This window comes from Kitasatospora sp. MAA19, from assembly GCF_029894125.1.
Taxonomy (GTDB): domain Bacteria; phylum Actinomycetota; class Actinomycetes; order Streptomycetales; family Streptomycetaceae; genus Kitasatospora.
On sequence record NZ_JARXYZ010000013.1, the window covers coordinates 1 to 111935 of the forward strand.

The window sequence follows — 111935 nt, forward strand, 5'->3', positions numbered from 1 at the left end:
GGTTCTTCTGCAGGTGGCCACGTTCGGCCGCGACCACCCCGTCGTCCGGCATCCGCTCCTGGTCGCCGATCCGGTCCGCCAGGACGATCCGGCGCCCAGGCGGGGCCCCTGCGCCGGTCACGGCAGCCACGGCCAGGGCAGTGAACAAGGCGACGACCACCACACCCGCGACCCAGTCTGTGCGGGGCATCGTGCGGTACCAGGGCAGTGGAGCTGCCGGCTCCAGGGTGTTGGCCCAGATCGCTCGGAGGCCACTGGGCTTCTCGGATGTGACCCGTCGCAGCGAAGTTTCACCAGTCTCAGCGGAGTTTGACTGGTTGCCGGTTGTCTCACCGGAGTTTGACCGCCGGGTTCAGTACCCGACGATGGCTGGGGCCTTGAGGTGGGCGGTTCAGCCGACCCGGAGGAAAAACCGAGGTCGACTGAGCGTTCGCTGCGACACAATCTCAGGATGATCGGCAACCGGATCACCCATCGCACCGCGGACGGCGTCCGCATACCCGGAACCTGGCGGCACGCCTTCATCCGCAACGGCCGCTACTTCCTCACCGACCTCTTCATCTACGCCGACGGGCTCATCGACTGCTGGGGCCTGGTCACCATCGAGGAGTTCGAGGAGAATCTGCGCACCGGCTGGGTGGCCACTAGCCTCCCGGAGGGCGCGGAGGCGTCCGTGCACGGTCTGGCGCACTGGAAGTTCAGCGAGCCGCGGAGCTGGCAGACCCCTGAGCTGCTGCTCGCCGAAGTCCGCGACACCATCGACCAGCTGAACGGGCGGCCCGACTCGACCGGCCGCTGCCTGGCCGCCGTCGACGCCTTCCTCGCTGACCGGACCGAGGAGAACCGGGCCGCTGCCCACGCCGCATTCCTCGCGATCCCGGAATCGCAGCGCCGCTACGCGCTGGGCGACATGGACCGCAAGGACTGGCCACTGCGGGTGTTGGTGGCAGGGCCCGGAGGCCAGACCTACCTGTCGTTCGACGGAACGGTCACGCAGAAGGACTACGACGGTGCCCTCGCATACTTCGAGGAGCGGGCCCGCTGGAGGGCCGAGCGGGCCAAGCGCGTCCCCGCGGACGGACCGGTGGCGTCCCATGCTCCGGCGGTGCACGTCTACCAGACGTTTCCGAAGGAGCCGGTGGACGATCCCGGCACGGTCGGCCTGCGCAACGACTACCCCGCCCCGATCACCATGGGGGAGGCCAGCTACCCCTCCGTTGCCCATGCCTACTGGGCTCTGTCGGTTGCTCAGCCCGAGGTCCGGGGCGCGATCGCGACGGCGGAAACCGCCTCCGCGGCGCGCACCCTCGCGGCCGAGGCGCCTCGCCGCGAGGGCTGGGAGCATGTCCGGACCGCCGTCATGACGCGCCTACTGCGCGCCAAGTACGACCAGCACCCCGAGCTGGCCGAGATCCTGCTGTCGACAGAAGACGCCACCGTGATCTACGACGACATGGAGTCGGCCTTCTGGGGCGACAACGCTGGCCGAGGGCGCAACTGGACAGGGCGTCTGCTCGAACTGGTCCGCTCCGAGCTGCATGCGCGGCGGACGGAGATCCCGGAGCTGTGACCGGACCAGGCGAGTGACTCTCGAGAACCCCAACGGCATCAAGCGCTCAGGGGGCTTCGTCCTCGACGGCGTTGGGGTTCTCGCAGAGGGCGAGCTCGGCTTCCCGTGTGCGGGTGGCTCTCGCATGGCATCGCTTGGAGCAGGCGGTGCGGGCGATGGTGGCGGTCAGGTCGCCCTCGGCGTCGCGGACGGCGTGGTGGAAGGCGAGAGCGGTCTCCAGCAGCGGGATGAGCCAGGGCAGGCCGGCGACGTCGATCTGGGTGCGCAGAACGGTGGCGCGGTCGGTGATCTCGCGGTCATCGGTGCCGGCGTCGCCGACCAGGGCGGCCCCGTGGGCGAGCAGCACGGTCGCGCGCTGGTCGAGCGGCTCCAGGTACTGGCGGGCGAGGGCGATCTCCTCGTCAGCTCGGTCCGGGTCGGCGAACGCGGTGACCAGGGCCAGGCGGGTCTGCGCGATGGCCCGCTCACCGGGCGCGCCGTGCTGCTCGGCCTCGGCCCGCCCATCGCGGAGGGCCTGGGCGGCCGCGGCGAAGTCTCCCCGCGGCCACAGGATGTCGCCCCGGACACGGTGCCGGCGGCTCTTCCACGTCAGCGCGGAGGCTGCGGCCAGCGCGCCGGGGAAGTCGCCGTGGATGCGGGCGAGGTTGGCGATGCCGCGCTGTGCCTGCGGGGCGAGGCGGCCGCCCGCGGCGGCGACGTGGTGCATGCCGCGGAGGGCATCGGCGGTGCGGTCGAGGTCTTTGTCGGCCTTGGCCCGGTAGTACCGGGCGAGCTGGGTCAGTTCGTCGGACAGCAGGCCGCCGTCCAGGACGGCGGTCAGGCGGCGGGCGGTCTGCGCGCGGTGTTCGTGCTGGCGGCGGCTGATGGCGGTCAGCAGCTCGGCCAGAGCGTCGGCGGGCGTGTCCGCGGCCGGCTCGAGGACACCACCGACCTCGACTACGTCCGCCGGTCCCTCGACCGCCTCACCACCCGCCGCAGCCGCCCTGTCTGCCACCGCGACGGCCGCATGGTCGGCTACGCGATCCTCGGCCCCGACGCCAGGTCCTCGCGGGCCTCCGGCACCTTCCGCCGCCGTGTCTTCTGGCTCCTGCCGCACGACCGCGACCAGGACCCCGAGGGCCTCTACTCCACCGGCGTCCCCTCCGAAGCCGTCGACCCGCGCACCGTCGCCCCGGGCGTCAAGGGCTACAAGACCGAGTGCTCCGAAGGCGGCCCAGCCTCACCCGCCATGCTCGAACTCGGAACAACGCTCCCGAAAGCCTGACGCCCCAACACCCGGTTGACGCCGACGCGGCACCGAAGCACACCGCACCGCTACGCTCCCGCTCGTGACCGACGTCTCGCAGTCAAAGTCGGCCCCGCAACAGGATGCCGAGCCGCTCCTGACCGTGATGCACAGGGATGTCTGTCAGCGGTCAACCGACCGTTGATGATCCGAATCGCTCTGGTTCGGCAGTCCGAACATCGACAGGCAGGGCACCAGCCCGCTGACCGAGACGGGCACGCGCGCATGCGTCTCCCAGCGGTCACGCGTCAGTCGCAGCCGCCTGTTCGTCACAGGCCGGCCACGGACCACATGACGGTCGATACCGTCGAACTCATAGCCGCGCTTCTGGGACACGGCGAACGAGGAGGCGTTGTCCTCGAAGGCTCCCGACGTCGCCTCCAGCGCGTCCAGGCCTGCGAAGGCCAGGTGCAGGACGGCGGCGCGCATCTCAGTGCCGATCCCTTGCCGCTGATGCCGTGCACCGAGCCATGAGGCGGTCGTGACCTCCCGCAGTACGGCGAAGTCGCGGGCGGCGATGGTCTGCAGGCCGACGACCCGGCCGTTCTCGAAGACGGCCAGGTTCAGGGCCCAGTTGTCCGGGGCCCAGTTCCCCCGGCGCAACCAGTGGTGCTGCACTACCGAGCGCGCCCGTTCCGCCGGAGGAAGGTCGGTCCACGGCACGAGGAAGGGCATGCGGTCCGGCTCACGGACGCCCTCTGCCGCCAGGCTGGCCAGGTCGGCCAACTCGCTGTCGGTGGGCAGCCGAAGTTCCAGGCGGGGAGTGTTCAGGCTCAGGCCCAGCAACGGCCAGTGATCAATCAACATGCGCCATTGTTGAAGACGACGGCAGCTGCGGTCATCTGATGTCCAGGGCTCGGACAAGCTGAGGGCTCAGGTCGCCCCTCCGCTCCTTGGACAAGAAGCCGGGCCCTCCCGGGCTGGGCCCGTCAGGGACCGCGCCCGGAGGAACCCGGGACAGCCGAAGAGCGCCGAGTTCCAGGCCTGACCGTGCGTTGGTGGCCCGCTTCCCCGTTCCCGGGGCGGCGGGCCTGCTGCTTCCGGCGTCGTGCTTGAGGCTGTCTGCGGGGTTGTGGGCCTGATGCCGAAGCGGGCAGCGGGGCGGTGGCTCGTCAGAGGGGGATGATGCGGGTGAGGCGTACGAGGTGGCTGTGCGCGTCGATGACGTACTCGACCAGACCGCGTCCGTGGGGGATCGGGAGCCGGCGCCAGTCGCCGGCGCTGTCGCGGGCGCTGCTCTCCGTTCGATGCCCTCATGTTCTTCGGCGACAACGGGGGCGGTGACCAGTTCGCCTTCGTGCAGAAGCCGCAGCGCCCGGACGTGTTCGTCTGGGAGCACGAGAGCGACAGCCGCAGGTGGGTGGCCAACAACCTGCGCGACTACCTCGGCCGTTCGCTGCGCGTCGGAGGAGACGACTGGTATCAGCTGTAGCCGAAACGATCCGCCAGGCGCTGTACCCCTCGATCTCCCCGTCCCGGCAGTGACTGTCGAGGTACATGTCCCGTCCCGATACCCAGCCCGGTACACCGGAACGTGCTCAGTGGCGGGGCGGCGGCCTGCCGGGCCCCTCTCGTGGCCCGCGGCCGCAACTGGGATCCTGGTTACGCAGACCCGGCACCTGCAAGTGGCCGGGCATTGCGCTCGGCCGGGTGCCGGTCAGGCCTCTCATCAGCGGTCATACGGTGCTCCGGGCCGCGGTGACACCACCCCCAGGTCATACCTTCGACAGGGGGCAACAGCCAGACCGGGTCCGGAGGCCAGGAGCCCCCGTTTCAGGGCCACCAAGAAGACAAGGGGGCCTTGTCGTACGAACGGCCCACCCGGGTCGCAGACTGCTTCAGCCGGGTACTTACTGAGAGTGAGCTACGCGTGGCGTGGGTGCCCATAGGCGGAGGTGTCATGCGTTCCCGTTACAAGGCTTCCTTCCTTGTCACTGCCCTGGTCGTTGCCCTCGCCACCCTGGTGAGCGGCTGCATCGGTGGCCGAGCGGCTTCACAGTCGCCCTCTTCTTCGCAGTCGCCCTCTTCGTCGCAGTCGCTGTCGTTTGCGGAGGGTTCCCCGTTGCAGGAACCGGCGCAGATGGTGAGCCACGACGGGGTACTGCGGGTGGAACTCGCCGTGGAGAGGCAGCAGGTGGACCTGGGCGGCCACAAGCTGTGGGCTCTCACCTACAACGGCAGCTACATGCCACCGACGCTGCGGATCCATCCGGGGGACAAGCTGGACGTGACCATGCGGAACACGCTGAACCAGGTCACCAACCTGCATGTCCACGGGCTCCATGTGTCGCCGAGCGGAAACGCCGACAACATCTTCATCCAAATCAATCCAGGTCAGACGTTCGACTACTCGTACCAGTTCCCGACCACGCTGCGGGCCGGCACCTACTGGTACCACTCACACGCGGACCCCATCTCCGCGCCGCAGGTCTCCGGGGGCCTGTCAGGCATCCTGATCGTCGAGGGGCTCCAGCAGTACCTTCCGGCGAACCTGCAAAACATCACCGAGCACGTCATCGGTCTCAAGGACTTCCAAGTCGAGGGCGACTCCGTCAAGACCCAGGGCCTGCACATCGGCGGGACCACCAACCGCACCGTCAACGGCCAGCTGAACCCGACCATCTCCATCCGGCCGGGTGAGACCCAGCTCTGGCGGCTGGCCAACATCAGCGCCAACATCTACTACAACGTTCAACTGCAAGGACAGCAGTTCCATGTGATCGCCCACGACGGCACCCCCGTCGACCGGATCTGGACGGCCGACTCGCTCCTCCTCGCAGCCGGCGCCCGATTCGATGTCCTTGTGCAAGGCGGTCCGCCCGGCCGCTCTCAGCTGCAGACGCTCGCGTACAACACCGGACCGGCTGGCAACTCCTTCCCGCAGGCGACCCTGGCCACCCTGGTCTCCGAGAGACCTTCCACGCCGGCGACGGCGCTGCCCACCTCGCCCTTCGCGCCGACAGTGGACTTGAGCCAGGCGCCGGTCGCCGCGCGGCGCACCATCGTGTTCTCCGAGAACAACGACGGCACCAAGTTCTACATCAATGGCAAGCAGTTCGACATGAACCGGGTGGACATCCAGGCCAAGCTGAACACGGTCGAGGAATGGACCATTCGTAACGACAGCAACGAGGAGCACTCCTTCCACGTACACACCAACCACTTCCAGCTGATGAGCATCAACGGCCTTCCGCACGAGGGCCACGGCTTGCAGGACGTTGCGAGCGTCCCCGCCAAGGGCGAGTTCGTCATCCGGATGCACTTCAAGGACTACACCGGCAAGACCGTCCTGCACTGCCACATCCTCAACCACGAGGACGCGGGCATGATGGCCGTACTGGAGATCGTCCAGTGACGCGTTGACTCTTCCGTGGGGCCTGTGCAAAGAACGACTCTGTCCCGTAAACGGCGCTGGCTCACTTCCGGTGGTGACGTGCGGTCATGCTCGCTCCATGCAGTGATTCGCCCAGTTCACACCGGAGGCCAGCGATCTGGCCCCTGAGTGCGCCGCAGGCAGGGGCGGCGCACTGGCCTACCTGGCCGTCGACGAACCGTAGGTCCGGGATCAGCCGGCTGACCCGGTCCTTCCGCGGGTTGGCCTGCCCCCTGGTCAGGCCCCAGACCTCGTATTCCAGGGAGATCAGGTGCTCGGCCAGGTAAGACCCGTCCTGGCCGGTCACCCCGGTGATCAGTGCACGCTTGGACATCCGTTCCCCTTCAGCCACTGCTCGCGGAGCGCTCTCGGCACGGCCAGCGAACCAGAGGAGGGGCTAAGGAATTTGCGAGACTTCCGGCGCACGCCGCCCGGTCCCCCGTCGGATCGGCACAGGGCCGAGGAAGTGTAAGGCCGTCACGCCGAACAGGCAGACAGCTCTCCGAGGTGGAGCCCGAACCTTGCGGGACCGTCCTCGGTTCGGCTGCCGGGGTCGGCCACACGGTGTCGCGGCTGAGCGCGACGTGCTGGGACGGCCCAGGCCGGTGTCAGTCGTCGATCGCCTGGTAGAGCGTGGTCCAGAAATCGTGGATCAACCGCGCCGCGTTCGGGACGGACATCCCGACCTGGGTGAGCAGGATTCCGGTGAGCTGATTGTCCGGGTCGGCGTAGGTCGAGGTGCCGCTCCCGCCGTCCCAGCCGAACTGGCCGACGGGGGCGTAGTCGCCGCGGTAGGTGCGCACCGCCATCCCGAAGCCCCAACCACCGTGCTGCCCTTGGCCGTACGAGAGGTGGACGTTGTCGCGGGCCAGCGCTGTACGGGCGGCGGTCTGCTCGGGCGTGAGGCGGTTGGTGGTCATCAGCTGGACGGCGGACCGGGACAGGATCCGCTCGCTGCCGTGCGTTCCGCGGTTCAGCAGCATGCGGAAGTAGGCGTGGTAGTCGTCGACGGTGGAGGCCAGCCCGCCTCCGCCGCCCTGGAACGCCGGAGGCTTGCTCCAGCGTCCGTCCGCCGGCTCGTCCCAGACGGTGAACTCCCCGGTCTGCGGGTTCGGGGCGTAGAGGGGAGGCAGGCGGTCGATCTTGCCGGCTGGGACGTGGAAGCCGGTGTCCTTCATGCCCAACGGGTCGAAGACGCGCTCGCGCAGGAAGGTCTCGAAGGGCTGGCCGGTGACCCTGGCGACGAGCACGCCGAGGAGGTCACTGGCGAGGTGGTACTGCCAGCTCTCTCCGGGCTGGTGCATCAGCGGAAGCGTGCCGAGGCGGCGCATCCACTCGTCCGGCTCGGGCATCGGCACCGGCAGATCGGGTGTGAGCCCCCGCTCGAAGACCGCGTTCATGATCGGGGTACCCAGCGCCGTCATGTCCATGCCGAGCCCGAAGGTGGAGGTCAGCACGTCCCGCACGGTGATCGGCCGCTTCGCCGGCACCGTGTCGTCCAGCGGGCCGTCGATCCGCTTCAGCACCCGCCGATCGGCGAGTTCCGGTAGCCACTGCTCCACCAGGTCGTCCAGCCGAAGCCTGCACTCGTCCAGCAGGACCATCGCCGCCGCCATCGTGACCGGCTTGGACGTCGAAGCCATCCGGAAGATCGTGTCCCGGCGCATCGTCGCGCCGCCGTCGCGACTCATCGTCCCGATCGCTTCGACGTGCGTCTCGTCGCCTCGGCCGACCAGCGCGACGAGCCCGGGGATCTTCCCGGACTCGACGTGCCGCGCCAGCACGTCGCGCATCCTGCGCAGCCCTGCTTCGGACAAGCCGCCGCCGCTCTTCCCCATCATGAATCTCCCCCTGCATGAGTGTTCGGGAACTACTGAACAACCACGAAGCTACATTGCGTTCACAGATCAGTCAACGAGAACAGATAGCTGCATTGGCCTGCAGGGAAGAGACATTGCCTTGATATTGCAATGAGCTTGGCGCTGAATGCAATGGACGATCAAGGCTTGCATTGCAATGAGTTGCGAGTGAATGCATACTGCGGAGCGGAAGCGTGCGGACATCGGGCCCCGCGCAGGCCGACAGAGGGGCGAGAGCATCGATGCCTGGAGACAGACTCACCGGCGAGGACCGCCGGCTCATTGCCGATGGACTGGCCGAGGGGCTCGGCTACACCGAGATCGGCCGACGCCTGGGGCGGCCCGCCTCAACCGTCATGCGGGAGGTCACCCGCAACGGCGGGCCCGAGGGCTATCGGGCAAACCGAGCACAGGAAGCCACGCAGCAGCGTGCGCGCCGCCGGAAGCCGGACCAGCCCCCGGCGCCGGCAGTTCCCCACAGCGACCACGGGCGCGACCCCCAAGAGGTCCGGGAGTTCACGGAGTTCTTCACAGTCCTCCTCGAACAGCAGGGGCTGCCCAGGATGGCGGCCAGGGCGCTGGTCTGCCTGTACGTCACCGATTGCGGCGCCCTCACCGCCGCGGACCTGGTCCAGAGCCTCCGCGTCAGCCCCGCGTCCGTCTCGCACGCCGTCAACTTCCTCGAACAGCAGGGAATCGTCAGGCGCGAACGGACTCCCGGCGAACGCCGCGAGCGCTACGTCATCGACGATGACATCTGGCTCCGCTCCACCCTGGCCGCGATGCAGATGAACGATGCCCTGATCGCCGCATCGCAGCGCGGGGCGGAGGTCCTCGGCACCACCACCCGGGCCGGCGGCCGCTTCAGCTCCTCCGCGGAGTTCCTCCTGATCATGAGCGAGGCCCTCCAGCAGGCGATGGACCAATGGCGGCAGCGCACGGCCACTCGGAGCCGTGCGGGTGGCAGAGCGAGTACGGGTCAGAGGGATCGATGACGACGAGGGGTGGCGGGATTCGGTCGCTCACTGCGGCCAGGCTCGGATGCCTGACGTGCCCTCAGATGCGGTCAGCAAGAGGTCAGCACAAGTACGAGCAGACTCTGCCTTACGAGCGCAAACGCGAGACTCACGCGTTCTCGGCATCGCCCAGCCGTGAAAGTGCCGGCGGGACCTTCTGCGGTCCCTTTGCGCTGACTGCGGCCGACCGTCCGACGCCCACCGCAGAGCCTCGGCGCGACGCCGCATGAGACATCCCTGCAGGTCAGAGCGCAAACTCGAAGCGTCGCCCAGACCGGTGGTGCTCGCGTGACAGCGCAGCCAGCCGCCCGAACCTTCCCGACTTCTCTCGACTCTCCTTGGCGCGCACTTCCGGGAGATCATGCGGGCCGTCCGGCTCGGCTCGCTGGAATAGGGTCCCCGTCTGCTGCTCCGCGTGGATCTCGGGGCCGGCGCCGGGTCGGCGGCCGTGGTGGGATGCGGGTGTCTTCCCGCGCGGCCCTACGGGTTCCGCGGTCCGGTTGCGGCAGTGGGGAGGGTGGTGTCGCCGGGCGCGAAGCCGGTGACAAGGACGGTGAGCCTGGTGAGCAGGGACTCGGCGAGCGGGTGGCCGCCGTCGGTGCGCAGCCAGCGGCTCAGGGCCGTGACGTAGCCGTCGAAGATCATGTCGGCGACGGTTCCCGGGTCGAGGTCGGGGCGGATCTCGCCGCGCTGCTGGCCGCGGGTGACGGCGGCGAGGAGCGCGCGCGGCGTGGCGGCGCCCAGGGCGAAGGCGGAGTGCAGGACGCCGCTGTCGTGGAGTTCCTTGGCCAGCGCGTAGTCCCGCTCGTTGAGTTCCGCGAGCACGCGTAGCTCGCCGGCCAGGACCTCGACGGCGGAGCGACTGTCGGACGCGTCGGTCTCGTCCTGCCGGTCCACCAGGTCGTGCCGCTGCTGGACCCAGGCGGTCACGAAGTCCTCCTTGCGGCGGAAGTGGTTGAACGCCGTCTGGCGTCCCACGTCGGCGCGCTCGGCGATGTGGTCGTACGTGGTGGTCGCGTACCCCTGGGTGGCGAACAGGTCCAGGGCCGCGGTCAGCAGCCGGTCCCGTGTCGCGTTGCGGCGCTGTCCGCGCCGGTCCTGCCGGTTCTGCCGAGCGGCCGGTTCCTGCGGCGTTGTCGATCTCACCCCGCGAGTGTACTTGAATCCAGATCCGTACTTGAGTACATATTGGCACTCAAGTACATCAAGCGAGGAGGTCCAACGATGGCCGTCCCCTACACGCTCGGTCTGCACGAGATCGCCGCAGACACCTATGCCTATCTGCAGCCCAACGGCTCCTGGGGCTTCAGCAACGCCGGACTGATCGTCTCCGGCGCGGAAGCGCTGCTCGTCGACACCCTGTTCACCGTGCCGCAGACCCGCGCCATGCTGGCCGCGATGACTCGGGCCCTGCCCGGGCTCACGATCGGCACCCTGGTCAACAGCCACGCCGACGGCGACCACTGGTGGGGAAACCAGCTGCTCCCCGATGCCACGATCGTCGCCACCGAGGCCGCCGCGGCCGCCATGCGAGGCGACCACCTCCACGAGTTGTTCGCCGCGCCGGGCGAGGTCCCGCTCCCGCGGGTCGCCGAGGAGATGCTGCGGACCTTCGACTTCGCCGGCATCACCCCGACGCTGCCGACCCGCACCTTCGGCGGCGAACTGGAGGTCGCGGTGGGCGGCCGCACCGTCCGGCTGATCGAGGTCGGTCCGGCGCACACCTCCGGGGACCTGCTCGTCCATGTGCCGGACGCCGCCGTCCTGTTCGCCGGGGACATCCTGTTCGTCGGCGGCCACCCGGTGATCCACAGCGGCCCGGTGGAGAACTGGATCGCCGCCTGCGACCTCATCCTGGGGCTGGACGTCGAGGCGATCGTGCCCGGGCACGGCCCGGTCGTCGGCAAGCCCGAGGTCCGTCTCTTCCGCGACTACCTGGAGCGCGTCCACGACCACGCCGTACGCGCACACCGGGCGGGCACACCCGTGCTGCAGGCCGCCCGGGAGATGGACCTGGACGGCTTCGCCGACTGGGCCGACCCCGAACGCCTGGTGCTCAACATCGGCGCCGTCTACCGCGGGCTCAACGGCGACGGCACCCCTGGGGAGGTGGACTTGATGGGCTGCCTCGACCACTACGCCACGCCGCACCCGGGCGAGGCGGCCCCCCGGGTGACGCCTCGGCCCGCAGCCGAGATCGCCGCCCTGGCCGCGCGGCTGGAGGGCCCCGCCGCGCAGGTACTCGCGGGTGGCGCCGGTCCGCTGGCCGGCCGCCCGGTGCTCAACGTCCTGGCGACCATCGGCAACCATCCCGACCTGCTGGTCGCCCTGGCGCCCCTGCTGACCCAGCTCGCCCAGGGGCTGATCCCGCCCCGCGAACGGGAACTCGTCATCCTTCGGACCGCTCACCGAACCGGCTCGACGTATGAGTGGGAGCACCATGCCCGCCTCGCCGCCGCCGTCGGGGTGACCGGGCCCGAGATCGCCGGCGTCGCGGGCGGACCGGACCACCCCGACTGGGACGAGGCCGACCGGGCGCTGCTGCGGGCCGTCGACGAACTGTGCACGGAGCACACGCTGTCCCCGGCCACCTGGCAGGCGCTGGCCGCGCGCCACTCCACGCCGCAACTGCTGGAACTGCTGGCGCTGGTCGGCACCTACACGCTGGTCGCCGGCATCCTCAACTCCTGCCAGGTCCCCCTCGACGGATGGCTCACCGAGCCGCCGAGCGCGGCGTGACCGAAGGCGGCGCCGGCCGGCCCGCTGCGGCGGGGACCGGGTGTGCCGACGGGGTGCCTTCGTAGGCATCGGCGATCCGGCGGTACCTCCGCGCGGCCCAGCGCCTGCGTGGGGTCCAGCGCCTCCGCGAGGTCCGGCGGGCTCCAGGTGGCGATGCCGGTGATGTCCGGGTCGGCGGGGGACGTCCGAGCGATCAGTCGGATGTGCTCACGCACCCGCTCACTGATCGCCTTCGGGGGTCCTCCGCTCCATTGTGGGTCCAGCGCATCGAATCTCCCCGCTCGTTGAAGACGTGGATCACATCGCGAACGTAGCTCGCCGAGGAGACCGACGAGGAACTGGTCTGCGACTGCGGCGGAACCCGGTTCACCATCGACCGCACCCCCAGCGGCGGACAGGCCGCCCACACCCTCGCCAGCTTCAAGGTCTCGAACCTCGACGGCGAGATGTCCGCCCTGCGCGACTGCGGCATCACGTTCGAGGAGTACGACTTCCCCGGGCTGACGACCGTCAACGGCCTCGTCGAACGCGACGACATGCGGGCCGCCTGGTTCAAGGACAGCGAGGGCAACATCCGCTACCTGGCCCAATCCGTCGGCCGGTAGCGCTGTCCCACGTCCGGCGCCCCCGTCCCACTGACCCCCGTCCCACCGGCTGCTGCCCTGCCCGCCCAGCACGAGCGGACGGGGCAGCAGCCCGGGAGGCACCAGACCAACCGCACCAGGCCCGCCGCCCCCCGGTGGCGAGATGGGCCGGCCTCACCTTGACTGGGTCGGGCCATGGCCCGGCTGCGGGAGGACCGAGGGATGAGGTCGGTGCGGGAGGCCTCCGGCCGCTGGAGGGAGCGGCTGGCCCGGGGGCGCAGGCAGGTGGAGCGGATGCGGGCCGAGGCCGAGCGGCGCTTCCCGGTGATCACCGAGCTGACGGCCCGGCTGCTCTCCCCCGGTCTGCTGGACGCCGCCACCCGGATGGCCGCCCAGGTGTTCCTGACCTCCGTGCCGCTGCTGTTCGCGGTGGGCGCGTTCGCCCCGGTCGGCGTGCGGGACCAACTGGTCGCCTCACTCCGCTCGCTCTTCGGCGTCTCCGGCGCCACGGACCAGCAGTTGCACCAGTCGTTGTACGGCAATGACGACCTGCGACAGACCACCGGGTTCATCGGCGTCCTGATGGCGCTGCTGTCGGCGACCAGTTGCAGCCGCGCGGTGGCCCGGGTCTGCGAGCGGGCGTGGCGGCTGCCGAAGGCCCGCACCCGGGTGGCGGCGTGGCGGTGGCTGCTGTGGGTCGTGGCCTGGCTGGCCGTGCTGCTCTTCCAGGGCCCGCTGCGGGACGGCTTCGGCACCGGCTTCTGGCTCGGCCTGCCACTCACCTTCATCACATCGCTCGTCGTCTGGTGGTGGACCACCCACCTGCTGCTCAGCGCCCGGGTCGGCTGGCTGCCGCTGCTGCCCGGTGCGCTGCTGACCGCCGCCGCGGCCACCGCGATGTCGCTGACCGCCCGTGTCTACATGCCGGACGCGCTGAACCGCGCGCTGGCCCAGTACGGTTCGCTGGGCCCGGTGCTGATGATCCTGTCCTGGCTGATCGCGTTCTGCGCCGCCGTCACCTTCTCCGTCACGGCCGGGGCGGTGCTGGCCCAGGAACCGCCGCTGAACGCCTACCTGGGAGCGCCCGCCAAAGACTCGCCCGCGCCGAGCACGACCAACCCGAGCACGACCACCCCGGGCACGACCACCCCGAGCACGACCACCCCGAGCACGACCACCCCAGGCACAACCACCCCGAGCACGACCACCCCAGGCACAACCACCCCCGACGATCCGAGCACCCGCTGACCCGTCACCCCCGACGCAGCCGCCGCCGGACGCGCCGGCCCGTGGCGACCGGGTCCCAGGAGCCGGGGCGGCTCCGGGTCAGCGGGTAGCAGGCCAGGCCGATCAACACGGCGCTGAAGTGGCCGATGCTGGTGTAGTCCCGGCTCTGCGCGACGCCCAGGCCGTAACAGAGCAGCACACCGGCCACGTACGCGTACCGCCACGGCCGCACGATCAGGTAGGTCAGCACGGCGATCACTCCGGCGAGCGCGTAGCTGACGCCGTAGTCGACGGTGTAGACGGCCTTCGGCGGGGCGATGCCGCGGTGGATCGCCCAGCCGAGGACGCCCTCGCTGAGGTAGGTGGCGCCGACGTGCGCGGCCATCGCGACCGAGATCCAGCGCAGGGTGCCGAGCCAGCGTTCGGCGGGCACGTGGAAGAGGTTGTAGAGCACGAAGTAGCTCAGCCACCCGCCGCCCGCGATCCACAGCGCGCTGGTGACCAGCACGCGCACCGGTGAGACCTGCAGGTGGTGCAGGTTGGTCGAGCGCCGTTCCAGGATCCGGTCGGCGGTCGCGGTGTCGACGTGGTGGATCACCTGCGTGGTGGCGAGCAGGATCGCCAGCCACACGTAGGTGCCCGGCGCGTGGCGGACGTAGGCCCAGACGGCCAGGACGAGGCGTGCCCACCAGGGGCGCCGGTCCGTTCCGGTCGCGCTGGTGATGCCACCGGTCATCGGCGCCTCCTCGTCGTTCCCTTCACCCTCACTCGGGGCGTCCCCCGACGCGTCGACGCGCTGCGCCCTTCGAGTGATCGCGGGCTCACGGGCCGGGCAGCGGCAGCTCGGGCCGGTCGGTGGCAATCGCGTGGGCGACGGCGTCGGCGAGGTCGACGTCGAGGTCATCCTCGGCGAAGGGTGCCACCAACCTGCTGCGGCCCGCCGCGGCCAGGCCCGTTGCTGCAATCGGGCGAACTCGCGGGCCGCCTATACTCCCTCTGCCGACAGCAGGGGGAAGGGCGGAACGCGTGAACACGATCCTCAGCGTGGACATACCGGTCGTGATCGGCGTGGCGCTGGTGGTGCGGCTGGTGAGCCTGCCACTGCTGCGGCGCTATCACCTGGACGTCCGGCAGCGGGCGCTGGCGGCCCGGGAGGGCGGCGGCGGCCCGAAGGGCCTGGCGTCGCTGTTCGGCGAACTCGCGGTGGGGCTCGCCTGCGGCGGCGGGCTGATGGCGCTGCTGACCTTCGTGAACATCGTGGGCGCCCGCGTCCTGCGGTTGCCGATCGACCCGGCCAACTCCCGGTATCTGGCCCTCGACATGCACCTGAGCCGCGGCGTCGCGCAGACCTACTACCTCGTAGCGGTGATCGCGGTCCTGGTGCTCTGGCTCCTGCTCTGGTTCCTGACCCAGCACCGTCTGCTGCGGGCCGGCATGCCGCCCGAGGTGTGGTCGTCCGGCTCGACCCGGCTCCGGCTGGCCGGCGGGTTCGTCCTGCGCGCGGTGCTCGGCGCGCTCGTGCTGCCGGTCGGCCTGATCCTGGCCGCCCTGGTGTTCCAGATCGTCGCGACCGTGGTCAGCGGACGCCACCGCCCCGCCGTCCCGGCCGCACCGCCGGCCCCACCCGCGTTCACACCCGCGTTCACACCCGCGCAACCCACCCCGTACCCGCCGACTGCCGCGTACCAGCAGCAGCCCCCGGCGTACGTCCCGACGCAGGCCGACCCGGCGCCCGCCGCGCCGCTGCGCACCGGGCCGGTCGTGCCGCTCGCCGCCACCGGCGCGATCCCGCACCAGCCGCTGCACCCAGGCGAACCGCGCACCATCGGCGGCTACCAGCTGCTCGGCCGGATCGGCTCCGGCGGGATGGGCACCGTGTACCTGGCCCGGCGCGAGGGTGCGGCGACGCAGGTGGCACTGAAGACCATCAACCTCGAACTCCTGGACAACGCCGAGCTGTTGCGCCGCTTCGAACGCGAGGCGGAGGTGCTGGCCATGGTGCCCGGCGCCTACACCGCCCGGGTGCTCGACGGCGGGGTGGACGGCGGGCGGCCGTACCTGGCGATGGAACTGCTGGACGGCCGTCCGCTGGACGCGTACCTGCGCGAGCAGGGGCCGATCCGCTCCCCCGAGGCGCTGCGAGCCCTCGCGCTGGCACTGACCGTCGCACTGTCGGGGGTGCACCGGCTGGGGCTGATCCACCGGGACCTCAAGCCGGCCAACATCATGCTGACCACCGCGGGCCCGCGGCTGCTCGACTTCGGCATCGCGGCGCTGGTGGACGGCACCCGGCTCACCATGACCGGCGGCGGTCCCGGCACCCTGACCTACATGGCGCCGGAGCAGTTCGGCGAGGACCGGGTCGGGACGGCCGCGGACGTCTGGGCGTGGGCGTGCTGCGTGGTCTGCGCCGCGCACGGCGCCAGCCCCTTCGCGGCGACCAGCACGGGCGCGGTGATCCGGCGGATCGTGGACACCGGCCCCGAGCCCGCCGCGCTGGCGGCGGTGCACGCCCTGGACCCGGCGCTGGCCGCCGTCGTGATCCGCGCGCTGAGCGCCGACCCGGCCGGACGCCCGGCGGACGGTACGGCGCTGCTGGAGCGGCTGACGGCCCGTCCGGCACCGGGCGTCCCGGCGCCGGACCCGGGCGCCGTCCGCGAGGAGATCACCCGCGGCTGGCGTACGCTGGCGATCTGACCGCCCGGGGCGGGCCGCCGGGGCCGACCGGGCGGCACCACCGGGAACCGCACAGCGAGGGCGACAGGCACGATGAGGGAGCACGGCGCACCGACCGCATCCGCGGGCATCGACGTCGGCACCACCGCCCGGCACCCAGCGCTGCGCGCGGCGGCCCGGCTGCGGCTCACCACGGTGTACGTACTGCTGCTGACCGCGACGGCCTGCTGGCTGGCCGGCCAGAGCCACGCCGCGCGGGCCCGTTTCGTCCGGCACAACAGCAGCAACGTCCATCACATGGAGGTCGGCAAGTGGTGGACGATGTTCACCAGCGGGCTGGTGGTCGACGGGGTGCCCGCCTGGGCGGGCATCGCGGCGGTGGCCGTGGCGCTGGGCCTGGCCGAGTGGCGTTGGGGGCCGGCCCGGGCCGGCGCGGTCTTCGTCTTCGGGCACCTGGGAGCCACTCTGCTCACCGAGGGCGCCATGTGGGTGATGCTCACCGTCCGGATCCCGGGGGCGCTGTCCCGGGCGCGTGACGTCGGGATCAGTTACGGGCTGGTCGCCACCGCCGGCTGCCTGCTGGCCCTGGGCCCGGCCCCGCTGCGCCGGTTCGGCCTGCCCGCGCTCGCGGCGGGGCTGGCCCTGGCCTGGGCGCTGGACCAGCAACTGGCCGACGCCGGGCACCTGGTGGCGCTCGGCCTCGGCGTGCTGGCCTCCCGGACGGCCTGGCTGCGCGCCCGTGCCCGCACCCCGGGCCCGCGCTCCGCCGTGCGCTGACGGCCGTGCGCTGACGGCCGCACGCCGGCCATCCTGCGCTGCCGGCCCGGCGCCCCTTATCCTCCGGTCTCCCCGGGGTCTTGCCATCCTTTCCACGCCGAGTAATGCTGATTACATGATTACAACCTCGCCCGAAGAGCTCCGGGGGTGGTTCACCGGCCGCCTCCCCGCCGACCTGTTCACCGAAATCGTCGAGATCACCGCGGACCGCGAGGAGATCACCGTCGTCGGCCGCATTCCCGAACCGGCTCTCGACGGGACGGCCCCGGACGCCGAGCGCGAAGCGGCGTTCGAGGGCCGGATCGCCGAGTTCCGCGACCGGACCAGGGACGCCCGGATCGCCGTCGCCCGCGAGGCCGAGCGCCGATACGGCCGCAAGGTCTCCTGGGGCGCCGAGTGCGGCGACCTGCGGGGCATGTTCACCACGGTCTCCGCCCCCGTCATGACCCGGCTGCGCCAGCCCGAACGGCAGGTGCTCGACACCCTGGTGGAGGCGGGCGTCGCCCGTAGCCGCAGCGAGGCGCTCGCCTGGTGCGTCCGGCTGGTGCAGCGCCACTCCGACTCCTGGCTCACCGAACTGCGCGAGTCGCTGGAGAACGTCCGCCGCCTGCGCGCCCAGGGGCCGGACGCCGACAGCGCCTCCTGACGACCCCACTGCCCGGCCGGGCCCCACCCCAGCACACTCCCGGGGTGGGGCCCGGCCGTCTCATGTTCCCCATACCGGGCCGGCCCCTTCCACGCCGGAGCCCGCGACGGCGTCCAGCTCCTCGACCCGACCGGCCGGGCCGCCCAACACCCTGACCACGCAAGCCACTTGACGGCTCCTACGGCCGATCGACCGCGGCGGGGGGCGGCGACGCCAGCCGCCGCCCCCACCGACACGATCGTATGCTCTTGCGGTACTCTGCAAATCTATGCCAGAGTGCGGGCATCGGATACGCCGAATCCCCTCACACGTCGCTAAGTCAGGAGCCCGCGCCGCCGCGCGGGTCAAGGGTGCATGCATGTCGAAGGTCTTGAGCAAGCTGCCGGTCGGTGAACGGATCGGCATCGCATTCTCCGGTGGACTGGACACCTCCGTCGCCGTCGCGTGGATGCGCGAGCACGGCGCGGTCCCGTACGCCTACACGGCCGACATCGGCCAGTACGACGAGCCGAACCTCGCCGACGTCCCGGCCCGCGGCCGCGCCTACGGTGCCGAGCAGGCCCGCCTGGTCGACTGCCGGGCGGCACTGGTCGAGGAGGGCCTGGCCGCCCTCGCCTGCGGCGCCTTCCACATCCGCTCCGCCGGGCAGACGTACTTCAACACCACCCCGCTCGGCCGCGCCGTGACCGGCACCCTGCTGGTCCGCGCGATGCATGAGGACGAGGTGTCCATCTGGGGCGACGGCTCCACCTACAAGGGCAACGACATCGAGCGGTTCTACCGCTACGGCCTGCTCGCCAACCCCAGCCTGCGGATCTACAAGCCGTGGCTGGACCAGGCGTTCGTCGCCGAGCTCGGCGGCCGCAAGGAGATGTCCGCCTGGCTGTCCGAGCGCGACCTGCCGTACCGCGACTCCGCCGAGAAGGCCTACTCCACCGACGCCAACATCTGGGGCGCCACCCACGAGGCCAAGCGGCTGGAGTACCTGGACACCTCGATGGAGATCGTCAGCCCGATCATGGGCGTGGCCTTCTGGGACCCGGCCGTCGAGATCCGGACCGAGGACGTGACGATCGAGTTCGAGTTCGGTCGTCCGGTCCGCATCAACGGCCGGGAGTTCGCCGACGCGGTCGAGCTGGTGCACGAGGCCAACCGGATCGGCGGGCGCCACGGCCTGGGCATGTCGGACCAGATCGAGAACCGCATCATCGAGGCCAAGAGCCGCGGCATCTACGAGGCGCCCGGCATGGCGCTGCTGCACACCGCCTACGAGCGGCTGATCAACGCGATCCACAACGAGGACACCGTCGCGACCTACCACACCCAGGGCCGCCGGCTCGGCCGGCTGCTCTACGAGGGCCGCTGGTTCGACCCACAGGCGCTGATGCTCCGCGACAGCCTGCAGCGCTGGGTCGGCCAGCCGGTCACTGGCAGCGTCACGCTGCGGCTGCGGCGCGGCCAGGACTACTCGGTGCTGGACACCCAGGGCCCGAACCTCAGCTACCACCCCGAGAAGCTGTCCATGGAGCGCAGCGTCGACGCCGCGTTCGTGCCGAACGACCGCATCGGCCAGCTGACCATGCGCAACCTCGACATCGCCGACTCCCGCAGCAAGCTGGAGCACTACGCGGTGCACGGCCAGCTGGCGCCGTGGAGCGGCCTGATCGGCGAGCTGGCCCCGGGCGGGGCGGCGCCGATCGCGGCTGCCAGCCTCAGCGCCGAGGCGGTCGCGGCGGAGTCCACCGCGCTCGACAACGCGGCGATCGAGTCGGGCAACGACTGATCCGATGCCGTGACCACGTCGGAGGGCCGCCGCACCGGTGTGGTGCGGCGGCCCTCCGGCGTTCCCGGGTTGCAGGAGTCGTTCCCAGGTCGCAGGAGTGCGGCCGCCTCACCCGCATGGCGGCGTCGACCGCGCGGGGCGGGCCCGGCCGTCGCTGAATGGGGAGGGCGTGCGTTCAGCGGAGCGCGCCACGCCGGGCGGCACCTTCTCCGGACACGCGGGGGCCGCCGCGAGGAGGCGGGAGCGGGGATGGGCGAGGCGGTCGGTCCGATGCTGGCGTCGGCGGTGGGTATCGCGATCAGCCCGCTCACGCTGGTCGCCGTGATCCTGATCCTGGCCACACCGCGTGGCCGGGCCAACGGGCTCGCCTTCGCCTGCGGCTGGGTCGTCGGCCTGGCGGCGATGGTGGCGGTCGTGGTGGCGGCGGGCAGCGGGCCGGGTGCGGGCGACGCCACGCCGAGCTGGTCGTCCTGGCTGAAGCTCGCGCTCGGTGTCCTGCTGGTGCTGATGGCCGGGAGGCAGTGGCGCGACCGGCCGCGCGAGGGGCACATCACCGCGCCTCCGCCGTGGATGCGGACGGTGGACCGCCTCACCCCGGGCAGGTCCGCCGCTCTGGCGGTGGTGCTGGCCGTGGCCGACCCGAAGAACCTGGTACTGGCCGTCGGCGGCGCGGCCTCCATCGCCGCCAGTACGGGCGGTGACGGGGGCAAGGCGGTGGCCGCCGCGCTGATGGTGCTGGTCGGCTCGCTGTGCACGCTGGTGCCGCTCGGGGTCCGCCTGCTCGGCGGGGGCCGTTCGGCGCGGGCCCTCGGGGAGTGGAAGGCCTGGATGGCCACGCACAATGCGGCGATCACGACCACGGTGCTGGCCGTACTCGGGGCCGAGTACGTCGGCGACGCCATCACCGGGCTCACCCGAGCCTGAGCCCGACCGTGAGCCCGAACCCGACCCTGAGTCTGGGCCTGAACCTGAGCCCGAGCAGTTCCACCGACGGACGGCCACCGCTCCCGACCGCCCCGCTCACCGGATGCGCACCACCCCTCTCCCCCGCACCGACCGCACGCCCAGCCGCCCGCCGTCCGCCCCCGGCCGGACCGCCAGCACGTCCCTGAGCGTCAGCAGGATCTCGCCGTCGTAGCACTCCAGCTCCCGCGCCAGCTGCGCGGCGCCGCCCGGCCCGGTGTCCGGGGCCAGCGCGGGCAGGTGGCCGGGGGCACTGAGGTCCTGGGCCTGGGCGGCCCAGCGCGCCGCGTCCCGGGCCTCGCCCTCGGAGGCGTAGTGGACGGCCAGGCAGTGCACGGCCAGTTGGTCGCCGTACTGGGCCGCGATCCGCCACCAGAAGACGCCGTCGGCGGTCCGGCCCATGCCGTAGAGCAGGCAGCCGAGGGTCCGGAAGGCCGTCTTCTCGGCGAGTTCGAGGTCCAGGGCCAGTTCGCCTGGTTCCACCGCACCCGCCACGGTGACGCACAAGTGCCGCAGGTCGCGCCGGAGTTCGGCCCGGCCGCCGACCCACGGGGACTCGCCGAAGGCGTGCGGCGGACGGGCGGTGGCAGGCGGGCGGGCCGGCCGTTCGCGGGTGAGCGGAGCCGGCCGACGGGCCGCGGCGAGCCGCTCGGCCAGCCGACGGGTGAAGGCCGCCGGGTCGTGGTCGCGGAACTCGCGCTCCAGCAGGGCGGCGTCCGCCCGCAGCAGTTCGGTGACCTTCACGGCGTCTGCCCGTCATCCGGCTGTTCCAGCAGGTACTCCAGGTGGCGCCGCCCGAGGCTGTAGTAGGTGCGGGCGGTGGTGTGCGCGATGCCGAGGGTGCGGCCGATGTCCGGGTAGGACAGGCCCGCCTGGCGCAGCCGGACGACGTCGGCCTGGACCGGTGCGGCGCGCGCGAGCTCCTCCATGGCCCAGTCCAGGGCGTCGAGTTCGGCGAGCTGGTCCAGTTCGTCCTGGCTGGTGTCAGGGCGGCGCTGCGCGAGGACGCGCTGCCGTTTGCGTTCGGCGCGGCGGCGCTCGCGCAGGAGGTCCACCACCGCGTCCTTGACGATCTTGAACGCGAAGGCCTGCGGGTCGGCGCTGGCCAGGGCGCGGCGCCAGTTCTTGTAGAGCGTGGCACCCGCGTTCTGGACGGCGTCCTGCGCGTCCTCGCGGTGTCGCAGACGCTGCTGGGCGTACCGGAGGTAGCCGGGGTTCTCGCGAGTGAAGAAGGCCTCGAAGTCGGCCGGCAGGTCGCCGAGCGGGTCCGCCCGCAGGCCCCGCTCCTCGCCCGGCCCGGGGGTGTTCAGCACACGCGCCCCCCTTTCGTGGGTCAGCTGGCCGGCCCACCGGGTGGCACGCCGACGGCCCCTGGGGGCTCGTGGTGTAACCGTCCGGGCGGCGCGGGTTGTTGACCGGATCGGGCGGACAATTGGCGACCGCTTCCGTTCAGTTTCGAACAGCGGCGCTGACCTGCCGGTTCGACCACGGCGGGCGTCCGGAATCCAGCCGCACGTGACCCACATCACAGGTCGCGGACCGCCGACTTGACAAGGCCGGCGCCACCACGGGGCCGCCGGAAAGCCGCTACGGCACCGCCGTGGCACCACTACGGCGCCGGTTCCACCACCGCCGAGTCCAGCGCGACGGTCACCCGCTCCAGCAGCGTGCGCAGCGCGGCCAGGTCCTCCACCGGCAGCCCGGTCGCGGTGAGCAGCCGGCGCGGCACCTGCCCTGCCCGCTCGCGCAGCGCCGAGCCTTCGGCGGTGAGGCTGACGGTGACCGACCGCTCGTCCTCCGGGCTGCGCTCCCGTCGCACCAGCCCGGCCGCCTCCAGCCGCTTGAGCAGCGGGGAGAGCGTGCCGGAGTCCAGTCGCAGGCGCTCGCCGATCCGCTTGACGGGCAGGTCGCCGTCCTCCCAGAGCACGAGCAGGACGAGGTACTGGGGATAGGTGAGTCCGAGGTCGCGGAGCAGCACCCGGTAGACGCCACCGAAGGCGCGGGAGGCCGCGTTCAGCGAGAAGCAGATCTGCTGGTCGAGGCGGAGCAGTTCCTCGTCCGCCATGCCGGGAAGCGTGGTCATGGCCCCATGGTACCGATCGCGTTCACGCCACTTAGTTGTGCGCAATTGAATTGCGTGCTCTACTTGTCTCCAGAGGGCGGCCCGGGCGGCCGCCGCAGGACACGAAGGGAACGGATCATGGACGCGCTCTACACCGCAGCCGCCACCGCCAACGGCCGGGAGGGCCGTACCGTCAGCTCCGACGGGCAGCTGGACCTCGCGCTCGCGATGCCGCCCGCGCTCGGCGGCAACGGCCAGGGCACCAACCCCGAGCAGCTGTTCGCGGCCGGCTACGCGGCCTGCTTCGCCAGCGCCCTCGGCCTGGTCGGCCGCCAGGCCCGGGTCGACACCGGCGAGATCTCGGTCACCGCCGAGGTGTCCATCGGCAAGGACGGCGCCGGCTTCGGCCTCGCCGTCGTGCTGCGCGTCGAGCTGCCCGAGGCGCTCGCGGGCGAGACCGGCGAGCAGCTGGTCAAGCAGGCCCACGAGGTCTGCCCGTACTCCCGCGCCACCCGCGGCAACATCCCGGTCGAGCTGGTCGTCGAATAAGCCGGACAAGCCGAACACGTCGAACGGATCGAGCAGCTCGTGGGCCGGACAGGCCCTCGGGGCCCCTTGACCGTGCCGACGCAGCGGCTCGTCGACCGGGGCGCCGGTCGACGAGCCGTCGGCCGACCTGCGCGACCAATGGCGGGGGCGGGGTCAGAAGAACGTGGGCCGGCGCACGACGTAGGGCTCTTCGAGGGAGTCGATCTCCTCAGTGGTGAGCTTGAGGTCGAGCGCGGCGACGGCGTCCGCGAGGTGGTGCGGCTTGGTCGCGCCCACGATCGGGGCGGAGACCACCGGGTTCTTCAACACCCAGGCCATGGCAACCTGCGCCATCGACACGCCGCGGGCCAGGGCGATGCGCTGGACGGCCTCGACGATGGCCCGGTCGCTGTCGAGGAAGATCGGCCGGTCCTGCTGGTCGACTGTCCGGTTGATCTCCGCGCGCCGCGTGGAGCGTTCGCCCCAGGGCCGGGTGACCAGTCCCCCGCCCAGAGGGCTCCACGGGATGCTTCCCACACCCTGGTGGGCGAGCAGGCCGAACATCTCGCGTTCCTCCTCGCGGTGGATCAGGCTGTACTGGTCCTGCATGGAGACGAACCGGGTCCACCCGTGGGCCTGCGCGGCATGCTGCATCGTGGCGAACTGCCAGGCCCACATCGACGAAGCACCGATGTAGCGGGCCTTGCCCGCCTTGACCACATCGTGCAGCGCCTCCATCGTCTCCTCGACCGGCGTCTGCGGGTCGAAGCGGTGGATCTGGTAGAGGTCGACGAAGTCGGTGTCCAGGCGCCGCAGCGAGGCGTCGATCTGCTCCATGACGGCCTTGCGGGACAGACCCGCCCCGCCCGGGCCCTGGTGCATCGGCGCCCACAGCTTGGTGGCCAGCACGATGTCCTCGCGCTGGGTGTACTTGCGCAGCGCCCGCCCGACGACCTCCTCCGAGGTGCCCAGGCCGTAGATGTTCGCGGTGTCCCAGAACGTGATGCCGAGCTCGACGGCCTGCCGGAAGACAGGCTCGGCCGCGTGGTCGTCGAGCGCCCAGGTCGTCCTCTTGGCGGGGTCGCCGAAGCTCATGCAGCCCAAGGCGATCCGGCTGATCGTGAGCCCTGACGTTCCCAACCGCGTGTACTCCATGGCTTGCTCCTCTTCGGTGATGCGGACTCGGGCACGTGCTCCGAAAGGCGGCCGGCTTCCCGCCCCACCGTGGCACGAACTGCCGCTTGTCGCCTCCCACCAGGGGGTTCCTGCTGTTACAGGTACTGCCAGGGCCTCTCACGCACGCAGAACCGGACCTATCGTGGTCGGCATGGACGCCCGCACCGAGTTCCGCGACTTCCTCACCTCCCGCCGCGCCAGAATCACCCCCGAACAAGCCGGTCTGCCTGCCAACGGAAACCGCCGGGTGACCGGTTTGCGCCGCGAGGAGGTCGCGCTACTGGCCGGCGTCAGCGCCGACTACTACATCAAGCTCGAACGCGGCCACGCGCGCGGCGTCTCCGACAGCGTCCTGGAAGCCCTCTCCCGCGCCCTTCACCTCGACGAGGCCGAGCGCGCCCACCTGTTCGACCTGGCCGCCGCCGCCAACACCGGCACCCGGACGCCCCCGCGCACCCCCAAGCCCCACGTGCGCCCCAGCATCCAGCGCATCCTGGACGCCATGTCCACCACCCCGGCCTACGTACGCAACCGCCGTCTGGACATCCTGGCCACCAACCAACTCGGCAGAGCCCTGCTCAACCCGATCCTCGCGGCCCCGCGCCGGCCGCCCAACGTGGCCCGCTTCATGTTCCTGGACCCCGCGGCCACCGACTACTACCTCGACTGGGAACGCATGGCTGCCGGCACCGTCGCGATCCTGCGCGCCGAAGCCGGACGCGACCCCCACGACAAGGCCCTGATCGACCTGGTCGGAGAACTCTCCACCCGAAGCGACCTGTTCCGCACCCGCTGGGCCACCCACAACGTCCTCCGGCACCGCAACGGCGTCAAACGCCTCCACCACCCCGTCGTCGGCGAACTCACCCTCGGCTACGAAGCCCTGGAACTCCCCGCCGACACCGGACTGACCATCATGGCCTACAGCGCCGAACCCGCCACACCCGCACACGACGCCCTGAACCTGCTGGCCAGCTGGGCCGCGACCACGGACCAGAACGACAACTCCGATGCGGGGACCCATCCCACGTCCACTCCGCGGCCCGGCACCTCCGCCTAGGGCCTGTCCTAGCACGCCGGCCGACCCGCGACCGGGGCCCGCCGCACACCACCCGTGCGGCGGGCCCGCCGCCACCCCGAGTCAGCCCTCACCCGGCCCGTTCACCGAGCGGAGCGTGTCGAGCCTGTGCCGGTACTCCTCCGCGTCGATCTCGCCGCGCGCGAACCGCTCCGCGAGCAGCTGCTCGGGCGTCGGCCCGGCCACCGGCCCCTGCGGCCCGCCCGCGCCGGGCCACGCCGCACCCGGAGTCGCCGGACCGTGCGGCACCGCCCGCGGTGAGCGCGACACGTACCGGAACAGGGCGATGACGACGAGCACCAGCAGCGCCAGGAGCAGCAGCGCCCCGATCGCCATCACCCCGATGCCCCAGCCGCTCAGGACGTGGCCGTGTCCGTGCCAGTACCTCATCAGGACCTCCTGCTCCGGCCCCGCAGCCGGGGCCCGCCGAGGTGATCGGCGCTTCACCACCATCGTGCGCCGCCACCGGGCCGAAGCGCTCTGAAGGAAGCCTGAGAAAACGTTCCGGCGCTCCGCGACAGGCCCGCCGGGGTAGCGTTTTCGTCCATGAACCACCACCCGCGGGCCGGCGACCGCTCGCCCGAGCAGCTCGTCGCGGCCGGGGTGCTGCGGCGCCACGAGGACCGCCGCCCCCTCCCGGCGCTCGGCCACTCCCCGATCGGCTACGTCTCCACCGCGCTCTGGGCCGAGCTCACCGCCCTCGCCATCGCGCCGCCCGCGGCCGACGCCACCGCCACCGCCCTGCTGCACGCGATCGCCGACCGCGCCGTGGACGCCGCCCTGGCCCCCGGCAACGAGCGCGCCCCGCGCGACGACCTGTACGTGGCCCACCCCGCGCACATCGGCGCGCGCCGCCGGACCGTCTGGTTCCAGCGCTCGGGCCCGCGCGGCCCGATCACCGCCACCTTCGCCCCGTGAGGCGGGCGCTCAGCGCTCGACCTGAAGGCTGTGGCAGACCCAGCTGAGCCGGTCCGGCCCGCCCAGCGGCGGCCGGTCGTGGTACGTCCCGTCCGAGACCGACAGGTTGACGATCAGGTACGCGTGCCAGCCGGGGCCGACTCCGTGCAGGTCCGCGTAGACCAGCTCGTCCTCGACGTACCAGTCCACCGAGTTGGCGCCGAGCACCACCCGCAGGCCGAAGGTCGCCCCCGGCGCGATCCCCGCGTCGGCGCCGTGCCAGTACCGGAACCCTCCCCGGACGTGATTGGAGATCTCCAGCAGGTCCGGGTGGTCGGGGTGGTACTCGAAGGCGTCGACCTCGTTGCCACCGTCCCGCCAGGTCCAGATCGCCGGCCAGGCGCCCAGCTCGACGGGCAGCGTGACCCGTGCCGACAGCTCGTCCCCGGTGCGGACCTGGAAGCCGTCCGGACTGCCCTCGGTGGTGAGCAGGCTGCAGGTCCAGAGCCCGCCGACGGGTCGGCGGGTGGCGCTGAACACGCCTCCCGGGCAGTAGGCGCGGCCGAGGTAGTCGAGTTTGTGGTCGCTCCGGTTGGTCGGCCCCATCCGGGGATAGGCGCTGGTGCGCCCGGCGACCCACTGCCTGGTCGAAGTGAAGTCCGCGTCGAACACGACTGCCACGGCCGCCTCCCCAATACTCCGGCGCCTCGACAGTCCGACCCGTCGGGCACACAGGGTGATGTACCCGATACGTTCCGCAGTATGCGAAGCGGTCCGTCCGGGTCCGAGCCGGGCGGCGGTCAGCCCGTAGGACCGGCCGATCTACCGATCAACCGACCTGCGCGGCCGCCCCGCCCGCGTCGAGCCGGTCGGTGACCGAGACCACCCCGTCCACCGAACGGCACAGGTTGAGCACGATCGGCACCAGGTGCGCCTCCGGCACCGTGCCGCTGAGCACCACCCGGCCCTGGTCGACCTCGACGCCGATCTCGGCCGGGCTCACGCCGTCGATCCGGCCGAGCACCTCCTCGACGATCTCCCGCCGGATCACCACGTCCTCGCGCAGGAACACCCGCAGCAGGTCCCCCCGGCTCACCATGCCGATCACCCGCCGACCCTCGTCCAGCACCGGCAGCCGCTTCAGCCCGTGCCGACTCATCAGCCGGGCCGCCGCGACGATGCTGGTGCCGGGGGTGGTGCAGACCGGCTGCGTGGTCATCAGGTCGGCCGCGGTGACGGCGCCGCCCGGGCCGGCCGGCGCCGACTCGGGGGCGGGCAGCAGGGTGCCCGGGTCCTCCTGCGCGGCCAGCGTGCGCAGGAGGTCGGCCTCGGAGACGACGCCCAGAGGCCGTCCATCGGCGTCCACCACCGGCACCCCGGTGATGTCGTACTCGGTCAGCAGGGCCACGATCTCCCGGAAGCCGGTCTCGGGCGCGACCCGGACCACGGGGCTGGTCATCACTGATTCGACGGTGGCATGCCGCACGCCGGTTCACCTCGTCCACGACACTGGTCCGGCCGCGCGCGGATCGTCCCGGCCGGTACCGGCAGCATCGCGCCCCGGCGGCGGTGATCGCCAGGGGCCAACGGGCTGAACAGCCGGGACCATGGGCCCTGCCCTCCGAACGCGGACCCGACATCCGTCCCCCGGTCCGGCGCGGACCGGCCCGCCACCGGGCCCGGTCGACCCGCCACCCGCCACCCGCCCGGACGGCGCAACCATCACATGACCAACGCGTTGGGCCAGCCACCACGACAGCACGCACGGTTTCCGGGGAGGGCCCGTTGGCGGGACGGACGGTGGGCGCGGCATCGCCGGCGCAGGGCGCCGGGGCGCGCCCGGTGGCCCGGGCCGAGGCCGCGCGGGCTGTGCCGTCCCGGACGGCACGCCCGGCGTCAAGCAGCTCAACCTGTGGGCCTTCGCCGTCCAGCCGCTACCGCAGAACGCGGGCTCGGCGTCCTGGGTCTGCCTGCGCGCCGACCGCTGGACCGGCGAGGGCAGCGCCGCGACCGCCGTCCTGCTGCCGACCGCCCGTGGCCCGCAGCGCACCGGCGGCGGCCCGGGGCGGGCGTGCAGCCGCTTCGAGCAGGACGTCGTCGGCTCGGTGTGGTGGCGTTCCCCGCAGGGGACGGAGTTCCTGCTCGCGGCGGGCAGTCGGCGGGTCACCCGGCTCACCGTCAAGGGCCCGGACTGGTCCGCCGACCGGCCCGCCCCGGACCACACGCTCGCCGTCGAGCGCCCGGCGCGGGCGGCCGTCCAGGTGGAGGCGGTCCTGGACGGCGGCGCCCGGATCAGCCCGCCGCACTGAACCGGCCGGCCGACTCGCTCGCGTAGTCCGGCAGTTCGACGCTGGAGACCTGCTTGCCCAGCGCCAGCATCCGGTCCAGGACCCAGCGCCGGTTCAACAGTCCGTTGCGCACCCGCAGGCCGGTGGCGGTGCGCGGCGCCAGGAACGGGCCCGTGCGGTCCCCACCCTTCTGGCACCCCTGGGCGTAGCGGCGCAGCAGCCCCTCGTACCGGGCGAAGGCGGTGCGGTGGTCCCTGCGGGCCCGGGCCAGCTCGCCCGCCAGGACGTACGCGGCCACCACGGCGGTACCGGTGCCCATGCCGCCGATGGTGGCGCCGCAGGCCGCGTCGCCGAGCAGGGCGATCCGGCCGCTGGACCAGGTGGGGACGTCGGCGCGGCTGATCGAGTCGAAGTACAGCTCGGGGGCGCCGCGCAGGCTCTCCAGCAGGCGGGGCACCTCCCAGCCGAGGCCCGCGAAGGCGTCCCGCACCAGCGCCTTCTGCTGCTCCACGTCATGGCGGTCGTAGCGCAGTTCGGGTGAGGCGAAGAGGCAGAAGGCGCCCGCCCGGGTCGGGTCGCGGTGGTCGGCGCCGACCGAGACGAGCCGCCCGGGGACGTTGAGGCCGACCGAACCGGGCGGCAGGCCGAGGCCGCCCGGCAGCTGCCAGGTGGCCGCGTAGTAGCCGAGGTGGCGGACGTAGCGCTGCTCGGGGCCGAAGGCGAGCCGGCGGACGTTCGAGTGCAACCCGTCGGCGCCGATCACCAGGTCGAACTCGCGCGGCGCGCCGTGCCGGAAGGCGACCCGCACGCCGCCCGGGGTCTCCTCCAGGGCGGTGATCGAGTCGCCGAAGACGTACTCGGCGCGGGAGAGGCTGTGCCGGTACAGCAGTTGGGCGAGCTCGCCGCGCGGGATCTCCAGTTCGCCGCCCGCGAACTCGGCGGGCAGGTGCAGGAGTCGGCGGCCGTCGGCGCCCAGGAAGGTCATCGGGCTGCCGCCGGTGTCGAGCGTGCGCAGTTCGTCGAGGACGCCCATCCGCTCCAGCACGGAGAGGTGGGTGCGGCCGCGGAAGTCGACGTTCTGGCCGCCGCCGCGCAGCGCGGGGGCGAGTTCGACCACGGTGACCTCGAAGCCGTACCGGCCCAGCCAGTGGGCCAGGGCGGGGCCGGCGATGCTCGCGCCCGAGATCAGGACCTTGGTGCTCATGGAACCACTCCGTCCGAGAGGATCGATAAACTGTGTCCGATGGACACTGTTCGGTGCTGTGTACGGTAGACACAGTTGGGTCGGACAGGCAACCCCAGGACGGGAGCGGAATGTGAGCGAGGCGGCGAACGACACGGTGCGGCTGCTCTGGGGCCCCGCGGCCAAGCCGACCCGGGGGCCGAAGCCGGCCCTCAGCCTGGAGCGGATCGCGGCGGCGGGCGTCGAGATCGCGGACGCCGAGGGCCTGGGCGCGGTCTCGATGCAGAAGGTCGCCGGGCTGCTCGACTTCACCAAGATGTCGCTCTACCGCTACGTGCCCGGCAAGGCCGAGCTGGTCGCGCTGATGGTCGAAGCCTCCGTCGGCGCACCCCCGCAGGACCGGGACGCCCTCGACTGGCGGGGTCAACTCACTGCCTGGGCTCACCAGTTGGCAGAATCATTCGCCCGCCACCCGTGGCTGCTGGACGCCACCGTCGGCCCCCGGGTCCTCGGACCCAAGGAACTCTCCTGGCTGGAGCGGGTGGTGGCCGCCCTCGACGGCCACGGACTGACCGGCCCCGAGCGGATGGACGCCGCCGTCCTGCTCGCCGGGCACGTCCGCGGCATCGCCGAGCACTCCCGCGCCGCCGGGCCGGACGGCTCCCCCGAGGCCGAACTCCTCACCGCCTTCGGCCTGATGGTGCACCGGCACGCCGACCGCTACCCCGCCCTGGCCGCCGCCATGGCCGACGAGGGCGGGCGCGACCAGGCGCTGGACTTCGGCCTGGAGCGGATCCTGGACGGCCTGGCCGCACTGATCGACCGCCGGACGGGCACCGCGTAGCCCGACGGTCGGGCCGCTGAAACTGCTTCTTCACCCGCCGACGTGCCCGTTCGGCCGATCCGGGCGATCATGGGACGAACCGCGTCTTCGGCGATACGGCGCACCGGCGTCTCCGGCCGCGCCCGGAAGGTGGACTGCGATGTTCCAGATCCTGTGGATTCTGCTCATCGGCTTCGTGCTGGGCGTGCTCGCCAAGCTGATCCTGCGCGGACCGCAGTCGATCCCCTGGTGGCTGACCATGCTGCTCGGCGCCGCCGGGGCCTGGCTCGGCAACGCCGTCTCCGGGTGGATCGGCGTCCGCCACACCTCGGGCATCGACTGGATCCGTCACATCCTCCAACTCGGCTTCGCCGTCGCCCTGGTGGCCTTCGTCGCACCGGCCTGGACCAAGTCACGCCAGAACCGCTGACCCGCGCTGTCAGGGCCGGCTGCAACACTTCCGCCAGGCCCCGGCGCACGGACCCTGGCGGGGGCGGCGACCGGCGGACGACCGGCCGGTGGGGCGGGTCCGGTCAACCGACGTGGACGGCCGGACGGCGGCTGCGGTCGGGTTCGGCCTCGCGCAGCACCTCGCGGGTGACGGGGGCGATCTCGCCCTGGCCGAAGAGGAAGAACCTGAGGAACTGGGCGAAGGGGTTGCCCTCGGTCCACTCGAAGTAGATGTGCGGCTGGTGCCCGGTGAGGTCCCGTACCCGCAGCAGCAGAGCGGCGAGCGCGTTGGGCACGCTGGAGCTCTGCAGCGTCAGCACCCGGTAGCGGTCGTGCAGCACCTCGCCGCACACGGTCAGTTCGGCCTCGAAGTCGGACGGGTCGAGCACAGTGACCTCGACGAACACCAGGTCGTCCTCGGCCGGGATGTCGTTGTCGGTCCGGATCTGGCGGATCTTGTCGCGGTACTCCGCGAGGTCCCGGCTGTTCGGCTCGTTGGCGATCAGCCGCAGCGGGCGGTACGTGTAGTCCCGGACGAACCGCTCCGCGACGTCGTCCAGCACCACGTCGGTGACGCGCAGTTCGAAGGCGCGCTTGAGTCGGGAGAGGAACGAGACCAGCATGATCCCGGCGATGAAGCAGGCGCCGATCTTGACGCCGTCCGGCCGCTCGGCGATGTTCACGGCCGTGGTGTAGAGGAAGACGGCGGCGATCACCGCGAAGCCGACCCTCCGCCGGCGCTGCCCCGCCTTGTGGGCGGCGATGGTGACCGCGATGGCGGCCGAGCTGATCAGCACCAGCACACCCGTGGCGTACGCACCGCCCTGGGCGTCCACGCTGGCGTCGAACAGCCAGGTGACCAGGAAGGCGATCAGGGTCAGCACGATCACGGTGGGGCGCACCGCGCGGGCCCAGTGCGGGGCCATGCCGTAGCGGGGCAGGTAGCGCGGCATCAGGTTGAGCAGTCCGGCCATGGCGGAGGCGCCGGCGAACCAGAGGATGGCGATCGTGGACAGGTCGTAGATGCTCCCGAAGGTGTTGCCGAGGTTCTCGTGGGCGAGGTAGGCGAGCGCCCGCCCGTTGGCCTGGCCACCTGCTTTGAAGGCGTCGGCGGGGATCAGCAGGGTGGTGATGAGGCTGGTGGTGATCAGGAAGCAGCTCATGATCGCGGCCGCGGTGGTGAGCAGCTTGCGGGCGCCGCGGATCCGGCCGGTGGGCTTCGCCTCAATGTCCTCCGGGTCGCCCTCGATGTGCGGCATCACGGCGACGCCGGTCTCGAAGCCGGACAGGCCGAGCGCGAGTTTCGGGAAGACGATCAGTGCGACGCCGATCATCGCGATCGCGTTGCCGTGTTCGGCCGTGAGCGCGTCGGTCCAGTCGCCGACGACGTGCGGGGCCTTCGCCACGTGCCAGAGACCGTTGGCCACCACCACGACGTTCAGCGCGAGGTAGACCGCGACCAGGACGACGGCCAGGCCGATCGCCTCGCCGAAGCCCTTGAGGAAGACCCCGCCGAGCAGCGCGATCAGGATCAGCGTGATCAGCACCTGCCTGCCGGTCAGCACGCTGTGCAGATGCGGGTTCTCCACCAGGTGCGCGGTCGCGTCGGCGGCGGACAGCGTGATGGTGATCATGAAGTCGGTGGCCGCGAAGCCGAGCAGGGTCAGCACGAACAGCTTGCCCTGCCAGAACGACAGCAGCCGCTCCAGCATGGCGATCGAGCCCTCGCCGTGCGGGCTCTCCTGGGCGACCCGCCGGTAGACCGGAAGCGCGCCGAACAGGGTGACGAGCACCAGCACGATGGTCGCGATCGGCGACAGCAGGCCCGCGGCCAGCGCCGCGATGCCCGGCTGGTAGCCGAGCGTGGAGAAGTAGTCGAGGCCGGTCAGGCACATCACCCGCCACCAGCGCTGGCCCTTCACGTGCGGTGCCTGCGCGTGCGGGCCGGGGTGCTGCTTGGCCATGTCCGACAGGCCTTCCAGCAGCCAGGCCCGGAACCTCGTGGCGCGGGTCGCGGGTGCCACCCCTGGATCGGCCGAACCCGACAAAGCCACGTGCACCCCTGTCCACGAGTCGGCCGGCCGCGCGCGGCTTCCGGGCCCCCAAGGCCGCCGGACGGCGGGCCTGGTCAGGCTAGGGGACCGGATCCACGCAGCCGGGCAACCGTGCGTCCGGACACGCCAGGGTGCCCCGGACGGCCCTCCGCGGTGGCGGGCGGCGCCCCGCCGTACCAGCGGTCCGGCGCGGCGGGCCCCGCCGGCCCCCGGAATGGGTGAGGATGTCCGCGCGAATTGACGCACGTGCCCATATCCGACAGCGACGGACACCAGGGAGGCCGCGGTGGCGGAACCGAGCCGACGGGGGATCCTGGGCCTGGGCCTGATGGCGGCGGCCGTCACCTCCTGCGGCAACCCCGCCCCGCACCCCTCCCCCGACGCCGGCGGTCCGACCAGCGCCCAGCACGTCGGCCCGGCGGCGGAGCGCGCCCTCCCCGGCGCGCCCGGCTGGGAGATCACCGACCCCGGCCCCTCCGACGCGATCGAGGGCTTCGCCGACCGGGTCAGCGTGCTGCCCGGCGAGCCGTTCGGCCTGCACGTCTCCACCCCGGCCGCCGCCTTCACCGTCTCCGCGTACCGCCTCGGCTGGTACGACGGCGCCCGCGCCCGCCTGGTCTGGCGCCGCGACCACGTCCCGGGCGGCAGGCAGCCCGCACCGCACGTGGACCCCGTGACCCGCACCGTGCTGACCGGCTGGCAGCGCACCCTCGCCGTGGACACCGCCGGCTGGCCCGAGGGCGCCTACCTCCTGCGCCTGGACGCCGAGGACGGCTCCGGCCAGCGCTACGTCCCGCTCACCGTCCGCTCCGCCGCCACGGCGGGCAGGACGGTGGTGATGAGCGCCCCCGCGACCTGGCAGGCGTACAACGAGTGGGGCGGGTACAGCCTGTACAACGGCCCCACCGGCGGGCTGGCCACCCGTTCGCTCCGGGTCGTCTTCGACCGGCCGTACGACTACGACCACGGCGCCGGGCTCTTCCTGGTGTACGAGGCGCCGCTGGTCGCGCTCGCCGAGCGGCTCGGTCTGCCGCTCGCCTACACCACCGGGATCGACGTGGCCCGCGAGCCCGGGTTGCTGCGCGGTGCGAGCGCCGTCCTGTCGCTCGGCCACGACGAGTACTGGTCCCCCGAACAGCGCGCCCGGGTGGTCGCGGCCCGGGACGCCGGTACCAACCTGGCGATCCTGGGCGCCAACTGCTGCTTCCGCCGGGTCCGCTTCGAGCCCTCGGAGCTGGGACCGGACCGGACGGTGGTCTGCTACAAGGACGCCTGGGCGCAGGACCCGGGCCACCAGGCCGGCGCCCCGGCGACCACCGACTTCCGGGCCGGCCCGAACGCGGACCCGGAGAGCGCGATGCTCGGCGTGATCTACGACGGTTACCCGGTGGACGCCCCGTACGTGGTCGGCTCGCCCGAGCACTGGGCGTTCGAGGGCACCGGCGTCACCGTCGGGGCGTCCTTCCCGCACCTGGTCGGCGTCGAGTACGACCGGGTCGACACCGCCTTCCCCACCCCGCGCCCGATCGAGGTGATCGCGCACTCCCCCGTGGTCTGCGAGGGCCGCGCCTCGCACGCCGACACCGCGTACTACACCGTGCCGAGCGGCGCCGGGGTGTTCGCCACCGGGACGATGCGCTGGGTGGAGGCCCTGGACGCGAACGGGCCGGGCGGTGGCAGCGCCGACCACGGGATCGACGCCCGGGCCGGCGACCTGGTCCGCAAGGTCACCGAGAACGTGCTGCGCACCTTCGCCGCCGGCCCGGCCGGCCGCACCCACCCGGCCCGGGACAACCTCGCGGCCGTCTACGGCGGGGCGTAGCGGGCCCGGTCGCTCGGTCAGGGGTCCAGGTGGTCCTGCCTCCCTGGCGGTTGCCCTGGGTCGCAGCCTCCGGGTCGAACGCCCGGGGCGAGGGGCGCTCTGCCGCACCGATACACTCACACGGTCTCACTACACAGCAGGTCGTCTAGGACAACCGTCCGGCGTGGCACGGGTGCCGGCCGGACAGGGCACGAGGGAAACAGAACATGGTCGAGGCCTCCCCGAAGGTCGTTGTCGTCGTCCCCACGTACAACGAGCGGGAGAACCTTCCGGTCCTCGCGGGGCTGCTCGCAGACCTCCCGGTACCGAACCTGCACCTGCTGGTGGTCGACGACAACTCGCCGGACGGCACCGGCGAGATCGCGGACAAGCTCGCCGCGGACTCCGGCGGCACGGTCGGCGTGCTGCACCGCACCGAGAAGAACGGCCTCGGCCGCGCCTACCTGGCCGGCATGGCCCGGGCCCTGGACGAGGACGCCGACATCGTGGTGCAGATGGACGCCGACCTGTCGCACCCGGCCTCGGCGATACCCGCGATGGTGCAGGCCCTGGCCGACGACGCCACCGCCGTCGTGCTCGGCTCCCGCTACGTGCCCGGCGGGTCGACCGCCGCGGAGTGGCCGTGGCACCGCAAGGCCCTCTCCGCCTGGGCCAACCTCTACGTCAACACCATCCTCGGCCTGGGCGTCCGGGACGCCACCGCCGGTTTCAAGGCCTGGCGGGCGAGCACCCTGCGGGCCATCGACCTGCCGACCGTGCAGAGCAGCGGCTACTCGTTCCAGGTCGAGATGAACTACCGGGTCGTCAAGCGCGGCCTGACGATCCGCGAGGTGCCGATCCGCTTCGAGGAGCGGATCGAGGGCGCCTCGAAGATGAGCATCGGGGTGCAGGTCGAGTCCGCGCTGGCGCCCTGGAAGCTGCGGCTGAACCGCCACGACGCGTAACGCACGACGGGTGGCGGTTCCTCCGCCCGGAACCGGCATACGGGTGCCCGTCGGGCCGTCCGGCGGTGTGAACGGCGGCTGCGGGGAAAGAAGGGCGACATGGCCCTTCTCCCGGAGTCACTCACGGCCCTGATCCGCCGTGGCACCCGAGAACCCTTCGTCGTCCAGACCGTGCGGGCCACCGTGGCCGCCACCATCTCGTACGCGGCGGCCACCCGGCTCAGCAATGAGCCGGTCCCGCTGACGGCTCCGCTCACCGCGCTGCTGGTGGTGCAGGTCACCGTCTACTCGACGCTCAAGACCAGCATCCGCCGGGTCAACTCGGTGGTGGTCGGCGTGCTGATCGCGACCGGCTTCAGCGCCGTGGTGGGGCTCTCCTGGTGGAGCCTCGGGCTGATCATCCTGGCCTCGCTGGTCGTCGGCCGGTTCGTCCGGGTCGAGGAGTTCGTCCAGGAGGTCGCGATCAGCGCGATGCTGATCCTGGGCGTCTCCGGGCTCGCCTCGCAGGCCTGGGACCGGGTGCTGGAGACGCTGATCGGCGCCGCCGTCGGCCTGCTGTTCAACCTGGTGTTCGCGCCACCGGTCTGGGTGGACACCGCCGGGGAGTCGATCGAGGACCTCGCCCGGCGGGCCCGCCACCTGCTGCTGGACATCGCCGAGGAGTTGGACGGGCCGACCCCGGTCGCCCGGGCCGCCGAGCGGCTGCACGAGGCCCGCCGGCTCGACCAGGCCATCGTCGACGTGGACGCGGCGCTGCGCCAGGCGGAGGACAGCCTGCGGCTCAATCCGCGGATCAGCGAGGGGCTGCTGTCCCGGCTGGTACTGCGCACCGGGCTGGACACCCTGGAGATCTGCGTGGTGGTGATCCGGGTGCTGGCCCGCTCGCTGACCGACCTCGCCAAGCGGCGCGGGCCCGGCGAGCGGCTGTTCCCGGCGGACGTCGCGGTGGGCCTGGAAGAACTGCTGGCGCACGTCGGCGGGGCCATGGTCAGCTTCGCGGTGCTGGTGACCACCCAGGTGAGCCGCAACGCCGAGGAGGCGGAGCGGCGGCTGACCGCCGAGCTGGCCGCGGCCTGGACCTGCCGGGAGAACGTCGCCCAGGCTCTGCTCCAGCAGGTGCGGGAGCACCCGGAAGCGTGGCAGCTGCACGGTTCGATACTGGCCGAGGTGGACCGGATCCTGGACGAGCTGGACCTGGAGCACCGCAGCCGGCGCCTGATGGAGGAGCTGGACCGGGCCTCGGTGGAGAGCCGGGAGCGGTTCTCGCGGTTCGCCGGAGTGCGCCGGTTCGTCCGTGGCGAGCGGCGGCGCCGGGCCCGGCCGAGGCGGGGGCGCCCGGCGGCGGGGGCCGGGCGCTGACCGCATCGCATGGTCGGATCATCGGACGTCACGGCGCCGGCGTCAGGGCACCGCGGTCGGCTCGACAGCGAGGTCGGAGCCCCGACCTCAGGGTATCGGCGTCAGGGCATCGACCAGGGCTCCTGTGGGAGCGGGTGGCCGGTCTCCAGGTAGGTCTTCAGGTTGGACAGCACCGCCGACCAGCCCCGCTCGGCGTCCGCCCGCTCGGCCTCGTCGGCGAGGTCGTCGTGCGTGACGGTGAGCCGGGTGAGTTCGCGCCAGCCCTGGATCTCGAAGGTGACCCGGGAGGGCCCGCCCGGGCGCCGCTCCTGCGGCCCGGCCCAGGTGGTGACCAGCCGGTGCGGGCGGTCGGCGGCCTCGACGACGCCGATCACGTCGGCGATCCCGGAGCCGTCGGCGCGCTGGTGCTCCCAGGGCGCGCCGGGCAACCAGGTGGAGACGTTGCGGTGCCCCCAGTAGAGGCCGGACTCGTCGGCGTTGGTGAGGGCGTGCCAGACCCGCGCGGGGGTGGCACGGAGGTAGAGCGTGCTGCGGACGGCGGGCGCGGCCATGGCCTCAGCCCCTGGCCGCGTCGAGCAGCTGCCGGACGTCAATCTTCTGCATCCGCAGCATCGCTGCGGTCACCCGGTCGGCCTTGGCCCGGTCCGGGTCGGTGATCAGCTCGTTGAGCACGCGCGGCACGATCTGCCAGGAGAGGCCGTAGCGGTCCTTGAGCCAGCCGCACGGGCCCTCCTGGCCGCCGTCGGCGGTGAGCTTGGCCCAGAGTTCGTCGACCTCCTGCTGGTCGGCGCAGTCCACCTGGAGCGAGATCGCCTCGGAGAAGGTGAACTCGGGGCCGCCGTTGAGCGCCACGTACGGCCGGCCGGCGAGCTCGAAGACCACCGTCATCACCGAGCCGGCGGCGCCGGGACCGGCCTCGCCGTAGCGGTTGACCTGGGTGATGCGGGAGTTGGGGAACAGTGAGGTGTAGAAGGCGGCGGCCTCTTCGGCCTGGTCGTCGAACCAGAGGAAGGTGCTGATTTTCTGCATGCGCCCGACGGTAGCCCCGGGCGCCGCCCGGGCCGCCGAGCCACGGCCGGGGGTCACCGGATCGGCGCCCCCGGGCCGCGGCCCGGGGGCGCTAGTGGACCCAGCCCGCGTAGCGCTGGGTGAAGCGGCGACCGGTGTGGGCGGTGACGACGACGTCGTAGCGGCCCTGCTTGTCCAGCGGCCAGGCCAGGTTGACCTGCTTGCCGGGGCGGACCCAGACGGTCTGCGCGGTGCCCGCGAAGTCGTTGGGGGCGGCCGTGAAGGCGAGGTCGGTCAGGCCGTCGTTGACGAGCTGGAGGGTCAGCCGGCTGCCGCGCAGGTCGGCGGTGACGATCGGTACGGCGACGTCGTTCTGGCCGTCCCGGCCGTCACGCACCACGGTGCCGGCGAAGCGGCGCACGAAGCCGTCCGGGCCGTGGACGGTGAAGTCGTAGCGGCCGTTGGTGGCGGCGGCGTCCCAGACGTACTGGGCGGTGGAGCCGGGGGCGACGGTGTACGGGGTGCCCGCGAACGGGAACGCGATGTTGGGGTAGACGGTGTACGGAAAGGCCACCGAACCGTCGTTGCTCAGGGTGCAGACGACCTTCCCGGTCTTGCGGTCCACGTCCACGTCGGCCCACGGCTGGTAGGGCAGCGGGCGGTGCGGGCGCTCGCCCCGTTCCTGGACGGGCATCGACTGGGCGCCGACGGCCGGGAGGGCGACGCCGGGCAGTTTGGCGCCCGCGTCGGCCTTGGCCATCAGGGCGGTGGTGTCGGGCAGCGACGGGATCGACGTGGTCGGCGCGGCGAAGTCGAAGCAGCTGGTGAGGTCGCCGCAGACGGCCCGGCGCCAGGCCGAGATGTTGGGCTCGGCGACGCCGGTGACCAGCTCCATGAAGCGCAGCACCGAGGTGTGGTCGAAGACCTGGGAGTTGACCCAACCGCCGCGCGACCAGGGCGAGACGACCCAGAGTGGGACGCGGTTGCCGAGGCCGATGGCGCGGCCCTGGGTGAACTCCTCGGGGGTGCCGGGCTCGGGGGTGGGCGGGACCATGTGGTCGAAGTAGCCGTCGTTCTCGTCGTACATGACCAGGAAGACGGTGTGCTGCCACACCTCCGGGTTGGACATCAGCGACTGGAGCACCTGGTTGACCCAGTGCGCCCCGTACGCCGGGCCGGCGTCCGGGTGCTCGGAGAACAGGTACGGGGCGACCAGCCAGGAGATGGTCGGCAGGGTGCCGTCCTTGCAGTGGCGGTCGAAGTCGGTCGGGTCGAACTTCGTCATCGCGTTGATGTAACGCGGGTCGGTGGGCGGGAAGTTGTGGAACTGCTTGAAGTAGGAGAGGGCGTTGTCGTCGTAGTCGCCGGTGCGGTCGTCCTTGCTGGGGTTGTGGTAGACCCGCCAGCTGACGCCGGCCTGCTCCAGGCGCTCGGCGTAGGTGGTCCAGTCCGCGACGGGGTTGTCGGTGACCGGGGTGTTGTCGATCCAGGGCCCGGTGGTGCCGTCGCGGCCGGGGCCGGAGGTGCCGGTCCACAGGTAGAGGCGGTTGGGGTCGGTCGGCCCGGCGAGGGAGGTGAAGTAGGCGTCGCACAGGGTGAACGCGTCGGCCAGGGCGTACTGGTAGGGGATGTCGTCCCGGGTGAAGTAGCCCATGGTGCGCTCGCCCTTGGCGGCGATCCACTTGTTCATCGCACCGTTGTTGATCGCCTGGTGGCCGGTCGCCCAGTCGTGGGCCAGACCCCCGGCGTTCTGCGCGTTGTACTTCGAGGTGTCCATCCGGTACGGCAGCATGGCGCCGCCGTCGCTGCGGCGGCTGTCCGGCTGGCGGAACACGTCGGCGCCGTCCGGGAACTGGAGCGCCTGCTTGTCGCCGAAGCCGCGGACGCCGCTGAGCGTACCGAAGTAGTGGTCGAAACTGCGGTTCTCCTGCATCAGCACGACGACGTGCTTGACGTCCTTGATGGTGCCGGTGAGCCGGCCGGGGGCGGCGTCGGCGGAGGCGGCCTCGGCGGGGCCTGCGGCCAGGCCGGTCAGGGCGGTGGCGCCGACGGCCGCGGTGGCGCCGACGAAGGTGCGGCGGGAGAGCTCGGGCATCGTGAACTGGCCTCTCAGAGCTGGAAGGTGGCGACGGCGGCGGCGGTGTCGGAGGGCCACTCGTTGGCGGCGTCGTTCGGCTCGGGCTGCGGCCAGTCGGCGACCAGGGTGTGCGCCTCGACCAGCTTCAGCGGGCCGGCGTACTGGACGTAGTCGATGCGGTCCTGCGGCTCGGGCTTGGTGCCGCGCTGCCGGCGGGTGGGCGACCAGGTGGCGCCCGGGAACTCGACCGGGTCGCGGTTCTCCTCGCGGAAGCTGTCGGTCAGCCCGGCGCCCTGAAGAGCGAGGCTGACCGGCCAGTTGAGCGCCCCGACACCGCCGTGCGCGGCGGCGGTGGCGGCCGTCCAGTCCAGGTGGGACGGCGAGGAGAGGGCGCCGGCGAGCACCACCGGGGTGTGCCGGGCGATGTCCGCGCGCACCGCGGCGACCAGCGCCTTGGCCTGCTTCAGCCGGAGCGAAGCGGTCTCGGCGGTCTCCGTCTGGGCGGCGGTCCGACCGTCCTGGAGCGCGTACGGGCCGTAGTCCGCCTCGTCGAGGTGCGCGGCCCAGAAGCGGACGGTGCGGCCACCGGGCAGCTGCAGGGTGACCCCGGCGGCGGGCAGGTCGGCGGTCACCGGGGTGACGTCGACGAGCGGGTGGCGGCTCAGGATGCCGACGCTGCCGGGGCTCTGGTAGGCGTACCAGCCCAGGGCGTCGGCGAGGGTCTTCGCCCGCTCGCCGGCGGTCTCCTGCAGGGCGAGCACGTCCAGGCCCTGGGTGAGGACGACGCGCAGCTGCTTCTCCAGCGCGTCGGTGTAGCCGGCGCCCGCGTTGTGCAGGTTCCAGCTGGCGGCCTTGAGGCGCGGCGGCGCGGCCGGATCGACGACGGGGACGAGGACGGTGACGGTGTCGGTGGCGCCCGCACTGTCCTTGACGCCGACGACGGCCACCTCGGGGCTCTTGCCCGCCGCGGGTGCGGTGCCGGTGAGCGTCCCGTCGGCGGCGACGGTCAGCCAGGACGGCCCGCTGACCTTGCGGAAGGCAGCCGTCCCGGCCGGGTTGCCCGCCGGGCGGGACCAGAGCCCGCCGAGCTTGACGGACACCGCCGTGCCGGGGGCGACGGGGGTGGTGGTGACGGCGTCCACGGCGCTGTGCGGACGGACGACGGCGGGCTTGGCGCGGAAGCTGAACGGGGCGCTCTGGGCGAGGATGCCGTAGCCGTCCTTGGCGAGCAGGTAAGCGGTGTACGGGCCGCCGGTCAGCGCCGAGGTGTCGAGCTGGAGATCGCCGGAGGCGGCGGGGGTGTACTTCCAGAGGAGAGAGGAGCCGGTGCCGGGACGGCGGTCGCCGTCGTAGATGCCGACCCAGTTCTTGTCGTCGGGGGCTTCGGTGCTCCAGTGGAAGGTGAGCCGGTCGCCTTCGGTGGGGTTGGCGGAGGAGGTGAGGGTCAGGGCGCTGCCTGCGGCCACGGTTTTCCTGTCCGCCGCCCGGGGCCCGGTCCGCCGGGGGTCGGCGCCGGGTCCGCGCGCGGCTGGTCACGGAGGCTGGGGAGGGTTGGCCCCGCAGTTGGCTGTACAACTTCGGGCGGCCCTCATTCATCCGAAGGTCAGCGACCGGAACATGAACGACGCGTGACGGAACATCGGGCGGTTCGGGAACTCCGTGACCGGCGGCGGGGAATCCCCCTCCCGGAACGCCGGAAAGGGCCGCGGCGGAGATCCGCCGCGGCCCTGGTGCTGCCCTGCTGCTGCCCTACCGTCGTGCTTCCGCACTGCCTTGCTGCGCTACTGCCCTGCCGCCTTGCGGCCCTGCTGCCCTGCTGCCCTGCTGCCCGACGGTCAGGCCAGAGCGAGGAACAGCTTCTCCAGCTCGGCCTCGCTCATCGGCGCGGCGTCCTCGTCGGCGGCGGCCATGCACTGGCGCATGCCACTGGCCACGATCTTGAACCCGGCCCGGTCGAGGGCGCGCGACACGGCGGCGAGCTGGGTGACCACGTCCTTGCAGTCACGCCCCGCCTCGATCATCGCGATCACCCCGGCCAACTGACCCTGGGCGCGGCGCAGCCGGTTCAGGACCGCGCCGACCGACTCCTCGTCCACCTGCATGTCCGGGCCGCCTTTCGCATCGACTGTCGAGTGACAACTGTACCCGGTGGGGTATCCATTCCAGGGCGGGGCGATGCTCGCCCTGGGGCAGTCGCACAGGCAGGCGGGCAGGCGCGCAGGCGGGCAGGCCTGTGGGCAGTCGGGCAGTCGCACAGGCAGGCAGGCGGGGCTCAACGGCGGGCGAGGCGGCGCTCACCGCCGGCGCCGGTCTCGTACGGCAGCCCGTAGTGTGCGAACACGGCGGGTTCGTCCTCGACGGGCAGGACATCGTCGGTGCCGATCGCGGGGGCCTGCTTGACCTGGCTCTTCGGGAAGGCCACCCGGACGTAGCCCGGTCCGACCACCGCCCCGTCGAGCGGGACGAACACCAGGCGTCGCCTGCCCGCCAGGCCGACCGTGACGGTGGCGAAGAACGGCTGGTCGGTGGCCGTCTCCACGTAGACGGACTCCAGCGAGCCGATGCGGTGGCTCTTCTCGTCGACCACCGGATGGCCGCGCCACTCGCGGATGTCTGCCATAGCGATCACCACGGCATCGACCTCCCGTCTCCCGTCCGGCATCTGCATTCGCCGTCAACGTCCTCCGGCACCGGTTCACCGCCGGGACCTCCCATCCTCCGCCGGGACGCGCGGGGGCGCGCGACGAACGGCGGGACGGACGGCCAGAGGTTGACCGGGCGGCGGTCGACCGGCCGAAAAGGGACATACAGGGGTGACCCGACCAACCGGCACGCGGGCCGTGACCTGCGCTTTACGCTGTCGCCCGAGGGCGTCACAAGCAGATCATCCGATCGTCAGCAGATGGGGGCGGCAACCGTGGGACACAAGAGCATGTGGGAGCCCGGCGAACCAGGGATCCCCGCCGACCTGCGACCCGACATCCCGCACCCGGCCCGGATGTACGACTACTACCTCGGCGGGAAGGACAACTTCCCCGCCGACCGTGCCGCAGCCGAGAAGGCACTCGCCGCCAACCCCGAGTTTCGCTCCACCGCGCGGGCCAATCGAGGCTTCCTCACCCGCGCGGTACGCTGCGTCGCCGATCTCGGCATCGACCAGTTCCTCGACATCGGCACCGGCATCCCCACCGCCGGCAACACCCACGAGATCGCCCGGGCCGCCAGCCCGGGCACCCGGGTCGTCTACGTCGACAACGACCCGATCGTGCTCAGCCACGCGCGTGCCCTGATGTCCGGCGCGGGACCGGGGCGGACCGCCGTCCTCCGGGCCGACCTCCGCGAACCGTCCGCCGTGCTCGCCGTCGTCGAGGCCGAAGGGCTGCTCGACTTCTCCCGACCGATCGGCCTCGTCCTCGCCGCCGTCCTGCACTTCCTGCGCGACGAGGACAAGCCGCACCAGGCGGTCGGCACCCTGCTGGACGCGCTCCCCTCCGGCAGCCATCTGGTCCTCTCACACGGCACCGCCGACTTCATCTCCGCCGAGATCCGCGACCGCGTCACCGGCATCTACGACAAGGCCGCCGCACCCCTCGTCGGCCGCACCCGCGACGAGGTCCGCACCTTCTTCGACGGCCTCGACATCCTCGACCCCGGCGTCACCACCGTCCCTCTCTGGCGCCCCGACACCACCCCCGCCCCCGGCGCCGACCGCGTCAGCATGTACGGCGCGGTCGGCCGCAAGCCCTGACGCCTCCGACGGGTGGAATATACCGACCGGTCTACTGATTTCCTGGTCGACCAGGCAATGGCCCATAGGCGCCGATCGGCGATTCCTCCGGCGCGGACGGTGTCGCCGGTGCGATGGCGGCCGGGGCTGCGCCCGGCAGGGTCCGCGCCGGTGAAAGTGGCTTGCCGGGCGTGACGCCGGATGGGTAGCGTCGCCGTCCATGCCCCCGACTCTGCACACCCGGCGCCTGCTCCTCGCCCCCTACGTACCCGAGGACGAAGAGGACTTCGTGGCCCTGTTCCAGGATGTGAGGGTGTCGCGGTGGATGGGTGACGGCCCTGCTTCCGAGGAGGCGGACCGGGCCCTGTTCGGGCGGATCTTCACAAAGGTCTACGCCCAGGACCTGTTCGATGTCTGGGCTGTTCGCAGGGACGGTGCGTTGATCGGGCATGCCGAGATCAAGCCCACCGATGCGGTCGTGGGCCACGAGCTCGTCTACGCGCTCACCCCGGCGGCGTGGGGATCGGGCCTGGGTACGGAGTTGGCCCAGGCCCTCGTGGCCTACGGCTTCGGCACTCTCGGGTTGACCGAGGTGCACGCCACCGTAGCGGCATCGAACAACGCCTCGCTGACCTTGCTGGACAGGATCGGCTTCGAGCACGTCCGGGACATCAGCGAGGACGACGGCAGCACCACGCGCGTACTGACCCGCCGTCTGGCCGCCACGGCCGGGTCTCCGCACGCCCGGCAGGGGTGAGCGGATCCCGGCCCGGCGGGAGGCCGTTCAAGCAACCCGGGCCGGACCGCGGCCACATCGCGCCGGACCCGCAGGTTCACCACCACACCCTGGCGGGTCGGCGAAACGGATGTCGTGATCCCGGGCGGTGGCGAGACCGTCATGGTCGCGCTGTCCGCGGCCGACCGCGACCCCACCCCGTTCCCCCGCCCCGACACCTTCGACATCCGCCGCCCTTCGCCGCCCCATCTGGCCTTCGGCCACGGTATCCACTACTGCCTGGGTGCGCCGCTCGCCCGGCTGCAGGCCGCGACCGCTCTGAGCTCCCTCTTCACCCGTTTCCCAGCTCTCGCTCTCGCCCCCGGTGCGGACCGGACGTGGCGCCGCAGTCTCATCACCCGCGGCCTCACACGGCTTCCGGTCCGCGTAGGGGGGTAGCACGACGCTCGCCGCCGGTGCCGGGTCGCGGCGGCCGGCACCACGGCGCGGCGCCCGATGCGTCGGCACCGCGTCATGCGCGGTGAGATCCCGCCCGGCGGACAGCGCAACGTCAAGACCCTCGGGCGCGGGGCAGGAAGGCCTGGCCGTCGATGGTGAGTTCGGCGCCGCGCGGGGTGCGGGTGAACCGTTCTTTGGGGGGTTAATACCACCGACCAGGGCCACCACGCGCGGTTACTGTCGTCGGGACGGCCCCGGACAGGGGCGGTCAGCACGGGCCATCGCGCGGCAGACGCGCAGGACATGGGGGACGAACATGGGCAGGTACCGCCGCTACGCAGGGGCACTCGTGGTCGCCGGGCTCGCCGCCGGGGCGCTCAGCGCCTGCAACCCGGTCGGGACCAGGTTCAGCGACGACGCGACCGTCTCGGACAAGATCACCGCCATCAAGCTGGACACCTCCGCCGGGGACATCACCGTCCACGGGAAGGCCGGCGCCACCCAGGCCGCCGTCCACCGCGACATCGAGTACCGCAGCGGCAAGCCCGGCGCGACCACTCGGGTGGACGGCGGCGTGCTGGTGCTGAGCGGCTGCGGGCGCAACTGCTCGGTGGACTACACCGTCGAGCTGCCGCCGGGGCTGCCGATCAGCGGCGGGACGTCCTCGGGCGGGGTCAAGCTCTCGCAGGTCGGCGAGGTCTCGGTGCACACCAGTTCCGGCGACATCACGCTCGACGACGTGGCCGGGCCGGTCGACGTGCGCACCGACAACGGCGAGATCAAGGGCACCTCGCTCAAGGGCGACCGGGTCAGCGCCAAGACCGACAACGGCGGGATCAAGCTCACCCCCGGCAAGGCCCAGAACATCACGGCGAAGACCTCGAACGGCGAGATCAACGTGACCGTGCCGACCTCCTCCTACCACGTCACCGCCTCGACCGACCTGGGCGAGAAGCACATCGGCGTCCAGAGCGACCCGAACGGGAAGTACCGGCTGGACCTCGGGACGAACATCGGCGAGATCACCGTCAAGACGGGCTGACCTGATCCGCCGCCAGGAGGCCCCGACGCGTTCGTCCCACGGCCCGCCGACCGGGGTCCGCGCTTTCCCGGCCCCGCCGGGGTGTGGCGGGGCCGGGGGCGGTCAGAGGCCGACCTGGATCTCGGCGCGGTGACGGATGTACTCGTCGGGGTGCGAGCGCGCGATGGCCACCGCGGCCTCCACCAGGTCGTGCAGTTGCGGCGGGTAGGCGCGCGGCACGAGGGGCAGCCCGGGGAGGATGCAGCGCCGGACGTCCAGGTCCTCGTTGGCGACGAACTCGCGCAGCGCGGCCTCGTACCAGGCGTCCCGGACGATCGACCCCTCGTCGGCGGCGGCCGTGTTGCGGCCGTCCCCGACCGACAGGGACGTCCAGTACCAGGCCCGGGCGGCGCCGGCCCGTTCCGCGTCGGTGCCGGTGTGCAGGTAGCCGAGCAGGGTCAGCCGCACCCGGCGCTGGCCGAAGGCGAGCAGGGCGGGCTCGACGAAGCGCCGGTTGAAGCTCGGGTTGGGGTCGTAGACCGCCGCCTCCAGCAGTGCCTCGAAGTACTCCTCGGGCAGTTCGGTGCGCCCGGAGAGCGCCTTGTGGACCTCCCACCGGGCCGCACTCGGAAAGTCCGGCCCGTGCGCGGCGTCGACCCCGAGCAGGCGGAGCAAACGTGTCAACCGCAGGTCGAACGCCTGCGATCCGTCGGCCGTGCGCCCGGGCAACGGCTGGAGAATCCGCACCTCGCCTGCCGTGTCCTTCGTTTCCACGAACACCCCTCCTCATTCTGAGTCATCGGCAGACTACTCGCTGATACACCAGTTCGGAGGTCGTTTTCGGGCAGGCTGGAATTCAGATCCTCGATATATGGCCGGAGTTTGACGGTTGCCCAGGGCTGCTACCGCCTCGGACGGCGCGAGGCGGGCACGCGGGCACGACCCGGGCCGACCGCACGGCCGGGCCGGGTCAGCCAGGCCGGGCCGGTTCGGTCAAGCCGGTCCCGTTCGGTCAAACCGGTCCCGTTCGGTCAGGCCGGACGGCCGGGCGGGACCAGGCCGGACTGGTAGGCGATGGCGACGAGTTGGGCCCGGTCGCGGGCATCCAGCTTGGCCATCGCGCGGTGGACGTGGGTCCGGACGGTGAAGGGGCTGACGAACATCCGCTCGGCGATCTCCTCGTTGGTGAGCCCGGTGGCGGCCATGGACATCACCTCGCGCTCGCGGGCGGTGAGCACGGACAGGCGCTCCGCCGAGGCGTTCGCGCCGGCCGCCGGATCGGGCTGGGCGAGGAACTGGTCGATGACGGCCCGGGTGGCGGCGGGCGAGAGCAGGGCGTCCCCGGCGGCGACGGTGCGGACGGCGGCGAGCAGTTCCGCCGGATCCGCCCCCTTGCCGAGGAAGCCGCCCGCGCCCGCGCGCAGCGCCTGGGCCACGTACTCGTCGATCTCGAAGGTGGTGAGGATCAGCACCCGGGTGCCGGCCAGTTCCTCGTCCCCGCAGATGGCGGCCGTCGCGCCGAGGCCGTCGGCGCCGGGCATCCGGATGTCCATCAGGACGATGTCGGGACGGGTGGCGCGGGCGAGTTCGACGGCCTGGCGGCCGTCGGAGGCCTCGCCGACCACCTCCATGTCGTCCTCGGCGTCGATCAGGACCCGGAAGGCGCCGCGCAGCAGCGCCTGGTCGTCGGCGAGCAGTACTCGGATGGTCAAGCGTGGTCCTTGTCGTCTCGGGCGCCGGTGCGCAGCGGAAGTTCGGCCGTGACCAGGAATCCCCCGTCGGGGCGGCGGTCGGCGGTGAACCGGCCGCCGACCGCGCCGGCCCGTTCGCGCATGCCGATCAGCCCGAAGCCGCCCTCGCCGGGGGCGGGGTGGGGCAGCAGGGCCTGTCGGGGGCGGGCGCCGGCCGGGGGGCGGCCGTTGGCGACGCTGACGGCGACCCGGCTGCCACTGTAGGCGAGGGTGATCTCGGCGTCGGCGCCGCGGGCGTGCTTGGCCACGTTGGTGAGCGACTCCTGGACGATCCGGTAGGCGGTGAGGTCGACGCCGGGCGACAGCGCGCGGGCCTCGCCCTCGACGGTGAGCCGGACCGGCAGGCCGGTGCGTTCGAAGGAGTTGATCAGATCGGGGAGCCGGTCGAGGCCGGGGGCCGGTTCGAGCGGGGCGGGCTCCTCGGCGCGGCGCAGCAGACCGACGGTGGCGCGCAGTTCCTGGAGCGCGGAGCCGGTGGCGTCGGTGATGTGGCTGAGCACCTCGCGGGCCTGGGTGGGGTGGCGGTCCATGAGGTAGACGGCAATGCCGGCCTGGGCGTTGGCGAGGGCGATGTGGTGGGCGACGACGTCGTGCAGGTCGCGGGCGATCCGGATCCGCTCGTCGGCGACCCGGCGGCGGGCCTCCTCCTCGCGGGTGCGTTCGGCGCGTTCCGCGCGTTCCTCGATGGCCGCGAGGTGGGCTCGGCGGTTGCGGATGGAGTCGCCGAGGGCGCCGGGCAGCAGGGCCCAGGCGAGGACGCCGATCCGTTCGCCGATCGGGCCGCCGCCGTCGCCGATCAGCGACGTGCCGGTGAGCAGGACGGCGGAGGCGATCGAGGCGCGCAGGGCGGTGGAGCGGTCGGTGCGGACGGCGAGGAAGTAGAGGGCGAGCAGCAGCGGGGTGGCCAGCCCGGGGGTGAGCCGGGGGGTGAGGGCGACGAGTGCCATCGTGCAGATCAGCGTGATGACGACCACCAGGCGCGGGTAGCGGCGGTGGGCGAACACGGCGACGGCGGAGACCAGCGCGATGGCGCCGCTGAGCGGCCGGAAGGGGATGACGTGGCCGGCCTGGTCGACGTTGGCACCGGCGAAGGTCATCGCGATCAGCACGACGCCACCGACGGCGTCGAGCAGCCGGGGGTGGTCGCAGCGCAGCCGCTGCCAGGTGTCGCTCATGGTGGTGCTCTCCGGGTCGGGGGTGCCCTGGCGGCACCCTCGCCGGGTTCTGCCAGTTCGTGCCGAACCGCGCCCTGCCGGGCGGGGTGGGCCGGGTCGGGGCCGCCGTGCGCGTGGCAGGCCCCGACAGCAACGGTAACGGTAGGGGCTCGAACCTGTGTCCGGGCCGGGGCCCGCCCCGTGGATCGGGACGGGCCCGGGCTGGTCCGCGGGACCGGCCTTACACGCCGACGGACTCCCGGACCGGGGCCGGTTCGGGGGCGGCGGTCTGCAGCTTGCTGCCCTCGACGTCGATGTCCGGTATCAGCCGGTCCAGCCAGCGCGGCAGCCACCAGGCGTGGCGGCCGAGCAGCGCGAGGACGGCCGGCACGATGGTCATCCGGACCACGAAGGCGTCGAAGGCGACGGCCGCGGCGAGGCCCAGGCCCATCATCTTGATCATCGGTTCGCCCATGCCGATGAAGCCCGCGAAGACCGCGATCATGATGAAGGCGGCGGCCGTGACCACCCGGGCGTTGTGCCGGAAGCCGGTGACGATGGCCTCGCGGGGCCGCTCGCCGTGGACGAAGCCCTCGCGGATCCGGGTGACCAGGAACACCTCGTAGTCCATGGCGAGGCCGAAGACCACGCCGACCATGAAGATCGGCATCATGCTCATCACCGGACCGGTCTGTTCGACGCCGATCAGGTTGGCGAGCCAGCCCCACTGGAAGACCGCGACCACGGCGCCGAGCGCGGCGGCCACCGAGAGCAGGAAGCCGAGCGCCGCCTTCAGCGGGACGAGCACGGAGCGGAACACCACCAGCAGCAGGACGACGGCGAGGCCGACGACCACGGCGAGGTAGGGCACCAGCGCGTCGGTGAGCTTCTGCGAGACGTCGATGTTCATCGCCGTCGTGCCGCTGACCAGGATCGTCGCCCCGGTGGCCGTCTTGAGGCCGGCGGCGTGGCCGCGGATCGTCTGGACCAGGTCCTTGGTCTCGGCGGCGCTCGGGCCGGTGGCCGGGACGGCGTTCAGCAGGGCGGTGTCCCCCGCCTTGTTGAACATCGGCGGGGTGACGGAGACCACGCCGGGCAGCCCGGAGACGGTCTTGGCGACCTCGCCCGCGGCGGCCTTCGGATCGGGCGTGCCCTTGGCGTCCACCATGACGGTCAGCGGCCCGTTGAAGCCGGGGCCGAAGCCCTCGGACAGCAGGTCGTAGGCCCGGCGCTGGGTGGTGGAGGTGGGCTTGGACTCGTCACCGGGCAGGCCGAGCCGCAGGTCGAGCGCGGGGGCCGCGAGCACGCCGAGGCCGATCACGGCGCCGAGCAGCACGGCGAGCGGGCGGCGCAGCACGAACCGGGCCCAGCGGGAGCCGCCGTTCTCCTTCTTCGGCTGGACGGCGCCGTTGCGGGCCTTGCGGGGCAGCACCCGACGACCGATGAAGCCGAGCAGCGCGGGCACCAGGGTGAGCGCGACCAGGACGGCGATGACCACGGTGCCGGCCGCCGCCATGCCCATCTTGGCGAGGATCGGGATGCCGACCACGGAGAGCCCGGCCAGGGCGATCACCACGGTGAGCCCGGCGAACACCACGGCGGACCCGGCGGTGCCGACGGCCCGGCCGGCCGCCTCCTGCGGGGTGCGGCCCTCGGCGAGCTCGGCCCGGTAGCGGGAGACGATGAACACGGCGTAGTCGATGCCGACCGCGAGGCCGAGCATCATCGCGAGGGTGCCGGTGGTGGAGGACAGGCCGAGCGTACTGCCGAGCGCGGTGATCAGGGCCATGCCGAGGCCGACCCCGATCACGGCGGTGAGCAGCGGCAGCCCGGCGGCGACGAGCGAGCCGAAGGTGATCACCAGGACGACCGCGGACAGCGCCATGCCGACCATCTCGCTGCTGCCGCCGGCCTCGGGCTTGGCCATCAGCGCGTTGCCACCGACCTCGACCTTCAGACCGGCGTCCCGCCCGTGCTGGGCGGCCTGCTCCAGGGCGTCGGTGGCGCCCTTGGACAGCTCGCCCGCCTTGACGGAGTAGCTGACGGTCGCGTACGCGGTGGTGCCGTCCTTGGAGACGGCGCCGGCCTTGAACGGGCTGACCGCGCCGGTGACCTCCTCGCCGTGGGCGAGTTCGGCGACCGTCCGCTCCACCGCCTGCTCGTTGGGCGCGGCGGTGATCTTCTGCCCGGACGGGGCGACGAACACCAGGCGGGCCGAGGCGCCGTCGGCGTGGCCGCCGGGGAAGCGCTCGTTCATCAGGTCGAAGGCCTTCTGCGCCTCCGTGCCGGGCATCGCGAAGCCGTCGTCGGGTGCGGCGGGCGCCTTGGCCGCGAGGACTCCGCAGACGGCCAGCACGGCGACCCAGAGCAAGGTCACCAGCCGGCGTCGTGCGAAGGCCAAGCGGCCCAGGCGGTACAGGAACGTGGCCACGGGAGAGTGGACTCCTTCGGATCTCGGTCAGAGTGCGCGCCGCGGCCGGGCCGGCGCCTTTCGACGCGGACCGCCCGCAGCATGACCCATCCTTGATCGCCGGACCCTGCTCCGTCGTCGTCCCTGCGCAGGCCGTTTGCGTACTGCGGACGCAGTACGGCCCCCCGAACGGCGGAGCGCATGGCCTGCGGCGGGAGCAGCCCGGTGTACTTCCGCGGGCGGCCCCGGCAGGCTCGACGCGGCCCGGCGCCGTCACCCGGGCGGGCGGCGACGACGGGCCGCGGGCTGCCGGGCGACGTAGCGTGGGCCCGACCCTTTTCGCATGGTTCGGGCCGGTCCGACCCGATCGCCGCCGACCCAGCCCCGCCGCCGGAGGTGCCCATGGGCGTTCCCGCCGCCCGCATCGTGTTCGACGAATCCGACCGCGCGGCCGTCGCCGACGCGGTGACGGAGATGCTCGCCACCGGCGCGCTCACCCTGGGCCCGTGGACCGAGCGCTTCGAGCAGGCCTTCGCCGCCGAGCACGGCGCCTCGCACGCCGTCGCGGTGAGCAGCGGCACCGCGGCGCTGGAGGTGATCCTGCGCACCGTCGACGTCCGGGGCCGCGACGTCGTCGTCCCGGCCGTCACCTTCTACGCGACCGCCGGCGCCGTGCTGCACGCCGGCGGGCGTCCGGTGATCGCCGACGTCGACCCGGACACCCTGGCGCTCTCCCCCGAGACGATGGAGGCGGCCCTCACCCCGGATACCGCAGCCGTCGTACTCGTCCACATCGGCGGCCTGGTCACCCCGCAGGTCGGCGCGCTGCGCGCGATCTGCGACGACCGCGGCATCCCGCTGGTCGAGGACGCCGCGCACGCCCACGGCAGCAGCCTCGGCGGGCGCTCGGCCGGGACGTTCGGCCTGGCCGGGGCCTTCTCGTTCTACCCGACCAAGGTCATCACCAGCGGCGAGGGCGGCCTGATCGTCACCGAGTCGCCCGAGCTGCGCGACGAGGCCCGCACCTACCGCGACCAGGGCAAGGGCTCCTTCACCACCAACCACCACGTCCGGCTCGGCTACGCCTGGCGGATGAGCGAGCTCAGCGCCGCCGTCGGCGCCGTGCACCTGCGCCGGCTCAAGGAGTTCATCGAGACCCGCCGGGCCGTCGCCCGCCGCTACGACGCGGCGCTGGCCGGGCTGGACGGCCTGGAGCCGGTGCTCGAACCGCCCGGCTGCCGGAGCAACTACTACAAGTACCTGGCGCTGCTGCCACCCGGGGTGGAGCGCGCCGCGTTCAAGCGGGCGGTCGCCGAGGAGTACGGCGTGCGGCTGTCCGGCGAGGTGTACGACCTGCCGCTGCACCTGCAGCCCGTCCTCGCCCCCTACCGGCGCGAGGCACTGCCGGTCGCCGAGGACGTCTGCGCGCGGCAGGTCTGCCTGCCGGTGCACTCCGACATGACCGAGGACGAGACGGAGCAGGTCATCGAGGCCGTCTCGGCGGTGCACCGGCGACTCGTCGGATAGCCGGGTCCGCCCGGCCGAAGGCCCGACCGGAAGCGCGACCGGAAGCGCGACCACCGGAAGCTCGACCAGAAGCACGAGCAGGAGCTCGGCAAGGAGAGAGAACGTGCGGATAGCCGTCACCGGGGGATGCGGATTCATCGGCTCACACGTCGTGGACCACCTGCTCGCGGCCGGCCACGACGTCCTCGCGGTGGACACCACCGACAAGTACCTCAACCCCGACGCCGAGCACGCCCGGCTCGACGTCCTCGACCTGGCGGCGCTCACCTCCGCGCTGGCCGGCAGCGAAGTGGTGTACCACCTCGCCGCGATGGCCGACGTCGAACAGGTCTCCGCCGACCCGGTGCGGGCCGTGCGGACCAACATCGACGGCACCGAGGCCGTCCTGGAGGCCGCCCGGCGCAGCGGGCTGAGTCGCACCGTGCTGGCGAGCACCGTCTGGGTCTACGGCGCCGCCCTCACCGACGATCAACTCGGCGGCGGGGAACAGGAGTTGGACGAGCACGTGCCGATCGAGCTGGAACACAGCGGCCACCTCTACGTCGCCACCAAGCTCGCCGCCGAGCTGCTGGTGCACAGCTACCGCGAGCTGTACGGGCAGCACTTCACCATCCTGCGCTACGGCATCCCGTACGGGCCCCGGATGCGCGACGAACTGGTCGTCGCGCGGTTCGTCCAGGCGGCGCTCGCCGGACGGCCGATCACCATCGCCGGCGACGGCCGGCAGAGCCGCAACTTCGTCTACGTCGAGGACCTCGCCGACGCCCACGTCCGGGCCCTCTCCCCCGCCGCCGAGGACCGGACCTTCGCCCTGGAGGGCTCGACCGCCGTCTCGGTGCGCGACATCGCGGACACCGTCGACACGCTGCTGGGGCCCGTCAGCATCGAGCACATCGACGGCCGCAAGGCCGACTACGCCGGGCGGCGGATCTCCTGCGCCCAGGCCAAACGGCTGCTCGGCTGGTCTCCGCACACCAACTTCACGGACGGCGTGCGGCGGTACGCGGACTGGTACCGGGCCGACACCGCCGCCCCCGCCGCCTCCTGACCGGGCCGCCCGATGCCGCACGCGCTGCTCGTCTCCGGCTCCCTCGGCCAGGGCCACGACGTGATGGCCCAGGCCTGCGCGGACACCCTGCGGGCCCGCGGCTGGACCACCGGCACCGTGGACGCGATGGCGCTGCTCGGGCAGCGCTCGGGCGCCGCCGGGGAAGCCGTCTTCCGGCGGCTGCTCGACCTGCCCGGCGTGTACGACGCCTTCCACTTCTCGGCGTTGCGGCCGGGCGCCCGGCTCGCGCTGCTCGCCGACGCGGCGGCCCGTACCCGGCTCGTCCCGGCCCTGCGGGAGCTGGTCGCGGCGCAGCGGCCGCAGCTGGTGGTCTCGGTGTTCGCCACCGCCACCTCGGCCGTCAACCGGCTGCCGAACAGAGACTTCCGGCACTTCGTGTTCTGCACCGACGTGACGCCGCACCGGCTCTGGGTGCAGGAGGGCACCGACCTCTTCCTGGTCACCTCCGAGGTCGCCGCCTGCGGCGTCCGCCGCTATCGGCCGGACGCCGCCGTCACCGTCCTGCCCGCGCCGCTGCGGGAGCCGTTCTACCGGCCGCCCGGCCGGGCCGAGGCTCGCGCCGACCTGGGCGTCCCGGCGGGTGCCGCGTGCGTGCTGCTGATGTCCGGCGCCTGGGGGCTCGGGCCGCTCGCCCGCACCGCCGCCGCGCTCGCCGCCGCCGGGCCGCACGTGCTCGCCGTCGCCGGGCGCAACCGGGAACTGGAACGCAGGCTGCGGGCCGCCGCCCGCCGGGAGCCTCGACTGCACCCCTTCGGCCACACCGACCGGATCCCCGCCCTGATGGCCGCCGCCGACCTCGTCGTCACCAGCTCCGGCGACACCTGCAGCGAGGCCCGCGCCCTCGGGCGGCGGCTGCTGCTGCTCGACGTCGTCCAGGGCCACGGCCGCGACAACCTCCAGCACGAGTTGGAACTCGGCCACGCCGACGTCGCCTCCGCCCACCCCGCCGAGGTGGTCCGCAACGCCCTCGCCGCCCTCGCCCGCCCCGAGCCCGCGCCCTCCCCCGGCGCCACCCCGGAGCGCTGGCGCACCGGGTTCACCGGCGCCCTGGAGCAGGCGGGGTTGGCGTAGTCGGCGGGCATCGGGCGGGGGCTACGGCGGTGCGCGGCGCGGCGCGGCAACGGACGGACCGGGGGTTCAGGACGGCCAGGGGACGGCGTGGTCGCGGAGCGGGCCGAGGGTGAGGGCCCGGGTGCGGCAGTGGGCGGCGATCAGGGGAAGCGCGGCGAGGGTGGCGCGCCACGAGTCGGGGGCCGACGTGCGGTCGGAGTCGTGCAGGAGCAGGGTCGCACCGCCGGTGAGGCCGGGGCGGGCGGTCGCGTAGACGGACGCACCGGTCGCCTCCGCCGTCCAGTCCCGGCCCCAGGCCGTCCACAGGACGCTGCGCAGGCCCAGGCTGCGGGCGGCCAGGGCCGGGCCGGCGGTCAGCACGCCGTACGGCGGGCGGTACCAGTGCGGGCGGGCCCCGCACAGCTCGGTCACCGCCTCGGTGGTGCGGCGCACCTCGCGCAGGTCGCGGACCGGGGCCGGGTACCACTGCTGCCGGTGGTACCAGCCGTGGACGGCCACCTCGTGCCCGCGCAGCACCAGCTCCCGGCCGAGGGCGGGAGCGCGCTCCAGCATCGAGCCCAGCAGGAAGAACGTGGCGCGCACACCGCCGAGCCCGTCCAGCGCGTCCAGGACGTACGGGGTGCTGCGCGGATCGGGGCCGTCGTCGAAGGTCAGCGCGACGTGGTGCGGGTCGGCGCCGAGGCCGGCCGTCCGACGGGCCAGCGTGCGGCGCAGCACCGGAAGGCGCACCGCCGCGGGGGCCAGGTGCGCGAACTCGGCCGCGGCCGCCACCGTGAGCGCCCGGGTGGCCGTGTTCACCCGAAGCGGGCGGCCATCCGCCGGAACACGCCCGGCGCCACGCCGTGGATCCGGGCCGGGAGGCCGAGCCAGTGCGGCACGTACAGCCGGTCGCGCTCGGTGGTGATGGTCGCGACCACGGTGTCGGCGACCCGCTCCGCCGGGACGGGGCGCGGCCGCTCGCGCTGGTAGGGCGTCCCGCGCCGTTCGAAGAACGGGGTGTCCACCGGGCCCGGCAGCACCAGGCGCACCCCGACCCCGGTGCCGCGCAGCTCGTACCAGAGGCTCTCCGCGAACATCGCCAGCCCGCCCTTGGTCGCCGCGTAGCCCGACTCGTCGCGCACGCCCACCTGGCCGGCCATCGAGCCGAGCAGCACGATCCGGCCGCGGCGGCGCTCCAGCATGCCCGGCAGGAGGAGGCGGACCAGCCGCAGCGGGGCCGCGAAGTTGACCTCGACCATCCGGTCCAGGACGTCCGCGGGGGTGTCGACGAACGGTCCGCGCCAGCCCAGGCCCGCGCTCGCGACCAGTGCGTCCACCCGGCCGGCCGCCGCGAGGGCCGCCTCGGCGAGGCGGCGCGGGCCGTCCGGCTTGCTCAGGTCCTCGGGCAGGGCGCGGCCGCCGGTGCGGGCGGCGACCTCGTCGAGGCGGGCCTGGTCGGTGCCGGAGAGCAGGGTCCGCCAGCCGGCGTCGGCCAGGCGGGTGGCCGTGGCCAGGCCGATGCCGGAGGAGGCGCCGGTGACGAGCACGACCGGGCGGTCGGCGGGCCCCGAGTGTCGAGGGCCCGGCTGGGCTTCGTCCGCCATCGCGCACCTGCCGCTCCGTGGGCGTGTCGCCGTCCGTTTTGTCCGGCAAGTCACCTTCGCACGGCGGCATCGTCCGGGCTACCTGGGCGGGGCGGCCGACTCCGCCTCGGTGTCCGGGCCCGAGGCACCCGGGTTCGAGGCGTCCGCGTTCGAGGCGCCCGGGGTCGAGGTGGCCAGGTTCGAGGCGCCCGGGCCCGCGCCGGACGCATCCGCGCCGGACGGGTTCGCGACGCACAGGGCCGCGGCGGCCTCCGCGGACTCCCCCTCCAGCTCGCCGAACCGGGACAGCAGGAAGGTGCCGCCCACCGCCACCGCGAACCCCGCCAGCGCGCACCACTCGAAGCCCGGCCGGGCCGCGTCACCGAGCGCCGCCACCCCGACCAGGGCCGGGCCGAAGGTCTCGGCGACCGTCCCGGCGGCGGTCGCGGCCGTCACCGTGCCGCGCTGCAGGGCCAGCGCGTACGCGAGGTAGCCGCCCAGGCCGCCGGCCGCGAGCGCGTAGGCCGCCGGGTCGGTGAGCACGGCCGCCGGGCTCGACGCGTCCAGCACCCGCACCGCCAGGCTCGTCACCCCGAACCCCACCCCCGCCAGCAGCCCCAGCCCGGCCGCCGCGACAGTGCCGGCACGGCGCACCAGGATGAGGGTGAGCAGCAGCATCAGGGCGGTGGTCGCGAGCAGCGCCCAGTGGAACACGGCCGGGGCGTACTCGCGGCCCTCCCGGCCCGAACCCAACGCCAGCAGCGTCAGACCGACCACCACGGCGAGGATCCCCGCCACGTCCCCCCGGCGCAGCCGCGCCCCGAGCAGCCAGACGGCAGCCAGCGCCGTCACGGCCAGGCTCGCGTTGGTGACGGCCTGCACGAGGAACAGGGGCAGACTGCGCAGCGCCACGATGCTCAAGCCGAAGCCGACGATGTCCAGCGCCGTGCCGAGCAGGAACTCCCACGACCGCACCAGCGCCGCCAGCAGCCCCGCCCGCACCCGGTCCGCCCGCGGCGCCGACCGCGCGCCACGCGCCTGGAACACCGCCCCGAATCCGAAGCAGACGGTGGCGACCAACGCGGTGGTGAGTCCCAGCAGCATGCCTCTCCCAGCCTCGCGGGCAGCATCGATCTCCCACCAGTCTGTGCCCGGGACGATGCCGCCGCACGGGTGGGACGGCACGCCCGCTTCGCCGACGGCGGAGCGTACGGGCCGGCTTCCCTGGCCTGCCGAAGGGCGGTGACGAGGGGGCGCTCGGCGCCGGCCAGGGCCCGCCGACAGGGAGCGGCGGCCGGCGACCCGGCCGCGCGGCAGGCGGTCAGGCGCGTCAGGGCTTGAGGGCCACGGCGGCGTACGCGGAGGCGTCGGAGGCGGTGGTGGGCGGGTCGGCGGGAGTGGGACGCCAGTGGGGGGTCGGGACGATGCCGGGGGCGATGAGGGTCCAGCCGTCGAAGAAGCGGGTGAACTCGGGGAGGGTGCGGGCCTGGGCGGCGGTGCCGGCGGATTCGTAGATGCGGACCAGACGGGCGATCTCCGCCGGAGCGAATTCGGGGGTGACGTGGGTCATCACCAGGGCGCTGCCGGGGGCGAGGGCGGATTTGAGGTGCTCGACGATCTCGTGGGCGCCGTGGCCGTCGGGGACGAAGTGGAGCAGGGCGTTGAGGGAGAGCCCGACGGGGCGGGTGAGGTCGATGGTGTCGCGCACGCCGGACGAGGCGAGCAGGCGGGCGGGGTCGGTGACGTCGGCCTCGACGTAGGCGGTGCGGCCCTCGGGGGTGCCGGTGAGCAGGGCCTGGGCGTGCGAGAGCACGATCGGGTCGTTGTCGGCGTAGACGACGCGGGCACGCGGCTCGACGCCCTGGGCGACCTCGTGGAGGTTGGGCGAGGTGGGGATTCCGGTGCCGATGTCGAGGAACTGGTCGATGCCGGCCTGGGCGAGGGTGCGGGTGGAGCGATGGATGAAGGAGCGGTTCGCGCGGGCCGCGGCGCGCAGCCAGGGTGCGACGGCGAGGGCGTGTCCGGCGGCCTCGCGGTCGGCGGCGAAGTTGGTGAAGCCGCCGAGGTAGTAGTCGTACATCCGGGCCGAGTGCGGCATGTTCAGCCGCAGGTCGACCCCGTCGTAGAGGCTCATCGCATTCCCCCTCGCCGTCGCGGGCACCTGCCGATCGGTGCCCAGCGTATCCGTGCGCCCATCGCCGTCACCGCGCCACAACAAGTCGGCAGATCCCACGAGATGACAATCCGTATTCGTCTTGCAGCCTGGAGTGACAGGCCTGAGGGAATGAGGATGGGCGCAGACAACCCGACCCTCGGGTGGCCCGGCGAGCAGTCGGCGGCCACGGAAAGCAGGCTCGATGACGATCGACAGGGGCGCCCCCGTGCACGGGTACCTGGAAGGGCCGGCGGTGGAACGCACCGGAACGGCGGGGGCGGACCGGGGGTTCGGCGGCGACCTCGGCCTCCGGCGGGACCTCGCCTACGCGGCGTTCTGCGAGACGCATGAACCCGCCTGGTACGCGCTCGCGTTGACCAGGATAGGCGGCCAGGCGGACGCCGCGCTGGTGGTCGAGGCCGTGAAGGCGGACCTGGCCCGCTGCTGGCCGCAGGTCCTGCGGTTCGAGGAACCGGCCGCGTACGCCTGGCGGTTGGCGAGCAGGCACGTCTCCGACTGGGTGGCCGCCGAGGAGCCGGTCGCCGTGGAGGCCGTCACCTTCGCGGCCGTGATCGGCGCGTTCAAGCAGGTGGCGAACGGGCTGCTGCACAGCGAGGCCGACGAGGTGCGGCTGTACGCGGCGATCCTCGAACTGCCGGACCGGCAGCGGGACGTGGTCATCCTGCGCTACCTGCTCGGCCTGCACGTCAAGGTGATCGCGGCGTACCTGGGGCGGCCGGTGGCGACGGTGCACTCCAACCTGCGGCACGCGCGGGATCGGTTGGCGCGCCGGCTCGGGGTGGGCGAACTGCCGGACCACACGGGTGAGCTGTGACGGCCCACCCCGAGACCGACCCGCTCGACGAGACCGACTCGCTCAACGGGGCGCACGCGAGCGACGGGGCGCACGGGAACGATGGGGCGCACGGGAGCGACCGGGGGCGCGCGGCGTTCCACGTGCCCCGACCGGAGCGCGCGCACGCCGAACGCATCGCCGCACTGCGCCAGGCCCGGCTGACGGCGGCGCCGACGCACCTGTCGTCGGACCACGAGCAGGCCGCCTTCGAACTCGGCCTGGTGGTGGCCCTGGTGCTGGGCGCGCCGGACGCCTCCCGGGGGCTCGACCTGCTGGTGAACGCCCGCCGGATCCAGCCCGAGGGGGCGGAGGTGTTCGCCGCGCTGCTGTACGCCACCGGGCGGGAGGAGGGCGCGGAGTTCTGGTGGCGCTTCGCCGCGGGGTCGGGGTGCGGGACGGCCGCGTACTGCCTGCACCTGCACCATCTGAAGCTCGGCGAGAACGACGACGCGGACTACTGGCGGGCCTGGTCCGACCAACTGGCGTCGGCCGAACGCCCTCCGGGGACACGGCCGTTGCGGATGAGCAGGCCGCTGCTGCCGGACGACGTGCGGCGCGACATCCTGTCCCGGGTCCACCACGGGCTGGCGCCGCAACTTCCGCCGCGGCTGGTGGCGGTGATCGACCGGCTGCCGTTGCAGGGGGACGAGGACGAGGAGGAGGTGCCGAGCCCGTGGGGGCTCACCTCGGGCGCGACGTCCGCGTGTTCGTGGGACGTTCGAGGGGAGGGCGAGGACCCGTTGGAGTGATGCCACCCGCGCCTGCCCACGCTCCTCCCTTCAGGTGAGCACGGTCCTTCAGGTGAACACAGTCCTTCAGGTGAGCACGGCCCTTCAGGTGAGCACGGCCTGCCGGGCGGCGATCTCCGGGTCGCGGCCGCTGCCGAAGGTGACGCTCTCCGCCCCGGGGCCGGCGCGCCGGACGATGTAGTGGTGCGGGGCCATCGCCGTGTCGCGGCCGGAGAGTTCGGCGACCACCGCGCGGTGCGCGACCGCCGGGGTGAGTCCGTCCGCCCCGACCATCGGCCGGGCGGCCAGCCGGCCGGTCAACACTCCGTCGTCCAGGGACAGTTCGATGTCCGCCCGGGCACCGAGGGCGGTCTCCAGCAGGGTGCGGACGGCCGCCAGATCGGTCCAGGAGCCGTCGATCAGCCGCCACTCGCCGCTTCGTTCGGGGGGCGGCACCTCCGCGAGTCCGGGCAGTTCGCAAAGCGGAACCGGCCTGCGGGCCGCGGCGGCGAGCACGGCGAGCAGCGCCCGCGCGAACCGGTCGGTCTCGTCCGGGTCGAGCACCTGCGGGCAGGCGATGAGGGCGAAGTCGAGGCTGCCGCTGATCCGTAGGATGGTGAACATCAGCCGGACCGCCAGCGGCGGGGCGGGCACTCGGGTCAGCTCCGGGTCGGCGGCCGGGGCGGGTTGGGCGTCGGCGATGGCGGCGGGGATGGTCAGGCTCAGGTCGTTGACCACGACCTGGCGGGGGAAGCGGCTGCCGCGCAGGTGGGCACAGTCCTCGATGATCCGCCAGACCCGCTCGGCGTCCAGGGTGCTGTGCCAGTAGGCGCTCAGCGAGGCGGACTTGGCTCGGCCGATCAGCTGGTCGAGGTCGGCCGCCCCGGTGTCGAGCAGGATCAGGGCGTCCTGCGCGAGGGTGCCGACGTGGTCGACCAGGGCGGCACGCTGGCGGTTCGCGGAGAGCGCGGAGATCACCAGGTCGGTGCGGCCGGCCCGGTGGGCGACCAGGGCGGCGAAGGCGGCGAGCAGGACGACGGACGGGCTCGCGCCGGTGCGGCGGCAGACGGTGGCGAGATCCTCGGCGGCGGCCGGGGAGCGGACGAGGACGGCGGAGAGGTCGCGCGGCGGGCCGGTGATCCGCGAGTCGGCGAAGACCACCTGCGGGCCGGTGGCGAGGATGCGCCCCCAATGCCGCAGCGCGGTGGCCGATTTGCGGCGACCCTGCGCGCCCTGTTCCGCGCCCGCGATCTGCAGCGGGGTCGGGGCGGTGACCGGCGGGAGGTCCTGTCCGGCGGCGAGGGCCAACCAGTCCTGGATCAGCACCGCGGTGGCGGCGCCGTCGGCTCCCGCGTGGCAGACCACCACGACCAGCCGGAGCAGCCGCTCCCCGTCAACGACCAGGGTGAGGCGAAGCCGCGGGGCGGCGTCCAGGTCGAACGCCACGGCGACGTCGGCCTGGCCCACCTCCGCCGCCAACCGGTCGAGTTCGACCTCGCTACGGCCGCCGGCCTCGACCACGGTGACGGTGAACCGGCCCTCCGAGTGCACCACTTGGCGCTCCGGGAAGCCATCCGCGCCAGGGCCCGCGGGGAAGGAGGTGCGCAGCGACTCGTGCCGTTCGACGAGGAGGCGCAGAGCGGCCAGCCCGGCCGACACCGAGGTGCCGTCCGGGACGGGCCAGACGGACTCCTTGTTGATCTGCTCGGGGGCGTCACGCCGGATGCACCGGATCATGTTGTCCTGGCCGAGTGTGAGCGGCCCGGAGTCGCCGCCCGGGGCCGCGTACCGGACCTCGATCCGCCGGCTGGTCTGTGTCGCGTGGTACGGGATCACGTCGTACGCGCCTTTCGGCTCGCCGGGAAGGACTCAGCGGGGTGTGATCAGGACGCTATCAGCGGCCTCGCACATTGGTCCAGACCAAAAGAAGGCTGATAGATCGTCACTATCCTTGCAATCAAGGAGTGTTGACATGCACTGGCCCCTCGTCGACTGCCATTACGCGAGGGTCAGCATGCTCAGCACGCCGAGCCGGCGGTCCAGCCCGGCGACCAGCACGGGGCGCCCCTGCGCCTGCCATGCGGGCAGCCGCTCGGCGAGTTCCGCCCAGACCCCGGTGAACGGCTGGGCCGCCGGGCCCTCGGCGCCGCCCAGCCCGGGGCCGAGCACCAGCGCCGCGTCGGGCCCGAGCTGCTCGGCCTGCATCCGCAGCACCACGTCCGGCGGCTCGGAACCCGGGATCTGATGGACCGCCATGGTGGGCCCGGGGGCTTCCTCGCAGACCAGCACCACCACGCCGTGCCGCTCCGGGAGCGCCACCTGGCCGGCCGGTTCGTAGTGCAGCGCGGTCTGCTCGGCGAGCACCACGACCGCCCGACGGCAGGCCCCGGTGCGGTGGTAGTCCGCCGCGAGGCGCAGCGCGGTGAACGCCGCCGCGGAGCCCTGGTCGCAGACCGCGAAGGCGAGCGGTGTGCCCGGACAGGACCGGCTGAGCGCCAGCGAGGAGGGCGCTCCGGGCCGGACGTCCGGGGTGTCGAAGGCCAGGATCAGCAGATCGACGGACTCACCGTCGACGAGCGCCTCGCGTACCAGGCCCTCGGCCAGCTCCTCGTAGGAGTGGCCGACACCCTCGCGCAGCAGGTCCTCGCGCAGCGGCAGGCCGTAGGGACGGACCAGGTCGGAGACGAACACCCGCAGGTCCGGGTCGAGCGAGGCCTCCGAGCGGCCGTCGAAGCACCTCGCGATCGCCCGGGTGATCCGCAGGCCGTGGTCGGCCACCCGGTCAGTCCTCGGGGATGACGTGCCCGGCGACGTAGTCGGCCAGGTTGGCGACCGAGCGCAGGTCGTCCTCGGTGATCTGCTCGACGTCCACCTGGAGGTCGAGCGACTCCTCCAGCTCCAGGATGAGTTCGATGGTGCCGGCGGAGGTGAGGCCGAGGTCGTCGAAGAGGCAGGCGTTCTCCGGGATCTCGGGCAGTTCGCGCTTGAGGACGCGGGGCAGCAGCTCGCCGATGCCGTGGCGGATCCGCTCGCGCAGCTCGGGGTCAGTGGTCTGGACCACAGGTTCTGACATGGGTGTCCCGTCCCGTCGTACGTGGGAGAGTGTTCTGGCGTGAAGGTGGTCTGGCGTGAAAGTGGTCCGGCCTGGGAGTGGCCGACGAGGCTACCGGCGGGCCGTCAGCACCGGACCGACATCGCGGAGAAGGTGGCTCCGACACCGGCGGCGGCGATCAGGTAGTGGTCGCCGCGGCGGAGCAGCCCCCGCGTGGTGGCGGTGTGAAGATTGATGAGGCTGTCTGCAGCGAAACTGTGCCCGACCGACAGCACGTTGTCCAGCACCACCTTGTCGAGCGGATAGCCGATCCGGCGCGCTATCATCCGCCACGACGCCTGGTTGACGTTGTGCGGAAGCACCGCGGCCAGGTCGGAGAGGTCCAGACCGGCCTCCGCCAGGGCGGCCTCGATCGCCTCCACCATCACGTTCGGGTACTCGCGCTGGTAGCGGGCCAGCAGGTCCGCGTCCTCGGCCAGCCGGCCGTCGAACTCCGGGCGCTGACGCACCGCGAAGGAGAGCACCCGGTGGCGCTCGCCGTCGGCGCGCACCAGGCAGGCGGCCGCGCCCTCGGCGAAGATCCCGGTCTCGGGCACCACCTGGGCGTCCTTGGTGAAGGTCTTCTCGCCCGCCAGGACGAGCGCCAGCGCCTCCGGGTCGGGGTCGGCGGCGAGCAGCCGGCCGGCCAGGTCGATGGCCAGCAGGCCCACCGCGCACGCGTGGTGGGTCACCGTGAAGGCGTTGGCGTGCGCGAGTCCGCGCCCGGCCAGCAGGTCGTGCAGCGGGTTGAGCGGGTAGGGCACCGCCACCGGCATGCTGCGCGCGTGGATCACGTAACGGACGTGCCGCTCGCGTCCGCGCAGCTCGGGCAGGTTGTCGAGGGCGGCTTCCAGCAGGTCGGGCAGCGTCCCGGTCGGATCCAGACGCAGCTGGTCCAGGCCGTGGAAGCGGCGGAAGAGACGAAGTTGACGTGGGGTCAGGCCGATCCGCTCACCAACCGCCTCGATGGGCACGGCGTGCGGGGGGAGGTGAACGGCCACTGCCTCCAGTGCTGTCACGCGGGCTAGTATTCCGACGCCCGCCTGGTCGCACAAGTGATCTCGGGCCCCTCTCCGTCGCGATCGCCTCCGAGGCCGACGAATCCGCCTCCGGGGCCGACGCGTTCACCCCCGTGCCGTCGAGCAGGTGGGAGACCTTCTGATGTCCGACCGTGAACCGCCCCACCCCGTCGCGCCGTTGCACCCCGAGCTGGTCGCGCTGATCGCCGAGGCCGCCGGGGCGCCGCCCGGCTGGGCCGAACTGCTGACCCCGGACGCCCGGCTGGACGGCGACCTGCTGCTCGACGAGTGCGAACTGGCCGCGCTCGCCGAGCACCTGCGCGTCCGCTTCGGCCCGACGGCCGACCTGGCCGGGCTGCGCACCGGGCTGGACCTGGCCGCGCTGGAGTCGCTGACCGTCGCCGACCTGCAGGAACTGCTCCCCGAGGAGGATGCGCGATGACCCGTTTCCTGTTGGTGATGCCGCCGTTGACCGGCCACGTCAACCCCGCGGCGGGCATCGCCGCCGAGCTGACCGCGCGCGGACACGAGGTCGCCTGGACCGGAACCGAGTCGGTGCTGCGCCCGCTGCTCGGCCCCGAGGCCCGCGTCCTCGGCACCGGCACCCGGGCGTTCCGGGCGCAGGGCGGGCACGGGCTCGCCGCGCTGCGCTCGCTCTGGGAGGGCTTCATCGTCCCGTACGCGCGGTTCACCGCGAAGCCGCTGGACGCGGTCGTGCGGGAGTTCCGGCCGGACGTCCTGCTGGTCGACCAGCACACCCCGGCGGGCGCGCTGGTCGCCCACCGGCACGGCCTGCCGTGGGCGAGCTTCGCCCCCGGGGCGATGGAACTGGGCCGCCCGTACCGGGCGTTGCCGCAGGTGGAGGCCTGGATGACGGGGCTGCTGCGCGGGCTGTGGGAGCGCGCCAAGCTGCCCGGGCAGGAGTACCTGGACCCGCGCTTCTCCCCCGCCCTGGTGCTGGCGACCACCGGGCCCGCGCTGACCGGCGACGCCTCGCCGCCCCCGCAGTACGCGCTGGTCGGCCCGGTGCTGCCGGCCACCCGACCGGCCGATCCGCACTTCCCGTGGGACCGGCTGCTGCCGGGGCGCCGGCGGGTCCTGGTCACCATGGGCACGCTCGCCGGCGAGCTGGGCGCGGACTTCCACGCCCGGGCCGCCCGGGCGCTGGAGCTGTGCGGGGACGACGTCCAGCCGGTGTTCGCCGCCCCGCGCGAGCTGCTGCCCGAACTGCCGCCGCAGGCCGTCGCGGTGGACCGGGCGCCGGTGCTGGAGCTGATGGCGCGCGGCGCGCTGGACGCGGTGCTGTGCCACGGCGGGATGAACACCGTGGGCGAGGCGCTGACGCACGGCCTGCCGCTGGTGACCGCGCCGATCCGGCACGATCAGCCGTTCGTCGCGGCGCAGGTGGCGACGGCCGGGGCGGGGCTGCGGGTGCCGTTCGCCCGGGTCACGCCGGAGCGGCTGGCCCAGGCCCTGCGGACCGTCCTGGACACAACCGGGTACCGGCGCACCGCGGTCCGGGTCGGCGAGGCACTGCGCGCGGGCGGCGGGGCGGCGACCGCGGCGGACCGGCTGGAGGAGCTGGCCGCGGGCCGCCCGGACGCCCTGACGGCGGGCCGTCGAGCAGCCCCCCCCCTTTAGCAGACCGGAAGATCACACGTCCATTGGTCTAGGCCATTGTTTCCGGGCCGGGGTTCACCCTAGGGTGGCGCGCAGCACCGCCTTCGCAGGTGCCGAGCACCGCCTTCCCCGGGTGCCGTGGCAGCCCATCCCCGCACGGGAGTTTCGGTTGATCGAGACCACGGGACTGCGCAAGTCCTATCGCAAGAAGACCTCCCGCAAGAGCGGCGAGAGCCCCACCGTCGACGCCGTCCGCGGCATCGACCTGTCCGTCTCCGCAGGAGAGATCTACGGCTTCCTCGGGCCCAACGGCGCCGGGAAGACCACCACCCTGCGCATGCTGGCCACCCTGATCCGCCCGGACGGCGGGCGGGCCGGCATCGCCGGGGCCGACCTCTTCACCGACCCGGCCGGCGTGCGCCGCCGGATCGGCTACGTCGCCCAGGGCGGCGGCACCACCGACACCGTCAGCGCACGCGAGGAGCTGGTCCTCCAGGCCCGGATGTACGGCGCCGCCAAGGCGCGGGCCGTCCAGGCCGCCGAGGGCGCGCTCAAGGCCTTCGACCTGGCCGACTTCGGCGACCGTCCGTGCGCCACGTACTCCGGCGGCCAGCGCCGCCGGGTGGACATCGCGCTCGGCGTCATCCACGAGCCACGGGTGCTGTTCCTGGACGAGCCCACGGTCGGGCTGGACCCGGCCAGCCGGGCGTACGTGTGGGAGGAGATCCGCCGGCTGCGCACCGAGGGCATGACCGTCGTCGTCACCACGCACTACCTCGACGAGGCCGACGCCCTCTGCGACCGGGTGGCGATCGTCGACCACGGCCAGGTGGTGGCCGAGGGCACGCCCGAGGCGCTCAAACGCGAGATCTCCGGCGACGTCGTGCTGGTCGGACTGGAGCCCGGCGAGGGCGTCGCGAAGCGGGCGGCCGAGGTACTGCGCCCGCAGCCGTACCTGCACCGGCTGGAGGTGCAGGGCGAGGACGGACTGCGGCTCTACCTGGAGGACGGTGCGGCGGCCATCCCGCAGCTGCTGCGCGCCCTGGACGGGGCCGGCGTGACACCCGGCACCGTCCGGCTCCAACGGCCCAGCCTGGACGACGTGTTCCTGGCCCGCACCGGCCGCTCGCTCCAGCAGTCCTGACCCGCCCACTCCTGGGGAGACCATGAAGCTCGCCCGCGACACCTGGCTGGTCTTCCAGCGCCAGGTGCTGCTGATGATCCGCACCCCGATCTGGATCGCCGTCGGGATCATCCAGCCCGTGTTCTACCTGCTGCTGTTCGCCCCGCTGTTGAAGAAGGTGCTCGCACCCGACGGCGCCGGCAGCTACGCCGACGCCTACCAGGTGTACGTGCCGGGCCTGTTGGCGGTGCTGTGCATCTTCGGCGGGCTGTTCACCGGTTTCAGCCTGCTCGGCGAACTGAAGGCCGGCATCATCGAGCGCTCCCGGGTGACCCCGGTGAGCCGGCTGGCGCTGCTGCTCGGGCGCGCGCTGCGGGAGATGGTGGCGCTGCTGGTGCAGGCCGTCCTGATCACCCTGATCGCGCTGCCGTTCGGTCTGCGGGTGAGCCCGCTGAACCTGCTGCTCGCCTACCTGCTGCTCGGGCTGCTGGCGCTGATGACCTCGGCGATCTCCTTCGGCATCGCGCTGATGGTGCCGACCGACGCGGCGATGGCCCCGGTGGTGAACACCATCGCGCAGCCGATCGCGCTGCTGTCGGGGGTGCTGCTGCCGCTCACCCTGGCGCCGCACTGGCTGCAGCAGACCGCCAGGTGGAACCCCTTCTACTGGGCGGTGGAGGGCATGCGCGCGCTGTTCTCCGGCCATGTCGGGGACAGCTCGGTCTGGCAGGGCCTGCTGGTCGTCGTGGTGATGACGGTCCTGTCGGTGTACTGGTCCGCCCGGCTGTTCTCCACCCGGGTGCGCTGAGGCACCACGGGCGCGGAGCGGAGGGGCCCGGCTCGTGAGCCGGGCCCCTCCGCTCCGCGCCGTGCGCCGCTCAGGCGGTGATGAAGGCCGCCAACTTGGCCACCCCGTCGACGATCTGAGCCTGGGTCAGAGAGCTGATCGAGAGCCGGAGCCGGTGCTCGCCGCCGCCCGCCGGGTAGAACGGCGCCATCGGCGTCCACAGCACCCCGTACCCGCGGGCGCAGCGCTCCATCGCCGCGTCGTCGGCGGCGAACGGGACGGTCAGCACCGCGAAGAAGCCGCCCTCGGGCCGGTTCCAGGACACCCCCAGACGGCGCCGCTCGGAGGCCGGGAAGTGCCGGTCCAACTCGCGCAGCAGGGTGTCCAGGCCGGCCGCGTAGTGGGTCGTAGCAGGCGCGTTGGCCTCCCGCAGCCGGCAGTCGTGGCGCAGCAGCATGCCGCCGATGACGGCCTGGCTGAGCGCGGGCGTGTTGACCGTCGTCATGCTCTTCAGCTTGGCCAGTTCGTCCGCCAGCAGGGTGCGCCGCCCGCCGGGGGCGGCCACCTCCTGGTCGGCCACGACGTAGCCGAGGCGGGCGCCGGGGAGGCAGGTCTTGGCGAAGGAGCCCAGGTAGACCACCTGGCGGCGGCGGTCCAGCGCCTTGAGCGTCGGCCGCTCCCCCGGGTCGCGGGCGAAGAAGCCGTACGGGTTGTCCTCGATGACGAGCAGGCCCTCCGCGGCGGCCGCGTCCAGCAGCCGGCTGCGGGCGGCGACGGGCATGCTGGTGCCCGAGGGGTTGGCGAAGTCCGGGACGGCGTAGAGGGCGCGCGGGCGGCGGCCCTCGGCCCGGACGGCCCGGGCGGCGGCGCGGACGGCCTCCGGGTCGGGGCCGCCTCCCGGGCCCTCGGGGACCGGGAGGGTGGTCAGGTCGAGCAGCCGGGCGGCGCCGGTGACGCCGACGTAGCAGGGCGAGCTGACCAGCAGGACGTCGTCCGGGCCGGCGCACAGCGCGCGCAGGGTGAGCAGCATGCCCTCCTGGGCACCGACGGTGAGCACCAGGGCCTCGGGGGCCACGGCCAGGCCCTCGTCGTTGGCGAGGGTGCGGGCGACCAGGTCGGCGATGATCCCCTTGGTGGGGCCGTACTGGAACAGCGCGGTGCGTACGGCGTCCCGGTCGTGGCCGCGCGCCGCCAGGTGGGCGAGGTAGGTGTCCAGGTAGCCGGGGACGTCCTCGGGGTCGAAGAAGCCCTCGTAGGGGCGGCCGGGGGCGAAGGAGACCGCGTCGGGGTAGCGGGTGGTGACCTCGTTGAGGAAGGTCATCGCGTCCAGCAGCGGGTCGGCCAGGCTCGCGTGCAGATCGGCCAGGGGCAGGGGTTCGGGCGCGCTCACCGCAGGGCCTCGCGCAGCCGCTCGGCGGCGTGGCGCTGGGCGTCGGCGGCCGCGTCCAGGGTGCCGGTCATGGCGAAGAAGCCGTGCGGCATCCCGGCGTAGCGGCGGGTCTCCACCGGGACGCCGGCCGCGCGCAGCGCCTCCGCGTACTGCTCGCCCTCGTCGCGCAGCGGGTCGTACTCGGCGGTGATGACGGTCGCGGGCGGCAGGCCGGCCAGGTCGGGGGCGCGCAGCGGGGAGGCGTGCGGGTGGGCGCCGTCGGCGGGGTCGGCCAGGTAGTGGCCCCAGTACCAGGCCACCGAACGACGGTTGAAGAGCAGCGGGTCGTCGTGCTCGCGCAGCGAGGGGGTGTCGGCGCCGTGGTCGGTGTTGGGGTAGACGAGCAGCTGGTGGCGCAGGGCCGGGCCGTCCTCGTCGCGGGCGATCAGGGTGAGGGCGGCGGCGAGGTTGCCGCCGGCACTGTCGCCGCCGACGGCGAGCCGGTCGGGGTCGACGCCGAGCTCGCCCGCGTGTGCGGCGAGCCAGGAGAGCGCGGCGCGGCAGTCGTGGACGGCGGCGGGGAAGGGGTGTTCGGGGGCGAGCCGGTAGCCGACGGAGGCGGTGACGCAGCCGACCGCGTTGGTCAGCCGGCGGCAGATCGCGTCGCTGGTGTCGGGCGAGCCGAGGGCCCAGCCGCCGCCGAAGAGGTAGAGCAGGGCGGGCAGTGGGCGGCCGGGCGGTTCGGGCCGGTAGAGCCGCAGGGCGAGTTCGCCGCCGGGGCCGGGGATGCGGTGTTCCTCGACGGCGGCGACCGGCTCGGGGCGGCCGGCCGCGGCGCGGATGTCGGCGAGGTCGGCGGCCCGGGCCTCGGCCAGGGTGAGGGAGTAGAGCGGCGGTGCGCCGCTGCTCGCGCGCCGGGCGCGCAGGGCCTCGGCCTGGGGGTGCAGGGGCATGGGTGGTCCCGTTCGGTACGGAGGTGGCGGCGGCCGGTGGCCCGTCCGGCCGATCGTGCCGGACGGGCCCCGGCTCAGCGGTCGGCTTCGACGTAGACGGTCTCGTCGGTGCGGAACGCGGTGTCGAGGTCGGCGACGTCGGGGCGGGCGCCCTGGCGGTAGGCGCAGTGGCGGATCTGCCCGGGTTCGAAGCCGGCGAGGGTGAGGACGTGCCGCAGCTCGTCCAGGTCGTAGATCCACTGGTGCCCGTAGTGGCGGAAGATCTGGTTGACCAGGAAGGCCGGGCGGGCGGGCATCGGCGGGCCGAAGCCGAGCGTGGAGAGGCGGCGGCGGTGCTTGGCGAGGAAGTTGTCGCCGGTGGCGTAGCCGACCAGGTAGCGGGCCAGGTCCGGGGTGGTCAGGCGCAGCACGCCGCCGGGGCGCAGGACGCGGCGGGCCTCGCGCAGCCAGCCGACCGCGACGGGCATGGTGACGTGCTCGATCAGGTGCTCGGCGTAGACCCAGTCGACGCTGGCGTCGGCGAAGGGCAGCGGCCGGCCGATGTCGAGCTGGGTGAACCAGCGGACGCCGTCGACCCGGTAGAGGGTGCCGGGTTCGGTGGCGGCCCCGGGGCCCTGCAGGGTGGCGACGTCGGTGCCGAGGCCTTCCGGGTGCGCGGTCCGGAAGGCGGCGAACTCGATGCCGGTGAGGCCGAGTTCGCGAAATCCGGCGTGGTCGCGCGGCAGCCCGCCGGGGTGCGCTTCGAGCGTGTCGCAGGTGGCGACCTGCGCGCTGAAGGCGTCCAGGCGGGTGGCGAGGCCGTCGGGGTCGTCCCAGTCCCAGCCGGGGAAGGGGTCGTTCTGTTCGGTCATCCGGTGTTCTCCATCTAGAACGTGGAACGTGCTGCGGGCGGTGCGCGGTTCAGCCGACCGGACCGGGCCAGGGGGCGAGGACGGTGCGGTCCAGGTCCGCGAGCCGGGGACGGCCCAACAGGGCCATGGTGTGTTCCAGTTCCTCGCGCAGCAGGTCGAGGACGCGGTGCACGCCGGCCTCCCCCTCGGTGGCCAGGCCCCAGAACACCGGGCGGCCGACCAGGATGGCGCGGGCGCCGAGGGCGAGGGCGACGGCGATGTCGGCGCCGGTGCGCACCCCGCCGTCGAGCAGGACCGGCAGGTCGGCGGGTACGGCGTCGACCACCTCGGGCAGGGCGGCCAGGGAGGGCAGGGCGCCGTCGAGTTGCCGCCCGCCGTGGTTGGAGACCACCACGGCGTCGACGCCGTGCTCGGCGGCGAGGCGGGCGTCCTCGGCGGTCAGCACGCCCTTGAGGACCAGCGGCAGCCGGGTGCGGGCGCGCAGCCAGTCCAGGTCGGACCAGGTCAGGGTGGGGTCGAACTGTTCGCGGGCGTGCTCGGCGATGCCCGAACCCCCGCTGGTCACACGGTGGCTGGCGGACATCAGGGCCGGGTCCAGGTTGACCGCCCGGACGGCGGGCGGGATCGCGAAGCCGTTGCGCAGGTCGCGCAGGCGGCGGCCGATCCGGGGGGCGTCCACGGTCAGGACGAGCGCGGAGTAGCCGGCCGCCTCGGCGCGTTCGACCAGGGCGGCGAGCGCGGCACGCTCGCGCAGCCAGTACAGCTGGAGCCAGAGCGGGCCGGTGGCGGCGGCCGCGATCTCCTCCAGGGTGCGGCTGGCGAACATCCCGGCGACCAGCAGGGCCCCGGCCCGGCCGGCGGCGCGCGCGGCGGCGGTCTCGCCCTCCGGGTCGACCAGTCGGTGGTAGGCCATCGGGGCGATCCCGACCGGCAGGCCGAGCGGCGCGCCGAGCAGGGTGCGCGCGGGCGAGCAGGCCGAGACGTCGACCATCGTGCGCGGGCGCAGTGCATAGCGTGCGAACATCTGACGGTTCGCCGCCATGGTGCGTTCCGCGCCGCTGCCGCCTTCGATGAAGTCCCAGATTTCCGGGGGAAGTTGCGCGCGTGCGGCGCGCTCGATCCCGGCCAGCGTGAGTTCTCCCACGGGCATCCTCGATTCCTGGGCGGCCACGCGTGGGCCTGCCCCGGTTCGGCAGCGTAGGAGCAACAGCCACATTGGTATAGACCTTGATTTGACCAAACGTCTGTGCAAGGGTCTGGCAACGGAATTGACCGTTTTGGTTGTGAACGGCGTTCATGTCAAATCCCCTCACTTCTGTGGAGCGGTGTTGACCGGCTTTTCCCCCTCTTCACTTCCGCCTTCCTCACCGCCGCACGCCGACGCCCCGGATGCCTGGGTCGACCGGTCGCTGCTGGCCGGCCCCGGAGGCGAGGAGTGCCTGCATCTCGGCGCACCGATCGATCGGGACGCCCTGCGCGCCCTGGTCGACGAGCAGGCCGCGCACCTCGCCGCGGCCGGACTCGGCCCCGGCGGCACCGCGGCGCTGCGGCTGCCACCCTCGGTGGCGTTCGTCGCGGTGCTGCTGGCGTGCTGGCGGCTCGGCGCCCAAGTGGCCCTGCTCGACCACCGGTTGACCGACCACGAGGTCGACTCGGCGGTGGCGCGGCTGGCCCCGCAGGTGCTGGTAGGCTCCGCTCACCGGACCGCGGCGGCTCTGCGCGGCTTCTCCGAGGTGGAGCCGGTGGCCGTCCGACTGCCGGACGGGCTCCCGGCCCGCACCGGGCACGCGCTGATCCAGCTCAGTTCCGGATCCACCGGACCGGCCAAGGTCATCGCCCGTACGGCCGCCGACCTGCTGCGCGAACTCGACTGCTACCGCAGGCTGGTGGAGTTCCCCGGCGAGGGCGAGCGGGTCGTCCTGCTGTCCTCGGTCGTGCACGTGCTCGGCCTGGTCGGCGGACTGCTCAACAGTCTGCACGCTCGCGTCGCGCTCACCGTGCCCGAGCGGATGACGGCGGCGGGCATCCTCGCCGCGGTCGCCGCCGGCGACCGGCCGACCACCGTCATCGGGGTGCCCTTCCACGCCGAGCTGCTGGCCGGCGCCGTCGCTCCCCCGGCGCTGCCGCAGCTGCGGCGGATGATCGTGGCGGGCGAGCTGGTCCGCCCGGGCCTGCCCGCGCTGTTCACCGACCGCTACGGCGTCCCGCTCGGCACCATGTACGGGATGACCGAGACCGGGGTCATCGCCACCGATCTGTCCGGCGCGCTCCACCCGGCCAAGCGACCCGTCCACGGGATGCGGCTGCGGCTGGTCGCGGGCGAGCTGCAGATCGGCGCGGCGGCCTCGCCGTACCCCGGGCTGGACGACCCGACCCGCTGGTCGGACGGCTGGCTGCACACCCGCGACGCGGCCGAACTCGACCAGGCCACCGGCCGGGTCAGCGTCCTCGGCCGGCTGGACTCCCAGGTCTCGATCGGCGGCCTCAAGGTCGACCTCACCGAGGTCGAGCAGGCGCTCACCGCGCTGCCCGAGGTCCGCGAGGCCGTGGTGGTCTTCGAGGACGGCGCGATCGAGGCCTACCTGGCCACCGAACCCGACGCCGACCTGGCACGCGTCCAGGACGGGCTGGCCCGCCGGCTCGCCGCCTACAAGCGGCCGCGACGACTCGCCCTGCTGCCCCGCCTGCCCCGTACCGCCACCGGAAAACTCCTGCGCGACCCGGCCGCCCTGCGCACCACCACCACGGCCGCCGCGCTCTGATCCACCGCGCGCACCCCGACGTTCGCGCCCCGACGTTCACGCCCGACAAGGAGCCACCACCATGCAGGACCGCATCCGCGAGTTCGTCCTCGCCTCGCTGACCGAGATGCAGTACGACGTCTCCGAGGTCACCGGGGACACCGACCTCGGCCCGGCCGGACTGGACCTCGAATCGCTCGCGCTGGCCGAGCTGTCGGTGCAGGTCGAGGACGAGTTCGGGATCAAGTTCGACCTGGACGAGATGGAGACCACCGCGCTGATGACGCTCGACGAGTTCACCGCCGACGTCGTCAAGCGGATCGCCGCCGTCACCCCCGCCGGCAGCGCGGCGTGACCGGCGCCGACCTCCCCGACCGGGCCGAGGTCCGCGCGATGCTGGCGGCGTTCGGGCAGCGCGCCGCCGACACCCTGCCCGAGGATCTCGGCTCGCTCGAACTCACCTGGCTCATCGCCGAGTTCGAGCAGCGTTACGACATCCAGGTGGACCTCGACGACGACCGCTTCGGCGCCGTCCGGACGGTCGACGACGCGACCGAGCTGCTGCGCGCGGCCGTCCTGGCCGAACGAGCGGGCGCACGGCCATGACCGGCAGCACGTCATCCGCGCACCGGCCGCGCGGCCGGCCGGTGGTCACCGGGCTCGGTGTGCTCAGCTCCGCCGGGCGCGGGCTCGGCCCGTTGACCGAGGCCACCGCCCACGGCAGGACCGCGTTCGGCCCGGTCACCCGCTTCGACGTGGGCGCCCGCCGCACCACCCGGGCCGCCCTGCTCCCCGACGACGTGCCGCTCGCCCCCACCTTCCCGCTGGCCCGCGCGGTGCTCGACGCCGTCGGCCAGGCCTGCCGCCAGGCCGGGCTGACCGCCGCCGACGGCGCGCGCACACCTGTCCTGCTCGCCCTGCACAGCGACGAGCGGACCCGGAGCACCACCGACGCGGTGGCCGCCGGCGTCCGCGCCACCTGGGGCACCGCCGGGGTCACCCGGGTGTACACCGGCGCCTGCGTGGCGGCCGCGACCGCCGTCGCGGACGCCGCGGCGCTGGTCGCCGCCGGGCGGCACGAACGGGTCCTGGTCGCGGCCGGGCACCTGGTCGAGCCGGGCGTGTTCGCCGTCTTCGACGCCGGGCGCGCGCTGGCCCGGGACGGCGAGCTGCGCCCGTTCAGCGCCGGTCGGACCGGCACCCTGCTCGGCGACGCGGCCGCCGCCGTGCTGGTCGAGGCCGCCCCGGCCGCCGAACGGCGCGGCGCCGCCGTGCTCGCCCGGCTGGCCGGCTGGGGCCGGGCCGGGGACGCCCACCACGTCTGCCGCCCCGAACCGGGCGGCGCCGGGGCCACCCGGGCCGTCGAGGCGGCGCTCGCCCGCGCGGACGTCGCCCCGGCCGAGATCGGCTACGTCAACGCCAACGGCACCGGTTCCACCCTCGCCGACCAGGCCGAGGCGAGCGCGCTGCGCCGGGTGTTCGGCCGGCACCTCGCCGAACTCCCGGTCAGTTCCAGCAAGTCCGTGCACGGACACGCCCTGGAGGCTTCCGCCCTGCTCGAACTCGCCGTCACCATCGGCGCGTTGGGCACCGGACTGCTCCCCGTCAACGCCAGCTGGCTCGGCCCGGACCCGGACGTCGGCCTGGACCTCGTCCTGGACGGCCCCCGCGCCGCCCGCCCCCGCTACGCACTCAGCCTCAACTCCGCCTTCGGCGGCGCCAACACCGCCCTGCTGGTGGCCCCCGCATGACCGGCCACCGGACCCCGCCCGCCGTCCGACGGCACCGACCCCGTACCCCGGCACCCACACGATGACCACCGACACCGCACGCACCGACGACACACCCACCGACGCCGCACGCACCGGCGCCACACCCACCGACGTCACACCCACCGACGCCGTCGCCGCCGCCGGCCTGCGGGTCCTCGCCGAGGCCCGCCGACCCGACCCCGGCCTGGCGGGCCCACCGCCACCGCTGCCCGGCTTCGCCGCCTCCGGCTTCAACCCGCTGGTCGCCGACACCGCCGACCGCTGCCTGCGCGCCCACCACGGCGCCCCGCCCGCCCCCGGACGGACCGCACTGCTGCTCGCCAGCTCCGACGGCGACCGCGCCACCGCACGGGCCATCGACCAGAGCGCCGAACCCGGACGGCGGCCGGCACCGCTGCTGTTCTTCCGGTCCAACCCCAACGCCGTCCTCGGGCACATCGCCGCCCGCTGGGGCCTGACCGGCCCCGTCGTGGCGATCAGCCCCGCGCGGACCGTCCCTGGACGGGTACCGCAGGACGCACTCGACCTCGCGGCGCTGCTCCTCGCGGACGGCGACGCCGACCGGGTGCTGGTCATCGCCGCCGAACAGGGAGAGGACGGCGGCCACGCGGTGGCCGTCCTGGTCACCGGCTGAACCGGCCGACCGCCACCGGCCGTCCCCACTGGTGAGGCCCGACGCCTGAAGCAGCCGCACCCGGCAGACCAGCACCGGCCCCCGTCGCACCTGACGACCCCGTCGACGGCTCCCATCGCCACCTGCGTCGCACCCGTCGACGCCCTTCGCCGCCCGCGCGGCCGCCCGACCCACGCCACCCGATCAGCCGCCCGGGCCGCCCCCGGCCCCGATGGAGGGATCCACCCCCGTGACCATCCGCAGTGTCCGCTCCCTGCTCGCGGACGACCCCGACGTGGGCGCCGGCAACGTCCTGACCGCCCGGCTCGCGCTCGGCCTCGGCCTGGACGAGCCGCTGCTGACCTTCGACACCCCGGTGGACGGCCACCCCGCCTGGCAGCCCCTCACCCTGCGCGAGCTCGACCGCGCCGTCCGGGCCCGCGCCGCCGCCCTGCACGCCCTCGGCATCACCCGGCGCGACCCGGTGGTGGTCTACGCGGGCGACGCCGCCGACCACGTGCTCTCCTTCCTCGCCCTGACCCGGCTCGGCGCCATCCCCGCGCTGCTCAACCCCAACGTGGACGGCGAGCGCGCCGCCCGCTACATCGCCCGCCTCGGCGCCGTCGGCGTCCTCGCCGACCCGGCCCGCCTGGCCGCACTGGCCGGGCACGAGGTCGGCGCGCCACTGCTGCCCGAGATCGGCACGCTCGGTTCCGGCGACCCGCAGGCCGCCCCGGAGCCGTACCGGCACTGGTCCGGCGACCCGGTGGCGATCACCCACTCCTCCGGCACCACCGGGATGCCGAAGGCCGTCGTCCACTCGCACGCCAGCCTGTACGCGGCTATCCGCCACCGGCTGCGGCTGCCCCGCCCGCAGGGCCAGGACCGGATGCTCAGCGCCCTGCCCGCGCCACACGCCGCCACCCTGATCGCGCTCAACCTCGCGCTCAGCTCGCACACCGAACTCGCCGTGCTGTCACGGCAGTCCGGCGCCGGAGTACTGGACGCGATCGAGCAGTGGCGGCCCACCGGCGTGATCGGCTTCGCCGCCACCTGGGCCGAACTCGCCCACCACGACCTCGCCGCCCGGGAGCTGGACACCGTCGCACTGTGGTGGAACACCGGCGACTGCGCGCACGAGGTGCACATCCGCCGCCTGATCGCCACCGGCAGCCGGGAGTCCGTCACCCGCGAGGGCCGGGTCCGCACGCCGGGTTCGCTGTTCGTGGACGGCCTGGGCTCCACCGAGATGGGCCACTCGCACTTCTTCATCACCCACGGCCCCGGCACCGAGCGCTACGGGCGCTGCGTCGGCCGCCCGCACGCCTTCGTCGACTGCGAGGTGGTCGGCCCCGACGGCGAGCCGCTCGGGCCCGGCGAGGTCGGCGAACTCGCCACCTCCTCACCGACCCTGGCACTCGGCTACTGGAACGACTCGGCGACCACCTTCCGCACCAGGATCCGCGGCCGCTTCCTCACCGGCGACCTGATGTACCGGGACGAGGAGGGCTACTACTACCACGTCGACCGGGCCATGGACTCGGTCGAACTCGGCGACGGCAAGCGGCTGTTCACCGCCATGTCGGAGGAGCGGGTACTGGCCGCCCGCCCGGACGTGGCGGACTGCACCGTGGTCGCCGTCCGGGACGGCGAGCGCGTGGTCACCGACGTGCTGCTGATCCTCGCCGCCGACGCCGACCCGGCCGCCGACCGGACCAAGGACGTCATCGCCGCCCTGGAGGAGGCCGCCGCCGCGACCGTGCGCCAGGTGCTGGTCGTCTCCGGGGACGACATCCCGCTCGGCCCCACCGGCAAGGTCCGCAAGGTGCTGCTGCGCCAGCGCTACCTCGACGCCGCGGCCGGTGCCCGATGACGGGGCACGACGAGGTCGCCCCCGGCAGCCGCGCGGTGCGCCGACCGACCGCCGGGCGCAGCGGGGTGGGCGCATGAGCCGCCGCGAGGGGGCCGTCGTCACCGGCCTCGGCCTGGTCTCACCGCTCGGCCGCGAGCCCGCCGAGGTGTTCGACGCGCTGACCGCCGGGCGCTCCGGGCTGTCCGCCGTCCCCGAGGGCCACGCCGCGCACGGCTGGCTGCCCGCCGCCGGGATCGCCCCCGCCGTGGACGGCCGGGAGGTGCTGCCGCCCACCGAGACCCGCTGCGTGGACCGCTTCGTCCTGCTCGCCCTCGCCGCGGCCGACGACGCACTCGCCGACGCCGGCCTGGTCGTCGGCCAGGACGTCGACCCGCACCGCACCGCCGTGGTGCTGGCCACCGGCGGCGGCGGGCTGGAGACCTTCGAGCAGCAGTCCCACCGCCGGCTGGAGCGCGGCCGCCCCGGCGTCAGCCCGTACCTGCTGCCGGGGATGCTCTCCAACATGGCCACCGCCCGGATCGCCATCAAGCACGGGATCCGCGGCTACAGCTCGGCCGTGGTGACGGCCTGCGCGGCCGGCGCCCAGGCGGTCGCCGAGGGGCTGCGGCTGATCCGGGCCGGCGACGCGGACGTGGTGGTGTGCGGCGGCACCGAGTCCTCGCTGCACCCCACCATCGCCGCCGCCTTCACCAACGCCCGGGCGCTCGCCCAGGGTTGGGAGGACCCGGCACAGGCCAGCCGGCCCTTCGACGCCCGCCGCAACGGCTTCGTGCTCGGCGAGGGCAGCGCCGTCCTCGTCCTGGAGCGCGCCGAACACGCCGACGCCCGCGGCGCCGCCGGATACGCGGACGTCATCGGCTGGGGCGCCTCCACCGACGCCCACCACCCGACCATGCCCCGCCCGGACGGCGCGGGCGCCGCCGACGCGATGCGCGCCGCACTCGACAACGCGGGCCTGGCGCCGGGAGACATCGACTACGTGAACGCCCACGGCACCGGCACCAAGCTCGGCGACGTGGCCGAGACCGCCGCCCTGCACGCCGTCTTCGGCGCGCACCCGCCCGCGGTCAGCTCCACCAAGGGCGCCACCGGCCATCTCCTGGGCGCCGCAGGCGCGTTGGAGGCGGTGGTGACCGCCCTGGCGGTGGCGAGGGGGACGCTGCCGCCGACACTCAACCTGACCGCCCCCGACCCGGCCTGCGACCTGGACCACATCCGGGGCGGGGCCCGGTCCGCACCGGTGCGCGCCGCGCTGAGCAACGCCTTCGCCTTCGGCGGCCACAACCTCAGCCTGATCCTCGGTCCGGCCTCCACCCGGGCCGCCAAGTAGCGCGCCGATCCTCGTCCTTCCATCCCTCCGGGGGAGATCCCGTTGTCCATCCAGTTCATCACCCACGTCGAATTCCACTGCGCGGACGCCGACAAGACGGCGACCGGGCTCTGCGCCGACTTCGGCTTCACCGCCGACCTCCCGGCGACCGAGCCGGACGGCGCCCGCACCATCCGACTGCGCCAGGGCACGATCCGGATGCACCTGGCCTCCGCCGCCGACCTCGACCACCCGGTGGCCGGCTACGTCGCCCGGCACGGGGACGGCGTCGCCGTGCTCGCCCTGGCCTGCACCGACCCGCAGGCCGCGCTGGAGCGCGCCGAGCGGCACGGCGCCCGCGTGCTGGACCGGGCCGGCGGGCTGATCGCCGGCTTCGGCGACACCGCCCTGCGGTTCGTCCCGCTGCGCACGGCCGAGCCCACCGACGAGCCGGGCCTGCTGGACGCCCTGGACCACGTCGCGATCTGCGTCCCGGCGGGCCAACTCGACGACGCCGTACGGTTCTGCGAGGCCGCACTCGGCTTCCACCGGATCTTCGGCGAGTACATCGAGGTCGGCCGGCAGGCCATGGACTCCAGCGTGGTGCAGAGCGCCTCCGGCGAGGTCACCTTCACCCTGATCGAGCCGGACACCACCCGGCTCCCCGGCCAGATCGACGAGTTCCTGGCCGCCCACGACGGCGCCGGGGTGCAGCACCTCGCCTTCCGCACCCGCGACATCGCCACCGCCGTCCGGATCGCCCGCGACCGCGGCGTGGAGTTCCTGAGCACCCCGGGCGCCTACTTCGACGCCCTGGCCGAGCGGTTCGGCGAGACCGCCATCCCGGTGGAGACCCTGCGCGACCTGCACGTGCTGGTCGACCAGGACCACGGCGGCCAGCTGTTCCAGATCTTCGTCCGCTCCACCCACCCCCGGCGGACCTACTTCCTGGAGCTGATCGAGCGCCAGGGCGCGGGCACCTTCGGCACCGCGAACATCAAGGCCCTGTACGAGGCCGTCGAGCGGCAGAGCTCCGCCGCCACCGTCTGACCGCCCGCACCCGAAGAAGGGGCACCGCCCATGACCACCGTCGCCGCGTTCCGCCTCAGCGAGGCCGAACGCGCCCTGCTGCCCACGCCCGAGGAGGTGGCCCACTACCGCGAGCACGGCTGGTACCTGTCCCGGAAGCTGTTCAGCGACGAGGAGCTGGACACCCTCCAGGCCGCCACCGAGCGCTACTACTCCGGCCACCGCGACCGCGAACTACCCGTCCGGCCACCGCGGCTGGCCGCCTGGGAGCCCTCGCACGGCCCGATCCAGCGGCACAACGACTACGTGCACTACGAGAGTGACGCCATCGGCGCGATCCTGCGCAAGCCGCTGGTCGGCGCGGTGGCCGCCCTGCTCGCCGGCGCCGAGGAGATCCGGATCTTCCAGGCCACCCTGATCCACAAGCCGCCGGTGCCCGGGGAGCCGAGCAACCAGGTGCCCTGGCACTTCGACAAGCACTACTGGCAGACCTCCACCTCGGAGGAGATGCTCACCGCGTTCATCCCGTTCCACGACTGCCGCGAGGAGAACGGCACCATCACCATGGTCGACGGCAGCCACCGCTGGCGGGAGCTGGACTCCGGCGAGGACTCCACCCGGCACTTCGCCGAGCGCGACCGCAGCGAGCTGGACGACATCCTGGCCGCCAACGCCGCCCACAACGGGCAGCGGGTGCACACCGTCCCGATGCTCATCCCGCGCGGCCACATGTCCTTCCACCACTGCCGCACCTACCACGGCAGCGGCCCCAACCTGGCCTCCTTCCCGCGCCGGGCCGTCTCGCTGCACCTGCAGGACGGCGCCAACGAGTACCGCCACCACACCAGGACGGACGGCGGCCCGGTGGTCTACAACCACGACGTGCTGGTGCGCCGCACCGCCGACGGCCGGCCCGACTACGCCGACCCGCAGTTCTGCCCGACGGTCTGGCAAGGCGCGCTGTGACGGCTCCACTGGAGACCCCGGCCGAGCGCTACCGGATGCTGCGGCTGATCCGCGGCTTCGAGGAGCTGGCGCTCGGCCTGGTCAAGGCCGGCGCGATCCCCGGCGGCATCCACCCGTACATCGGGCAGGAGGCCGTCGCGGTCGGCGTCTGCTCGGCACTCGGCCCCGCCGACCGGCTCACCAGCACCCACCGCGGCCACGGCCACGTACTCGCCCGCGGCGCCGCACCGCACCGGCTGCTCGCCGAACTGGCGGGCCGCGTCGACGGGTTGAACGGCGGCCGGGGCGGCTCGATGCACGCCGCCGACCTCTCGCTGGGCATCCTCGGCGCCAACGGCATCGTCGGCGCCGGCGCCCCGATCGCGGTCGGCGCCGCCTGGGCGGCCCGGCAGGCCGGGGACGGACGGGTCGCGGTGGCCTTCTTCGGCGACGGCGCGCTCAACCAGGGCGTCCTGCTGGAGTCGTTCAACCTCGCCGCGATGTGGCGGCTCCCGGTGGTGTTCGTCTGCGAGAACAACGGCTACGCCACCACCCTGCCCGCCGCCACCGCGGTCGCGGGCAGCGCGACCGGGCGGGCGGCCGCCTTCGGCATCCCCTCCGAGGAGGTGGACGGCATGGACACCGAGGCCGTCCGCGCCGCCGCACGGCGCGCGGTCGACCGGGCCCGCTCCGGCGACGGCCCCGGCTTCCTGGAGTGCCGCACCTACCGCTACGAGGGCCACCACACCATGGAACGCCGGATGAGACTGCGCTACCGCACCCCCGAGGAGGTCGACGCCTGGCGCGCCCGCGACCCGCTCCCCCGGGCCGCCGCCCTGCTGGACCCACCGACCGTCGCCGGGCTCGACGCCGCGGTGGCCCGGCAGCTCGGCGCCGCCGAGGAGTTCGCCCTCGCCTCCGAACACCCGGACCCGGCAGGCGCGTTGGACCACCTGTACGCCGACGGGTTGCGGCCCCGGGCGGGGGCGGTGGCATGACCAGGCTCTCGTACACCAAGGCCCTCAACCGGGCGATCGCCGACGAACTCGCCGACGACCCGGCGGTCTGCGTCTTCGGCGAGGACATCGGCGCCGGGATGGCCGGCCCGACGCTCGGCCTGCTGGACCGCTTCGGTCCCGAGCGGATCGTCGACACCCCGCTGTCCGAGCAGGCCTTCACCGCGATGGCGATCGGCGCCGCGCTCGCCGGCCGGCGGCCGGTGCTGGAATTCCAGATCCCCTCGCTGCTGTTCCTGGTCTTCGAGCAACTCGTCAACCAGGCCCACAAGTTCTCCCTGATGACCGGCGGGCAGGCGAGCGTCCCGCTGACCTGTCTGGTGCCCGGCTCGGGCTCCCGGGACGGCTGGGCCGGGCAGCACTCCGACCACCCGTACAGCCTGTTCGCCCACGCCGGGGTGAAGACCGTGGTGCCCGCCACCCCGACCGACGCCTACGGGCTGCTGCGCTCGGCGATCCGCGACCCGGACCCGGTCGTGGTGTTCGCGCCCGCCGCCGCCCTCCCGGTGCGCGAGACCGTCACCTGGGACCTCGCCCCGATCCCGCTCGGCCGGGCCCGGATCCACCGCCCCGGCAGCGACGTCACCGTGGTCGCCGTCGGACACCTGGTGCACGACGCGCTCGCCGTGGCCGAGGAGGTCGCCGAGGACGTCTCGGTCGAGGTCCTCGACCCGCGCACGCTGTACCCGCTGGACTGGGCCGCGCTCGCCGCCTCACTGGAACGCACCGGCCGGCTGGTCGTGTTCGACGACTCCAACCGCAGCTGCGGCTTCGCCTCCGAGGTGCTGGCCACCGCCGCCGAGGAGCTGCGCCTGATCGCCCCGCCCCGCCGGGTCACCCGCCCCGACGGCGCCGTCCTGCCCTTCGCCCCCGCCCTCGACCGGGCCCTGCAGCCCGGCCGCGAGCAGCTGCGCCACGCCCTGCACGCCGTCCTGAAGCACCCCTGAAGCACGCCCGAAGCACGCCCGAAGCCCCTGACCCGAAGGAGCCGTCTTGTCCACCAACCGCTACCACTGGGACCGTTCGCACCCCGGCCTGACCAGCCTCCAGCAGGCCATCGACCCGCTGCGCCGCGAGGTGGTCGGCCACGCCGTGTACGGCGGGCTGACCAGCATCGAGCGCGTCCGCACCTTCCTGGACAGCCACGTCTTCGCGGTCTGGGACTTCATGTCACTGCTGAAGAGCCTGCAGCGCGACCTCACCGGCGTCGAGGTCCCGTGGGTCCCGAGCGGGCCGACCGCCAGCCGCCGGCTGATCAACGAGATCGTGCTGGTCGAGGAGAGCGACGAGCTCGGCGAGGGCTACACCAGCCACTTCGAGCTGTACGTCGAGGGCATGCGGCAGGCCGGCGCCGACCCGCGCCCGGTCGAGGAGTTCCTGGAGCTGCTGGGCACCGGCACCGCCGTGCCGGAGGCGCTGAAGGCCGCCCCGGTGCCGCAGGCCGCCGTCGACTTCACCGGCACCACCTGGTCGATCATCGAGACCGCGCCGGTGCACTGCCGGGCCGCCGCCTTCGCCTTCGGCCGCGAGGACCTGATCCCGGACATGTTCGCCCAGGTGGTCGGCATCGACGACCCGGACGGCGTGCTCACCGTGTTCAAGGACTACCTGGCCCGGCACATCGAGGTGGACGGCGAGCAGCACACCCCGATGGCGATGCAGATGCTGATCGACCTGTGCGGCGACGACCAGGCCAAGTGGGACGAGTGCGCCGAGACCGTCCGCACCGCGCTGCGCGCCCGGGTGCAGCTGTGGACCGCGATCGAGGCGGACTTCGCCTAGTTTCCAGGTGCTCCTCAGATCACCTTGGGAACGGCCGAGGCCGACGCGGGCAGCGCGTCGGTCTCGTGCCGGAAGCGGTGCAGCGCGGCCCGGCCCTCCGTACCCCGCACCCGGGCGGCGAGCCGGGCCGGCAGCACCACGGTGCTCAGGTAGCCCTCGCCGCCGAACCCCTCGACCGTCCAACTCACCCACGGCAGTGGGTAGTTGGCGGCCGGGCTGAAGAACACCGGGTGGTGCCCCTGGAAGCTCACCCGATAGGCCCCGAACCGGCTCCAGTTGGAGAAGCTGAACCGGCGCGCCTGCGGGTCGAAGCCCAGCGGCACGCAGTCGCGCAGCCGGGCACGGCCGAGCGAGGCCAGGAAGCCCAGGTTGGAACGCAGGTTGAGGTGGGCGGTCGGGAACTCCTCGACCGCCGCCCGCAGCGCGCCCGCGAGCGCCGCCGGGCCGTCCTTGGGCCGGTACGGCAGGTGGACGTCACCCAGCAGGTTGCCCACCAGCGCGGGCGAGAGCCGCAGCCAGCGCCGGGCGTTGACCGGGACGGTCAGCCAGCGCTCGGCCTCGTCGCCGTCCAACTCCCTGATCGTGCCGATGACATGGGCGCAGAGCACGTCCCCGGACGAGAGTCTTCGGCCGGCCGCCGCACCGAACTCCGCGCGCATCCGGTCGACTTCGGCGCCCCCGAAGTAGATCTGGACGGTCCGGTTGGCGCGCGGCCCGGCCGCCACCTCGCGGGCCAGCAGCTGCGCCTCCGCCGCCGAGGGCACCCGGAAGCCGGGCCGCCCGCAGTCCTCGGCCGGGAGCACCCGGTCCAGCAACGCGTCCTGGTCCTCGACCAGTTCGGCCTCGGGAAGCTCCTCGCCCTCGACCGCCGCCGACCAGATCCGCAGCAGCAGCATGAAGCTGTGCAGGTCACCGATCGCGTGGTGCCAGGAGCAGCCCAGCACCGTCCCACCGTCGGCGGTGCGGGTCACCCGGACGGTGAGCAGCGGGGCGCCGCCGACGCGCGCGGCCAGGGCGTCCACCGGGTCGGCCAGCTCGGAGCCGGCGGCCGTCACCCGGCCCATCGCCTCGGCGAGCGTGCCGTCCACGGTGTAGAGGTCCAGCGGGACGCCGGAGTCGTCGCAGACCGCTTCGAGGGCGTCCCCGTCGGTGCGCAGCCGCCCGGCGAACACCGGCACCCGGTCCAGGGCGCGGGCCAGGCCGGCGGCGAGCCGGTCGTCGTCCAGCGGCCGGTCGAAGTAGAGCACGACCGAGACGGCGAGGTCGGCCAGCATGGTGTCCATCAGGCCGCAGTGCAGCACCGTGCCGGGGGCGCGGCCGGCTCTGACGGTCCGGGAACGGCGCAACTGCGGCCAGATACTCATGCGTTCCGTCCCCGGGTGGTCGTCGGGTGGCGTGCGGGCACGCCGAACGATAGTGCCGCGCCGGGACAGTGGTCCAGTCCAATCCCAGGGTCCGGACAGGCCGTCCGGACCGGCTGTCCGGACAGGCCCCCGACCCGCCGCGGCGATAGAATTCGCATCATGGGACAGCGCCCGGGCGCACCCACCGCGCCACCCCTCGTCCTGGTCACCGGCACCGAGTCGCAGCTGATCGACCCGGCCCTGGCGTACCACCTCGGCCGCGACCCGACCAGCGAGATCGTGCTGGACGATCCCCGGGTCTCCTGGCACCACGCCGTGCTGCGGGCCACCGACGGCCACTGGCTGCTGGAGGACGTCGGCAGCACCAACGGCACCTACGACCAGGGCCGCCGGATCGACCGCCAGGACGTCGGCCCCGGCACCCGGCTGCGCTTCGGCGACCCGGCGGACGGCCCGTCCGCGACCTTCGCCGGCCTGCCCCGCCCCGACCCCGGCGAACGGCCCTCGCTGCTCGCCCCCGAGCTCTCCGGGACGTTCCGCAGCCCCAGCTCGGTGCTCCAGCTGCCCGGCGGCACGGTGCGGATCGGCCGCTCGCACGACAACGACCTGATCCTGGACAACCTGGTGGTCTCCCGCCACCACGCCGAACTGCGGAACCTGCCCGACGGCGGCCACGAGATCGTCGACCTGGACAGCCACAACGGCACCTACCTGAACGGCCGCCCGGTCCAGCAGGCGCCGATCGGCCCGGCCGACATCGTCGGCATCGGCCACTCCGCGCTCTGCCTCTCCGACGGCCACCTCGTCGAGTACACCGACACCGGCGAGATCTCCCTGGACGTGCAGCACCTGGTGGTCCGGGTCGGCTCCGAGCACCGGGTACTGCTGGACGACGTGAGCTTCCCGCTCGCCGAGAAGGCGCTGCTCGCGGTGGCCGGCCCGAGCGGCGCCGGCAAGTCCACCCTGCTCAACGCCCTCACCGGGCTGCGCCCCGCCGACGAGGGCACGGTGCTGTACGACGGACGGGACCTCTACCGCGACTACGCCGAACTGCGGCGCCGGATCGGCCTGGTGCCGCAGGACGACATCCTGCACACCCAGCTCACCGTCCGCCGCGCCCTCGCCTACGCCGCCGAACTGCGCTTCCCCGGCGACACCGCGAAGCACGAGCGGGAGGCCAGGGTCACCGAGGTGATCCACGAGTTGGGCCTGGCGAGCCGGGCCGACCAGGTGATCGGCAGCCTCTCCGGCGGCCAGCGCAAGCGGGTCAGCGTCGCGTTGGAGCTGCTCACCAAGCCCTCGCTGCTGTTCCTCGACGAGCCGACCTCCGGCCTGGACCCGGGCATGGAGCGCTCGGTGATGCACATGCTGCGCGGGCTCGCCGACGACGGCCGGACGGTGGTCGTGGTGACGCACAGCGTGCTGAGCCTCAACGTGTGCGACCGCCTGCTGGTACTCGCCCCCGGCGGCCGGACGGCCTACTACGGCCCGCCGGGCGAGGCACTGGAGTTCTTCGGCTTCGAGGAGTGGCCGGAGGCCTTCGAGGCCTTCGAGAACGAGGACCACGAGGCCTGGCAGCGCCGCTTCCGCGCCTCCCCGCAGTACGGGCGGTACGTCGCCGCCGAAGCCGTCGCCGCGGCGCCGGCCGACGGACACCCGTCGCCGCCGATCGGCTGGGAGAAGCCGCAGGGCTGGTTCTCCCAGCTGGGCACCCTGGTGCGGCGGTACACCGCGGTGCTCGCCGCCGACCGGCTGTTCCTCACCATCATGGTGGTGCTGCCCTTCGTGATCGGCCTGATGTGCCGGGTGATGGCCGGCTCCCGGCTCACCCCGGACAACGCCGTCAACTGCCTGCTCACGCTCTGCATCGGCGGCCTGCTGACCGGCGCCGCCAACTCGGTCCGCGAGGTGGTCAAGGAACGGGCGATCTACCGGCGCGAACGCGTGGTCGGGCTGTCCAGATCGGCGTACCTGGTCTCCAAGGTGGTGGTGCTCGGCACGGTCACGGTCGGTCAGGCCGCGGTGCTGACCGTGGTCGGCCTGGCCGGGGTGAACCTCTCCTGGGCGGTGCCGACCGGCGTGGTGATGCCGCAGCTGCCCGAGCTGATCATCGCGGTCGCGCTGCTGGCGTTCTCGGCGATGATGCTCGGCCTGGTGGTCTCGGCGCTGGTGGACAAGGAGGAGGCCACCATGCCGCTGCTGGTGCTCCTCTCGGTGGTGCAGATCGTCTTCAGCGGCCTGATGCTCAAGCTGCACGGCGTGCCCGGGCTGGAGCAGTTCGCCTGGCTGATCCCGTCCCGCTGGGGCATGTCGGCGATGGCCCGCACGGTCGAGCTGCACCGCATCTTCCCGACCGCGATCACCGCCGACCCGATGTTCCGCCACGAGCGCGCCGGCTGGCTGCGGGCCATCGCGGTGCTGCCCGCGCTCGCGGTGGCGTACGGGCTGCTGGTGCTGGCCCTGCTGCGGCGGCACGAGCCCGCGATCATGCGGCGGTAGGGCGCCGCCGTGCGGCGCGGGGGCTCGGTCGGGCGGCGCCGGACTCGGTCGGGCGGCGCCGGACTCGGTTGCGCGGCCCCGGGCCGGGCCCGGCCGCCGCCGGTAGAGTGGAAAACGACCTGTGGTGCGAGTGCCGCGCGCAGCCGCGGCTCGCGCGGCGGAGGAAATGTAGCCGCCCATGGACGAGTTCGTGTTCCGCCCCACCCACGTCGCCCCGCCGGCCGGGCTGGCCACCTGGGCGGCCCCCGACCCGGCCCGGCCCGCCGCCCGGCTGGACGCTCTGCTCCCGGTGCGGCTGGTCACCCGGCAGGGCGACTGGGCCCAGGTCCTCTGCTCCAACGGCTGGACCGCCTGGGTGGACGGCCGCCTGCTGATCACGCTCCCGGGCACCCCGCCCACCGCCGACGGCCCACCGGCCCGGACCGCCGACCCGCGCCCTGCGCTCGCCGAGGCCGAGGCCGGGCTGGCCCGCTACCGCGCCCTGCTGGAGGACCTGGCGACGGGCGGCCTCGACTTGGAGGGCTTCCAGGAGTGGACCCGCGGCCTGCGGCTCGGCCTGGTCGTCGACGGCGAGGCGCTCTGGGTGTTCGACCCGGCGCACGACCGCTGGTGCTACTGCGACGGGCTGCAGCTCCAGACGTACGCGGCCGCCCAGCGGCCGACGCCCGCCCCGACGTCCGCGCCGAAGCCCGCCCCGTCGCCGGCCCCGACGTCCGCCCCGTCGCCCGCGCGCGGCCCGTACGCCCCCACCCGGACGAGCGAGCCGTGATCCCCTCCGCGCAACCCCCCGACCGGCCGACCGCCCGGCCCTCCGACCACCCGACCGTCCGGCCGGTCGAGCAGGCGCCCGGGCCGCCGTCCGGCCCCTCGCCGCCGTCCGGACCCTCGCCGCTGTCCGCGCCCGAGCACCCGTCCGCACCCGAGCCGGCGTCCGCGCCCGGTCTGCCCGCCGGCATGGTCGGGAGCCGGATCGCGGGCTACCGGCTGGAGCGCGAGATCGGGCGCGGCGGCATGGCCGTGGTGTACCGGGCCAAGGACCTGCGACTCGGCCGGACCGTCGCGGTCAAGCTGCTCGCCCCCGAACTGGCCCGCAACGAGGTGTTCCGGCAGCGCTTCATGCACGAGTCCGAGGCCGCCGCCGCGATCGACCACCCGCACATCATCCCGGTGTTCGAGGCCGGCGAGCACGACGGCATCCTGTTCATCGCGATGCGCTACGTCGAGGGCGGCGACCTGCGCGCGCTGCTCACCCAGGACGGACCGTTCCCGATCGAGCGGGCCGTCCGGCTGGCCCTGCAGATCGCCTCCGCGCTCGACGCCGCACACGACCACGACCTGGTCCACCGGGACGTCAAGCCCGGCAACGTGCTGGTCGCCGCCGGGACGGACAGCGAGCACCCCGAGCACCTGTACCTGGCGGACTTCGGGCTCACCAAGAAGTCCCTGTCGCTCAGCGGGCTCACCGGTGTCGGCCAGATCGTCGGCACCCTCGACTACGCCGCGCCCGAGCAGATCTCCGGCCGCCCGCTGGACGGGCGCTGCGACCAGTACGGCCTCGGCTGCGTGGTCTTCGAGATGCTCGCGGGCGCCCCGCCGTTCCGCCGGGAGAGCGACCTCGCCCTGCTCTGGGCCCACCTCAACGACCCGCCGCCCGCGCTGCGCGACCACCGCCCCGACCTGCCCGCCGCCGTCGAGGCCGTGGTCGCCCGGGCGCTCGCCAAGGCGCCGCAGGACCGGTTCGCCAGCTGCCTGCAGTTCATCGCCGAGCTGCGCGCGGCCACCGTCCTCGCACCCGGGCGGAGCGCCGCGCCCGGGCCGTGGAGCGGGGCCGGGCCGCCCACCCAGGTCGTCCGGGCGGTCGTCCCCGGGCTCGCCCCGCCGGCCGCCGTGCCCGAGCCGCCCGCCTGGGCCGCCCCGGTCGTCCGCCCGCCGCCGCGGTGAGCGCCGGCCGCCGTCAGCCGTCCTCCGCCGACCCCGAGGGAGCCACCCGCCATGAACGCCGTGAGCCAGGTCTTCGCGATGCTCGCCGCCGCGATCCACCTCGTCGTCTGGCCGCTGGAGAGCTTCCTGTACGGGCACCCGCGGGTGCGCTTCCTGCTCACCGGCAGCACGGCGGACGCCCCGGAGGTCCGGCTGTGGCGCTTCAACGTCGGCTTCTACAACCTGTTCCTGGCCCTCGGCCTGGTCGCCGGCCTGGTCCTGCTGCACACCGGGCACGCCGGCTCCGGCCGCGCCGTGATCACGTACATCGCCGCGTTCATGGTCGCCGGCGGTATCACCCTCTTCGTCTCGGAGCCGAAGCTCTGGCGCGGCGCCCTCGGCCAGGCGGTGCCGGCGGCGGCGATCCTGCTCGCCGAGGCGCTCTGAGCGCGCGGCGCAGCCAGGGCGCTCAGGCGGGGACCGCGGTCAGCCCGACGGCCGGGCGGGGGGCCGTACGCAGCCGTCCGATCACCCGGCGACGGTGTCAGCCCCGCTCTGCGGCCGTCACGTCGCCGCGGCGGCCGGTGCGGGCGGCGAGCAGGGCGCCGAGCCCGCCGGCCAGCAGACCCCAGCCCGCCGCCAGCGGCACGGCCGTCCACAGCACCGGGCGCAGGGTGAGGCTGCCGCTGCCGAGGCCGGCCAGCGGGTTGGAGCCGCCGAGGATGGAGCCGAGGAGGTCGCCGAGGCCGCCCTGGCCGATGCCGACGCCGAGCACGGACAGCCCGTAGTCGGCGTCCGCCCGGGTCCAGAGCCCGACCAGCAGTACCGTCGCCGCGGTGGCCAGGGCGAACCGGACAGCGTGCTGCCAGAGCCGGACGGTGCGCGGCGAGCGGTACGCGGCGAGGAAGCCGGCCGCGAGCAGCAGCACCGCGGCCAGCGGCAGCAGCCACCAGCTGCGCGCGTCCTGGTCGGCGAGGGTGCCCAGGCTGATGGTGGCCTGCTGCCCCTCCGGGGCGCGCAGCACCTCGGCGAGCGGCTTGGGCACCGGAAGGCCCAGCGCGCCGGCGAGCCGTCCGTGCCACTGCGCGCCGAGGCCGACGCCGAAGGCCAGCCAGACCAGGTCGGGCAGGGCGAGCAGCACCACGGCCATGGTCTGCCGGGCGTTGCCGTGCACGATCGCGGTCAGCACCCCGGCCGCCACCCCGATCACCAGGTACGCGAGCAGGACCAGCCAGAGCGCGAACGCGGCCGGGCGAACGGCCAGTTGGTAGGGCACCAGGGCGCGCGGCAACGGCGCCCGCCGAGACACCGCGAAGGTGCCCGCGAGGACGACGAGCAGCCAGGCCAGGCCGATGCCCACCGTGCTCGCGCCGTCCGCGTGGAAGCCGACCTCCGGGGTCAGCCCGAGCACGCCGCCGATGGACTGGGCGAGGTCGCCGCCGAGCGGGACGACGAAGGTGTGCCGGGCGCCGAGGGTGAGCAGCGCGAGGGCGACCAGCCAGAGCACCACCGTCCGGGCGATCCGGCCGAGCAGTTCGCCGCCGCCGGCCACCGCGCGAAAGCGCAGCTGACGCAGGAACACCTCGGCCATCACCACCGCGCCGACCAGTGAGACGGAGAGCGGCATGACGCCGATCCCGGCATCCACGGCGGCGAACTGCCCGGCCCCTCCGTCGAGTTGGACGGATCCGCCGACGGCCAGCGCCAGCGTCCCGGCCAGCACGGAGGCGAAGCCGCCGTCCGGGAGGCGGTTGGCGCCGGCCAGCCAGAGGCCCAGCGCGGCCACCGCCGCCATCGCGGCGAACCCGGCCAGCACCACGGCGAGCGCGTCCAGCCAGCCGCGCAGGGCGCCGGGCGGGCCGGCGGCCCGGGTCGTGGGCTGCTGCATACCGTCTCCTCGGTGCTGTCGGGCGCCCCAGCGCGTCGGGCTCCTCGGCTCGACCCGCTGGAGCGGCGTCGGCGCGTCAGGCTCCCCGGTGCTGTCGGGCTACGCGTTCCAGGGTGACCGACACCCGGCGGGCACGCCCGGCGACGATGCGCACACCTGCTGTTGCGGCAGGTGAGGTGCCGGGCGGAAATGGAAGCCAGTGGCAGGAGCTTCCCGGGCCGGCGCGTCCGCCGGCCGCCTGCGAAACGGAGCCTCGATGAGTTCCCAACCGCCCCCGTCCGGCCCGCCCAGCGAGCCCCCCTACGGCCCCCCGTCGGGCCCCCCGTCCGGCCCGCTGGCCGGCCCCCCGTCGGGTGGAGGCCCGGCCGGCCCCCCACCCGGGTCTTCCGGGCCCCCCGGATCCTCCGGACCGCCGTCAGGCGGTGGCGGCGGGTCGCACACGCCGTGGTGGCGCTCCGGGCGGGGACTCGCACTGGCCGCGGGCACGGTGGCGGTGGCCGTGGTGGCCACCGTGCTGATCGTGAACAACCAGGGCGGCCACAACGAGGCCATACCGGCCGCCAACGAGGTCGCGCTGCAGACCCCGGCCGATCCGGGGCCCGCCCCGTTCACTCCATCGGTGGAAACCCAGGGTGTGAGCGCCCCCGCCCCGTCGCAGGCGCCGCAGCCCGGGCAGGGCGGCGGATCCACGGCGACCTCCCCGCGGGTGATCCACAGCGTGCAGGGCAGCTCCACCGGGCTGTACGGCGGCACGATGTCCAAGCCCAGCTGCGACACCGAGCGCCTGATCACGATGGTCTCCACCGGGGACTCCGGCCGCGCCTGGGCCTCCGCCGCGGGCATCGAGCAGTCCGCGATCCCGTCCTACCTGCGCTCGCTGACCTCGGCGTACCTGCGGGTGGACACCCGGGTCACCAACCACACCTACAAGAGCGGCGCCAGCACCGAGTACCAGTCCGTGCTGCAGGCCGGCACCGCCGTGCTGGTGGACTCCCAGGGCGTGCCCCGGGTGCGCTGCGCCTGCGGCAACCCGCTGAAGGCGCCGGTGCTGGTGAGCGACGCCAAGTACACCGGGAAAGCGTGGTCCGGTTTCCAGCCGACGACGCTGGTCGTCGTGGTGCCGGCGCCGCAGCCGGTGACCGAGATCATCCTGGTGAACATCGAGACGGGCGGCTGGTTCTCCCGGCTGACCGGGCGGATCGAGGTGGTCGACCGGCACGTCGATCCGCCCAAGGGCCCGCTGGCGCCCGGTGTCCCGCCGCCGGGGAAGATGACGCCGACCACGCCGGGGGCCACGGCCTCGATGCCGACCTCGTCCTCCGGGGCGACCTCCGGCTCCGGCCCGGCGACGACCTCGGGAGCCACGTCCTCGGGGGCCACCTCGTCCGGCGCGACCTCGTCCGGGGCCACGTCCTCCGGGGCGAAGTCCTCCGGGGCCACATCGTCGGGGGCCACCTCCTCCGGAGCCACGTCGTCGGGGGCCACCTCCTCCGGAGCGAAGTCCTCCGGCGCCACGTCGTCGGGGGCCACCTCCTCCGGAGCGAAGTCCTCCGGCGCCTCGACGGGGACGGGCTCCGCCGCCGCGACGTCGTCCGCCTCCTCGGGCACCCCCAGCGGGACGACCAAGACGGCCGGCCCCTCGTCCGCGTCCACCGGCTCGCCCGCGGGGCCGTCCACCTACACAGTGCCCACTCCGACGCCGACCACCAAACCTCCGGCGGTCAACGGGACGCCGACGACCGGGGCCCCCGCGGGGACCACCGGCACCACGACGACGACCACCGCACCCAAGATCACCCCGTCGACGGAGAACGCCACTCCCAGCTGATCCGCCCGGCTCCCCCCGCCGCCACCGGCCGCCACCCGGCCGGTGGCGGCGGCACGACCAGGACCCTAGGGCAGCAGCACCTCGGAGTCCTCGGGCCGGAGCACCCGGCCGTCGGTCGAGCGGACCGTCATCGGCGCGATCGGCGCGCCCGTCCCTCGTTCCACCAGCCGGGCACGCGGCTCGTCCGCGGTGAAGAACCACTGGTCGCCCCACTGCCGCAGCGCGGTGATCACCGGGAACAGCGCGCGCCCCTTCTCGGTCAGCACGTACTCCCGGTACGGGCTGCCGTCGGCGGCCGGAGCGAGCTCGAACACGCCGTTCGCGACCAGGTTGGCGAGGCGGGCCGAGAGGATGTTCTTGGCGAGGCCCAGGTTCTTCTGGAACTGCCCGAAGCGGCGCAGCCCGTCGAAGGCGTCGCGGACGATCAGCAGCGTCCAGCCGTCGCCGACGACGTCGAGCGGCCGGGCGACCGGACAGGTCGACTCCTCGTGCGTGGTGCGCTTCGGCACTTCTCCCACCTTCCACCGGTCGGCGGCCAGCCTACCGGCGAGCTCGCGGTTGCTTATTGAAACCAGGATATGCCAGGGTTGCGCGGTAGCACTTTGAAACCAGCCTGTGCATGCCGCCGCCCGAGGGAGACCTGCCCATGACCTGCACCACCCGTGCGACCTCCCCCGCCGCCGACGCGCCCCCACGCGGCCTGCCACCCGCCGTCGCCTGGCTGCTCTCCGTCGCCTGCGGCCTCGCCGTCGCCAACGTCTACTACTCGCAGCCCCTGCTGGACCTCATCGCCGAGGACTACGGCATCGACCCGGCCACCATCGGCCTCGTCGGCACCCTCACCCAGATCGGCTACGCGCTCGGCCTGCTGCTGCTCGTCCCGCTCGGCGACCACGTCAACCGCCGCACCCTGATCACCGCCCAGCTCGGGCTCTCCGTCCTCGCCCTCGGCGCCGTCGCCGTGGCGCCCTCCGCACCGCTGATGTTCGCCGCGATGGCCGGCGTCGGCGTCCTCGCGGTGGTCGCCCAGGTCGTCGTCGCGTACTCGGCCTCGCTCGCCGCCCCCGCCGACCAGGGCCGGGTCGTCGGCACCGTGACCAGCGGCATCGTGGTCGGCATCCTGCTCGCCCGTACCGTCGCCGGCACCCTCGGGGACCTGACCGGCTGGCGCGCCGTCTACGTCGTGTCCGCCGTCGCCACCGGCGCGATGGCCCTCGCCGTCGCCGCCGCCCTCCCGGCCGAACGGCGGCGCCGGACCCGGCGGATCGGCTACCTGCGGCTGATCGGCTCGGTGTTCACGCTCTTCGCCGCGGAGCCCGTGCTCCGGGTCCGGGCCGTCCTCGCGCTGCTCACCTTCACCTCGATCACCGTCCTGCTCACCCCGATGGTGCTCCCGCTCGCCGCCCCGCCGTTCAACCTCAGCCACACCGAGATCGGCCTCTTCGGCCTCGCCGGCGCCGCCGGAGCCCTGGGCGCCGGCCACGCGGGCCGCCGGGCCGACCGCGGACACGCCGAACGCACCGCCGGCATCGGCCTGTTGGCGATGCTCGCCGCCTGGCTCCCGGCGGCCCTGCTGCCGCACTCGGTGTGGTGGCTGGTGCTCGCCATGGTGGTGATCGACTACGGCCTGCAGTCCGTGCACGTGGTCAACCAGCACCTGCTCTACCAGGTCCGCCCCGAGGCGCAGAGCCGGCTGACCGCCGGTTACATGCTCCTCTACTCCGCCGGCTGCGCGGTGGGCGCGATCGGCTCCACCGTCGTCTACGACCACTGGGGCTGGCCGGCCGTCTGCCTCCTCGGCGCGGCCACCAGCCTGGCCGCCCTGGCCTACTGGTGGGCGATGAAGCAGAGTTGACGATCCCTCACAGCAGCACGTCCGCCCCGGGCCGGCGGCCACCGCTTCGGCCGCACCGGAGGCCGGGGATCCTCGCACCGGCCGCCGACACGGCGTCGCGGGCCGGGTATCGTCCGGGCCATGAAGGCAGTCTTACGCCGGGCGTGGTCCCTGCCGTTGGCGGGCGCGGCGGTCTCGCTGCTGGTGATCTGCTGGAGCCTGAGCGCCGCGTCCGCGCAGTGGCGGGCCGCCAGCCGGATCGACGCCGCGCCGCTGCGGGTGGACGGGACGGTGAGCGCCGCGGCCCTGCGCAAGGGCGGGTGGCTCTACACCGTCACGTACCGGGTCGGGGACCGCGCCTACAGCACGACGGCGCTCGGCCTGAAGCGGCTCGGGAAGCCGCGCGTCGGGGTGACCGTCACCCTGGAGGCGGCGGCGGACGACCCCGCCACGGTCCGGGTCGTCGGTGACCGGTATCCCAACGACGACATGCCCGCGACCTACGTACTCGCCGCGGTGGGTGCCACGGCCGTCCTGCTGTGGGTCGTCGGCCTCCTCGCCCGGCGCGTCCGGGAGGGAACTCCCCACCCGTGACGGCCGGTTCGGCCGCCGCACGCCGAACCGGCCCGCCCCGCGCCGTCAGTCCACGCAGGGGATGCCGCCGGCCTTGACCGCGGGCCCCTGCATGGGCAGGCCTGCGACGGGGTCGGTGGCCGCGGCGGCGGGCGGCGAGGGGGTGGCGGTCGGGCTGGGGGTGCGGGTGGCCGCGAGGGTGACGAGGATGTGGCCGGGGGCGACCCCGGCGGTGGCCGTGGGGGTGACCCCGTAGCGGGTGGCGAGCTGCTGCGCGTCGGCCCTGGCACCGCTGCCGTAGGTGACGGTGGTGGCCCTGGTCCTGGCGGTGGCGTCGCCGATCCTGCCGGGCTGGTAGCCGAGTTCGGTGAGGGCCTTGGACTCGGTGGCGGCCGCGCCGGCGCCCGCGACGGCGTTGACGTCCACGACGGACCTGGCCGCGGTCGGGGAGGCGGCGGGTGGAGAGGGGGTGGCGGTCTCGGTGGCGGCCTCGGTGGGTGCGGGGGCGGCCTGGACGGGGGCCGGTTCGCGGTTGAACAGCTGCCGGACGATCTTCTTGATCAGCTCCGCGTTGACGGTGTTGACCTCCTGACCGCCGACGGTCTTGAACCCGGCGATCGGCAGGGTGTTGAACTCGACGTTCCCACCGGTGAGGTTGGGCGCCTGCCGGGCGAAGTCGAGGATGTTCCACTCGTTGTCGATGACGACGTCCTTCTTCACCACCCCGAACAGCTTCTGCATCTGCCCGAAGTCGTTGAGGACGCCCTGCTGCTTGAGCCGGTACTCGACGGAGGAGATGAACGCCTGCTGCCGGTGGGTGCGGTCGAGGTCGCCGTTGGTGAGGTGGTGGCGCTGGCGGACGAAGGACAGAGCCTGGGCGGCGTTCAGGGAGCTGATCCCGGCCGGGAGCTTGAGCCCGGTGCCGCCGCCCTCGTGGGTGGCGGTGCGGGCGATGATCGGGTCGTCGACCGGGTGGTTGAGACAGACCTGGATCGGCTCGACGGCCCTGGCGATGTCGTAGAAGCCGATCAGGTTGACCTCGGCGAAGTGGTCGATCGGGACGTCGAGGAAGCTCTGCACGGTCTGGATGGTGGCGGAGCGTCCGGCTTCGCGGCTCTGCCGCTCCAGGTCGGCCTTGGAGAGCCCCTTGCCGGCGAGTTTCCGCTCGGCGGCCCCCTTGGCGATGCCGTAGGCCTCCTTGATCTTGTGCATCTTGCCGTCGGCGCCGACGGTCTGCACGTAGTTGTCGCGCGGGACGGACAGCGCGGTGACCTTGCCGCCGTTGGCCGGGATGTGCAGGACGATCAGGGCGTTGGTGTTGTACCCGCCGATCTCGCTGGACCCGGCGTGCAGTTCGTCCTCGACGAACTGCTTGGGCAGGTCGTTGCCGTCCATGTCCTTCCGGCTGTCGAGGCCGATCAGCAGCAGGTTGACCGACTTGTCGAGGTGCGGCGGGGCGTTCTTCTTCGCCTCGCTCAGCGCGGTGGACTTGGTCATGCCGTCGTCGAGGCTGCGGTACTCGTACCAGGTGAAGCCGCTGGCCCCGAGGACGGCGACGGAGACGGTGCACGCGAGGGTCCGTCCGGCGACGACGAGCGGGGCGGCGCCGCGGCGCGGAACGTGGCCACGCGGGCGGGGGCCGGGACGGTTGGGGCGTTCAGCCACGACGGCTCCTTCCGGTCGCCGTGCCCGCGCTGCGGGGCCGCCGGCGGTCGAGTGCGGTCCGGACCGCGACGACCAGCAGCGCCACCCCCACCGCCGCCGCCATCACCGGGAACGCCTCCACCACCCACCGCAGCGCGCCGGTGCCGAGTTGCCTGCCCTGGTACGCGTCCCGGTTCCACAGGTACTCGATGCCGGCGGCGCCGAACAGCACCACGAGCGGGGCGGCGGTGACGACCCACCAACGGCCGGCCCTGCTGCACAGCGCCGCCGCGGCCCCCGTCCCGCTGACCGCGCCGACCGCGAACAGGACGCCGATGCCGGGGCCGCCGAGCTCGTCCGCGACCCCGCCGAGGACGGGCAGGCCGACGGCGGTGAGCACCACCGGCAGGCCGCCGCCCCGACGGGCCTGCGGCCGGCGGCGGGAGGCCCCGGCCCGCTGGGCGCGGGCGGCGGGTGGTGCGGCGGGTTCCGCCGCGTCGGCCGCGCGCGAGCGCTGCGCGGGGAGGGCGGGGTCGTCGGTGCGCGGTCCCGCGTCCTGGTACGGCGTTCTTGCCCGCTGCCCGGCCATGCGCACTTCCCTCGGTCGTTTCGGCTGCCGCGGCGCGTGCGCGCCGCGTGCGTGCCGGGACGCGTTCCGTCCTGTGGCGGTTCCCAGCTTCTACACGGCTGTAGAGGTTGGGCTGGAGCATACAAACCCATTTCAGCAAAGTCACCCGCCGTCATCCGGCAGCGGCGAAGCGCCTGGCGGGCCGTCGTTACGATGGTCATGATCCCCGCCACGTCGGCACACCATCAGGAACGCGCCAGAGGAGCAGAGCGTCACCATGTTTGAGAGTCTGAAGAACCTCGCGGACAAGGCCACCGACCTCGCCCGCGAGCACAGCGACGTGCTCGGGCAGGGTCTGGACAAGGTCGGCGACGTGATCGACGACCGGACGGACGGCAAGTACAGCGGCCAGATCGACACCGGTGTCGAGAAGGCCAAGGGCTTCCTGCGCAACCTCGACGGCGAGCAGAAGCCGGCCGAGTAGCCTGCCACCGGGCACGATCGCCGGTACGACGGTCGAACGAAGGCACGGGCGGACGGGAGGGGTCGGCAGCGGTGAGCGAGGAGCAGAAGGGGTCGCGCTGGGGGCGCTGGCTGGTCGTCGGCGTGCTGGTCGCGGCCGGGTGGGGCATCGTCCGGGGCGGCGGCCACCTTGACCCGGCATCCTCCGGCGCCTCCCCGGCCGCGACGACCACCACCGGCTCCTCGCCGGACGGTTCCGCGCCCTCCACCGCGCCGTCGAAACCCTCCACGCCCGCCTCCACCGCGCCGTCGAAACCCTCCGGACGCTACGACCCCGCCGACTACGCGGCCCCGGTGCGCCGGTACGCCGCCGAGGCCGGGGTCGACCCGCAGCTGCTGATGGCGATCCTCTACAACGAGTCGTACAAGCCGCACGACCCGGAGCTCGAACGGACCTGGCAGCGCAGCAAGCCCGACGCCTCCTTCGGCATCGCCAACATGCACCGCGCCGCCTTCGACGACACCAAGCCCGGCCGCCCCTTCGCCTCCCGCCGGTGGGAGGAACTGCCGGACGACCGCGACCTGGCCATCCAGGCGGCCGCCTGGCACCTGCACGACCTGGCCGGACAGCTCCCGGCGCGCCCGGCCGCGCCGCTGAACCACGACGAACTCCTCGCCCTCGGCTACAACGCCGGCGCGGGCAACATGCTGGCCTTCGCCCGCGGGGTCAAGGTGGGCTCCCAGGCGCAGTCCTACCTCGACCGGTTGCACGACAACTGGGCGAAGTCCGGCACGGCCGTGCAGTAGCCCCGGGTCTTCAGACCCAGGGCCACTGCGCCCAGGGTCGGGCGAGGGTCAGTGGGCGCCGAGACGGGCGGCCCACTTCGCGCGCCAGGCGAGCGCGTCGGCGACGCCCTCGGCGATGCCCCGCCGCGGCTTCCACCCGAGCAGCTCGCGGGCGGTGTCGACGACGGCGTAGCAGCCGATCACGTCGCCGGGGCGGGGGCCGGTCTCGCGGACGTCGAGGGTGCCGCCGACGGCCTGCTCGAAGGCGGCGACCAGTTCACGCACGGTGGTGCCGTCGCCCGTCCCCACGTTGATGACCCGGTAGCGGTCCCCGGCGCCGGAGGCGATCACCTCGTCGAAGCGGACCAGCGCCGCGACGTGCGCCTCCGCCAGGTCCTGGACGTGGACGTAGTCGCGGATGCCGGAGCCGTCCCTGGTCGCCCAGTCGACGCCGGTGATGGTGAACGGCGTGCCGTTGGTGTGCGCCTCGATCAGCTTGCCCAGGGCGTGGGTGGGGTTGAGGTCCTGCAGGCCGGTGCGCAGCCTCGGGTCGGCGCCGATCGGGTTGAAGTACCGCAGGGCGATGACCCGCTGCCGCTCGGCGCCCTCCCCACGGGTCCAGTCCTGCAGGACCTGCTCCATCATCTGCTTGGTGCGCGCGTAGGGGCTGTTGGCGTCGACCGGGCAGCTCTCGTCGACCCGGGCGTCCGGGGTGGGCGCGTAGATGGAGGCGGAGCTGCTGAACACGACGCGGGTGCAGCCGTTGCGCTGGAGGGCGTCGAGCAGCTCGACGGTCTTGGCGACGTTCTCCCGGTAGTAGTACAGCGGTTTGGCCACCGACTCGGGCACGACGATCCTGGCGGCGCAGTGCAGGGTGGCGTCGATGTCCGGGTGCTCGGCGAAGATCCGGTCGAGCAGGGCGGCGTCGGCGATGTCGCCCTGGTAGAACACCCGGCCCTCGACGAACTCGGCCCGGCCCTTGGACAGGTCGTCCAGGATGACCGGGGTGATGCCCTGGTCGAGGAGGGCGGACGCCACGGTGCTACCGATGAATCCCGCGCCGCCGGTGATCAGGACCTTCTTCATGCGCGGACGCTCCCTTGCGGTCGGCCGGACACCCGGTGGCGCCCGGTGACCACTGGGACGACGGTTCGGGCCCGACGGTTCCCCCGACCGGGTCCCCGGCCGGGTCCCGGCGGTCCCCCGACGGGCCGAGGCGGCTCAGCCGTGCGGACGGCGGCGGAGCCAGAAGCCGGTGGCGACCAGCACGACGGCCGCGGCGGCGGTCCCGATCGCGGCCCAGGTGGCGGCGTCGGGCGTGGTATCGGAGGGGGTGCCCCGGGCGACGGGACGGGCCGGGGCGGCGCCGTCGAGGGCCGGCGGGACGGTCGAGGTCTGGGTCGGGGGCGCGGGCGCTGGTATGGCGGTCGAGGCGGGGCCCGTCGTCGCCGCGGCCCCCGACAGCGGCGGGTCGCCGATCACCGGGGCCTCGACGTCGAGTTCGCGCTCGCCGTGGCCCGGCGAGGGGAACGCGCAGTCGACGGTCACCCGCCAGTGCCCGGCTGGGAGCATCTCCCGGGTGGTGTACGTCCCCGCCTCGCCCGGGACGGCGACCAGGCGCCAGGGGCCGACCGTGCGCCCGTCCGAGGACGCCGCGGCGAGCGTGCCGACGAACTCCCCGGTGACCGGGTCGTGGTCGTTCTCCCAGGTGGCGACGGTGCTGACGTGGCCGTTCCGCTGTCCGGAGACGTCCAGGTGGACGGTGTCGCCCTGGACGGCGGCCGGTGCGGCGGCCGGCAGCACGGTCGCACCGGCGAGGGCGAGGGCGGCGACGAGGGGGCGGGTTCGCATGGCGGGCAATCCTCGTGAGGGCTGAGGGGCGGGCAGCGGTGGCGCCGGGTGCGGACGCCACCGGGTGGTGGCGGCGCCCGCACCCGGCGCCCCGGGCGGTCTCAGGAGGTCTTCAGCAGCGACCGGTTCAGGTCCGTCCGACCGTTCGACTGCTGCAGCTCCAACAGCCAACCACCGTAGTGCCAGCGGCCGCCGAGCCCGCGAACCAGCGCGCCGTCGTTCGCCGCGAAAGTGAACCCGTCGGTGCAGGAGGCGAGTTGCCGCTGCTGCGCGACACGCCGTCCGGAGCGCGGACCTGACGCGCCGACGATCCGGACCTCGCAGCCGACCGTGACCGGAGCGGTCGACTCCGGTCAACCACACGACATCTCAATCGAGATGACTGTCCGTCACCCAAGGAGGGAGGTCGTCCCCGAGGCCGGGAGCGGGGTCGGCGGCGCGGAGCGGGTCGACGGCGCGACGGGGCCACCGGCGGGCGTCGGGGTCGACGCCGGCGAAGCTCCGTGCTCCGGGATCCCATCGCGTTCCTCTCCTCGCGCGAGGGCCCGGGCGCCCCGGGGTGAGGGGGCTCGGGCCGTCCGACACTCCGGAGAGCGAGGAGGGTGGGCGGGGATAACAGAAACCTCTTGCGGAATCGCGTTTCCCGCACCTGCGGACGACCCCGGACACGACAGTGCCGGGGAGCGCGATCGGGGGGTGTGCGCTCCCCGGCACGGGGGTGGTGGCGGCCACCCGGCCGGAGTCCCGGGGCCTGGGCTCCGACAGCCGGACACGCCCTGGCCGTCCGGTCGTGACCAGATCCTTGAGCTGGCCGATTCCCGCCCAGGACACGCCGGCTGGGGCCATGCGCCGACGGATCGTCAGGCAGCGGCCCAGACCGTCCCCGGCCCCGGCCGCACCGCCGCCCGCCCGCCGGCGCAGCCGCCGTGCAGCCGGGCCAGCCCGGCGGCCAGCCCGTCCCGGTCCCCGGCGAGCCACAGCCGCAGCGCGGCGGACAGCGCGGCGCTGGCCGGCCCGGTCGACGGGCCGCCGGTCCGCGCGATCCGCTCGCCCAGCAGCGGCAACAGGTCCGCGACCGGGGCGGGCAGCCAGAGGGTCAGCGCGCACGGGCCGGGTCTGGCCAGGACGCGCCGCAGCGGCAGCGCGGAGGCGTCGTCGTGCAGTGCGGGGATGACCTCCAGCAGGCCGTCCACCACGACCTCGGAGACGTCCCCGCCGTGGCCGCGCGCGAGGTCCCGCAGCAGCGCGCGCTCGACGGCGGTGATCCGGACGGTCAGCATGACGTCGTCGCAGTCCATGGTCCCGGTTCCCCTGTCGTGGAAATCGTGGAAGTCGTGGCGGTCGGGGCGCTCGCGGCCGTCAGGGGCGGTGCGGTCCCGCCCCGGTGGGTGTCCTGCCCGTCAACGGCGGTCCGCTACCGGCGTTATCAGGCCGTAGTGGCCGTCGTAGCGGCGGTAGAGCACCCGGGCGCGGCCGTCGCCGGGGTCGGCGTGGCAGACGAACGGGGCGCCGGTCAGCCAGAGCCGGCGGGCCGCCTCGGGGAGGTCGAGCGGGCCCGCGGGGTCGGCCCCGGCGGCGGCGCACTCCAGGGCGCCGCTGAGCGGGCAGCGGTGGACCAGGCTGTCCCGGCCGGTCGTGGCGTCCACGAAGAGGTGGAACCGCCGGTCCAGCGCGAGCAGTTCGCGGGCGGCCTGCTCGGGGGTGCGGTGGGCGAGGACCACCTCCTTGCGCCGGGCGATCCGCCGTTCGGCGAGCGGGCGGGCGGCGTACTGCGGGCGGTAGGCGCTCTCGTGGACGGCGGCGAGTCCGATGTCGCCCTGTTCGCGCAGCCGGACGGCCCGGCCGGCGAGGGTCCCGAGGGTGAGGTCGACGGCCTCCCGGGCGGTGGCGGCGGCGAGTTGCACCCGGACCGGACCGGCGCCGGCCAGGTCGACGTCGGCCTGCGCGAGGGCGGGCCGGGTCACCGTCCGGGCGCGCGTACGGGTGAGCCGGATGCGCAGCGCGCGGGCGCCGGGGCCGAGTCCGGCCGCCGTGTCCAGCGCCTGCGCCCGGGCGTACTCGGCGTCCTCGCGCGGCAGCTCGCCGCGGATCTCCACCCGGACGTCTAGGGTGGGCCGGTGGCGCAGACGGGTCATCAGGGTCCTCCTTCTCCCGGACCATGCTGGACCTCGCGCGGCCGGGCGGCGAGGGTCCAAAGACCCTGCCCGCAGGGCCCGGCGCGGATCTTTTCGGCGGGGCCGTCGCCGCAGGTCAGAGCCCTCCCCGCGGGTAGTCCGAGCGGGCCCGGCTGATCGACCGTTGGAGTGATCCGCCCGCGTTCGGCGCAACGCCCGCCCAACCGGCGCGTTTGCCATGACGTGCGCCCTCCAGTCGAGGTGCACGCGGGGCCCGCGCTGGCCGCCCCCGACCTCCCGGCCGGCCCGTCGGCGCCTCCCCCGGTACCGTCCGCACCAGCTCCTGCGATGAGAGGAACTGTCATGACCCTGATGACCGAGATGCGGAAACGGGACGTCCCCCCGAGAACCGCGCCGCCCGCGCCCCGCACCACCCGCGCGGCCGTCCCCCCGCTCGCCCCCGGCGCGCTCCCCGGCCTCGGCCACGCGGCCGCCCTGCTGCGCGACCCGCTCGGATTCCTGGGCTCGCTCTCCCGGCACGGCGGCGTCGTCCGGATCCGGCTCGGGCCGCGCACCGTCTGCGTGGTCACCGACGCCTCGCTGGTCCACACCCTGCTCGTCGCCCTCGCCTACGACTGCCCGCGCGGCGCCGTCCAGGACACCCTCAAGACGGCCTTCGGCGACGGCCTGCTGATGTCCGAGGGCCAGGCCCACCGGGACCGCCGCCGGGTCGTCCAACCCGCCTTCGGCCCGGACCGGATGGCCGAGTACGTCGCCGTGATGCACCAGGTCACCGAGGAGCGGGCCGGGCGCTGGCGCCCGGGACAGGTCCTCGACGTGGCCAAGGAGATGAACCACCTCGCGCTGGAGATCGTCACCCGCTCGCTGTTCGACGCCCGGCTCAGCGAGGACGCCACGCTGGCCTTCCACCGGGCGCTGCCGGACATGGTGAAGGGCCAGATCGTCCAGTCCCTCTACCCGCACCCGGCGCTCGCCCGGCTGCCACTGCCGGTCAACCGGCGCTTCGACGCCGCCGTCCGGGTGCTCAACCGGGTCGTCGACCAGGCCGTCAGCGGACGGCCGACGGACGCCCGGAGCGCCGATGCACCGGCCGCCGGCGGCACCGGTTCCACCGGGCGGGGCGGCACCCTGCCCGCACTGCTGCGCGCCGCCACCGACCCGGCCACCGGCCGCCCGCTCACCGAGGCCGACGTCCGGTCCGAGGCGATCACCATGTTCGGCGCCGGCACCGAGACCGTCTCCACCACGCTGACCTGGCTCCTCGACGAACTCCTGCGCCACCCCGAGGTGGAGGCCAGGGTGCTCGCCGAACTCGACGAGCACCTGCCGGCCGGCGCCGTCCCCACCCCCGAGGCGCTGGCCAGGCTCACCTACACCCGCAGCGTCACCCAGGAGGTGGTGCGGCTGCACGCGCCCAACGCCTTCCTGATGCGCACCGCCCAGGTGCCGGTGGAGCTCGGCCCGTACCGGATCCCGGCCGGCACCGAGCTGCTCTACAGCCTCACCGCGCTGCACCGCGACCCGCACCGCTACCCGGAGCCGCTGCGCTTCCGTCCGGAGCGCTGGCAGGGCGGCGGCGGGGCCGGGCGGCAGTCCTTCCTTCCGTTCGGCGCGGGCAAGCACAAGTGCATCGGGGAGGCCTTCGCCTGGGCCGAGCTGACGGTCGCGGCGGCCGCGATCCTGCGCCGCTGGCGGCCGGTGGCCGTCCCCGGCGCGCGGGCCCGGGAGGTGGTGTGGACGACGGTCCAGGCGCACGGGCTGCGGGTCCGGCTGGACCCGCGCGACGCCCGGCCGCCGCGCCCCGACAGCCCCCCGGCCGACCGCGCGGCCGTCGAAGCCCCCCCGGCGGGCCGCTGTCCGGTGCGCGTCCCCGGCCTCACCCCGGCACCCGACCCGGCACCCGACCCGGCACCCGACCCGCCCCGGACTCCGCGCCGACCCGGCGAACTGCACACCGCCGCGCTGCGGCACGCCGACTGGGCGGTCGGCCGCGGCCTGCTCGCCCCGGCCGAGCTGCCCGGCTACCGGGCCTACGCCCTCCACGAGTTGATCGGCCACGCCTTCCCGCGGACCCGCGGCGCCGACCTCGACCTGCTGGTCGACATGCTGGGCTGGTTCACCATCCTCGACGACCGCTTCGACGGCCCGCCCGGGCGCCGCCCCGCCGAGGCCCGCGCCGTCGTCGACCCGCTGATCGCCGTCCTGCACGGCGCCGCCGGCGGCCGACCGGACGCCTCCGGACCGACGGGCGTCCCGACCGGCGACCCGCACGCCATCCCGACGCCCGGCCCGACGCCCGGCCCGGACGGCCTGCTGCTCGCCGCCTGGCAGGACCTGTGGGAGCGCCAGACCCAGGGCATGTCGCCGCAGTGGCGCGCCCGGGCCGCCCGGGAGTGGCAGGCCTGCCTGGAGACCTTCCCCACCGAGGCCGGGCACCGCGCCCGCGGCACCGTCCCCGCCCTCGGCCTGCCCGAGACCATGCGGCTGCGCCGCCACAGCAGCTGCCTCTACCCGTTCACGAACATACTGGAACGGGTCCACGGCGCCGACGCCCCCGCCGCACTCCACGCGGAGCCCGCACTGCACCGGCTGCGCGCCAACACCGCCGACGCCGCCACGCTGATCAACGACCTGTACTCGCTGGAGCGGGAGGAACGCCAGAGCGCGGCCGCCTTCAACACCGTCCTCGCCCTGCAGCGGATCCGAGGCTGCACCCGCAGCCGGGCCGTCGCCGCCGTCCGCGCCCGGGTCGCCCGGCTGCGACGGGAGAACGACGCCCTGCGCAGCGACCTGCGTCGCCGCCACCCGGCCGGGCGCTGGTACCTGGACGGCACCCGGGAGCTCGTCGAGGGCGTCCAGGCCTGGACCAGCACCAGCGACCGCTACCTCGTGACGGACCGCCCGCGCCGCTGAGCGGACGGGCCGCTCAGTGGCGGCCCCCGAGCGCGAACAGCAGCAGTACGAAGCCGGCGAACAGGTGCGTGGCGAAGATGTAGATCCCGGCCCGGATGAGCATGGCCTTGCGCCTGCGCTTCTCGTCGCTCGTACCGTCGCTCGTGCTCCGGCGCGTGCTCTCGCTCATGGCGGGGGTTCTCCTCGGGTCGGTCGGCCGGGTCGGGCGCGGGCTCAGCGGGCCGGCCGGCCGCCGGGGGCGCGCAGCTCGGTGAGCAGCGCGCCCTGGTCGGTGATCAGCTCGGTCAGGATCCGGCGCGCGGCGCGCAGCAGTTCCGCCACGTCCGGGGTGCTGAGCGCGTAGACCACGGTGTTGCCCTCACGGGTGGCCGCGACCAGCTGGGTGCGGCGCAGCACCGCGAGCTGCTGGGAGAGGTTGGACGGCTCGACCTCGATCTCGGCCAGCAGCTCGCGCACCGGCCGGGGCCCGTCCTGGAGCAGTTCCAGCACCCGGATCCGGACCGGGTGGCCGAGGGTGCGGAAGAACTCCGCCTTGGCCTGGTACAGCGGGACCGGCATCGTCCGCGTCTCTCCCTCGGGTACGGCTCGGTGGGCGTCCGGCCGCGCGTCCACACCGGCGGCCGGCAAGCATCATCGCGACAGATGAAGATTTCTTCAAGTCGTCACAGCGGGCACCCCGCCGGGCCGTCCCGGCGGGGCCCCGGGCGCGCCGCACCGGCCGAGCCCGGCCCGGGCGCGTCGCCTCACCTCCAGGGCGGCCCGGGGAACGCCGGAAGCCGAGCCCGGGATGCTGCCAACTCCCGGACTCGGCCGTTATGGTGACGTGACGTCAGCAGACTACAGGCACATCCACCACGACCGGGGCCGGACCCCGCCAGATCGACTCGACACTGAAGGAGGCGTGGACGGTCGAACCGCACGGCGCGGTGGCACTGATGCCGTCGACCCGCACGGTGCTGACCGTGAACACGGTGCGCCCGCTCACCGCACCGAGCGACGCGCCACCGGTCACGTCGGCCGACAGGTGGGTCAGTAGCTCCTGCGGCGCCGGCGGCCACGGGGTGCCCGGGGAGGGCGGCCCGGCCAGGCCGATCTGCCCGTACAGCACGACGCTGCTGCCGGTGACCTCGGCGCAGACCTTGGTCGACAGCCCGGCCTGCAGGCCGTTGTAGCCGCAGGTCGTGACCGTGGCGGCGACATCGGCGGCGCCACTCGACGGTACGGCGAACGCCGGCACCGGCGCCGAGAGCAGGGCGACGGCACCGGCCGCGCCCGCCGCGATCCGCGTGATGCGGTTCATGGACTCCTCCTTCGGAGGGTGTGAGGAACGATCTGGACAGGTGAGGTAGCACATGTGACATTTCATAGGTGCCACGACGAGAACTTTGCCATGCGATTCCTATGCCATGACCCGGTTCCGCCTTGGAACTACCAAGGAGACTGAAATCTGTACCTTCGATGGCGCAATCACGCCCCGAGAAGTCAGCGCCCGCACACCCTTCGTGGCCGGCTGCGCCCGCTGCCGGCCGGGGCCGACCGGGCGCCTCCGGTTCAGTGCAGTGCGGCGCGCAGGGCGTCGACGCGGGCGGCGGCGGCCGTGAAGGCGTCGCGGTCGAGCCGGCCGGAGTCCAGGGCGTCGACGAGGGCCGCGGTGGCGTCCTCGGCCTGCTGCGGGTCGCGGGCGGAGCAGAGGATGAGGTCCATCCCGGCCTCGGCAGCGGCCACCGCACGGGCGCCGGTGCCGCCGTACGGGGCGAGGGCCTCGGCCTCCAGGGCGTCGGTGACGGTGACGCCCCGGAAGCCCAGGCGGCCGCGCAGCTCCCCCTGGACCACGGTGGGCGACAGCCCCGCCGGACGGACCGGGTCGAGCGCCGGGTAGATCGCCCAGGAAGCCATCACCAGCCGGACGCCCGCCGCGATGGCCGCCCGGTAGGGCGCCTCCCCACGGGCGCGCAGCTCGTCCAAGGGCACGGGCAGGGTGACCGGGCGGGTGTCGGTGTTCTGGTCGCGAGCGGCGGAGCCGAGCCCGGGGAAGTGCTTGGCCGTGGCGGCGACACCCAGGCCCTGCTGGGCGGCGAGGTAGGCGCTGCCCAACTCACCGACCCGGGCCGGGTCCTGGCCGAAGGAACGCTCGGCGCGGTCGATGAAGTTGCCCGGGGCGTCGTACACGTCGAGCACCGGCGCGAGGTTCACGTTGAGCCCGGCGTCCGCAAGCGCGCCGGCCGCGCCGACGCCGGAACGGGCCGCCGCACCGACCGGGTCGGGATCCAACCCTGCCCGGCGGGCGGAGAGTTCGGGCTCGCCGGGCAGGCGGCGCACCTTGCCGCCCTCCTGGTCGGTCATCAGCAGCAGCTCGCCGGGCGCCGGCGAGTCCGCCGCCGCCTGCCGCAACTGTGCGACGGCCTCGGCGAGTTGCGCCGGGCTCGTGACGTTCTCCGCGAACAGGATGACGCCGGCCGCCCGCCCCTCCCGGATCGTCTGCAGCACGCCCGGAGGCGGCGTCGGACCGGCGTAGGACAGCACGATCCGGCGCCCGGCGAGCTGCCGTGAATCCTGATCGGCCATCGCCGTCGTCCCCTCCGCCGTCCCGCCCGTCGTCCCGTTCACGGGCGTACCCCGCCGCAGCAGGTCGGCATCACGGCGCACCGGCGCCGCCTCGCCCGGAACCGGCCCGAGCATGGCCGCCAGCACCACCAGCACCGCTCCGAGCTGAACGGTGCGCCCGAGCCTGGCCATCACGTCTCCCTGCGGTCGGCAGTGGGATACGGTCCGTCAGCGTACCCAGCCCGGGCGCAGCCGGCGACCGGGCGAAGCCACCCGGGCTGCCTTCGACCAGGGCGTCGCCGACCTGCGGCGCGCAGCCGAGCCGGGCGGCATGTTCCACTACACCCTCTTCAAGGCCGTGGCGGTCAGCCCGTAGCGCCGGCGGGAGGGCCGCCCGGCTACCGCTCCTCCGGGCTGTCGCCGAGGGCGACCAGCAGGGTGCGCATGGCGTCGACGAGGGCGGCGGCCTGGGCCTCGTCGAGGCCGGCCAGGATGCGGCGCTCGGTGGCGAGGTGGTCGGGCAGGGCGCGGTCGATCAGGTCGTGGCCCTCGGGGGTGAGGGCGACCTCGCGGCTGCGGCCGTCCACGTCGCTGGCGGTGCGGGTGACCAGGCCGCGGGCCTCCAGCCGGTCGAGGCGCTGGGTGATGGCGCCGGAGGTGACCATCGCGGACTGCATCAGCCCGGTGGGGGTGAGGCGGTACGGCGGGCCGCTGCGTTTCAGCGTGGCGAGGACGTCGAAGGAGGCGGCGTCCAGGCCGTGGTCGCCGAAGGTGCGCTTGAGCTCCACATCCACCAGGCGGTAGAGGCGCTTGAGCCGGCCGAGCACCTCCATCGGGGAGACGTCCAGGTCGGGGCGCTCGACCGCCCATTGCGCGACTACTCGGTCCACATGATCTGCCACGGGTTCAGGGTAGGGGATTCCGCCGATATTCCTTAGCGATGAGGTAACTGTGAGCCACGTCACCCCCGCAGAGAGATGAAAGATGCCTTAGCGCTGAGATACATTGGCTTAGTGCTAAGAAATCGCCTCGGAATCGTGCTGGTGACCGCCATAGCCCCCGCCGTCTGGGGGTCGACCTACATCGTCACCACCGAACTGCTCCCGCCCCATCGCCCGCTCCTCGCGGCCGTCCTCCGGGCCCTGCCCGCCGGGCTGCTGCTGATCGCGCTGACCCGCCGCCTGCCGCAGGGCAGCTGGTGGTGGCGCTCGCTGGTCCTCGGCGCGCTCAACATCGGCGCCTTCCTCGCCCTCCTGTTCATCGCCGCCTACCGCCTCCCCGGCGGGGTCGCCGCCACCGTCGGCGCCGTCCAGCCGCTGATCACCGCCGGGCTCTCGGCCGCGCTGCTCGGCGACCGGCTCACCCTGCGGACCGTCCTGTCCGGCATCGCGGGCGTCGCCGGCGTCAGCCTGCTGGTCCTGCGGGCCAACGCACAGCTGGACGTCGTCGGCGTGGTCGCGGCGCTCGCCGGCGCGGTGGTCATGGCCACCGGCGTCGTCCTCTCCAAGCGCTGGACATCCCCCGCCCCGCTGCTCGCCACCACCGGCTGGCAGCTCACCGCCGGCGGACTGCTGCTGGTGCCGGTCGCGCTGCTCGTCGAGGGCGGCCCGCCCTCCCATCTCACCGCCGCCAACCTGCTCGGCTACGGCTACCTCAGCCTGATCGGTGCGGCGCTCACGTACGCGCTCTGGTTCCGCGGGATCCGGGCGCTGCCGCCGACCTCGGTCTCCTTCCTCTCCCTGCTCAGCCCGGTGGTCGCCACCGCGATCGGCTGGCTGGCCCTCGGGCAGGACCTCAGCCCGCTCCAGGCGCTCGGGGCGCTGATCGTCCTCGGCTCGCTGGTCGCGGCCCAGACCCAGCGGCGCCGCGCCACCCCCGCGCCCGCCGCGCAGGCCGCCGCCCAGCCCACCCCCACGCAGGCCGCCGACCCGCAGGCCGCACCCCCGACCGTCCGCGAGAACGCCTGATCCCGCCCCCGGGACGCCCCCTGACGTTCCACGAAGTCCCGCGAAGTCCCACGAAGCCCCGCCCGAGGAGAACCTTCATGCGCATCACCGTGTTCGGCGCCACCGGCAACGTCGGCGGCCGGGTGGTGGCCGAGGCGCTCGCCCGCGGCCACCAGGTGACCGCCGTCGTCCGCGACCCCGCCAAGCCGCACGGTCTGCCGTCCGCCGCCGCCCTCACCGTCGGCGACGCCCGCAACGCCGAGGACGTCGCACGCATAGCCGCCGGACAGGACCTGGTGATCACCGCCACCCGCCCGGCACCCGGCAGCGAGCACGAGTTGCCCGCCGCCACCCGGGGCCTGCTGGCCGGCCTCGCCGGGACGGGCGTGCGCCTGCTCGCCGTCGGCGGCGCGGGCAGCCTCACCATCCCCGGCCGCGGCGGCCTGACCGTCGTCGAGGACCCCGGCCTGCCCGCCGAGATCCTGCCGATCGCCCGGGCCTGCGGCGAGCAGTTCGACCTCTACCGCGCCGACGCCCACGTCGACTGGACCTACCTCAGCCCCGCCGCCGTGCTCGAACCCGGCGAGCGCACCGGCCGCTTCCGACTCGGACGGGACGAACTGCTGGTCGACGCCGACGGCCTCTCGGCGATCTCCATGGAGGACCTCGCCGTCGCCCTGCTCGACGAGGCCGAGCAGCCCGTCCACCGCCGCACCCGCTTCACCGCCGCGTACTGACCGGGGGCGGGCCGCAGGTCCGGGGTGTACCCAGCACCACCCCGGACACGGAACCTCGCATGATCGACCGTCAGAGCGCACTCGGACAGGATCGTTCC

The 111935-nt window shown here is 73.7% G+C and carries 109 protein-coding genes and 2 pseudogenes; 59 read left to right on the plus strand and 52 right to left on the minus strand.

Annotated features, from left to right (window positions below; translation table 11 throughout):
* Window positions 1–190: hypothetical protein (locus tag P3T27_RS20575; RefSeq protein WP_280680554.1), on the minus strand; the 190-nt coding region annotated here is incomplete at its 3' end.
* 261 nt (window positions 191–451) lie between these two features.
* Between P3T27_RS20575 and P3T27_RS20580 the strand changes: the two genes are divergently transcribed.
* A complete protein-coding gene (locus P3T27_RS20580; RefSeq protein WP_280680555.1) occupies window positions 452–1570 on the plus strand; it encodes an NADAR family protein in 1119 nt (372 codons plus the stop codon).
* Between the two features lie 46 nt (window positions 1571–1616).
* On the opposite strand, the gene P3T27_RS20585 is transcribed toward P3T27_RS20580, so the two are convergent.
* Window positions 1617–2564: a hypothetical protein gene (locus tag P3T27_RS20585; RefSeq protein WP_280680851.1), complete on the minus strand. Its 948-nt coding sequence runs from the start codon at window positions 2562–2564 to the stop codon at window positions 1617–1619.
* Between P3T27_RS20585 and P3T27_RS20590 the strand changes: the two are divergent.
* Window positions 2484–2834, plus strand: a pseudogene (locus P3T27_RS20590) (DUF6009 family protein); the annotation flags it as partial. The gene P3T27_RS20585 and the pseudogene P3T27_RS20590 overlap by 81 nt on opposite strands.
* 144 nt (window positions 2835–2978) lie before the next feature.
* Here P3T27_RS20590 and P3T27_RS20595 read toward each other — a convergent pair.
* Window positions 2979–3662, minus strand: a complete 684-nt coding sequence (locus P3T27_RS20595; RefSeq protein ID WP_280680556.1) for a GNAT family protein — start codon at window positions 3660–3662, stop codon at window positions 2979–2981.
* Between the two features lie 448 nt (window positions 3663–4110).
* Here P3T27_RS20595 and P3T27_RS20600 point away from each other — a divergent pair, with 448 nt between their 5' ends.
* Both P3T27_RS20600 and P3T27_RS20605 read left to right on the plus strand, forming a co-directional pair.
* On the plus strand, window positions 4111–4287 hold the full coding sequence (locus P3T27_RS20600) for an SMI1/KNR4 family protein (protein ID WP_280680557.1): 177 nt from the start codon (window positions 4111–4113) through the stop codon (window positions 4285–4287).
* A gap of 468 nt (window positions 4288–4755) precedes the next feature.
* Window positions 4756–6210: a multicopper oxidase family protein gene (locus tag P3T27_RS20605; RefSeq protein ID WP_280680558.1), complete on the plus strand. Its 1455-nt coding sequence runs from the start codon at window positions 4756–4758 to the stop codon at window positions 6208–6210.
* A gap of 184 nt (window positions 6211–6394) precedes the next feature.
* Here P3T27_RS20605 and P3T27_RS20610 read toward each other — a convergent pair.
* Window positions 6395–6562: pseudogene (locus P3T27_RS20610) on the minus strand (GDP-mannose 4,6-dehydratase); the annotation flags it as partial.
* Window positions 6563–6836: 274 nt separating this feature from the next.
* Entirely contained in the window at window positions 6837–8066 is a 1230-nt protein-coding gene (locus tag P3T27_RS20615) for a serine hydrolase domain-containing protein (protein WP_280680828.1), read from the minus strand.
* 263 nt (window positions 8067–8329) lie between these two features.
* On the opposite strand from P3T27_RS20615, the gene P3T27_RS20620 reads away from it, so the two are divergent.
* Window positions 8330–9082, plus strand: coding sequence for a helix-turn-helix domain-containing protein (locus P3T27_RS20620; RefSeq protein WP_280680559.1), 753 nt, complete (start codon window positions 8330–8332; stop codon window positions 9080–9082).
* A gap of 501 nt (window positions 9083–9583) precedes the next feature.
* Here P3T27_RS20620 and P3T27_RS20625 read toward each other — a convergent pair.
* Window positions 9584–10249 carry a TetR/AcrR family transcriptional regulator gene (locus P3T27_RS20625; RefSeq protein WP_280680560.1) on the minus strand — a complete coding sequence of 222 codons (666 nt, stop codon included), beginning with the start codon at window positions 10247–10249 and terminating at the stop codon, window positions 9584–9586.
* A 78-nt stretch (window positions 10250–10327) separates the two neighbouring features.
* Here P3T27_RS20625 and P3T27_RS20630 point away from each other — a divergent pair, with 78 nt between their 5' ends.
* The 3 genes from P3T27_RS20630 to P3T27_RS20640 all read left to right on the plus strand — a co-directional run bounded on the left by P3T27_RS20630 (window position 10328) and on the right by P3T27_RS20640 (window position 13674).
* A complete protein-coding gene (locus P3T27_RS20630) occupies window positions 10328–11842 on the plus strand; it encodes an MBL fold metallo-hydrolase (RefSeq protein ID WP_280680561.1) in 1515 nt (504 codons plus the stop codon).
* A 446-nt stretch (window positions 11843–12288) separates the two neighbouring features.
* Complete coding sequence (locus P3T27_RS20635) at window positions 12289–12447, plus strand: hypothetical protein (protein ID WP_280680562.1); 159 nt, start codon at window positions 12289–12291, stop codon at window positions 12445–12447.
* Window positions 12448–12648: 201 nt separating this feature from the next.
* Window positions 12649–13674: a YhjD/YihY/BrkB family envelope integrity protein gene (locus P3T27_RS20640; protein WP_280680563.1), complete on the plus strand. Its 1026-nt coding sequence runs from the start codon at window positions 12649–12651 to the stop codon at window positions 13672–13674.
* 4 nt (window positions 13675–13678) lie between these two features.
* Here P3T27_RS20640 and P3T27_RS20645 read toward each other — a convergent pair whose 3' ends face one another.
* Complete coding sequence (locus P3T27_RS20645) at window positions 13679–14389, minus strand: rhomboid-like protein (protein ID WP_280680564.1); 711 nt, start codon at window positions 14387–14389, stop codon at window positions 13679–13681.
* A 290-nt stretch (window positions 14390–14679) separates the two neighbouring features.
* Between P3T27_RS20645 and P3T27_RS20650 the strand changes: the two genes are divergently transcribed.
* The 5 genes from P3T27_RS20650 to P3T27_RS20670 all read left to right on the plus strand — a co-directional run bounded on the left by P3T27_RS20650 (window position 14680) and on the right by P3T27_RS20670 (window position 20459).
* Window positions 14680–16350 carry a serine/threonine-protein kinase gene (locus P3T27_RS20650; protein WP_280680565.1) on the plus strand — a complete coding sequence of 557 codons (1671 nt, stop codon included), beginning with the start codon at window positions 14680–14682 and terminating at the stop codon, window positions 16348–16350.
* A gap of 72 nt (window positions 16351–16422) precedes the next feature.
* Window positions 16423–17106 carry a rhomboid-like protein gene (locus P3T27_RS20655; RefSeq protein ID WP_280680566.1) on the plus strand — a complete coding sequence of 228 codons (684 nt, stop codon included), beginning with the start codon at window positions 16423–16425 and terminating at the stop codon, window positions 17104–17106.
* A 115-nt stretch (window positions 17107–17221) separates the two neighbouring features.
* Complete coding sequence (locus P3T27_RS20660; protein ID WP_280680567.1) at window positions 17222–17752, plus strand: hypothetical protein; 531 nt, start codon at window positions 17222–17224, stop codon at window positions 17750–17752.
* 358 nt (window positions 17753–18110) lie between these two features.
* Window positions 18111–19535: an argininosuccinate synthase gene (gene argG / locus P3T27_RS20665; protein ID WP_280680568.1), complete on the plus strand. Its 1425-nt coding sequence runs from the start codon at window positions 18111–18113 to the stop codon at window positions 19533–19535.
* Window positions 19536–19784: 249 nt separating this feature from the next.
* The gene (locus P3T27_RS20670; protein ID WP_280680569.1) at window positions 19785–20459 is read left to right on the plus strand and encodes a GAP family protein; all 675 of its coding nucleotides are present in this window, start codon (window positions 19785–19787) and stop codon (window positions 20457–20459) included.
* A 96-nt stretch (window positions 20460–20555) separates the two neighbouring features.
* On the opposite strand, the gene P3T27_RS20675 is transcribed toward P3T27_RS20670, so the two are convergent.
* The 3 genes from P3T27_RS20675 to P3T27_RS20685 form a co-directional block, all read right to left on the minus strand.
* Complete coding sequence (locus P3T27_RS20675) at window positions 20556–21242, minus strand: hypothetical protein (RefSeq protein ID WP_280680570.1); 687 nt, start codon at window positions 21240–21242, stop codon at window positions 20556–20558.
* Window positions 21239–21811, minus strand: a complete 573-nt coding sequence (locus P3T27_RS20680) for a sigma-70 family RNA polymerase sigma factor (protein ID WP_280680571.1) — start codon at window positions 21809–21811, stop codon at window positions 21239–21241. The genes P3T27_RS20675 and P3T27_RS20680 overlap by 4 nt, the downstream gene beginning before the upstream one ends.
* A 296-nt stretch (window positions 21812–22107) precedes the next feature.
* Window positions 22108–22581, minus strand: a complete 474-nt coding sequence (locus tag P3T27_RS20685; protein ID WP_280680572.1) for a MarR family transcriptional regulator — start codon at window positions 22579–22581, stop codon at window positions 22108–22110.
* Window positions 22582–22698: 117 nt separating this feature from the next.
* Between P3T27_RS20685 and P3T27_RS20690 the strand changes: the two genes are divergently transcribed.
* Entirely contained in the window at window positions 22699–23109 is a 411-nt protein-coding gene (locus tag P3T27_RS20690; RefSeq protein ID WP_280680573.1) for an organic hydroperoxide resistance protein, read from the plus strand.
* Window positions 23110–23262: 153 nt separating this feature from the next.
* Here the strand turns inward: P3T27_RS20690 and P3T27_RS20695 are convergent, their stop codons facing one another.
* The gene (locus P3T27_RS20695) at window positions 23263–24243 is read right to left on the minus strand and encodes an aldo/keto reductase (protein WP_280680574.1); all 981 of its coding nucleotides are present in this window, start codon (window positions 24241–24243) and stop codon (window positions 23263–23265) included.
* Window positions 24244–24415: 172 nt separating this feature from the next.
* Between P3T27_RS20695 and P3T27_RS20700 the strand changes: the two genes are divergently transcribed.
* Window positions 24416–25324: a helix-turn-helix transcriptional regulator gene (locus tag P3T27_RS20700; RefSeq protein WP_280680575.1), complete on the plus strand. Its 909-nt coding sequence runs from the start codon at window positions 24416–24418 to the stop codon at window positions 25322–25324.
* An 81-nt stretch (window positions 25325–25405) separates the two neighbouring features.
* Here the strand turns inward: P3T27_RS20700 and P3T27_RS20705 are convergent, their stop codons facing one another.
* Window positions 25406–25732 carry an SHOCT domain-containing protein gene (locus P3T27_RS20705; protein ID WP_280680576.1) on the minus strand — a complete coding sequence of 109 codons (327 nt, stop codon included), beginning with the start codon at window positions 25730–25732 and terminating at the stop codon, window positions 25406–25408.
* Window positions 25733–25888: 156 nt separating this feature from the next.
* On the opposite strand from P3T27_RS20705, the gene P3T27_RS20710 reads away from it, so the two are divergent.
* Complete coding sequence (locus P3T27_RS20710) at window positions 25889–26260, plus strand: hypothetical protein (RefSeq protein WP_280680577.1); 372 nt, start codon at window positions 25889–25891, stop codon at window positions 26258–26260.
* 9 nt (window positions 26261–26269) lie between these two features.
* Here the strand turns inward: P3T27_RS20710 and P3T27_RS20715 are convergent, their stop codons facing one another.
* On the minus strand, window positions 26270–26920 hold the full coding sequence (locus P3T27_RS20715; protein ID WP_280680578.1) for a beta-glucanase: 651 nt from the start codon (window positions 26918–26920) through the stop codon (window positions 26270–26272).
* Between the two features lie 148 nt (window positions 26921–27068).
* The gene (locus P3T27_RS20720; RefSeq protein ID WP_280680579.1) at window positions 27069–27698 is read right to left on the minus strand and encodes a CBS domain-containing protein; all 630 of its coding nucleotides are present in this window, start codon (window positions 27696–27698) and stop codon (window positions 27069–27071) included.
* 646 nt (window positions 27699–28344) lie between these two features.
* Here P3T27_RS20720 and P3T27_RS20725 point away from each other — a divergent pair.
* Window positions 28345–28548, plus strand: coding sequence for a hypothetical protein (locus P3T27_RS20725; protein ID WP_280680580.1), 204 nt, complete (start codon window positions 28345–28347; stop codon window positions 28546–28548).
* On the opposite strand, the gene P3T27_RS20730 is transcribed toward P3T27_RS20725, so the two are convergent.
* Window positions 28532–29731 (minus strand): FAD-dependent monooxygenase, encoded by a 1200-nt coding sequence (locus P3T27_RS20730; protein ID WP_280680581.1) that lies wholly within the window; start codon window positions 29729–29731, stop codon window positions 28532–28534. The genes P3T27_RS20725 and P3T27_RS20730 overlap by 17 nt on opposite strands.
* A 112-nt stretch (window positions 29732–29843) precedes the next feature.
* Here P3T27_RS20730 and P3T27_RS20735 point away from each other — a divergent pair, with 112 nt between their 5' ends.
* Window positions 29844–30554 (plus strand): TetR/AcrR family transcriptional regulator C-terminal domain-containing protein, encoded by a 711-nt coding sequence (locus P3T27_RS20735; protein WP_280680582.1) that lies wholly within the window; start codon window positions 29844–29846, stop codon window positions 30552–30554.
* Window positions 30555–30693: 139 nt separating this feature from the next.
* Window positions 30694–30963 carry a GlsB/YeaQ/YmgE family stress response membrane protein gene (locus tag P3T27_RS20740; protein ID WP_280680583.1) on the plus strand — a complete coding sequence of 90 codons (270 nt, stop codon included), beginning with the start codon at window positions 30694–30696 and terminating at the stop codon, window positions 30961–30963.
* Window positions 30964–31066: 103 nt separating this feature from the next.
* On the opposite strand, the gene P3T27_RS20745 is transcribed toward P3T27_RS20740, so the two are convergent.
* On the minus strand, window positions 31067–32947 hold the full coding sequence (locus P3T27_RS20745) for an amino acid transporter (protein WP_280680829.1): 1881 nt from the start codon (window positions 32945–32947) through the stop codon (window positions 31067–31069).
* Between the two features lie 418 nt (window positions 32948–33365).
* On the opposite strand from P3T27_RS20745, the gene P3T27_RS20750 reads away from it, so the two are divergent.
* The 3 genes from P3T27_RS20750 to P3T27_RS20760 all read left to right on the plus strand — a co-directional run bounded on the left by P3T27_RS20750 (window position 33366) and on the right by P3T27_RS20760 (window position 37162).
* Window positions 33366–34859, plus strand: a complete 1494-nt coding sequence (locus tag P3T27_RS20750) for a N,N-dimethylformamidase beta subunit family domain-containing protein (protein ID WP_280680833.1) — start codon at window positions 33366–33368, stop codon at window positions 34857–34859.
* Window positions 34860–35065: 206 nt separating this feature from the next.
* A complete protein-coding gene (locus P3T27_RS20755) occupies window positions 35066–35803 on the plus strand; it encodes a polyprenol monophosphomannose synthase (RefSeq protein ID WP_280680584.1) in 738 nt (245 codons plus the stop codon).
* Between the two features lie 99 nt (window positions 35804–35902).
* Window positions 35903–37162, plus strand: a complete 1260-nt coding sequence (locus P3T27_RS20760) for an aromatic acid exporter family protein (protein WP_280680585.1) — start codon at window positions 35903–35905, stop codon at window positions 37160–37162.
* A gap of 101 nt (window positions 37163–37263) precedes the next feature.
* Here P3T27_RS20760 and P3T27_RS20765 read toward each other — a convergent pair whose 3' ends face one another.
* From P3T27_RS20765 to P3T27_RS20790, 6 genes are all read right to left on the minus strand, one after another.
* The gene (locus tag P3T27_RS20765; protein ID WP_280680586.1) at window positions 37264–37713 is read right to left on the minus strand and encodes an SRPBCC domain-containing protein; all 450 of its coding nucleotides are present in this window, start codon (window positions 37711–37713) and stop codon (window positions 37264–37266) included.
* Window positions 37714–37717: 4 nt separating this feature from the next.
* Window positions 37718–38191, minus strand: coding sequence for a VOC family protein (locus P3T27_RS20770; protein ID WP_280680587.1), 474 nt, complete (start codon window positions 38189–38191; stop codon window positions 37718–37720).
* 91 nt (window positions 38192–38282) lie between these two features.
* Entirely contained in the window at window positions 38283–40265 is a 1983-nt protein-coding gene (locus P3T27_RS20775; protein WP_280680588.1) for a phospholipase C, phosphocholine-specific, read from the minus strand.
* Window positions 40266–40279: 14 nt separating this feature from the next.
* Window positions 40280–41713 (minus strand): endonuclease/exonuclease/phosphatase family protein, encoded by a 1434-nt coding sequence (locus P3T27_RS20780; protein ID WP_280680589.1) that lies wholly within the window; start codon window positions 41711–41713, stop codon window positions 40280–40282.
* A 369-nt stretch (window positions 41714–42082) separates the two neighbouring features.
* Window positions 42083–42349, minus strand: coding sequence for a metal-sensitive transcriptional regulator (locus tag P3T27_RS20785; RefSeq protein WP_280680590.1), 267 nt, complete (start codon window positions 42347–42349; stop codon window positions 42083–42085).
* 170 nt (window positions 42350–42519) lie between these two features.
* Window positions 42520–42876: a PRC-barrel domain-containing protein gene (locus P3T27_RS20790; protein WP_280680591.1), complete on the minus strand. Its 357-nt coding sequence runs from the start codon at window positions 42874–42876 to the stop codon at window positions 42520–42522.
* A 288-nt stretch (window positions 42877–43164) separates the two neighbouring features.
* Here P3T27_RS20790 and P3T27_RS20795 point away from each other — a divergent pair, with 288 nt between their 5' ends.
* The 4 genes from P3T27_RS20795 to P3T27_RS20810 all read left to right on the plus strand — a co-directional run bounded on the left by P3T27_RS20795 (window position 43165) and on the right by P3T27_RS20810 (window position 46190).
* Window positions 43165–43995: an SAM-dependent methyltransferase gene (locus P3T27_RS20795; protein ID WP_348534118.1), complete on the plus strand. Its 831-nt coding sequence runs from the start codon at window positions 43165–43167 to the stop codon at window positions 43993–43995.
* Between the two features lie 199 nt (window positions 43996–44194).
* Window positions 44195–44731, plus strand: coding sequence for a GNAT family N-acetyltransferase (locus P3T27_RS20800; RefSeq protein WP_280680592.1), 537 nt, complete (start codon window positions 44195–44197; stop codon window positions 44729–44731).
* 114 nt (window positions 44732–44845) lie between these two features.
* Entirely contained in the window at window positions 44846–45148 is a 303-nt protein-coding gene (locus P3T27_RS20805) for a cytochrome P450 (protein ID WP_280680593.1), read from the plus strand.
* A gap of 316 nt (window positions 45149–45464) precedes the next feature.
* Window positions 45465–46190 carry a DUF4097 family beta strand repeat-containing protein gene (locus P3T27_RS20810; protein ID WP_280680594.1) on the plus strand — a complete coding sequence of 242 codons (726 nt, stop codon included), beginning with the start codon at window positions 45465–45467 and terminating at the stop codon, window positions 46188–46190.
* A gap of 102 nt (window positions 46191–46292) precedes the next feature.
* Here the strand turns inward: P3T27_RS20810 and P3T27_RS20815 are convergent, their stop codons facing one another.
* The 4 genes from P3T27_RS20815 to P3T27_RS20830 form a co-directional block, all read right to left on the minus strand.
* Window positions 46293–46943: a hypothetical protein gene (locus tag P3T27_RS20815; protein WP_280680595.1), complete on the minus strand. Its 651-nt coding sequence runs from the start codon at window positions 46941–46943 to the stop codon at window positions 46293–46295.
* A 257-nt stretch (window positions 46944–47200) separates the two neighbouring features.
* Window positions 47201–47881, minus strand: coding sequence for a response regulator transcription factor (locus P3T27_RS20820; protein ID WP_280680596.1), 681 nt, complete (start codon window positions 47879–47881; stop codon window positions 47201–47203).
* Window positions 47878–49095: a histidine kinase gene (locus tag P3T27_RS20825; RefSeq protein ID WP_280680597.1), complete on the minus strand. Its 1218-nt coding sequence runs from the start codon at window positions 49093–49095 to the stop codon at window positions 47878–47880. The genes P3T27_RS20820 and P3T27_RS20825 overlap by 4 nt, the downstream gene beginning before the upstream one ends.
* Before the next feature lie 220 nt (window positions 49096–49315).
* Window positions 49316–51505 carry an MMPL family transporter gene (locus tag P3T27_RS20830; protein ID WP_280680598.1) on the minus strand — a complete coding sequence of 730 codons (2190 nt, stop codon included), beginning with the start codon at window positions 51503–51505 and terminating at the stop codon, window positions 49316–49318.
* Between the two features lie 381 nt (window positions 51506–51886).
* Here P3T27_RS20830 and P3T27_RS20835 point away from each other — a divergent pair, with 381 nt between their 5' ends.
* The 3 genes from P3T27_RS20835 to P3T27_RS20845 all read left to right on the plus strand — a co-directional run bounded on the left by P3T27_RS20835 (window position 51887) and on the right by P3T27_RS20845 (window position 55151).
* Window positions 51887–53011, plus strand: coding sequence for a DegT/DnrJ/EryC1/StrS family aminotransferase (locus P3T27_RS20835; protein ID WP_280680599.1), 1125 nt, complete (start codon window positions 51887–51889; stop codon window positions 53009–53011).
* Between the two features lie 103 nt (window positions 53012–53114).
* Entirely contained in the window at window positions 53115–54059 is a 945-nt protein-coding gene (locus P3T27_RS20840; protein ID WP_280680600.1) for an NAD-dependent epimerase/dehydratase family protein, read from the plus strand.
* 12 nt (window positions 54060–54071) lie between these two features.
* A complete protein-coding gene (locus tag P3T27_RS20845) occupies window positions 54072–55151 on the plus strand; it encodes a hypothetical protein (protein ID WP_280680601.1) in 1080 nt (359 codons plus the stop codon).
* A 66-nt stretch (window positions 55152–55217) separates the two neighbouring features.
* Here the strand turns inward: P3T27_RS20845 and P3T27_RS20850 are convergent, their stop codons facing one another.
* From P3T27_RS20850 to P3T27_RS20865, 4 genes are all read right to left on the minus strand, one after another.
* Window positions 55218–55949, minus strand: a complete 732-nt coding sequence (locus tag P3T27_RS20850) for a polysaccharide deacetylase family protein (protein ID WP_280680602.1) — start codon at window positions 55947–55949, stop codon at window positions 55218–55220.
* On the minus strand, window positions 55946–56734 hold the full coding sequence (locus tag P3T27_RS20855; protein ID WP_280680603.1) for an SDR family NAD(P)-dependent oxidoreductase: 789 nt from the start codon (window positions 56732–56734) through the stop codon (window positions 55946–55948). The genes P3T27_RS20850 and P3T27_RS20855 overlap by 4 nt, the downstream gene beginning before the upstream one ends.
* 78 nt (window positions 56735–56812) lie before the next feature.
* Window positions 56813–57817 (minus strand): hypothetical protein, encoded by a 1005-nt coding sequence (locus P3T27_RS20860; protein ID WP_280680604.1) that lies wholly within the window; start codon window positions 57815–57817, stop codon window positions 56813–56815.
* 226 nt (window positions 57818–58043) lie between these two features.
* Window positions 58044–58847 (minus strand): SAM-dependent methyltransferase, encoded by an 804-nt coding sequence (locus tag P3T27_RS20865; protein ID WP_280680605.1) that lies wholly within the window; start codon window positions 58845–58847, stop codon window positions 58044–58046.
* A gap of 223 nt (window positions 58848–59070) precedes the next feature.
* Here P3T27_RS20865 and P3T27_RS20870 point away from each other — a divergent pair, with 223 nt between their 5' ends.
* Together P3T27_RS20870 and P3T27_RS20875 are read left to right on the plus strand one after the other, a co-directional pair.
* Window positions 59071–59703 carry a sigma-70 family RNA polymerase sigma factor gene (locus tag P3T27_RS20870; protein WP_280680606.1) on the plus strand — a complete coding sequence of 211 codons (633 nt, stop codon included), beginning with the start codon at window positions 59071–59073 and terminating at the stop codon, window positions 59701–59703.
* A complete protein-coding gene (locus P3T27_RS20875) occupies window positions 59700–60473 on the plus strand; it encodes a hypothetical protein (protein ID WP_280680607.1) in 774 nt (257 codons plus the stop codon). The genes P3T27_RS20870 and P3T27_RS20875 overlap by 4 nt, the downstream gene beginning before the upstream one ends.
* Window positions 60474–60557: 84 nt before the next feature.
* Here the strand turns inward: P3T27_RS20875 and P3T27_RS20880 are convergent, their stop codons facing one another.
* The 4 genes from P3T27_RS20880 to P3T27_RS20895 form a co-directional block, all read right to left on the minus strand.
* Window positions 60558–62288, minus strand: a complete 1731-nt coding sequence (locus P3T27_RS20880) for a condensation domain-containing protein (RefSeq protein WP_280680608.1) — start codon at window positions 62286–62288, stop codon at window positions 60558–60560.
* Between the two features lie 162 nt (window positions 62289–62450).
* A complete protein-coding gene (locus P3T27_RS20885; RefSeq protein ID WP_280680609.1) occupies window positions 62451–63230 on the minus strand; it encodes a hypothetical protein in 780 nt (259 codons plus the stop codon).
* 4 nt (window positions 63231–63234) lie between these two features.
* A complete protein-coding gene (locus tag P3T27_RS20890) occupies window positions 63235–63525 on the minus strand; it encodes a phosphopantetheine-binding protein (protein ID WP_280680610.1) in 291 nt (96 codons plus the stop codon).
* A 104-nt stretch (window positions 63526–63629) separates the two neighbouring features.
* The gene (locus P3T27_RS20895; protein WP_280680611.1) at window positions 63630–64562 is read right to left on the minus strand and encodes a 3-oxoacyl-[acyl-carrier-protein] synthase III C-terminal domain-containing protein; all 933 of its coding nucleotides are present in this window, start codon (window positions 64560–64562) and stop codon (window positions 63630–63632) included.
* Window positions 64563–64704: 142 nt separating this feature from the next.
* Here P3T27_RS20895 and P3T27_RS20900 point away from each other — a divergent pair, with 142 nt between their 5' ends.
* The 4 genes from P3T27_RS20900 to P3T27_RS20915 all read left to right on the plus strand — a co-directional run bounded on the left by P3T27_RS20900 (window position 64705) and on the right by P3T27_RS20915 (window position 68113).
* Window positions 64705–65004 carry a hypothetical protein gene (locus P3T27_RS20900; RefSeq protein WP_280680612.1) on the plus strand — a complete coding sequence of 100 codons (300 nt, stop codon included), beginning with the start codon at window positions 64705–64707 and terminating at the stop codon, window positions 65002–65004.
* The gene (locus tag P3T27_RS20905; protein ID WP_280680613.1) at window positions 65001–66203 is read left to right on the plus strand and encodes a glycosyltransferase; all 1203 of its coding nucleotides are present in this window, start codon (window positions 65001–65003) and stop codon (window positions 66201–66203) included. Before P3T27_RS20900 ends, P3T27_RS20905 begins: the two co-directional genes overlap by 4 nt.
* Window positions 66204–66351: 148 nt before the next feature.
* Entirely contained in the window at window positions 66352–67326 is a 975-nt protein-coding gene (locus P3T27_RS20910) for an ATP-binding cassette domain-containing protein (RefSeq protein ID WP_280680614.1), read from the plus strand.
* Window positions 67327–67348: 22 nt separating this feature from the next.
* On the plus strand, window positions 67349–68113 hold the full coding sequence (locus tag P3T27_RS20915) for an ABC transporter permease (RefSeq protein WP_280680615.1): 765 nt from the start codon (window positions 67349–67351) through the stop codon (window positions 68111–68113).
* Window positions 68114–68183: 70 nt separating this feature from the next.
* On the opposite strand, the gene P3T27_RS20920 is transcribed toward P3T27_RS20915, so the two are convergent.
* From P3T27_RS20920 to P3T27_RS20935, 4 genes are all read right to left on the minus strand, one after another.
* Complete coding sequence (locus tag P3T27_RS20920) at window positions 68184–69482, minus strand: PLP-dependent aminotransferase family protein (RefSeq protein WP_280680616.1); 1299 nt, start codon at window positions 69480–69482, stop codon at window positions 68184–68186.
* Window positions 69479–70414: an alpha/beta hydrolase gene (locus tag P3T27_RS20925; RefSeq protein ID WP_280680617.1), complete on the minus strand. Its 936-nt coding sequence runs from the start codon at window positions 70412–70414 to the stop codon at window positions 69479–69481. Before P3T27_RS20925 ends, P3T27_RS20920 begins: the two co-directional genes overlap by 4 nt.
* A gap of 74 nt (window positions 70415–70488) precedes the next feature.
* Window positions 70489–71265, minus strand: a complete 777-nt coding sequence (locus tag P3T27_RS20930) for a methyltransferase domain-containing protein (RefSeq protein ID WP_280680618.1) — start codon at window positions 71263–71265, stop codon at window positions 70489–70491.
* Window positions 71266–71314: 49 nt separating this feature from the next.
* Window positions 71315–72415: an alpha-hydroxy acid oxidase gene (locus tag P3T27_RS20935; RefSeq protein WP_280680619.1), complete on the minus strand. Its 1101-nt coding sequence runs from the start codon at window positions 72413–72415 to the stop codon at window positions 71315–71317.
* Window positions 72416–72590: 175 nt separating this feature from the next.
* On the opposite strand from P3T27_RS20935, the gene P3T27_RS20940 reads away from it, so the two are divergent.
* The 12 genes from P3T27_RS20940 to P3T27_RS20995 all read left to right on the plus strand — a co-directional run bounded on the left by P3T27_RS20940 (window position 72591) and on the right by P3T27_RS20995 (window position 84345).
* Window positions 72591–74027 carry a fatty acid--CoA ligase family protein gene (locus P3T27_RS20940; RefSeq protein WP_280680620.1) on the plus strand — a complete coding sequence of 479 codons (1437 nt, stop codon included), beginning with the start codon at window positions 72591–72593 and terminating at the stop codon, window positions 74025–74027.
* Between the two features lie 61 nt (window positions 74028–74088).
* Window positions 74089–74361 carry an acyl carrier protein gene (locus P3T27_RS20945; protein WP_280680621.1) on the plus strand — a complete coding sequence of 91 codons (273 nt, stop codon included), beginning with the start codon at window positions 74089–74091 and terminating at the stop codon, window positions 74359–74361.
* Window positions 74358–74612 carry an acyl carrier protein gene (locus tag P3T27_RS20950; RefSeq protein WP_280680622.1) on the plus strand — a complete coding sequence of 85 codons (255 nt, stop codon included), beginning with the start codon at window positions 74358–74360 and terminating at the stop codon, window positions 74610–74612. Before P3T27_RS20945 ends, P3T27_RS20950 begins: the two co-directional genes overlap by 4 nt.
* Window positions 74609–75757 carry a beta-ketoacyl synthase N-terminal-like domain-containing protein gene (locus P3T27_RS20955; RefSeq protein ID WP_280680623.1) on the plus strand — a complete coding sequence of 383 codons (1149 nt, stop codon included), beginning with the start codon at window positions 74609–74611 and terminating at the stop codon, window positions 75755–75757. Before P3T27_RS20950 ends, P3T27_RS20955 begins: the two co-directional genes overlap by 4 nt.
* A 61-nt stretch (window positions 75758–75818) precedes the next feature.
* Window positions 75819–76412 carry a hypothetical protein gene (locus tag P3T27_RS20960; RefSeq protein ID WP_280680624.1) on the plus strand — a complete coding sequence of 198 codons (594 nt, stop codon included), beginning with the start codon at window positions 75819–75821 and terminating at the stop codon, window positions 76410–76412.
* A 229-nt stretch (window positions 76413–76641) separates the two neighbouring features.
* Entirely contained in the window at window positions 76642–78264 is a 1623-nt protein-coding gene (locus tag P3T27_RS20965) for a class I adenylate-forming enzyme family protein (RefSeq protein WP_280680625.1), read from the plus strand.
* A gap of 73 nt (window positions 78265–78337) precedes the next feature.
* Window positions 78338–79594, plus strand: coding sequence for a beta-ketoacyl-[acyl-carrier-protein] synthase family protein (locus P3T27_RS20970; protein ID WP_280680626.1), 1257 nt, complete (start codon window positions 78338–78340; stop codon window positions 79592–79594).
* Between the two features lie 42 nt (window positions 79595–79636).
* Window positions 79637–80623 (plus strand): 4-hydroxyphenylpyruvate dioxygenase, encoded by a 987-nt coding sequence (gene hppD, locus P3T27_RS20975; protein WP_280680627.1) that lies wholly within the window; start codon window positions 79637–79639, stop codon window positions 80621–80623.
* Window positions 80624–80653: 30 nt separating this feature from the next.
* Window positions 80654–81568: a phytanoyl-CoA dioxygenase family protein gene (locus tag P3T27_RS20980; protein WP_280680628.1), complete on the plus strand. Its 915-nt coding sequence runs from the start codon at window positions 80654–80656 to the stop codon at window positions 81566–81568.
* Window positions 81565–82545, plus strand: coding sequence for a thiamine pyrophosphate-dependent dehydrogenase E1 component subunit alpha (locus P3T27_RS20985; protein ID WP_280680629.1), 981 nt, complete (start codon window positions 81565–81567; stop codon window positions 82543–82545). Before P3T27_RS20980 ends, P3T27_RS20985 begins: the two co-directional genes overlap by 4 nt.
* The gene (locus P3T27_RS20990; RefSeq protein ID WP_280680630.1) at window positions 82542–83510 is read left to right on the plus strand and encodes a transketolase C-terminal domain-containing protein; all 969 of its coding nucleotides are present in this window, start codon (window positions 82542–82544) and stop codon (window positions 83508–83510) included. Before P3T27_RS20985 ends, P3T27_RS20990 begins: the two co-directional genes overlap by 4 nt.
* Before the next feature lie 46 nt (window positions 83511–83556).
* Window positions 83557–84345, plus strand: a complete 789-nt coding sequence (locus P3T27_RS20995) for a DUF3050 domain-containing protein (RefSeq protein WP_280680631.1) — start codon at window positions 83557–83559, stop codon at window positions 84343–84345.
* A gap of 14 nt (window positions 84346–84359) precedes the next feature.
* Here the strand turns inward: P3T27_RS20995 and P3T27_RS21000 are convergent, their stop codons facing one another.
* Window positions 84360–85709 carry an acyltransferase gene (locus P3T27_RS21000; protein ID WP_280680632.1) on the minus strand — a complete coding sequence of 450 codons (1350 nt, stop codon included), beginning with the start codon at window positions 85707–85709 and terminating at the stop codon, window positions 84360–84362.
* 159 nt (window positions 85710–85868) lie between these two features.
* Here P3T27_RS21000 and P3T27_RS21005 point away from each other — a divergent pair, with 159 nt between their 5' ends.
* From P3T27_RS21005 to P3T27_RS21020, 4 genes are all read left to right on the plus strand, one after another.
* Window positions 85869–88208 carry an FHA domain-containing protein gene (locus P3T27_RS21005; RefSeq protein ID WP_280680633.1) on the plus strand — a complete coding sequence of 780 codons (2340 nt, stop codon included), beginning with the start codon at window positions 85869–85871 and terminating at the stop codon, window positions 88206–88208.
* A 178-nt stretch (window positions 88209–88386) separates the two neighbouring features.
* A complete protein-coding gene (locus tag P3T27_RS21010; RefSeq protein ID WP_280680634.1) occupies window positions 88387–88977 on the plus strand; it encodes a hypothetical protein in 591 nt (196 codons plus the stop codon).
* Window positions 88978–89162: 185 nt separating this feature from the next.
* Window positions 89163–90149: a serine/threonine-protein kinase gene (locus P3T27_RS21015; RefSeq protein WP_280680837.1), complete on the plus strand. Its 987-nt coding sequence runs from the start codon at window positions 89163–89165 to the stop codon at window positions 90147–90149.
* 51 nt (window positions 90150–90200) lie between these two features.
* A complete protein-coding gene (locus tag P3T27_RS21020; RefSeq protein ID WP_280680635.1) occupies window positions 90201–90575 on the plus strand; it encodes a DUF1304 domain-containing protein in 375 nt (124 codons plus the stop codon).
* Between the two features lie 97 nt (window positions 90576–90672).
* Here the strand turns inward: P3T27_RS21020 and P3T27_RS21025 are convergent, their stop codons facing one another.
* A complete protein-coding gene (locus P3T27_RS21025; RefSeq protein WP_280680636.1) occupies window positions 90673–92016 on the minus strand; it encodes a streptophobe family protein in 1344 nt (447 codons plus the stop codon).
* A 499-nt stretch (window positions 92017–92515) separates the two neighbouring features.
* Here P3T27_RS21025 and P3T27_RS21030 point away from each other — a divergent pair, with 499 nt between their 5' ends.
* A complete protein-coding gene (locus P3T27_RS21030; protein ID WP_280680637.1) occupies window positions 92516–93844 on the plus strand; it encodes a DUF6777 domain-containing protein in 1329 nt (442 codons plus the stop codon).
* A 65-nt stretch (window positions 93845–93909) separates the two neighbouring features.
* Here P3T27_RS21030 and P3T27_RS21035 read toward each other — a convergent pair whose 3' ends face one another.
* A complete protein-coding gene (locus P3T27_RS21035) occupies window positions 93910–94353 on the minus strand; it encodes a helix-turn-helix domain-containing protein (protein ID WP_280680638.1) in 444 nt (147 codons plus the stop codon).
* Between the two features lie 137 nt (window positions 94354–94490).
* Here P3T27_RS21035 and P3T27_RS21040 point away from each other — a divergent pair, with 137 nt between their 5' ends.
* Together P3T27_RS21040 and P3T27_RS21045 are read left to right on the plus strand one after the other, a co-directional pair.
* Complete coding sequence (locus P3T27_RS21040) at window positions 94491–95699, plus strand: MFS transporter (RefSeq protein ID WP_280680639.1); 1209 nt, start codon at window positions 94491–94493, stop codon at window positions 95697–95699.
* A 120-nt stretch (window positions 95700–95819) separates the two neighbouring features.
* Window positions 95820–96272 (plus strand): hypothetical protein, encoded by a 453-nt coding sequence (locus P3T27_RS21045; RefSeq protein ID WP_280680640.1) that lies wholly within the window; start codon window positions 95820–95822, stop codon window positions 96270–96272.
* 45 nt (window positions 96273–96317) lie between these two features.
* Here the strand turns inward: P3T27_RS21045 and P3T27_RS21050 are convergent, their stop codons facing one another.
* Window positions 96318–97916, minus strand: coding sequence for an LCP family protein (locus P3T27_RS21050; protein WP_280680641.1), 1599 nt, complete (start codon window positions 97914–97916; stop codon window positions 96318–96320).
* Complete coding sequence (locus P3T27_RS21055) at window positions 97909–98484, minus strand: DUF6542 domain-containing protein (RefSeq protein ID WP_280680642.1); 576 nt, start codon at window positions 98482–98484, stop codon at window positions 97909–97911. The genes P3T27_RS21050 and P3T27_RS21055 overlap by 8 nt, the downstream gene beginning before the upstream one ends.
* A gap of 256 nt (window positions 98485–98740) precedes the next feature.
* Between P3T27_RS21055 and P3T27_RS21060 the strand changes: the two genes are divergently transcribed.
* Both P3T27_RS21060 and P3T27_RS21065 read left to right on the plus strand, forming a co-directional pair.
* The gene (locus tag P3T27_RS21060; protein WP_280680643.1) at window positions 98741–98947 is read left to right on the plus strand and encodes an antitoxin; all 207 of its coding nucleotides are present in this window, start codon (window positions 98741–98743) and stop codon (window positions 98945–98947) included.
* Window positions 98948–99018: 71 nt separating this feature from the next.
* Window positions 99019–99732 carry a transglycosylase SLT domain-containing protein gene (locus P3T27_RS21065; protein ID WP_280680644.1) on the plus strand — a complete coding sequence of 238 codons (714 nt, stop codon included), beginning with the start codon at window positions 99019–99021 and terminating at the stop codon, window positions 99730–99732.
* 48 nt (window positions 99733–99780) lie between these two features.
* Here P3T27_RS21065 and galE read toward each other — a convergent pair whose 3' ends face one another.
* From galE to P3T27_RS21085, 4 genes are all read right to left on the minus strand, one after another.
* On the minus strand, window positions 99781–100797 hold the full coding sequence (gene galE, locus P3T27_RS21070; RefSeq protein WP_280680645.1) for a UDP-glucose 4-epimerase GalE: 1017 nt from the start codon (window positions 100795–100797) through the stop codon (window positions 99781–99783).
* Window positions 100798–100932: 135 nt separating this feature from the next.
* Entirely contained in the window at window positions 100933–101562 is a 630-nt protein-coding gene (locus P3T27_RS21075) for a hypothetical protein (RefSeq protein ID WP_280680646.1), read from the minus strand.
* 860 nt (window positions 101563–102422) lie between these two features.
* The gene (locus tag P3T27_RS21080; protein ID WP_280680647.1) at window positions 102423–102860 is read right to left on the minus strand and encodes a hypothetical protein; all 438 of its coding nucleotides are present in this window, start codon (window positions 102858–102860) and stop codon (window positions 102423–102425) included.
* A 102-nt stretch (window positions 102861–102962) separates the two neighbouring features.
* Window positions 102963–103697, minus strand: coding sequence for a sigma 54 modulation/S30EA ribosomal C-terminal domain-containing protein (locus P3T27_RS21085; RefSeq protein WP_280680649.1), 735 nt, complete (start codon window positions 103695–103697; stop codon window positions 102963–102965).
* 342 nt (window positions 103698–104039) lie between these two features.
* On the opposite strand from P3T27_RS21085, the gene P3T27_RS21090 reads away from it, so the two are divergent.
* Entirely contained in the window at window positions 104040–106610 is a 2571-nt protein-coding gene (locus tag P3T27_RS21090; RefSeq protein WP_280680650.1) for a cytochrome P450, read from the plus strand.
* Between the two features lie 13 nt (window positions 106611–106623).
* Here P3T27_RS21090 and P3T27_RS21095 read toward each other — a convergent pair whose 3' ends face one another.
* The 5 genes from P3T27_RS21095 to P3T27_RS21115 all read right to left on the minus strand — a co-directional run bounded on the left by P3T27_RS21095 (window position 106624) and on the right by P3T27_RS21115 (window position 110056).
* On the minus strand, window positions 106624–106779 hold the full coding sequence (locus P3T27_RS21095; RefSeq protein WP_280680651.1) for a DUF6126 family protein: 156 nt from the start codon (window positions 106777–106779) through the stop codon (window positions 106624–106626).
* Window positions 106780–106823: 44 nt separating this feature from the next.
* Entirely contained in the window at window positions 106824–107168 is a 345-nt protein-coding gene (locus tag P3T27_RS21100) for a metalloregulator ArsR/SmtB family transcription factor (RefSeq protein WP_280680653.1), read from the minus strand.
* Between the two features lie 271 nt (window positions 107169–107439).
* Entirely contained in the window at window positions 107440–107910 is a 471-nt protein-coding gene (locus P3T27_RS21105) for a hypothetical protein (protein ID WP_280680655.1), read from the minus strand.
* Window positions 107911–108161: 251 nt separating this feature from the next.
* Window positions 108162–109346, minus strand: a complete 1185-nt coding sequence (locus tag P3T27_RS21110; protein ID WP_280680657.1) for a glycoside hydrolase family 3 N-terminal domain-containing protein — start codon at window positions 109344–109346, stop codon at window positions 108162–108164.
* A 206-nt stretch (window positions 109347–109552) separates the two neighbouring features.
* Window positions 109553–110056, minus strand: a complete 504-nt coding sequence (locus P3T27_RS21115) for a MarR family transcriptional regulator (RefSeq protein WP_280680661.1) — start codon at window positions 110054–110056, stop codon at window positions 109553–109555.
* A gap of 135 nt (window positions 110057–110191) precedes the next feature.
* Here P3T27_RS21115 and P3T27_RS21120 point away from each other — a divergent pair, with 135 nt between their 5' ends.
* Together P3T27_RS21120 and P3T27_RS21125 are read left to right on the plus strand one after the other, a co-directional pair.
* On the plus strand, window positions 110192–111121 hold the full coding sequence (locus P3T27_RS21120; protein ID WP_280680662.1) for an EamA family transporter: 930 nt from the start codon (window positions 110192–110194) through the stop codon (window positions 111119–111121).
* Window positions 111122–111198: 77 nt separating this feature from the next.
* A complete protein-coding gene (locus P3T27_RS21125; RefSeq protein WP_280680664.1) occupies window positions 111199–111837 on the plus strand; it encodes an NAD(P)H-binding protein in 639 nt (212 codons plus the stop codon).
* Window positions 111838–111935: the final 98 nt, after the last annotated feature.

Bases quoted from the DNA above. Each gene is read 5' to 3' on its own strand.
- P3T27_RS20750 (WP_280680833.1), top strand. From the start codon at position 33,366: ATGGCGGCGGCCGTCACCTCCTGCGGCAACCCCGCCCCGCACCCCTCC.
- P3T27_RS21060 (WP_280680643.1), top strand. From the start codon at position 98,741: ATGTTTGAGAGTCTGAAGAACCTCGCGGACAAGGCCACCGACCTCGCC.
- P3T27_RS20800 (WP_280680592.1), top strand. From the start codon at position 44,195: ATGCCCCCGACTCTGCACACCCGGCGCCTGCTCCTCGCCCCCTACGTA.
- P3T27_RS20960 (WP_280680624.1), top strand. From the start codon at position 75,819: ATGACCACCGACACCGCACGCACCGACGACACACCCACCGACGCCGCA.
- P3T27_RS20980 (WP_280680628.1), top strand. From the start codon at position 80,654: ATGACCACCGTCGCCGCGTTCCGCCTCAGCGAGGCCGAACGCGCCCTG.
- P3T27_RS21085 (WP_280680649.1), bottom strand. From the start codon at position 103,697: ATGACCCGTCTGCGCCACCGGCCCACCCTAGACGTCCGGGTGGAGATC.
- P3T27_RS20630 (WP_280680561.1), top strand. From the start codon at position 10,328: ATGGCCGTCCCCTACACGCTCGGTCTGCACGAGATCGCCGCAGACACC.
- P3T27_RS20990 (WP_280680630.1), top strand. From the start codon at position 82,542: ATGACCAGGCTCTCGTACACCAAGGCCCTCAACCGGGCGATCGCCGAC.
- P3T27_RS21010 (WP_280680634.1), top strand. From the start codon at position 88,387: ATGGACGAGTTCGTGTTCCGCCCCACCCACGTCGCCCCGCCGGCCGGG.
- P3T27_RS21015 (WP_280680837.1), top strand. From the start codon at position 89,163: ATGGTCGGGAGCCGGATCGCGGGCTACCGGCTGGAGCGCGAGATCGGG.
- P3T27_RS21075 (WP_280680646.1), bottom strand. From the start codon at position 101,562: ATGCGAACCCGCCCCCTCGTCGCCGCCCTCGCCCTCGCCGGTGCGACC.
- P3T27_RS21045 (WP_280680640.1), top strand. From the start codon at position 95,820: ATGAAGGCAGTCTTACGCCGGGCGTGGTCCCTGCCGTTGGCGGGCGCG.
- P3T27_RS20660 (WP_280680567.1), top strand. From the start codon at position 17,222: ATGATTACAACCTCGCCCGAAGAGCTCCGGGGGTGGTTCACCGGCCGC.
- P3T27_RS20595 (WP_280680556.1), bottom strand. From the start codon at position 3,662: ATGTTGATTGATCACTGGCCGTTGCTGGGCCTGAGCCTGAACACTCCC.
- P3T27_RS20835 (WP_280680599.1), top strand. From the start codon at position 51,887: ATGGGCGTTCCCGCCGCCCGCATCGTGTTCGACGAATCCGACCGCGCG.
- P3T27_RS20925 (WP_280680617.1), bottom strand. From the start codon at position 70,414: ATGCCCCTGCACCCCCAGGCCGAGGCCCTGCGCGCCCGGCGCGCGAGC.
- P3T27_RS20600 (WP_280680557.1), top strand. From the start codon at position 4,111: ATGTTCTTCGGCGACAACGGGGGCGGTGACCAGTTCGCCTTCGTGCAG.
- P3T27_RS20580 (WP_280680555.1), top strand. From the start codon at position 452: ATGATCGGCAACCGGATCACCCATCGCACCGCGGACGGCGTCCGCATA.
- P3T27_RS20915 (WP_280680615.1), top strand. From the start codon at position 67,349: ATGAAGCTCGCCCGCGACACCTGGCTGGTCTTCCAGCGCCAGGTGCTG.
- P3T27_RS20745 (WP_280680829.1), bottom strand. From the start codon at position 32,947: ATGGCCAAGCAGCACCCCGGCCCGCACGCGCAGGCACCGCACGTGAAG.
- P3T27_RS21090 (WP_280680650.1), top strand. From the start codon at position 104,040: ATGACCCTGATGACCGAGATGCGGAAACGGGACGTCCCCCCGAGAACC.
- P3T27_RS20670 (WP_280680569.1), top strand. From the start codon at position 19,785: ATGGGCGAGGCGGTCGGTCCGATGCTGGCGTCGGCGGTGGGTATCGCG.
- P3T27_RS20865 (WP_280680605.1), bottom strand. From the start codon at position 58,847: ATGAGCCTCTACGACGGGGTCGACCTGCGGCTGAACATGCCGCACTCG.
- P3T27_RS20705 (WP_280680576.1), bottom strand. From the start codon at position 25,732: ATGAGGTACTGGCACGGACACGGCCACGTCCTGAGCGGCTGGGGCATC.
- P3T27_RS20640 (WP_280680563.1), top strand. From the start codon at position 12,649: ATGAGGTCGGTGCGGGAGGCCTCCGGCCGCTGGAGGGAGCGGCTGGCC.
- P3T27_RS20905 (WP_280680613.1), top strand. From the start codon at position 65,001: ATGACCCGTTTCCTGTTGGTGATGCCGCCGTTGACCGGCCACGTCAAC.
- P3T27_RS20615 (WP_280680828.1), bottom strand. From the start codon at position 8,066: ATGGGGAAGAGCGGCGGCGGCTTGTCCGAAGCAGGGCTGCGCAGGATG.
- P3T27_RS20855 (WP_280680603.1), bottom strand. From the start codon at position 56,734: ATGGCGGACGAAGCCCAGCCGGGCCCTCGACACTCGGGGCCCGCCGAC.
- P3T27_RS20755 (WP_280680584.1), top strand. From the start codon at position 35,066: ATGGTCGAGGCCTCCCCGAAGGTCGTTGTCGTCGTCCCCACGTACAAC.
- P3T27_RS20970 (WP_280680626.1), top strand. From the start codon at position 78,338: ATGAGCCGCCGCGAGGGGGCCGTCGTCACCGGCCTCGGCCTGGTCTCA.
- P3T27_RS21040 (WP_280680639.1), top strand. From the start codon at position 94,491: ATGACCTGCACCACCCGTGCGACCTCCCCCGCCGCCGACGCGCCCCCA.
- P3T27_RS20930 (WP_280680618.1), bottom strand. From the start codon at position 71,265: ATGACCGAACAGAACGACCCCTTCCCCGGCTGGGACTGGGACGACCCC.
- P3T27_RS21100 (WP_280680653.1), bottom strand. From the start codon at position 107,168: ATGCCGGTCCCGCTGTACCAGGCCAAGGCGGAGTTCTTCCGCACCCTC.
- P3T27_RS21125 (WP_280680664.1), top strand. From the start codon at position 111,199: ATGCGCATCACCGTGTTCGGCGCCACCGGCAACGTCGGCGGCCGGGTG.
- P3T27_RS20620 (WP_280680559.1), top strand. From the start codon at position 8,330: ATGCCTGGAGACAGACTCACCGGCGAGGACCGCCGGCTCATTGCCGAT.
- P3T27_RS21055 (WP_280680642.1), bottom strand. From the start codon at position 98,484: ATGGCCGGGCAGCGGGCAAGAACGCCGTACCAGGACGCGGGACCGCGC.
- P3T27_RS21110 (WP_280680657.1), bottom strand. From the start codon at position 109,346: ATGGCCAGGCTCGGGCGCACCGTTCAGCTCGGAGCGGTGCTGGTGGTG.
- P3T27_RS20645 (WP_280680564.1), bottom strand. From the start codon at position 14,389: ATGACCGGTGGCATCACCAGCGCGACCGGAACGGACCGGCGCCCCTGG.
- P3T27_RS21025 (WP_280680636.1), bottom strand. From the start codon at position 92,016: ATGCAGCAGCCCACGACCCGGGCCGCCGGCCCGCCCGGCGCCCTGCGC.
- P3T27_RS20740 (WP_280680583.1), top strand. From the start codon at position 30,694: ATGTTCCAGATCCTGTGGATTCTGCTCATCGGCTTCGTGCTGGGCGTG.
- P3T27_RS20900 (WP_280680612.1), top strand. From the start codon at position 64,705: ATGTCCGACCGTGAACCGCCCCACCCCGTCGCGCCGTTGCACCCCGAG.
- P3T27_RS20695 (WP_280680574.1), bottom strand. From the start codon at position 24,243: ATGGAGTACACGCGGTTGGGAACGTCAGGGCTCACGATCAGCCGGATC.
- P3T27_RS20685 (WP_280680572.1), bottom strand. From the start codon at position 22,581: ATGACCACGCTTCCCGGCATGGCGGACGAGGAACTGCTCCGCCTCGAC.
- P3T27_RS21005 (WP_280680633.1), top strand. From the start codon at position 85,869: ATGGGACAGCGCCCGGGCGCACCCACCGCGCCACCCCTCGTCCTGGTC.
- argG (WP_280680568.1), top strand. From the start codon at position 18,111: ATGTCGAAGGTCTTGAGCAAGCTGCCGGTCGGTGAACGGATCGGCATC.
- P3T27_RS20890 (WP_280680610.1), bottom strand. From the start codon at position 63,525: ATGTCAGAACCTGTGGTCCAGACCACTGACCCCGAGCTGCGCGAGCGG.
- P3T27_RS20785 (WP_280680590.1), bottom strand. From the start codon at position 42,349: ATGCAGGTGGACGAGGAGTCGGTCGGCGCGGTCCTGAACCGGCTGCGC.
- P3T27_RS20760 (WP_280680585.1), top strand. From the start codon at position 35,903: ATGGCCCTTCTCCCGGAGTCACTCACGGCCCTGATCCGCCGTGGCACC.
- P3T27_RS21095 (WP_280680651.1), bottom strand. From the start codon at position 106,779: ATGAGCGAGAGCACGCGCCGGAGCACGAGCGACGGTACGAGCGACGAG.
- P3T27_RS20635 (WP_280680562.1), top strand. From the start codon at position 12,289: ATGTCCGCCCTGCGCGACTGCGGCATCACGTTCGAGGAGTACGACTTC.
- P3T27_RS21080 (WP_280680647.1), bottom strand. From the start codon at position 102,860: ATGGACTGCGACGACGTCATGCTGACCGTCCGGATCACCGCCGTCGAG.
- P3T27_RS20700 (WP_280680575.1), top strand. From the start codon at position 24,416: ATGGACGCCCGCACCGAGTTCCGCGACTTCCTCACCTCCCGCCGCGCC.
- P3T27_RS20955 (WP_280680623.1), top strand. From the start codon at position 74,609: ATGACCGGCAGCACGTCATCCGCGCACCGGCCGCGCGGCCGGCCGGTG.
- P3T27_RS20730 (WP_280680581.1), bottom strand. From the start codon at position 29,731: ATGAGCACCAAGGTCCTGATCTCGGGCGCGAGCATCGCCGGCCCCGCC.
- P3T27_RS20775 (WP_280680588.1), bottom strand. From the start codon at position 40,265: ATGCCCGAGCTCTCCCGCCGCACCTTCGTCGGCGCCACCGCGGCCGTC.
- P3T27_RS20655 (WP_280680566.1), top strand. From the start codon at position 16,423: ATGAGGGAGCACGGCGCACCGACCGCATCCGCGGGCATCGACGTCGGC.
- P3T27_RS20605 (WP_280680558.1), top strand. From the start codon at position 4,756: ATGCGTTCCCGTTACAAGGCTTCCTTCCTTGTCACTGCCCTGGTCGTT.
- P3T27_RS20945 (WP_280680621.1), top strand. From the start codon at position 74,089: ATGCAGGACCGCATCCGCGAGTTCGTCCTCGCCTCGCTGACCGAGATG.
- P3T27_RS20710 (WP_280680577.1), top strand. From the start codon at position 25,889: ATGAACCACCACCCGCGGGCCGGCGACCGCTCGCCCGAGCAGCTCGTC.
- P3T27_RS20825 (WP_280680597.1), bottom strand. From the start codon at position 49,095: ATGAGCGACACCTGGCAGCGGCTGCGCTGCGACCACCCCCGGCTGCTC.
- P3T27_RS20690 (WP_280680573.1), top strand. From the start codon at position 22,699: ATGGACGCGCTCTACACCGCAGCCGCCACCGCCAACGGCCGGGAGGGC.
- P3T27_RS20860 (WP_280680604.1), bottom strand. From the start codon at position 57,817: ATGCTGCTGGGACTCACCACCGCGTTGGTCGCCACCGTCTGCTTCGGA.
- P3T27_RS21000 (WP_280680632.1), bottom strand. From the start codon at position 85,709: ATGAGTATCTGGCCGCAGTTGCGCCGTTCCCGGACCGTCAGAGCCGGC.
- P3T27_RS21020 (WP_280680635.1), top strand. From the start codon at position 90,201: ATGAACGCCGTGAGCCAGGTCTTCGCGATGCTCGCCGCCGCGATCCAC.
- P3T27_RS20935 (WP_280680619.1), bottom strand. From the start codon at position 72,415: ATGCCCGTGGGAGAACTCACGCTGGCCGGGATCGAGCGCGCCGCACGC.
- P3T27_RS20870 (WP_280680606.1), top strand. From the start codon at position 59,071: ATGACGATCGACAGGGGCGCCCCCGTGCACGGGTACCTGGAAGGGCCG.
- P3T27_RS20720 (WP_280680579.1), bottom strand. From the start codon at position 27,698: ATGACCAGCCCCGTGGTCCGGGTCGCGCCCGAGACCGGCTTCCGGGAG.
- P3T27_RS20770 (WP_280680587.1), bottom strand. From the start codon at position 38,191: ATGCAGAAAATCAGCACCTTCCTCTGGTTCGACGACCAGGCCGAAGAG.
- P3T27_RS21105 (WP_280680655.1), bottom strand. From the start codon at position 107,910: ATGAACCGCATCACGCGGATCGCGGCGGGCGCGGCCGGTGCCGTCGCC.
- P3T27_RS20845 (WP_280680601.1), top strand. From the start codon at position 54,072: ATGCCGCACGCGCTGCTCGTCTCCGGCTCCCTCGGCCAGGGCCACGAC.
- P3T27_RS20765 (WP_280680586.1), bottom strand. From the start codon at position 37,713: ATGGCCGCGCCCGCCGTCCGCAGCACGCTCTACCTCCGTGCCACCCCC.
- galE (WP_280680645.1), bottom strand. From the start codon at position 100,797: ATGAAGAAGGTCCTGATCACCGGCGGCGCGGGATTCATCGGTAGCACC.
- P3T27_RS20810 (WP_280680594.1), top strand. From the start codon at position 45,465: ATGGGCAGGTACCGCCGCTACGCAGGGGCACTCGTGGTCGCCGGGCTC.